Origin of the sequence: Breznakiella homolactica, from assembly GCF_016616095.2 — a bacterium.
GTDB classification, from domain to species: Bacteria; Spirochaetota; Spirochaetia; order Treponematales; family Breznakiellaceae; genus Breznakiella; species Breznakiella homolactica.
Map to the genome: position 1 here is coordinate 2,935,293 of NZ_CP067089.2, position 115,343 is coordinate 3,050,635.

107 protein-coding genes and 1 riboswitch (2 of these 108 cut by a window edge) are annotated in these 115,343 nt (G+C 51.1%); of the genes, 39 read left to right on the forward strand and 68 right to left on the reverse strand.

Annotated features, from left to right (window positions below):
- From JFL75_RS13245 to JFL75_RS13300, 12 genes are all read left to right on the forward strand, one after another.
- Positions 1-929, forward strand: the 3' portion of a protein-coding gene (locus JFL75_RS13245) for an ABC transporter substrate-binding protein (protein ID WP_215627148.1). Its footprint begins 295 nt before the window's first position; 929 of the gene's 1,224 nt are visible here — the last part of the coding sequence; the start codon falls outside the window, past its left edge; its stop codon occupies positions 927-929.
- A 62-nt stretch (positions 930-991) separates the two neighbouring features.
- On the forward strand, positions 992-1,873 hold the full coding sequence (locus JFL75_RS13250) for a carbohydrate ABC transporter permease (protein WP_215627149.1): 882 nt from the start codon (positions 992-994) through the stop codon (positions 1,871-1,873).
- A 10-nt stretch (positions 1,874-1,883) separates the two neighbouring features.
- Complete coding sequence (locus JFL75_RS13255) at positions 1,884-2,720, forward strand: carbohydrate ABC transporter permease (protein ID WP_215627150.1); 837 nt, start codon at positions 1,884-1,886, stop codon at positions 2,718-2,720.
- Between the two features lie 10 nt (positions 2,721-2,730).
- Positions 2,731-3,846 (forward strand): glycoside hydrolase family 172 protein, encoded by a 1,116-nt coding sequence (locus JFL75_RS13260; protein WP_215627151.1) that lies wholly within the window; start codon positions 2,731-2,733, stop codon positions 3,844-3,846.
- A gap of 105 nt (positions 3,847-3,951) precedes the next feature.
- Positions 3,952-4,263, forward strand: a complete 312-nt coding sequence (locus tag JFL75_RS13265) for a carboxymuconolactone decarboxylase family protein (protein ID WP_215627152.1) — start codon at positions 3,952-3,954, stop codon at positions 4,261-4,263.
- Positions 4,264-4,269: 6 nt separating this feature from the next.
- The gene (locus JFL75_RS13270) at positions 4,270-4,857 is read left to right on the forward strand and encodes a PadR family transcriptional regulator (RefSeq protein ID WP_215627153.1); all 588 of its coding nucleotides are present in this window, start codon (positions 4,270-4,272) and stop codon (positions 4,855-4,857) included.
- Between the two features lie 326 nt (positions 4,858-5,183).
- On the forward strand, positions 5,184-6,554 hold the full coding sequence (gene rsxC, locus JFL75_RS13275; RefSeq protein WP_215627154.1) for an electron transport complex subunit RsxC: 1,371 nt from the start codon (positions 5,184-5,186) through the stop codon (positions 6,552-6,554).
- A 13-nt stretch (positions 6,555-6,567) separates the two neighbouring features.
- Positions 6,568-7,587 carry an RnfABCDGE type electron transport complex subunit D gene (locus JFL75_RS13280; RefSeq protein WP_215627155.1) on the forward strand — a complete coding sequence of 340 codons (1,020 nt, stop codon included), beginning with the start codon at positions 6,568-6,570 and terminating at the stop codon, positions 7,585-7,587.
- A complete protein-coding gene (locus JFL75_RS13285) occupies positions 7,584-8,183 on the forward strand; it encodes an RnfABCDGE type electron transport complex subunit G (protein ID WP_215627156.1) in 600 nt (199 codons plus the stop codon). Before JFL75_RS13280 ends, JFL75_RS13285 begins: the two co-directional genes overlap by 4 nt.
- Positions 8,180-8,797 (forward strand): electron transport complex subunit RsxE, encoded by a 618-nt coding sequence (gene rsxE, locus JFL75_RS13290; protein ID WP_215627157.1) that lies wholly within the window; start codon positions 8,180-8,182, stop codon positions 8,795-8,797. Before JFL75_RS13285 ends, rsxE begins: the two co-directional genes overlap by 4 nt.
- A complete protein-coding gene (locus tag JFL75_RS13295; RefSeq protein ID WP_215627158.1) occupies positions 8,794-9,369 on the forward strand; it encodes an electron transport complex protein RnfA in 576 nt (191 codons plus the stop codon). The genes rsxE and JFL75_RS13295 overlap by 4 nt, the downstream gene beginning before the upstream one ends.
- Before the next feature lie 12 nt (positions 9,370-9,381).
- Entirely contained in the window at positions 9,382-10,269 is an 888-nt protein-coding gene (locus JFL75_RS13300; RefSeq protein WP_215627159.1) for an RnfABCDGE type electron transport complex subunit B, read from the forward strand.
- A 32-nt stretch (positions 10,270-10,301) separates the two neighbouring features.
- Here the strand turns inward: JFL75_RS13300 and JFL75_RS13305 are convergent, their stop codons facing one another.
- From JFL75_RS13305 to JFL75_RS13315, 3 genes are all read right to left on the reverse strand, one after another.
- The gene (locus JFL75_RS13305; RefSeq protein ID WP_215627160.1) at positions 10,302-11,312 is read right to left on the reverse strand and encodes a hypothetical protein; all 1,011 of its coding nucleotides are present in this window, start codon (positions 11,310-11,312) and stop codon (positions 10,302-10,304) included.
- Complete coding sequence (locus JFL75_RS13310) at positions 11,309-12,235, reverse strand: hypothetical protein (protein WP_215627161.1); 927 nt, start codon at positions 12,233-12,235, stop codon at positions 11,309-11,311. The genes JFL75_RS13305 and JFL75_RS13310 overlap by 4 nt, the downstream gene beginning before the upstream one ends.
- Positions 12,236-12,359: 124 nt before the next feature.
- A complete protein-coding gene (locus JFL75_RS13315) occupies positions 12,360-14,063 on the reverse strand; it encodes a SulP family inorganic anion transporter (protein ID WP_215627162.1) in 1,704 nt (567 codons plus the stop codon).
- Between the two features lie 188 nt (positions 14,064-14,251).
- Between JFL75_RS13315 and JFL75_RS13320 the strand changes: the two genes are divergently transcribed.
- From JFL75_RS13320 to JFL75_RS13330, 3 genes are read left to right on the forward strand one after another with little or no spacing between them, the layout of a single operon-like run.
- Complete coding sequence (locus tag JFL75_RS13320; RefSeq protein WP_215627163.1) at positions 14,252-15,001, forward strand: MlaE family ABC transporter permease; 750 nt, start codon at positions 14,252-14,254, stop codon at positions 14,999-15,001.
- 11 nt (positions 15,002-15,012) lie between these two features.
- On the forward strand, positions 15,013-15,768 hold the full coding sequence (locus JFL75_RS13325; protein WP_215627164.1) for an ABC transporter ATP-binding protein: 756 nt from the start codon (positions 15,013-15,015) through the stop codon (positions 15,766-15,768).
- Positions 15,765-17,201, forward strand: a complete 1,437-nt coding sequence (locus JFL75_RS13330; RefSeq protein ID WP_215627165.1) for an MlaD family protein — start codon at positions 15,765-15,767, stop codon at positions 17,199-17,201. Before JFL75_RS13325 ends, JFL75_RS13330 begins: the two co-directional genes overlap by 4 nt.
- A 35-nt stretch (positions 17,202-17,236) precedes the next feature.
- Here JFL75_RS13330 and JFL75_RS13335 read toward each other — a convergent pair whose 3' ends face one another.
- From JFL75_RS13335 to JFL75_RS13370, 8 genes are all read right to left on the reverse strand, one after another.
- Complete coding sequence (locus JFL75_RS13335) at positions 17,237-17,854, reverse strand: hypothetical protein (RefSeq protein WP_215627166.1); 618 nt, start codon at positions 17,852-17,854, stop codon at positions 17,237-17,239.
- A gap of 211 nt (positions 17,855-18,065) precedes the next feature.
- Positions 18,066-18,725 carry an ABC transporter permease gene (locus JFL75_RS13340; RefSeq protein ID WP_215627167.1) on the reverse strand — a complete coding sequence of 220 codons (660 nt, stop codon included), beginning with the start codon at positions 18,723-18,725 and terminating at the stop codon, positions 18,066-18,068.
- Positions 18,713-19,447: an ATP-binding cassette domain-containing protein gene (locus JFL75_RS13345; protein WP_215627168.1), complete on the reverse strand. Its 735-nt coding sequence runs from the start codon at positions 19,445-19,447 to the stop codon at positions 18,713-18,715. The genes JFL75_RS13340 and JFL75_RS13345 overlap by 13 nt, the downstream gene beginning before the upstream one ends.
- A 73-nt stretch (positions 19,448-19,520) precedes the next feature.
- On the reverse strand, positions 19,521-20,444 hold the full coding sequence (locus JFL75_RS13350; protein ID WP_215627169.1) for an efflux RND transporter periplasmic adaptor subunit: 924 nt from the start codon (positions 20,442-20,444) through the stop codon (positions 19,521-19,523).
- A 91-nt stretch (positions 20,445-20,535) separates the two neighbouring features.
- Positions 20,536-21,816: a TolC family protein gene (locus JFL75_RS13355; RefSeq protein ID WP_215627170.1), complete on the reverse strand. Its 1,281-nt coding sequence runs from the start codon at positions 21,814-21,816 to the stop codon at positions 20,536-20,538.
- 276 nt (positions 21,817-22,092) lie between these two features.
- A complete protein-coding gene (locus tag JFL75_RS13360; protein WP_215627171.1) occupies positions 22,093-22,377 on the reverse strand; it encodes a PG0541 family transporter-associated protein in 285 nt (94 codons plus the stop codon).
- A 1-nt stretch (position 22,378) separates the two neighbouring features.
- Positions 22,379-25,528: an efflux RND transporter permease subunit gene (locus JFL75_RS13365; RefSeq protein ID WP_215627172.1), complete on the reverse strand. Its 3,150-nt coding sequence runs from the start codon at positions 25,526-25,528 to the stop codon at positions 22,379-22,381.
- The gene (locus JFL75_RS13370; protein ID WP_215627173.1) at positions 25,525-26,445 is read right to left on the reverse strand and encodes an efflux RND transporter periplasmic adaptor subunit; all 921 of its coding nucleotides are present in this window, start codon (positions 26,443-26,445) and stop codon (positions 25,525-25,527) included. The genes JFL75_RS13365 and JFL75_RS13370 overlap by 4 nt, the downstream gene beginning before the upstream one ends.
- Positions 26,446-26,809: 364 nt before the next feature.
- Here JFL75_RS13370 and JFL75_RS13375 point away from each other — a divergent pair, with 364 nt between their 5' ends.
- Both JFL75_RS13375 and JFL75_RS13380 read left to right on the forward strand, forming a co-directional pair.
- Positions 26,810-28,279 (forward strand): sensor histidine kinase, encoded by a 1,470-nt coding sequence (locus JFL75_RS13375; protein WP_215627174.1) that lies wholly within the window; start codon positions 26,810-26,812, stop codon positions 28,277-28,279.
- Positions 28,257-28,952, forward strand: a complete 696-nt coding sequence (locus JFL75_RS13380) for a response regulator transcription factor (RefSeq protein WP_215627175.1) — start codon at positions 28,257-28,259, stop codon at positions 28,950-28,952. Before JFL75_RS13375 ends, JFL75_RS13380 begins: the two co-directional genes overlap by 23 nt.
- A 49-nt stretch (positions 28,953-29,001) precedes the next feature.
- Here the strand turns inward: JFL75_RS13380 and JFL75_RS13385 are convergent, their stop codons facing one another.
- From JFL75_RS13385 to pyrG, 5 genes are all read right to left on the reverse strand, one after another.
- On the reverse strand, positions 29,002-30,897 hold the full coding sequence (locus JFL75_RS13385) for an FAD-dependent oxidoreductase (RefSeq protein WP_215627176.1): 1,896 nt from the start codon (positions 30,895-30,897) through the stop codon (positions 29,002-29,004).
- A gap of 391 nt (positions 30,898-31,288) precedes the next feature.
- On the reverse strand, positions 31,289-32,029 hold the full coding sequence (lptB, locus tag JFL75_RS13390) for an LPS export ABC transporter ATP-binding protein (protein WP_215627177.1): 741 nt from the start codon (positions 32,027-32,029) through the stop codon (positions 31,289-31,291).
- Positions 32,030-32,031: 2 nt separating this feature from the next.
- Entirely contained in the window at positions 32,032-32,643 is a 612-nt protein-coding gene (locus JFL75_RS13395; protein ID WP_223292654.1) for an LptA/OstA family protein, read from the reverse strand.
- Entirely contained in the window at positions 32,640-33,218 is a 579-nt protein-coding gene (gene lptC, locus JFL75_RS13400; RefSeq protein WP_215627178.1) for an LPS export ABC transporter periplasmic protein LptC, read from the reverse strand. The genes JFL75_RS13395 and lptC overlap by 4 nt, the downstream gene beginning before the upstream one ends.
- Positions 33,219-33,226: 8 nt before the next feature.
- Positions 33,227-34,861 carry a CTP synthase gene (pyrG, locus tag JFL75_RS13405; RefSeq protein ID WP_215627179.1) on the reverse strand — a complete coding sequence of 545 codons (1,635 nt, stop codon included), beginning with the start codon at positions 34,859-34,861 and terminating at the stop codon, positions 33,227-33,229.
- A 297-nt stretch (positions 34,862-35,158) separates the two neighbouring features.
- Here pyrG and JFL75_RS13410 point away from each other — a divergent pair, with 297 nt between their 5' ends.
- From JFL75_RS13410 to JFL75_RS13425, 4 genes are all read left to right on the forward strand, one after another.
- Entirely contained in the window at positions 35,159-35,980 is an 822-nt protein-coding gene (locus JFL75_RS13410) for a CheR family methyltransferase (protein ID WP_215627180.1), read from the forward strand.
- 153 nt (positions 35,981-36,133) lie between these two features.
- Positions 36,134-37,213 (forward strand): protein-glutamate methylesterase/protein-glutamine glutaminase, encoded by a 1,080-nt coding sequence (locus tag JFL75_RS13415; RefSeq protein WP_251106231.1) that lies wholly within the window; start codon positions 36,134-36,136, stop codon positions 37,211-37,213.
- Positions 37,214-37,267: 54 nt separating this feature from the next.
- Positions 37,268-37,468 (forward strand): hypothetical protein, encoded by a 201-nt coding sequence (locus tag JFL75_RS13420; protein WP_215627182.1) that lies wholly within the window; start codon positions 37,268-37,270, stop codon positions 37,466-37,468.
- A gap of 33 nt (positions 37,469-37,501) precedes the next feature.
- Complete coding sequence (locus JFL75_RS13425; RefSeq protein ID WP_215627183.1) at positions 37,502-38,254, forward strand: class I SAM-dependent methyltransferase; 753 nt, start codon at positions 37,502-37,504, stop codon at positions 38,252-38,254.
- 21 nt (positions 38,255-38,275) lie between these two features.
- Here the strand turns inward: JFL75_RS13425 and JFL75_RS13430 are convergent, their stop codons facing one another.
- The 10 genes from JFL75_RS13430 to JFL75_RS13475 form a co-directional block, all read right to left on the reverse strand.
- Positions 38,276-39,286 (reverse strand): PSP1 domain-containing protein, encoded by a 1,011-nt coding sequence (locus JFL75_RS13430; protein ID WP_215627184.1) that lies wholly within the window; start codon positions 39,284-39,286, stop codon positions 38,276-38,278.
- Between the two features lie 12 nt (positions 39,287-39,298).
- Positions 39,299-39,817, reverse strand: coding sequence for a YaaR family protein (locus JFL75_RS13435; RefSeq protein ID WP_215627185.1), 519 nt, complete (start codon positions 39,815-39,817; stop codon positions 39,299-39,301).
- 18 nt (positions 39,818-39,835) lie between these two features.
- Positions 39,836-40,267, reverse strand: a complete 432-nt coding sequence (locus JFL75_RS13440; RefSeq protein ID WP_215627186.1) for a bactofilin family protein — start codon at positions 40,265-40,267, stop codon at positions 39,836-39,838.
- Positions 40,268-40,275: 8 nt separating this feature from the next.
- A complete protein-coding gene (locus JFL75_RS13445) occupies positions 40,276-41,319 on the reverse strand; it encodes a M23 family metallopeptidase (RefSeq protein ID WP_215627187.1) in 1,044 nt (347 codons plus the stop codon).
- Positions 41,320-41,680: 361 nt separating this feature from the next.
- Positions 41,681-43,849, reverse strand: a complete 2,169-nt coding sequence (locus tag JFL75_RS13450; RefSeq protein WP_215627188.1) for a methyl-accepting chemotaxis protein — start codon at positions 43,847-43,849, stop codon at positions 41,681-41,683.
- Positions 43,850-44,065: 216 nt separating this feature from the next.
- Positions 44,066-46,240 carry a methyl-accepting chemotaxis protein gene (locus JFL75_RS13455; protein ID WP_215627189.1) on the reverse strand — a complete coding sequence of 725 codons (2,175 nt, stop codon included), beginning with the start codon at positions 46,238-46,240 and terminating at the stop codon, positions 44,066-44,068.
- Between the two features lie 324 nt (positions 46,241-46,564).
- Positions 46,565-48,745, reverse strand: a complete 2,181-nt coding sequence (locus JFL75_RS13460; protein WP_215627190.1) for a methyl-accepting chemotaxis protein — start codon at positions 48,743-48,745, stop codon at positions 46,565-46,567.
- Between the two features lie 214 nt (positions 48,746-48,959).
- Entirely contained in the window at positions 48,960-49,823 is an 864-nt protein-coding gene (locus JFL75_RS13465; protein WP_215627191.1) for a patatin-like phospholipase family protein, read from the reverse strand.
- Between the two features lie 21 nt (positions 49,824-49,844).
- Complete coding sequence (locus tag JFL75_RS13470) at positions 49,845-53,402, reverse strand: UvrD-helicase domain-containing protein (protein ID WP_215627192.1); 3,558 nt, start codon at positions 53,400-53,402, stop codon at positions 49,845-49,847.
- The gene (locus tag JFL75_RS13475; protein WP_215627193.1) at positions 53,399-56,260 is read right to left on the reverse strand and encodes a PD-(D/E)XK nuclease family protein; all 2,862 of its coding nucleotides are present in this window, start codon (positions 56,258-56,260) and stop codon (positions 53,399-53,401) included. The genes JFL75_RS13470 and JFL75_RS13475 overlap by 4 nt, the downstream gene beginning before the upstream one ends.
- Before the next feature lie 526 nt (positions 56,261-56,786).
- On the opposite strand from JFL75_RS13475, the gene JFL75_RS13480 reads away from it, so the two are divergent.
- Positions 56,787-57,956 carry an AI-2E family transporter gene (locus tag JFL75_RS13480; RefSeq protein WP_215627194.1) on the forward strand — a complete coding sequence of 390 codons (1,170 nt, stop codon included), beginning with the start codon at positions 56,787-56,789 and terminating at the stop codon, positions 57,954-57,956.
- Here the strand turns inward: JFL75_RS13480 and JFL75_RS13485 are convergent.
- From JFL75_RS13485 to JFL75_RS13500, 4 genes are all read right to left on the reverse strand, one after another.
- Entirely contained in the window at positions 57,930-59,444 is a 1,515-nt protein-coding gene (locus tag JFL75_RS13485) for a glycine hydroxymethyltransferase (protein ID WP_215627195.1), read from the reverse strand. The two genes, JFL75_RS13480 and JFL75_RS13485, sit on opposite strands and share 27 nt — an antisense overlap.
- Positions 59,445-59,460: 16 nt before the next feature.
- Positions 59,461-59,541, reverse strand: a riboswitch (ZMP/ZTP riboswitch).
- 58 nt (positions 59,542-59,599) lie between these two features.
- On the reverse strand, positions 59,600-60,487 hold the full coding sequence (locus tag JFL75_RS13490) for a PstS family phosphate ABC transporter substrate-binding protein (RefSeq protein ID WP_215627196.1): 888 nt from the start codon (positions 60,485-60,487) through the stop codon (positions 59,600-59,602).
- A 164-nt stretch (positions 60,488-60,651) separates the two neighbouring features.
- Positions 60,652-62,301, reverse strand: a complete 1,650-nt coding sequence (locus JFL75_RS13495) for an AMP-binding protein (RefSeq protein ID WP_215627197.1) — start codon at positions 62,299-62,301, stop codon at positions 60,652-60,654.
- Between the two features lie 8 nt (positions 62,302-62,309).
- The gene (locus tag JFL75_RS13500; RefSeq protein ID WP_215627198.1) at positions 62,310-62,900 is read right to left on the reverse strand and encodes a cupin domain-containing protein; all 591 of its coding nucleotides are present in this window, start codon (positions 62,898-62,900) and stop codon (positions 62,310-62,312) included.
- Between the two features lie 287 nt (positions 62,901-63,187).
- Between JFL75_RS13500 and JFL75_RS13505 the strand changes: the two genes are divergently transcribed.
- Genes JFL75_RS13505 through JFL75_RS13520 form a run of 4 tightly spaced genes read left to right on the forward strand, consistent with a single transcriptional unit; the run spans position 63,188 to position 66,370 of the window.
- Positions 63,188-63,526: a PilZ domain-containing protein gene (locus JFL75_RS13505; RefSeq protein WP_215627199.1), complete on the forward strand. Its 339-nt coding sequence runs from the start codon at positions 63,188-63,190 to the stop codon at positions 63,524-63,526.
- The gene (locus tag JFL75_RS13510; protein WP_215627200.1) at positions 63,523-64,494 is read left to right on the forward strand and encodes an SAM-dependent methyltransferase; all 972 of its coding nucleotides are present in this window, start codon (positions 63,523-63,525) and stop codon (positions 64,492-64,494) included. The genes JFL75_RS13505 and JFL75_RS13510 overlap by 4 nt, the downstream gene beginning before the upstream one ends.
- Positions 64,495-64,540: 46 nt before the next feature.
- Positions 64,541-65,722 carry a THUMP domain-containing class I SAM-dependent RNA methyltransferase gene (locus JFL75_RS13515; protein WP_223292655.1) on the forward strand — a complete coding sequence of 394 codons (1,182 nt, stop codon included), beginning with the start codon at positions 64,541-64,543 and terminating at the stop codon, positions 65,720-65,722.
- 12 nt (positions 65,723-65,734) lie between these two features.
- Positions 65,735-66,370 carry a TetR/AcrR family transcriptional regulator gene (locus JFL75_RS13520; protein ID WP_215627201.1) on the forward strand — a complete coding sequence of 212 codons (636 nt, stop codon included), beginning with the start codon at positions 65,735-65,737 and terminating at the stop codon, positions 66,368-66,370.
- Between the two features lie 242 nt (positions 66,371-66,612).
- Here JFL75_RS13520 and JFL75_RS13525 read toward each other — a convergent pair whose 3' ends face one another.
- The 9 genes from JFL75_RS13525 to JFL75_RS13565 all read right to left on the reverse strand — a co-directional run bounded on the left by JFL75_RS13525 (position 66,613) and on the right by JFL75_RS13565 (position 75,796).
- Positions 66,613-67,566: a hypothetical protein gene (locus tag JFL75_RS13525; protein WP_215627202.1), complete on the reverse strand. Its 954-nt coding sequence runs from the start codon at positions 67,564-67,566 to the stop codon at positions 66,613-66,615.
- 63 nt (positions 67,567-67,629) lie between these two features.
- Positions 67,630-68,073 (reverse strand): RpiB/LacA/LacB family sugar-phosphate isomerase, encoded by a 444-nt coding sequence (locus tag JFL75_RS13530; protein WP_215627203.1) that lies wholly within the window; start codon positions 68,071-68,073, stop codon positions 67,630-67,632.
- Positions 68,070-68,714, reverse strand: coding sequence for a dihydroxyacetone kinase subunit DhaL (gene dhaL / locus JFL75_RS13535; protein ID WP_215627204.1), 645 nt, complete (start codon positions 68,712-68,714; stop codon positions 68,070-68,072). The genes JFL75_RS13530 and dhaL overlap by 4 nt, the downstream gene beginning before the upstream one ends.
- 17 nt (positions 68,715-68,731) lie before the next feature.
- A complete protein-coding gene (locus tag JFL75_RS13540) occupies positions 68,732-69,730 on the reverse strand; it encodes a dihydroxyacetone kinase subunit DhaK (protein WP_215627205.1) in 999 nt (332 codons plus the stop codon).
- 12 nt (positions 69,731-69,742) lie between these two features.
- Positions 69,743-71,179, reverse strand: a complete 1,437-nt coding sequence (locus JFL75_RS13545) for a bifunctional metallophosphatase/5'-nucleotidase (RefSeq protein WP_215627206.1) — start codon at positions 71,177-71,179, stop codon at positions 69,743-69,745.
- A complete protein-coding gene (locus tag JFL75_RS13550; RefSeq protein WP_215627207.1) occupies positions 71,179-72,495 on the reverse strand; it encodes a sn-glycerol-1-phosphate dehydrogenase in 1,317 nt (438 codons plus the stop codon). The genes JFL75_RS13545 and JFL75_RS13550 overlap by 1 nt, the downstream gene beginning before the upstream one ends.
- 57 nt (positions 72,496-72,552) lie before the next feature.
- Entirely contained in the window at positions 72,553-73,404 is an 852-nt protein-coding gene (locus tag JFL75_RS13555; protein ID WP_215627208.1) for a carbohydrate ABC transporter permease, read from the reverse strand.
- A 12-nt stretch (positions 73,405-73,416) separates the two neighbouring features.
- A complete protein-coding gene (locus tag JFL75_RS13560; RefSeq protein ID WP_215627209.1) occupies positions 73,417-74,331 on the reverse strand; it encodes a carbohydrate ABC transporter permease in 915 nt (304 codons plus the stop codon).
- 181 nt (positions 74,332-74,512) lie between these two features.
- Positions 74,513-75,796 carry an ABC transporter substrate-binding protein gene (locus JFL75_RS13565; RefSeq protein WP_215627210.1) on the reverse strand — a complete coding sequence of 428 codons (1,284 nt, stop codon included), beginning with the start codon at positions 75,794-75,796 and terminating at the stop codon, positions 74,513-74,515.
- A gap of 300 nt (positions 75,797-76,096) precedes the next feature.
- On the opposite strand from JFL75_RS13565, the gene JFL75_RS13570 reads away from it, so the two are divergent.
- The 5 genes from JFL75_RS13570 to JFL75_RS13590 all read left to right on the forward strand — a co-directional run bounded on the left by JFL75_RS13570 (position 76,097) and on the right by JFL75_RS13590 (position 80,469).
- On the forward strand, positions 76,097-76,864 hold the full coding sequence (locus tag JFL75_RS13570) for a glycerophosphodiester phosphodiesterase (protein ID WP_215627211.1): 768 nt from the start codon (positions 76,097-76,099) through the stop codon (positions 76,862-76,864).
- Between the two features lie 12 nt (positions 76,865-76,876).
- Positions 76,877-77,629 carry a glycerophosphodiester phosphodiesterase gene (locus JFL75_RS13575; protein WP_215627212.1) on the forward strand — a complete coding sequence of 251 codons (753 nt, stop codon included), beginning with the start codon at positions 76,877-76,879 and terminating at the stop codon, positions 77,627-77,629.
- Positions 77,630-77,644: 15 nt separating this feature from the next.
- Positions 77,645-78,412: a DeoR/GlpR family DNA-binding transcription regulator gene (locus tag JFL75_RS13580; protein WP_215627213.1), complete on the forward strand. Its 768-nt coding sequence runs from the start codon at positions 77,645-77,647 to the stop codon at positions 78,410-78,412.
- A gap of 89 nt (positions 78,413-78,501) precedes the next feature.
- Positions 78,502-79,566: an MDR/zinc-dependent alcohol dehydrogenase-like family protein gene (locus JFL75_RS13585; protein ID WP_215627214.1), complete on the forward strand. Its 1,065-nt coding sequence runs from the start codon at positions 78,502-78,504 to the stop codon at positions 79,564-79,566.
- Positions 79,567-79,668: 102 nt separating this feature from the next.
- Complete coding sequence (locus JFL75_RS13590; protein WP_215627215.1) at positions 79,669-80,469, forward strand: HAD-IIB family hydrolase; 801 nt, start codon at positions 79,669-79,671, stop codon at positions 80,467-80,469.
- Positions 80,470-80,525: 56 nt separating this feature from the next.
- Here JFL75_RS13590 and JFL75_RS13595 read toward each other — a convergent pair whose 3' ends face one another.
- Genes JFL75_RS13595 through JFL75_RS13605 form a run of 3 tightly spaced genes read right to left on the reverse strand, consistent with a single transcriptional unit; the run spans position 80,526 to position 82,277 of the window.
- Positions 80,526-80,978 (reverse strand): hypothetical protein, encoded by a 453-nt coding sequence (locus JFL75_RS13595; protein WP_215627216.1) that lies wholly within the window; start codon positions 80,976-80,978, stop codon positions 80,526-80,528.
- An 11-nt stretch (positions 80,979-80,989) separates the two neighbouring features.
- Positions 80,990-81,457: a hypothetical protein gene (locus JFL75_RS13600; protein WP_215627217.1), complete on the reverse strand. Its 468-nt coding sequence runs from the start codon at positions 81,455-81,457 to the stop codon at positions 80,990-80,992.
- 55 nt (positions 81,458-81,512) lie between these two features.
- Positions 81,513-82,277, reverse strand: a complete 765-nt coding sequence (locus tag JFL75_RS13605) for a TatD family hydrolase (protein WP_215627218.1) — start codon at positions 82,275-82,277, stop codon at positions 81,513-81,515.
- A gap of 150 nt (positions 82,278-82,427) precedes the next feature.
- Here JFL75_RS13605 and JFL75_RS13610 point away from each other — a divergent pair, with 150 nt between their 5' ends.
- Positions 82,428-83,171: a hypothetical protein gene (locus tag JFL75_RS13610; RefSeq protein ID WP_215627219.1), complete on the forward strand. Its 744-nt coding sequence runs from the start codon at positions 82,428-82,430 to the stop codon at positions 83,169-83,171.
- Positions 83,172-83,295: 124 nt separating this feature from the next.
- On the opposite strand, the gene JFL75_RS13615 is transcribed toward JFL75_RS13610, so the two are convergent.
- Together JFL75_RS13615 and JFL75_RS13620 are read right to left on the reverse strand one after the other, a co-directional pair.
- Entirely contained in the window at positions 83,296-85,170 is a 1,875-nt protein-coding gene (locus tag JFL75_RS13615; protein WP_215627220.1) for an FAD-dependent oxidoreductase, read from the reverse strand.
- A 112-nt stretch (positions 85,171-85,282) separates the two neighbouring features.
- Entirely contained in the window at positions 85,283-86,092 is an 810-nt protein-coding gene (locus JFL75_RS13620) for a MerR family transcriptional regulator (protein WP_215627221.1), read from the reverse strand.
- A 155-nt stretch (positions 86,093-86,247) separates the two neighbouring features.
- Here JFL75_RS13620 and JFL75_RS13625 point away from each other — a divergent pair, with 155 nt between their 5' ends.
- The gene (locus tag JFL75_RS13625; protein WP_215627222.1) at positions 86,248-87,435 is read left to right on the forward strand and encodes a GGDEF domain-containing protein; all 1,188 of its coding nucleotides are present in this window, start codon (positions 86,248-86,250) and stop codon (positions 87,433-87,435) included.
- 18 nt (positions 87,436-87,453) lie between these two features.
- On the opposite strand, the gene JFL75_RS13630 is transcribed toward JFL75_RS13625, so the two are convergent.
- From JFL75_RS13630 to JFL75_RS13640, 3 genes are read right to left on the reverse strand one after another with little or no spacing between them, the layout of a single operon-like run.
- A complete protein-coding gene (locus tag JFL75_RS13630) occupies positions 87,454-88,158 on the reverse strand; it encodes a hypothetical protein (RefSeq protein WP_215627223.1) in 705 nt (234 codons plus the stop codon).
- Positions 88,159-88,178: 20 nt separating this feature from the next.
- Positions 88,179-88,652, reverse strand: a complete 474-nt coding sequence (locus JFL75_RS13635; protein ID WP_215627224.1) for a GNAT family N-acetyltransferase — start codon at positions 88,650-88,652, stop codon at positions 88,179-88,181.
- Positions 88,653-88,654: 2 nt separating this feature from the next.
- A complete protein-coding gene (locus JFL75_RS13640; protein ID WP_215627225.1) occupies positions 88,655-89,230 on the reverse strand; it encodes a GNAT family N-acetyltransferase in 576 nt (191 codons plus the stop codon).
- A gap of 164 nt (positions 89,231-89,394) precedes the next feature.
- On the opposite strand from JFL75_RS13640, the gene JFL75_RS13645 reads away from it, so the two are divergent.
- Positions 89,395-89,748 (forward strand): VOC family protein, encoded by a 354-nt coding sequence (locus tag JFL75_RS13645; RefSeq protein ID WP_215627226.1) that lies wholly within the window; start codon positions 89,395-89,397, stop codon positions 89,746-89,748.
- An 18-nt stretch (positions 89,749-89,766) separates the two neighbouring features.
- Positions 89,767-90,384 (forward strand): TetR/AcrR family transcriptional regulator, encoded by a 618-nt coding sequence (locus JFL75_RS13650; RefSeq protein ID WP_215627227.1) that lies wholly within the window; start codon positions 89,767-89,769, stop codon positions 90,382-90,384.
- A gap of 300 nt (positions 90,385-90,684) precedes the next feature.
- Here JFL75_RS13650 and JFL75_RS13655 read toward each other — a convergent pair whose 3' ends face one another.
- From JFL75_RS13655 to JFL75_RS13725, 15 genes are all read right to left on the reverse strand, one after another.
- Positions 90,685-91,596, reverse strand: coding sequence for a hypothetical protein (locus JFL75_RS13655; RefSeq protein WP_215627228.1), 912 nt, complete (start codon positions 91,594-91,596; stop codon positions 90,685-90,687).
- Positions 91,597-91,660: 64 nt separating this feature from the next.
- Entirely contained in the window at positions 91,661-92,515 is an 855-nt protein-coding gene (locus JFL75_RS13660; RefSeq protein WP_215627229.1) for an InlB B-repeat-containing protein, read from the reverse strand.
- Positions 92,516-92,749: 234 nt separating this feature from the next.
- On the reverse strand, positions 92,750-93,622 hold the full coding sequence (locus JFL75_RS13665; RefSeq protein ID WP_215627230.1) for a hypothetical protein: 873 nt from the start codon (positions 93,620-93,622) through the stop codon (positions 92,750-92,752).
- Positions 93,623-93,914: 292 nt separating this feature from the next.
- Positions 93,915-94,607, reverse strand: coding sequence for an aspartate/glutamate racemase family protein (locus JFL75_RS13670; RefSeq protein WP_215627231.1), 693 nt, complete (start codon positions 94,605-94,607; stop codon positions 93,915-93,917).
- Position 94,608: 1 nt separating this feature from the next.
- Positions 94,609-95,340, reverse strand: a complete 732-nt coding sequence (locus JFL75_RS13675; RefSeq protein WP_215627232.1) for a hypothetical protein — start codon at positions 95,338-95,340, stop codon at positions 94,609-94,611.
- Positions 95,333-95,767, reverse strand: a complete 435-nt coding sequence (locus JFL75_RS13680) for a hypothetical protein (RefSeq protein ID WP_215627233.1) — start codon at positions 95,765-95,767, stop codon at positions 95,333-95,335. The genes JFL75_RS13675 and JFL75_RS13680 overlap by 8 nt, the downstream gene beginning before the upstream one ends.
- 161 nt (positions 95,768-95,928) lie before the next feature.
- A complete protein-coding gene (locus JFL75_RS13685; RefSeq protein WP_215627234.1) occupies positions 95,929-96,987 on the reverse strand; it encodes a tetratricopeptide repeat protein in 1,059 nt (352 codons plus the stop codon).
- A gap of 33 nt (positions 96,988-97,020) precedes the next feature.
- Positions 97,021-98,277: a hypothetical protein gene (locus tag JFL75_RS13690; RefSeq protein ID WP_215627235.1), complete on the reverse strand. Its 1,257-nt coding sequence runs from the start codon at positions 98,275-98,277 to the stop codon at positions 97,021-97,023.
- Between the two features lie 62 nt (positions 98,278-98,339).
- Entirely contained in the window at positions 98,340-99,068 is a 729-nt protein-coding gene (locus JFL75_RS13695; RefSeq protein ID WP_215627236.1) for a hypothetical protein, read from the reverse strand.
- A gap of 69 nt (positions 99,069-99,137) precedes the next feature.
- Positions 99,138-99,992, reverse strand: a complete 855-nt coding sequence (locus JFL75_RS13700) for a hypothetical protein (protein WP_215627237.1) — start codon at positions 99,990-99,992, stop codon at positions 99,138-99,140.
- 27 nt (positions 99,993-100,019) lie between these two features.
- Positions 100,020-101,039 (reverse strand): YARHG domain-containing protein, encoded by a 1,020-nt coding sequence (locus JFL75_RS13705; RefSeq protein ID WP_215627238.1) that lies wholly within the window; start codon positions 101,037-101,039, stop codon positions 100,020-100,022.
- Positions 101,036-101,992, reverse strand: a complete 957-nt coding sequence (locus tag JFL75_RS13710; RefSeq protein WP_215627239.1) for an ankyrin repeat domain-containing protein — start codon at positions 101,990-101,992, stop codon at positions 101,036-101,038. The genes JFL75_RS13705 and JFL75_RS13710 overlap by 4 nt, the downstream gene beginning before the upstream one ends.
- A gap of 99 nt (positions 101,993-102,091) precedes the next feature.
- On the reverse strand, positions 102,092-102,712 hold the full coding sequence (locus JFL75_RS13715) for a hypothetical protein (protein WP_215627240.1): 621 nt from the start codon (positions 102,710-102,712) through the stop codon (positions 102,092-102,094).
- A 305-nt stretch (positions 102,713-103,017) separates the two neighbouring features.
- The gene (locus JFL75_RS13720; RefSeq protein WP_215627241.1) at positions 103,018-103,233 is read right to left on the reverse strand and encodes a hypothetical protein; all 216 of its coding nucleotides are present in this window, start codon (positions 103,231-103,233) and stop codon (positions 103,018-103,020) included.
- 47 nt (positions 103,234-103,280) lie between these two features.
- Positions 103,281-103,925 carry an HAD hydrolase-like protein gene (locus JFL75_RS13725; protein WP_215627242.1) on the reverse strand — a complete coding sequence of 215 codons (645 nt, stop codon included), beginning with the start codon at positions 103,923-103,925 and terminating at the stop codon, positions 103,281-103,283.
- Positions 103,926-104,000: 75 nt separating this feature from the next.
- Between JFL75_RS13725 and JFL75_RS13730 the strand changes: the two genes are divergently transcribed.
- The 4 genes from JFL75_RS13730 (at position 104,001) to JFL75_RS13745 (ending at position 109,210) form a co-directional block, all read left to right on the forward strand.
- A complete protein-coding gene (locus JFL75_RS13730; protein ID WP_215627243.1) occupies positions 104,001-105,308 on the forward strand; it encodes a cyclic nucleotide-binding domain-containing protein in 1,308 nt (435 codons plus the stop codon).
- A gap of 240 nt (positions 105,309-105,548) precedes the next feature.
- Complete coding sequence (locus tag JFL75_RS13735; protein WP_215627244.1) at positions 105,549-106,550, forward strand: LacI family DNA-binding transcriptional regulator; 1,002 nt, start codon at positions 105,549-105,551, stop codon at positions 106,548-106,550.
- Positions 106,551-106,624: 74 nt separating this feature from the next.
- Complete coding sequence (gene gnd, locus JFL75_RS13740) at positions 106,625-108,076, forward strand: decarboxylating NADP(+)-dependent phosphogluconate dehydrogenase (RefSeq protein ID WP_215627245.1); 1,452 nt, start codon at positions 106,625-106,627, stop codon at positions 108,074-108,076.
- A 21-nt stretch (positions 108,077-108,097) separates the two neighbouring features.
- Complete coding sequence (locus tag JFL75_RS13745) at positions 108,098-109,210, forward strand: sugar kinase (protein ID WP_215627246.1); 1,113 nt, start codon at positions 108,098-108,100, stop codon at positions 109,208-109,210.
- 60 nt (positions 109,211-109,270) lie between these two features.
- On the opposite strand, the gene JFL75_RS13750 is transcribed toward JFL75_RS13745, so the two are convergent.
- The 6 genes from JFL75_RS13750 to JFL75_RS13775 all read right to left on the reverse strand — a co-directional run.
- On the reverse strand, positions 109,271-110,929 hold the full coding sequence (locus tag JFL75_RS13750; protein WP_215627247.1) for a glycoside hydrolase family 32 protein: 1,659 nt from the start codon (positions 110,927-110,929) through the stop codon (positions 109,271-109,273).
- Between the two features lie 12 nt (positions 110,930-110,941).
- Positions 110,942-111,784: a carbohydrate ABC transporter permease gene (locus tag JFL75_RS13755; RefSeq protein WP_215627248.1), complete on the reverse strand. Its 843-nt coding sequence runs from the start codon at positions 111,782-111,784 to the stop codon at positions 110,942-110,944.
- A gap of 11 nt (positions 111,785-111,795) precedes the next feature.
- Positions 111,796-112,674 (reverse strand): carbohydrate ABC transporter permease, encoded by an 879-nt coding sequence (locus tag JFL75_RS13760; protein WP_215627249.1) that lies wholly within the window; start codon positions 112,672-112,674, stop codon positions 111,796-111,798.
- 92 nt (positions 112,675-112,766) lie between these two features.
- Positions 112,767-114,077, reverse strand: a complete 1,311-nt coding sequence (locus JFL75_RS13765; protein ID WP_215627250.1) for an ABC transporter substrate-binding protein — start codon at positions 114,075-114,077, stop codon at positions 112,767-112,769.
- 141 nt (positions 114,078-114,218) lie between these two features.
- Entirely contained in the window at positions 114,219-115,226 is a 1,008-nt protein-coding gene (locus JFL75_RS13770) for a C-terminal binding protein (RefSeq protein ID WP_215627251.1), read from the reverse strand.
- Positions 115,227-115,342: 116 nt separating this feature from the next.
- Position 115,343, reverse strand: a 1-nt sliver of a protein-coding gene (locus JFL75_RS13775; RefSeq protein WP_215627252.1) for a LuxR C-terminal-related transcriptional regulator. 695 nt of this gene lie beyond the right edge of the window; just 1 of its 696 coding nucleotides falls inside the window; the start codon falls outside the window, past its right edge; its stop codon straddles the right edge of the window (only 1 of its three bases is visible, at position 115,343).

Here is a 115,343-nt window from a genome sequence, read left to right on the forward strand (position 1 = left end):
AAAATACCGGCTGGCTCGAACCGCTCCAGAATACGGTAATGACCGGAGAAGTCCAGCAGCAGTATCCTCAGGGATACCTTAAAGACATGGCCACTGCCAGAAATGGCAGTATCTATACAGTGCCTATGTATTTCAATGTACTCGGGTTTTTTGTCAATCAGCAGAAAATGAAAGAAGCCGGTTTGTCATCCATTGATACCTACGACGACTTTATCACGTTCATTACAAAAACAAGCGGCAACGGAAAGTGGGGATACGGCGGCGCCTGGGAAACCACATACGTATTCAATGAAATCGGTACATTCGTAAACCTGTTCGGCGGAGACTTCTTTGACTGGAACAACCCGAAAACACAGCAGGCGGTTAAGCTCATGTACGATATGTGTCACAGCCTCAAGGCAACTCCCCTGTCACAGCTCGCCGATCAATACGATCCCATGCGGCAGAATCTTATTGACGGAACGTATGCAAGCTGTTTCATGTGGGCGACCCAGATTGCCCGGGTCCGTGACGCGGAGGCATACGGCGATGACAAAATAAAAATGGTTGTTCCTCCGACATTTGAAACCCGCAGCGCCTATTGCTCTGCCTGGCATTTTGTTTTGAACTCCGCGTCGAAAAATAAGGAAGCTGCCCGCCGATTCCTGACTTACAGTACAACCAAGGAAGCTGGTATGTCCTATTCAAAAACCTTCGGAAACATGCCTGCCAGGATGGACGTGATTATGGACCCGTCATTCTCACTGACCGGCATCGAGGAATTCCGTACGTATATGCAGGATGTGACTATCCGCGGACGCCCCATGGTTCCGGAAACAATGGAACATATTGCCGGTATCGGAGCGCTGTTCCAGCAGCTGGTTACCGACGAAATCAATATGGACACATTCTTCAGGATGGCCCAGCAGGAAACGGAAAAATATCTGTAGTCCATACCGGATTATCCGGCAGGCCGGTCCCAGCCTGCCGTTTCTATGGGGATGATTATTTTATGGAAACGAAAAAGCACAGACCGCTCCTTGTTGCATGGCTGCTGGTCACACCGGTTCTTCTGCTCCGGGGATTTACGACAATTTATCCTGTATGTGTTACCTTCTGGACAAGCTTCTTCGACATAAGGCTGCTGCGCAGTCCGGACCCGGTTTTTATCGGCTTAAAAAATTATATTCAAATTTTTACCGATCCAAAACTTATCAAGTCCCTTCAATTTACGGGGATCTTCACGGTAACCTCCATGGCTTTCCATGTGGTAATAGGGATCTGTCTGGCGCTGCTGCTTAATGTTTCTTTTAAGGGGAAAAAATTTCTCCGTTCCATTGTGCTTATCCCCTGGGCCATGCCCATGGTTGTTGTGGGTATTGCCGCGCGCTGGGCATTCAACAATAACTATGGGTTGATAAACGATCTGATCCGCCGGATTATTCCGTCATTCCACTTCGACTGGCTCGTATATCCCGCATCAGCCCGGGCGGCAGTAATCATGGTCGACCTATGGAAGGATATACCCTATTTCTCAATCCTGGTGCTAGCCGCGCTGCAGTTCATACCCAACGAAGTCTATGAAGCCGCCCGTATTGACGGGGCCAATAAAATACAGGCCTTTTTCCGGATTACGCTGCCAAGCATAATAAAAACCGTTTTAACCCTGTGCATATTCTTTACCACTTGGCGTATCATAAGTTTCGATGTGGTATACACCATGACATCGGGCGGCCCCGGCAATTCAACATCCCTGCTGGCATACCGTATTATGACCGAAGCCTTCACGAATCTTAATATAGGATACGCATCGGCTATTGCGGTGGTGCTGTTTCTTATTCTGATTGCCATCAGTTCAATAAATATACTTTTTATCAGGCGTATGAATGACTAGGAGGAAACCCATGCTGTTATCCGCGCGCCGCAAAACCAGTGTTACCGTCTGGATATTCACCATCATCGTTGCCATGGTTATCATAATTCCGCTTTACTGGATTTTTATCTCATCCATAACACCGGAAAATGAGTTATTTACATCGCCGATTAATTATATACCGAAGAACCCAACCATACGGCATTACCAAACTCTGTTCATGAATCTTAATCTGGGCAGAAAACTGTTCAACACCCTTTTTATTACAACCTGTTCACTGTTTATCAGTACGGTTATCTGTCTCATGGCGGCGTACGGTTTTACCCGGTATTCCAGCAAGGCGCTCCGTATTGCCCAGCTGGCAATCGTCTTTTCCGTCATGATTCCGGCTATTGTAAAAGCCCGGCCATTATACAACTTTCTCCGCATGACCGGACTCCACGATACATTCCCGGGACTGATACTGCTGTATACCAGCAACCTGATCCCATTCACCATGCTGATACTATCCAATTTCCTCGGCAATATACCGAAATCCATCGAGGAGGCCGCGGACCTTGACGGCGCAATATTCCATCAGAAGCTTCGGTATATCATCCTGCCTTTAATGCGTCCGGCAATAGCGACCATACTGATAATAAATTTCATTACCTGTCTCAACGATCTCTTTACACCGCTGTTTTATTCCAATTCCATTGAAGTGCTCAGTGTCGCTATCACAACGCTGCCGACCAAGGACCAGTATTCCATGCCCTGGGAACTGATAAGCGCAATGGGTTGGTTCATTGTCTTTCCTATTATAATTTTCGTCTTCATTTTTGAGAAATATATAATGGAAGGCATCATGGCCGGCGGAGTGAAATCATAAGGAGTTTTTTATGTTTAATACCAATCCGTTTACCAATTCCCTGACAGCCCTGCCGCTGATTAATAACGGAAGGAGCCGGGCGATCAACATGGAAAATCCCACCGGAGAAAAAGGAAAAGGCGGAACCGCCGACGGGATCCTCGGACCGGCCCGGAAGGGTTCGGCGGCAATCCGGGGATTTAAATCCGGGGAAACGAAACTGCTGGCCGACATCGATGGCCCCGGGGTCATAAACCATATCTGGATGACCGTACCCGACAAAAGCGACCATGATTTTTTCGTACTATGCGATGTCGTCCTGAGAATATACTGGGATGATGAGGAAACACCTTCGGTGGAATGTCCCATAGGGGATTTTTTCTGCAACGGTTTCGGGACAGGATGCAGTATCAATTCCCTTCCGGTCGCCGTCAATCCGGACAAGGGCTTTAATATGTATTTTCCGATGCCTTTCAGGCAAAAGGCGAAAATCACCGTGGAAAACCAGCACGGCGCCGATGTACGGGCTTTTTTTTACCAGATTGACTACTGTCTTTACGATTCTCTGCCCGAAGAAACAGCGTATTTCCACGCCCAATGGCGTCGGGAACGGCTGACAACAAAAACGGAGGACTATACTATACTCGATGGAGTACAGGGACGGGGCCATTATGTTGGGACCTACATGGCTATTACGACTCTGGAACGGTACTGGTGGGGTGAAGGTGAAGTAAAATTCTTCCTGGATGGAGATGACCCCTATCCGACCATCTGCGGAACCGGCTTGGAGGATTATTTCGGCGGAGCCTGGGGATTTGTGGAAGACCAGCGGCGGGAAACTCCCGCCAGGGAAATACTGTACCAGACACCATTCCTCGGGTTTCCGTTCTACGCCGACCGGGAAAAAAACCACAGCTGGCGTTTTGAAGGCAGCTGTCCGCCCATGAGGGGACTCTACCGATGGCATATTATGGATCCGGTCCGGTTCACGGAAAATCTGAAAGTTACGGTTCAGCAGATTGGAATTTGCCACAAGGGCCTTTTCGAGCGGCAGGATGATATTGCTACAGTGGCGTATTGGTACCAGAGTGAACCTCACGGAGCTTTTCCGGTGCTTCCGCCCAAGGAATACCGCTGGCCGCGCTGACCAAAGGATCAGGAACAGCCTGTTTCCCATATATTTCGGTCATAACACTCTATTGACGATTAGTATATATTATAGTAATATAATAAACACTAAAGGAGATATACCATGGGAAGTGTAAGCGGCGGATTCATGAGTTTTATGCAGGAATCGGGCGGCGCGGGAAAATCATATATGGAATGGGTTTCGGCTATGGCCGAAACCAGCGCGCTGGATGAAAAGACCCGGGAACTGGCGTACCTGTCGGTGCTGGCGGCGGTCCGTCTGACCGGAGGACTCCCCTTTCACGTGGCCTCCGCGAAAAAAGCCGGCGCCACCCGGGATGAAGTAAAAAGCGCTATTCTGGTGGGAATGCCCGCGGCGGGACTCGCGGTAATCGAGGCCTTTGATATTGCGCTAACAAGCTATGATGAAGCATAATGGGGCATGTCCGCCATTGATTTAATCCTGCTGGGGCTGGTTTTGGAACAGCCCCGGAGCGCCTATGAAATCCAGAAACAGATAGAGTACCGGAATATCGGGAAATGGGTCAGGATCAGTTCGCCTTCGGTGTATAAAAAGGTCCTGGTGCTGGAGCAGAAAGGGTATCTGGAAAGCAGAGCCGTGAGGGAAAGCAGAATGCCGGAAAAAACCGTGTATTCCGTTACCGGCGAGGGACACAGGCATTTCCTCAGCCTTATGGAAACCACCGCCGCGGCGCCGGTCCAGGCGGTATTCGACTTTAACGCGGTCATCGCTAATCTTCATAAAATACCGAAACAGGACGCTCTCAGGCTGCTGTCCGCCATTGAGGAAAACATCAGAACCATAAAGGACGAACTCGATACCTACCTTGCGGAGCGGCAGCATATCCCCCTGCCGGGGATGGCGGTTATGGACCAGCAGAAGGGGATATTCGAATCCCTCCTTGCATGGATCGGCGGGTTCCGGCAGAAGTTCCGGAAAGCGCCTCTGTCCGGTCCGGACGGGAATCCGCCGCGAAACGGCTCCGGCCATCCTCCCCGCACAGCATAGGAAAATCAGTTCTCCGGATACTGCCGCAGCGTGTCACCGGCTGGCGGTCCCAGAACACAGCCTGAAGAGTTCCCCCATACCCAGCCTCCTCTGAAGCGGCATGACATCGTTTTCCCGTGTTTCCCGGCCGGGTAACCACGCCCCGTCCCTTGACGGGAACACCGGTTATGCATAGGATATGAATATAATAAATATACTTATATAATATATACTTATTCGTAACCGGAAAAACAGGGGAGAGATCCTGTCGCGCCCAAAAGACTACATTTGACAGTACTTTTTTTCTATAGTATAGATGCGGTTTATTGAAAGGAGAGCCTGTACTTATGGCTACAAAAACATTTAAGCGGGGTTTGAGCATTCCGGAGCGGAAACACGCCACCGAAGGCCACCCCAACGAGCGGGTTCCCGCGCTGAAGCAGGTGGTTATTCCCATTCACCAGCATTTCGGCGCGCCGAACGTAAGCATCGTCAATGTGGGGGATACGGTTAAGAGAGGCCAGAAAATCGCCGACGCGAAGGATCCAGGACCCATGACGGTTCCGGTGCACGCATCGATTTCCGGTACCGTTAAAAAGATTGAACCCCGGGCGCTGTCGAATAATACCAACGGGCTCTGCATTGTTATCGAAGCCGCTCCGGAAGACGGTCCGGCGGAACATGATTTTATGCCTCCCATGGATCCATTCACGGTATCCAAGGAGGATGCCCTGGCGCGGATCCGGGAAGCCGGAATCATCGGTATGGGCGGCGCCGGGTTTCCGACCCACATTAAGATGTCACCGCCCGCGGGAAAAAATATCGACCTTCTGATTATAAACGCCGCGGAATGTGAGGCCTACCTGACCACCGACGAGGTGGTCATGACCGAAAAAACTTCCCAATTTATTGAAGGCATCACCATGGTGATGCATATCACCGGTGTCAAACAGGCGGTAATAGGCATTGAGGACAACAAAGAACACCTGGTCCCGATGCTGGAAAAAGCTGTTGCAGAAAATCCCCGGGCGTCCGGCATTTTGGTGCAGCCGCTAAAATCAAAGTATCCCCAGGGCGGCGAGAAAATGCTGATCACCGCCATTACCGGCAGGGAGGTACCCTCCGGAGGGCTTCCCATGGATGTGGGCTGTATCGTTCAGAACGTCGGCACATTGGTGGCCATTTCCGAAGCTTTTAATGAAGGCAAACCCCTGATCGAGCGGAGCCTTACGGTGACCGGCGGGGCCTGCAAAACCCCTAAAAATATCATTGCTCCCATCGGAGCCGCTGTCAGCGACTTTCCCGAGGATTTTATGCAGGTGGATACCGCCTCCCTGCGGAAAATTGTTTTCGGCGGGCCCATGATGGGTGTGGCCGTGGCAAGCACGGCAGTTCCTATTCAGAAAAACACCTCGGGAATACTGCTCCTTACCGCAAAGGAAACCCCGACTTTTGAGGAAAGCCCCTGTATACGCTGCGCCCGCTGTATAAACAACTGCCCGTGCTTCCTCTCCCCGGTGCTTATAAACAATGCCCTGGAAGCCCAGGAAATTGACACGGCCCAGACCGCGGGGCTTATGGACTGTATCGAATGCGGAAGCTGTTCTTATGTCTGCCCCGCCAGGATCAAACTGGTCCAGCGTTTCCGGGTAGGCAAACAGCGCTTCAGGGCTCACCAGCAGGCAGCACAGAAAGCCGAAGCCCAGAACAAAAAATAAAAGGAGATTCCCAATGGCACAGAATGAAGGACGGATACTCCTTTCATCAAGTCCGCATTACGCGTCGCCGGTCTCATCCCGGCGGCTCATGTCCAATGTACTTACCGCCCTGGCGCCGGTTTCAATCTTCGGGATTGTGATGTACGGCGTCCCGGCGCTGCTGACCATCCTTGTTTCCGTGGCTTCGGCCCTGGCGGCGGAGGCCCTGTTCAGACTGGTAACCAAACAGGATATCAGGATAAAGGACCTGTCCGCCGCGGTTACAGGCCTTCTCTTAGCCCTGACCCTGCCGCCGTCCACACCGCTGTGGATGACCGCTCTGGGCGCTGTTTTCGCAGTCGTCGTAGCCAAGGAGTTTTTCGGCGGCCTCGGGGCGAATGTGTTTAACCCAGCCCTGATCGGCCGGGCGTTCCTGGTAATGAGCTTTCCCGCGGCCATAACCACCTGGCACCAGCCCGTGGGATTCGGCTATGCCCTGACCGACGCGGTCACCACCGCCACTCCCCTGGGAATTACCAAGTGGGGCGGCACCATCGCCGATGTGGGGGCGAATTTCGCCGCCGCGGGGCTTTCCTCGGGCTCCGATTACTGGTCGGTGATGAAAACCCTGTTTATCGGAAACCGCGCGGGATGCATCGGTGAGTCATCCATCCTGCTGATCCTGGCGGGCGCCATATACCTTCTGGTGACCAAAACCATCGACTGGCGGGCCCCGCTCACCATGATTGCGACCACCATTGTGGCTTCCCTGATCCTCGGTATGGATCCGCTCTTCGGAATCCTGAGCGGGGGCGTGCTCTTTGGAGCGGTTTTTATGGCCACCGATTACGTTTCGGCGCCGATCACCGCCAAAGGCAAGATCATCTTCGGTTTCGGCGCGGGTCTCATCATTGTGCTGATCCGCAAATGGGGCGGCTATCCTGAAGGGGTGACATACGGGATTCTCATCATGAACGCTGTAAGCCCCTTCCTCAACAAGCTGATCCAGAAAAAATACGGCTTTGTTCCCAAAAAGAAGGAGGCCGCCAAATGAAGAATATGTTCAAATTGGGAATTGTACTGGCCCTGTACGCAACCGCTGCCTGTATCGGGCTGGCCTTTGTGTATTCCGGGACCCAGAAAACCATCGCCGAGCGCCAGCAGGCCGATCTCGAAGCGGCCCTTAAGGAACTTTTCCCCCAGGGTGATTCTTTTGAGGATATTACCGGAACCATCGAAAGCCCCGACAGTTCGGTGGCCTTCAGCAGCCAGTATGCGGCGCTCCGGGGCGGAGAAGTAATCGGCGCGGCCATCCAGGCATCGGGACCGAGTTACGGCGGACCTATCGTGGTTCTCGTAGGGGTCGGTACCGACGGGAAAATCAGCGGAGCGAAAATCCTGGACAACCAGGATACCCCCGGCCTCGGCGCCAACGCTTCATCAGCCACCTATTACGTTGACCGGGCGAACAAAATCACTTTCTACAGCCAGTTCGCGGGAAAATCCATCAGTGACCCCTTTGAGCCGAAAAACGACGTGGCGGCTATCACGGCATCCACCATTACCAGCCGTGCCGTAGCCTCGGTGGTAAAAGCTTCGGGGAGCGCCGGCAGCGTTTGGCTCAGTACACAGACAGGAGGCGTCCGATGAAACGCTTATTTAAAATATTCGCCAATGGGATTATACGGGAGAATCCCCTGCTCATGCTCATGATCGGCCTCTGTTCGGCCCTGGCGGTCACCACCAGTACCGCCAATGGTATCGGAATGGGCCTGTCCATGACCTTCGTACTGCTCATGTCGGAGATCGTAATCAGCATCTTCCGCAAGCTCATTCCCGATTCCATCCGTATACCGGTTTTTATTATCGTTATCGCCGCCTTTACCACGGTAATTGATTACGTGCTAAAAGCGTATTTCCCGGACCTTTCCAAAGCCATGGGCGTATTTATACCGCTTATCGTGGTCAACTGTATCATCATGGGACGGGTTGAATCCTTTGCCTCGAAACGGCCTATCATCGATGTTATTCCCGACGCCCTGGGCATGGGCCTGGGTTATACCTGGGTTCTTACCGGGATTTCCATGGTCCGGGAGCTCCTGGGCAACGGCACCATCCTCGGGTTGCAGATACTGCCCGAGTCGTACCAGCCCATACTGTTTTTCGTACTGGCCCCGGGGGGATTCATCGTATTCGCCCTCTTTATTTCACTCAACCTCTTCATCAAATCCCGGCTTAAGACGCCGGAGGAGGAACAGGCATGACCCTATTCAAAATATTTATTTCAGCCCTTCTGATCGACAATATCGTGCTCATGCGCTTCCTGGCTCTGTGCCCCTTTATAGGCATGAGTACCGATGAGGATAAATCCATCGGCATGGGGCTGGCGGTCACCTTTGTTACGGTCCTGGCAACCTGTGTTACCTGGCCGCTGTACCACTTTGTGCTGCTGCCCCTGGGCCTGGAATTCCTCCAGATCCTGGCATTTATCCTTATCATTGCCGCCCTGGTTCAGCTGGTTGAGTTTTACCTTAAAAAGGCGGCGCCGTCGCTGTACGCGTCCATGGGTATCTATCTGGCCCTGATCACGACGAACTGTGCCATCCTCGGCGTGACCTTCGACAATATCACCAAGGGTTTCGGTTTTATCGAAGCCGTGGTGTACGCCATCGGTGTGGCGCTGGGTTTTATGCTGTCCCTGCTTCTCCTGGCGGGTATCAGGAAACGGATCAAAACCAGCCCCCTTCCGTCTTTTATGAAGGGAACACCCATTCTGTTTGTGGCCGCGGGTCTGCTTTCCATGGCCTTTATGGGTTTCGCGGGCCTGGTTAAATAGGGGGATGTAAGGATGAATATTGTTTTACTGACCGCATTATTCGCCGCTGCCCTGGCCCTGATCCTCGGCCTGGCGCTGGGTTTTTTTAAGGAATTCTTCAAGGTCGAGGAAGATCCCATGGTAGCGAAAATCCGGGAACTGCTGCCCGGCGCCAACTGCGGCGCCTGCGGGTATCCCGGCTGCGACGGATACGCCAAGGCCATTGCCTCCGGTGAGGCGGATGTCACCCGCTGCGCTCCGGGCGGCAAGGCGACCGTAGACAGTCTCTGCCAGCTCCTGGGGGTCAGCGCCAGCGCCACTTCTATTGTGGCGGTCCTGGCGTGCCAGGGTTCCAAGGAACACGCCCCGGTCAAGGGGGATTATATCGGCGTTCCTACCTGCCGCGGGGCGAAGATCTCAACCGGCGGAACCAAGCTCTGCTCCTGGGGCTGTCTCGGGTTCGGCGACTGCACCATGGTCTGCCCCTTCGACGCGATCCACATGGGCGGCGACGGCCTTCCCCACGTTGATTACGCCAAATGCACGGGGTGCAAAAAATGTATTATCGAATGCCCCCAGCAGATAATCAAGGAAGTTCCCCGGGAGCGGAAGGGGTCAATGGTCATCTGTTCCAACCGCAACCCCATCAAAGCCATGGTCATGAAGACCTGCAAGGTGGGATGCATAAAATGCGAAATCTGCGTTAAAAACTGCCCCGAAAAGTGCATAACCATGGAAAACGGAATTCCCGTGGTGGACTATTCCAAATGCACGTCCTGCGGCGTGTGCGTGGCGAAGTGCCCGACCAAGGTCTTTAAAATGCTCCAGGATGACATAATCACGGATAAAAAAGACGATCCCAAATGCCCGGAACCTTCCGAGGTTGCCACCGGTGATGTATCGGCGGGAACTGCGTTATAACCTAAAAAACCGGCGGACTATCCGCCGGTTTTTTATTTTCCGCCCTGGATAAACCGCCGGGACCGGATAATGGCCCTTCCTTCAAAAGTACCGGCGGTAATAAACATATCCCGGAGCTGTTCCGGGATTGCCTCCATGGGAACATCCTCCGAAACAGTAAGCCGGTCCCGTTCCGCGTGTTTGGTGCCCAGATGAAAAATAAAATTCACCGCGTCGGATACAACGGTACCGGTTTTGCCCGGAGCCCGGAAAGGGGTTTTGCCGTAATGGAGAGCGAAGGTAAAGCTTACGGGAATGTTTGTGAGCCCCAGGGATTCAAAAGTTACCAGGGGAGAACCGAGAAGGGATTTCAGGCTCGCGGTAACGGCGTTTTTCGCGTAAACACTTCTGGAAGGAATAAGAAACAGACTGTTGGTTTCGGTCTCCATCCACAGGAGCGCCTCGGCTTTTTTAAAAGTCTGCTGCAGATACGACCGGAGCCGGGTACGGAGCAGATTATACGCGTGCTCGCCGATACGGCTGCGCAGGTTTGTCTGGCTCGATAAGGAAACAAACAGGAAAAAAAACGGTACCACCTCGTTGGCCCGGATATCCTCCCAGCGGGTAAATTTTGAGGGTATTATCTTTGCCGCGGTATTTTTGGGGATACCGACGTCCCTGCTGGCTTCTCCGCCAGGGGCGCGGTCTTGGCCGCCCGCAAAAGCCGTTATATTCCTGAAGCGCTTTTTATCTATCCCCGCTTTGAACAGCTTCGGACCGATATAATCCGAGGCTCCTTCAAAAAACCAGGCCGCGGGATCATCCACCGCGCCCTTTATATCCAGAATACCCCAGGGAGCTCCATTGGAGCGGCGTTTGAGCAGCGCGGCGGCTTTTTTTATATCCGGTCCGGGATAATCCCCGGCGTCAAGGTAGCTTATATCCTCCGGGCAGGGATTGTGCCGAGACAGCGAATCCGGAGAAACCAGCACCACCGAAGAAGCGGTCCTGGCGTCCAAACCAAAATCTATGGATCGTTTTGAAGAAATTACGTAAATGATCATGCTTTCTCCATACCGAAGGTATAATTCCGTACTCTGCCGCCGGGGAATGATTTTTCCCCCGAGAAGAGCTCCTGGATACCCCGGTCTATAGAAAGAAACACATTGTGGGATACCCCCAGGGCATCCGCGGGGGTGGCCTGGGATTCAATAAGCACCGTTTCCTTGACAGTCTCGTTTTTGATGCGTTCCAGGGTATTGTTCCAGTAGCGGACCGGCCCCATATGCACGGCGAGGCGCACCTTAATGGGATTGTTCAGAGGATTATCGAGACGGTTGTAAAAATACAGCTCATGGAGAATATTCATGCCCGCGTAAACCGCGGCTTTTTCCTTATATCCGAAGAGGAACACCGCCAGGGCGCCGTCGCCTTCCCAGGACCAGAGCCTGCCCAGGCGGTACACCACCGACTGGGTCACAATGTTCCGGAGGTCCCGGTACGCCTTATCCACGGACTTGGCGCTGTTCTGCTTTACCAGCGACGAATTGCTGACCACATCCAGCCGGAGAACCGCCATCATCCGTTCGTCGCCGTCCTTGAGACGGCCCCAATTGTCGGTGATCCGCTCATTCTGGTTTTCAAAAAACTGACCCGAAGCCCGGTCAAAGGTATATCCTTCCTGGATAACCCCGCTGACCACATCGTTCAGCCCCTTCAGGGTATAGCGGCGGCCCATGTAGCCTTTGGCGTCAATCTGAATCAGGGCCTCCACGAAATCAATATACTGTCCGTCCCTGATAAGGTCCGCTACCACCCGCCGGGCGGCATCCTGATTGGAAATAGCCATACCTTCATTCAGACCGGTACGCTTGTACAGATCGTATTCCGGCGAAACAATTTTTGCGAACCGGACCATCAGATCCACGGGAATGGATTCCTGGAGGCATTTGCGGCAGAAACTGCCGGTAATATTTTTTATCTTCATTTATGTCTGTCCAATTTTTCACCCGCCGGCGGTTTGCGTCTCTGTGTTTGTCATTTTACCTTGAGCATATCACAGAACCCGGGGTGTTGTAAAATAAAAAGCATCCGCCGGGGGCTGTTCCCGGCTATGCGGCGCCGGTCCGGGCAGCGGCCGCCAGGGCGTCGTCCAGGGTTTCGGTGATGTGGTCCGGCCCGATCTCCCGGATAAAGCCGGATTTTTCCAGGGCCCTGCGGGGCTGTTCCCGGATCTCGGAAATAAACAGCCGGATTTTCCGGTGCCGGCACTGGGCAAGACAGGATTCAAGCGCCGCGATTCCCGTTGAATCAATGGCGGGAACATCCTTCATCCGGAGAATAAACGCGTGGGGTGTTTTGGTTATGCCCCGGAGGGTATCCTGGAGGATATCGGCCACACCGAAAAAGAACGGCCCGGTGATTTCGTAAATTTCAATATCCTTGGGATGTTCCGGAATGGGTCCGTCGGTATCCGGTGTGTCATGGACCAGCCCCGCGGCCATATCTTTTGTTCCGGGTTTTACACCGGCCACCTCTATCATCCGGCGCATAAAAAGGAACGCCGCCATGACGACACCGACTTCCACCGCGAAGGTAATATCCACCAGTACCGTAAGAAAAAAAGTAGTAAGCAGCACAATGGTATCGCTTTTGGGGGATGTTTTTATCACCCTGAAAAACCGGCCGAAGTTGCCCACATCCCAGGCGACTACCATAAGAACCGCGGAGAGGCTCGTCAGCGGTATCAGGGACGCCGCCGGCGCGAGAAACAGTACGAACAGCAGCAGGATGAGCACATGCACCATTCCGGCGACGGGGCTCACCGCCCCGGATTTGATATTGGTTGCGGTCCTGGCGATCGCGCCGGTTGACGGAATCCCGCCGAAGAAGGCGCTTACCATATTGGAAGCCCCCTGGGCAACGAGTTCCATATTGCTGTTGTGGCGTTCTCCGGTCATACCGTCGGCCACCACCGCGGACAGCAGGGATTCAATAACCGCCAGCAGGGCAATGGTAACCGCGTCGGGAAAGAGAAGGCGGATTGTTGCCCAGTTTAACGAAGGAAGAGCCGGCAGCGGAAATGACGAGGGAACGCCGCCGAACCGGCTCCCGATGGTCTCCACGGGAAGATGGAAAAGAAAGCAGGCCGCCGTAGCGGCAACAACCCCGATCACCGACCCGGGGATCCTGGGGGCGAATTTACGGACCGCCAGAATCACCAGGATTGTTCCCAGGCCGATACCCAGGGCGGCGGGGTTCATGGTCGGAAAAAACCGGAAATACTCGGACCATTTTTCGTAAAAACCGCTGGAACTCTGGGACATGGCAAGGCCCAGAAAGTCCTTTATCTGCTGTGAAAAAATTATAACGGCGATTCCCGTGCTGAACCCGGTGGTGACCGGATAGGGTATGTATTTTATAAAACGGCCCAGCCCCGACAGCCCCATCAGTATCAGGAGAATTCCCGCCATAAAGGTTGCGGTAAAAAGGCCGCCCATGCCGTGGCTGGAGAGTATCTTAATGGTAATAATAAGAAAAGAAACCGAAGGACCGGAAATCTGGAAATTGCTTCCCCCCAGAAGAGTCGCGGTAAATCCGGCCAGAATTGAGGTAAAAAGGCCCTGGGCCGGGGTCCCGCCGGCGGCGATGCTGAAGGCCATTGCCAGGGGAAGCGCTACAAAACCGACGGTAATTCCGGCAATACAATCCTTGCCGAAGGAAGACCAGCTGTAGCGTTTTCCTGTATTCTTTGAGAACAATTCAAAAAAACGGGGTATAAAATCCCGGGGAGATACGAATTTGAATGAGTCCATGTATCTCAGTATACTCTCCGGGTATTTTTTTTCAACTGAGCCGGGATTTTGCCGGATAATGGTTTGCAGTTACGTATTGACGGTATTATATTCTATAAAGAATAGAGTTAATTTCATAATAGAAGAAAGACAGGATATTCCATATAGTATAGTATAAAATTGGGCAATGTACACGGCGGGAAGGCGGCATGCGACAGATCATAGTACAGACACTGACAAACCTTGGCCGGTATTTTGATTTTGTCAAGGACGTTATCCTAAGCGTTTTCCGCCGTCCTTTCAGAATTAACCAATTCGTGATGGAACTGGAACACCTCGGAGTTAACTCCATAGCTATAATATTTCTGTCCGGCGGCGCCATCGGTATGATAATCGCCCTCCAGATGGTGGCCCTGCTCCTTCCCTTTCAGGCTGAAATCGGCACCGGCGCCGCTGTGGCGGTTGCCATGGGCCGGGAATTGGCGCCCATCATCACCACGCTGATGCTTATAGCGAAAAACGGGTCCGCCATGGCGGCGGAACTGGGGACCATGCGGGTGACCGAGCAGATTGACGCCCTGGAATCCATGGCCGTGAGCCCGGTTCATTACCTGGTACTGCCCAAGGTTATCGCGTCGGTGGTGGTTTTCCCGGTTCTGACCCTCCTGGCCAACGTGGTGGGAACCCTGGGCTCCCTGTTCATTTCAGTATATCTGTATGGAATTGACTCGGCGGTGTATACCCACTTTATGTTCGATATGCTCAGCCCCCGGGATATCTACACGGGAATGATAAAATCCGCCATAATGGGGTTTATGGTGGCAACCATCTGCTGTTATAAGGGACTCAACACAACCCAGGGCGCAAAAGGCGTAGGTGACAGCGCCACCAGCGCGGTGGTGACTTCATCGGTGGCTATTCTCGTAGCCGATTATATCCTTGCCTCGCTGATGCTCTAGATGTGATGCCCATGGATAAACCGATTGTCCGGGTCGCGGACCTGTATAAAGCCTTCGGCCCCAATGAAGTCCTGAAGGGCGTAAACCTTGAAATACAGGAAAAATCAATCTGCGCCATAATCGGCCAAAGCGGTACCGGCAAGAGTGTTCTGTTTAAAAGCATCATAGGAATGCTTACGCCGGATAAAGGCAGGGTTTGGTTCAAAGATACGGAACTGACCGCCCTGCCCAAGGCCGAGCTTATGGATATACGGAAATATTTTGGGTATTCTTTTCAGAACGCCGCGCTTTTTGATTCCATGACCGTCGGCGAGAATATCGAATTCCCTCTGAGGGAAGTGCTCCACATGAAGAATAAAAAGGAAATAAAGAAAAAAGTTACGGAAATGCTTGAATGGATAGAACTGCCGGATATCGCATCCAAGCGGCCGGATGAACTCTCCGGGGGTATGCGCAAACGGGTCGGGGTTGCCCGGTCTTTGGTTATGCGTCCGGAGGTATTGTTCTTTGATGAGCCCACCACGGGGCTCGATCCGGTGCTGTCCGAAACCATATACAATCTGGTGGTCAGGGTCAACAAGGAGCTGTCCATAACCTGTGTTTTAATAACCCATGATATTCCTGCGGCATTCCGTATTTCCGATAAGATCGCGTTCCTTGACCAGGGCTGCATTATCGCGGACGGAACCCCCGGCGAAGTAGCCCAAAGTGACCACGCACTGGTTAAGGATTTTATCCGTCTTTCATTCAGCGAGTTGGCAGTATGAACATATCACGGTACGTAAAAATAGCTCTTTTCTTTATTGGCATCGGCACCGCGGGAACGGCCTATGTGGTTATGTCATCCGACGGTTTCGGCTCTTTTAATACACAGATGTATGAAATCCGTATTGATGACGCCACGGGTTTATCCAGCAACTCCAAGGTATATCTCGCGGGTATTCCCATCGGAAAGATAAAATCCATAGAACTCCAGCGGGACCATGCCATACTTAAGGTCGCCTTCTTAAAGGATGTTGAAATACGCGCGGACGCTGAGGTTTCCCGGAAGACATCCTCCATACTGGGGACAGCGGTCCTCGCTCTTAACCCCGGCTCGGACAGCGCCCCGCTGGCAAAGCCGGGAGCCCGCATCAATTCGCCCGCCGCGGGGGCGGATATGAATTCCATCATGACGGTGGTCGCGGACCTGGGCACCCAGCTCACGGGTATTCTCGCGGAACTCCAGGCGAACCAGCTGCAGCTGCTGTCGGTTTCCCTCGAAACCTTTAATTCCATCGCCAATAAAATCGACTCCCGGACGGAGATGGAACTCGACAGGGTTTCCCGGATTCTTGAGTCCGTGGCGGTCATAACCGAACGGACCGACCGTCTCCTCAGCGAACGGGAAACAGATATCGTAAATTCGGTTTCGGATATCCAGCTGGCTCTGGAAAACATCAGGGCTATTACCGATGATATCCGCGGCGGAGAGGGAAACATCGGCCAGGTACTGTACGATGACCGGCTCTACACCGCCCTCCTCGGTACGCTGGAAGAAACCCATGTCGCTGCGGCAAAACTGACCACCGCCATGGACAGCGTAAACCGGATAGCCGTGGACGCTGAGGAGGTTGTCCAGAAAGCGGTGGGGCTGGGTATCGAAGTCGATACACTGGCAGGATATGACATTCTGAATAACCGTTTCAGGGCCGGCGCGTCCCTGCGGATTAATCCGCGGTCCAACGACCGCTGGTACAGAGTCGGGGTCAGCTCCGCCCCGGACGGGGTTTCATCAAGAAAAACCAAGGAAACCGTGGTTAACGGGAGTGTGGTTTCAGTAGAAGAAACCACCGAAACTTCCTACAAAGTCGCCATTGACGCGGAGCTTGCCCGGCAATTCGGAATGTTTACGGTCCGGGGCGGTATTCTGGAAAGCACCGCCGGTGTCGGCGTTGACATACAGCCGTTAAAATGGCTGATGCTCTCCGGAGAGGTTTTTAATTTCAGGGAAGACCATATGCCGAATCTCCGGGGAAGCGTTACGATATATCCGTTCTTTGATCCCAATTCGGACAATCCGCTCCACTGGATTTATCTGAAGGGCGGGATAAACCGCGCCCTGGAGGATGACCGGGATTTCTTTGTCGGCGCCGGGATCCGGTTCGCCGACCGGGAAGTAAAGGGCCTCGTGGGGCTCCTGCCGTCATTCTCGGACTGACCGCTGCTGGTCACTAAGCGCCGGTATAAGAACTGTTACAGCTTCATCAGTTCCAGCATATTGTCCAGGATTTTTCGGATTTCTTCATCCGTTTCTTTTTCGGAAGATTTCACCGCTTCCAGAAAAAGCTGGGCCTGCATGGGTTTGGTAAAAACCGGCCACCATTCACTGATTACTTCATACGTATTTTCCGCAATTACCCTACGGTTCTCCGTTCTGAGATCATCGGAAGCGGAAAACACCTGTATCGATCCTTTGAGTACCGTGGTCATTCCGGTGAGCATCTGAACCAGGTCAGAATTCTCGTTATCCTTGTAATGATTAAGAACGTCGGACATATACCAGATCAGGTTGTTGTGGAAAAAGACAAATTCATCTTCATATTCAGTGATATAGGAGGCATAGGTAACGTACACAGACGTTATGTCATTGAGGCGGTCAACAGCGAAATATTCCTCCGGCGGATAGTTGTCCTTATCGAAAAAACCGTAATCTTCCAGATCAGCCAGCCCCGGCAGAACCGGTGACTTACTGTCCGCGACGAGAGCTACGTTGAGTTTTCTTATGAATCCTGAAAGCACCGCGTCCCGGGCAAAGAGCACGCCGCCGGCGACGCAGAAAAAAACACAAATAAACACGGATCGTTTTTTCATTCCTCATTCCTTTACGGCCAACCGGAGACCAGCCGGTTTTTCTGACAGAGGGTCTGCTTCACTCAAAGGAAGCATATTCAGTATATACCCCTTTTTCCGTATTCCATACGAAAAAATACCAGGCGGCATCCGGCCCGGCGGCAGGAGGATTAACCGGAGTATACGCCGAAAGATCCGCCAATACCCTGAAACCCTGTTTCCCCAATGAGACCTAAACTTCTCTCCTGGAAAAAATCCGCCCCCCTGCAATGATAAAACATCCGGTACATACGGTCATCACAATCAACCCGGCAGTGAGACTGACCAGCGCTGTGATTCCAAAATGTGCAGCCAGGCAAAAAATGAAGCAGGAAATCCGGGATTTAGCCAGGGATCCGATCACTCCCGCCATGGAGGCCATGACAATGGCGAAAAGAAAATCCAATGTATACGCCTGCAGGACAGCGGCAAAGGAAACGGATGCTATTCCGGAAAAACAGATACTGAGAATGCTTGCCAGAAAAAAACTGCCGAGGTACATAATCGCGGCATATAAAAGCACGGCGGCCAGTTTCGCGAATAAAACCATACGCCGGGAAACAGGGCAGGCAAGGGTTCGCCTGATTTCTCCGGAGACAAATTCCCCGGTGAGGAGATCCGCTGCCAGCAGGGAGACCGCCAAAGGAATAAAACAATACATAAGAATTTTCAGTACAGTAAACGGATAATATACCAGATTGATATTGAACCGGTTCCCCGGTATCAGGGCCAACCCGATACCGGCAATTATTACCGCTCCCAGCGCGGCCAAAAGGAAAGGGTATTTTTTCCGGTGGAAAATCTTTACCAGTTCACCGGAAACAAGGGCGGCGAAGGCTGTTACCCTGTACATGGTACTGCCTTCTTGCCGGCATCGGTCCGTGATACGCAATACGCTTCAAAACCGCCATACATATCGGCTGCATCACGGGCATCGGCCTTACCCGTCACGGTACCGTTCCGCATCACGAGAGCATTGGTACAGAGCAAATCAATTTCCCGGAACAGGGTGCTGGAAATCACAATGGTCCGTTCTTTCTTCTGCTGATTCCTGATAATTCCGTACAGGGCATTTTTTTCTTCAGCCGCGAGTCCGCGGAAGGGCTCATCGAGAATCAGCAGCTCCGGTTCCGGAAGTATTGCCATGGCAAGCCCCAGCCGCTGTTTCATTGCGGGAGTATACGTCCCTACCCGTACATTCTGATACGCCGCCAGGCCAACCTGCTCAAGAACGTATTCCGTGGCGGCCCGGGGACAGCCAGGATACAGTTTTCGGATTATTTCAAGATTTTGGATCGCGGTTAAATACGGATAGCCGCCGGGCTTCTCAATAAGACATCCCATCTTCCCCAAAACACGTTCCGGATTTTTACCGGGATCTTTTCCGAAGATACTGGTACGCCCGCTGTCCGCCCGGGTAAGCCCGGCCATGATTTTCATAACCGTCGTTTTTCCGCTGCCCCTGAACCCGAGAAGGCCACAGGTTTCTCCCTTTTTTATACTGAAGGAAACATTGTTAATACCGCCGCCGGTTTTATACTGTTTGGTCAGCCGTTCCAATACAACCACATTCATCTGCGTATCTTTCCTTTACGGTATTGGCGGTTATTTTCACTTTCCATCGCGGATGATGAAATGCCTTTCATATTCAGATCCTTGTGTTTACAACTTTCACCAGCACACCGTCGGCAAGAAACTGCTGTCCCTGGATCACTACGGATTCCCCGCCGGAAAGGCCGGTTTTAATTTCCGTCAGATCATCCACCGAAACGCCCGGCTCCACTTCGCGCAGGGCGGCATGATCAGTGTCTTGAAGAACATATACATAGGAGGATCCCCGCATTTCGACAACCGCTTCGGAGGGTACGGTGATAACCTGCTCGTAGGTCAAGGTGTTGAGTTTTACCCGGGCAAACATACCGGAATTGATCCTGCTGTCATTTGTATCAAACCGGAGCACCACTTTTTTTGTCCGTGTCTCGGGGTCCACCACCGGGGAAACCCGGATAACCGCTGCGGGAAATATTTCACCGGGGTAGGCCTGGAGCGTAACCTGGGCTTTGAGGCCTTCCGTAAGCTGGCCGACATCCCGTTCGGGGATCTGGACTTCAATTTCAAGATTGTTCATCACGGAAATAGCAGTGATCGTACTGGCGGTGGTTACTGTGGAGCCCACCGCTGGGGGCGCAGCCGTTACGATCCCGGTGATGGGAGCGTACACGGGGCTCAGGGAATAGGTCGTTCCCGGTTTGGATGGATCTACCTCCGCGATGAGCTGGCCTTTATAAACGGCGGAACCCAAGTCAACTTTAAGCGATACAATTTTTCCCGCCGCGTCGGGGACCACCGAGACCTGCTGTTCGGTCACGATATTGCCGTTAATTTCGATATAGGACTGCAGGGTTCTGCGTTCCGCTTCCTCAATGCGAACTGAAAATACCGATTCCCCGGAACCGCCGGGATGGGCCTGTCCGGTACCTGCCGTTTCTTTTCCAGCCAGCAAGGGAGGAACAAAAATCAGTCCCGCCGATACAATTAAAACCGCTGTAAAAATAATCACTTTCTTCGCCATTTTTTTCTCCTGTTGATCTAACCCCAAAGGCCGGCATCCGGCCCCGGGTATCCGGTATACCCGTTTACAGGGACCGCCTGTAAACAGGGATTTACATATCTAAAAGCGTCCCGAAGGGAACGTTTATTTCTTTTTCAAGATCGAGAATTGACGACAGCAGGGTGTATTGTTCTTCCTGTATTTTATTCCGGGCTTGGAGCAGGCTGTCGCCCGCGGAGCGGAGGCTTTGGAGGTCCACCGTGCCGTTTCTGTAGGATGTTTCATACATCTCATAGGTCCGTTCGGCGAGTTCCGCGTTGAGCCGCAGGGCCGCGATATTTTCCAGCGACTGTTCAATGGTTCTCTGGTACTGCCGGATCTGATTGCCGGAATTCATCAGCGCTTCGGCGATACGGCTTTCGTAATTGCTGATGCTGTCATTGAGGGAATCGATCTGCTCCCGGGAGGATGACCAGGGAAGGAAGCTGTCCAGGTTTAAAGAAATCCGTACCGAGAACTGGCCGTTGTCAGACCAATCGTTATTGGAATAGGTCGGAGCGGTGTTCCAGGAGAGGTTTAAACTGGGCATATACGCCTGATTCCAGGCGGCCTTCTTTTGGGCCTCAGTAACTTCCAGGGATTTCCGCAGGGATACAATTGCATACGATTCCCCGGTTACGGGTATCTCTTCAATCCGGATCGTACCTGCCGCATCGTCCAGAAAACCCTCAAGGGCAATCTCTTCGTCCTGCGGCAGCCCGAGGATCTGCTTAAAGGAATCCAGGGCGTTTTCGTACCGGGCTTCGGCGCTCCGGAGATTGGGTTTAAGGTTTTCGAGATCCACCCGGGCGGACAGTTCATCCAGGCTCGAGGCCTGCCCGACCCGCGCGAGGTTTGCGGTCTGATCGTACCGTGCCTGGGCGGTATCGATACTTTGTTCGGTGAGTCCGATATTGGCTTTCAGTAACAGGAGCTGGTAAAAGGCTTTCCGCACCTGGAGTTCGAGATCCTGTTTTGCCGCTTCATAGGTAATCACGCCGGCTTCATAATCGGCTTTCGCCTTGTTTATATTGGAAACGATCGACGGGGAAAGATTTAAGCTTGTTGAAAGGGATACGCCGGGGGTCCACTCATCCCGGCCCGGAACCAGATCGCCGGTCAGGCTTGTTCCGTGGCTTACGGAACCGGAAGCCGTCACCGTTGGGATAAGGCTGTTCCAGGACCGGTCGGCGGTCCGTTTCTTCCCATCCGTTTCCAGTTTCGTCCTGCCGAGGGAAAGGTTGTTTTCCAATGCAAGAGCCACCGCCCGTTCCACATCAAGGGATTCGGCTGCTGCCGCGAAGGCGGTACCGACCAGAAATACACAGACTAAAAATACAGTTTTATTTTTCATTATCATTTACCTCACCATCTGAATATTCAGCAGGGAATACCATTGCGGCCCCAGCCTGATACGGTAAATATAAACGGGCCTTGTTAAATCAAAACCAAGCATGGGTAAAATGTTTGTAAACTAATCATAAAATCGGATCTGCCTGCGGCGGGATTTACGAAACGGACGCAAACGGAAAAGGACAATCCGAAAAGCATGCATGGTTTAAAACCCCGCACCATTCCGGATTGTCCCTTTGTATCAACATTATTTTAAATATGAATTATCTTACAGCGGTCACGGTTCTCCGTTAAGGAAGAATATCTTTATCCCTTCCCCGGGGAATTGTTCTTTTACCCCCTGTATAATTTCCGCGGCCTTTGCCGCGTCCCCGTCATTGATATAACTGATGACCATAAAGTTTTCCTCCGGCCATACCGCGGTCCCCAGCCGGTATTCGCTTTTTCCTCTGCCGTTAACTACCGGGATCAAGGTGTAATAGAAGTCCGTGATCGTTTCTTCAAGACCCTTTAAAACCTCATCCTGAACCGACCGGTTGGCAAATATTTCAATCCGTTTCATATTAATCCTCCGCAGAAACAGGGACTGTTTCTGCAATTTCCGTTTCCGGTTTTTTCATTTTTCTGTTTTTTCCCCGATGTTCATTGACAAGTGAATACATCACCGGAATAAAGAACAGGGTAATAAAGGTTGCGGAAGTCAGTCCTCCGATAACCGTCAGGCCAATGGGCTGGATCATCATGGATGACTCTCCGCCGAAGAATGCCATAGGAACGAGTCCCAGGATGGTCGTAAGGGTTGTCATGAGAACCGGCCTGAGCCGTGATTCACCGGCGTCGAGACAGGCCTGCCGGACCGGCATACCCCTTCTGACCAGCAGGTTCGTATAATCCACCAGGATGATTCCGTTGTTCACCACAATACCCACCAGCATAACAAGCCCAACAAGGGTGAAAGAACTTATGGTCTGGCCGGTTATCAAATAGATTGCAATGACGCCGATGAGCATGAGCGGGATGGTGCACATGTTTATCAAGGGGTCTTTAAAGGATTCGTACTGGCCGGCCATGACGCCGAACACGAGAAGTACGGCCAGGGTGATGATAAGAATAAATGTACTCACCGTATCGGAAATTTCACCCCAGGAACCTTCATAGGTAATGATCACCCCGTTGGGAACCACGAAATTTTCGTTCAGTGCGTCCTTGATCTTATTTTCCACATCATCCGCCCGGTTGCCTTCCAGCATGTAACCGGTTATGTGGATGACTCTGGACTGGTTTTCCCGGTTGATGCTGACGGGACCGACGCCCTTTTCAAGGCTCGCGAAGTTGGAAAGAGGGATCATGGTTCCGTAGGAGGATGCCACGAAAATCCGTTCCAGGTCCGGGAGTTTTTTCCGGTCCTCATCCTGCAGCATGAGCACCACTGAATATTCGTTTCCGGAATGCCGGAATGTGGTGGCGGTTACCCGGTTCATGGAGGCCGCAATTTCATTGGCAATAGTGTTAACAGACAGTCCCATGTTGTACGCCCGGTTCCGGTCTATGACTACTTCTACCTGGGGAAGCCCTTCGGTAAGGTCAATGGTCACCTCCGTGAGTTCAGGCACATAAGCTTCGATAATATCCGTAATCTCCCGGGCGGCGGCCAGACCGGTATCAATATCATCTATCCGCAGAACCATATCGATGTCCGCTCCGGATATCATCCGGGACATCCCCTGCCCGAAGGTAAGGGTTGCGTTAGGAAAGTCATTGAAATGGGCCCGGAGTTTGTTTTTGACCTGCTCACTGGTATCCGCCTCTTTGTTGTCAAGATCGAGCTTGATACTTAATGAGCCTATATTGGTACCGCCGGTATCCATGGATCTGCCGGAACTGCCCACATCGGCGATAATGCTTTTGGCCCCGGCAATTTCATCAATGGCAAATTCCTGGAGCTGGAGCACCACTGCCCTGGTATCTTCATAGGTGGTTCCCAGAGGCATTTCAATGTTGAGGGTAACCGAATCTTCGTTCATGGGTGGAATCAAGGTAATGTTCATATTTACCAGAGCGAAGATGCTTCCTATGAAGGCTGCCAGAATAACCGTTATTGCCGCGAGCCGGTGTTTCAGGGCCGCGTCAAGCAGCCGCCGGTATCCCCGGTTGACGGCATTGAGCGCGCTGCCGATACCTTCGTCCAGACCTTTTAATACCCTGTTCTTAAGGGGTTTCTGTGACCGGGTATTGAGGGGAAGGTATTTGCTCGCCAGAACCGGTACCAGGAAAATGGCCACCATGAGACTCGACGCCAGGGCGATTCCAACGGTAAGGATCATGTCCTGGAAGAATTCCCCGATCATACCAAGCTGGCTCTTGAACAGCAGAATGGGAACAAACACACAGAGGGTTGTCAATGTGGAAGATATAATAGAGGACATGACTTCCTGACTGCCCAGGACCGCCGCGATAGTTGGTTTTGCCCCCCGTTCCCGGAACTTGAAAATATTCTCAAGGATTACAATGGAAGAGTCCACGATCATACCTACCCCGAGAATAAGGCCGGTGAGGGTCATCATATTGAGGGTGATCCCGGCTACGCTCATTACCAGAAGGGTAACCAAAATCGAAAACGGAATGGAGATGCCAACGATGATGGTGCTCTTTATGTTTCTGAGGAAGATGAAAAGGATCAGCATGGCAAGAATAACACCCAGTATTGCTGAGTTTACCAGTTCATTTATCATACTCCTGGTCTGAACGGTATCGTCTTGGGTTATTTCCAGAGTGATGTCGCCGGGGAGCAAAGCTTTGATTTCATCCAGCTTTTCGTACACCATGTCCGCGATGGCTACCGCGTTGGTACCGCTCTGTTTTGTAACGGAAACATAGACCCCGCTTTCTCCGTTGATATATACGGTGGAAGTTTCATCTTTATAACCCATGGAAACTGTCCCGATATCCTGGAGCCTGATATCGGCACCGTTCAATTTCGCCACCACGGTTTCCCCGATATCCTGGACAGAAGTGTATTCTCCGGTGGTTCTGATGCTGTAATTCGTGGAACCGTCAATAATGGAACCCGCCCCCAGTTCGATATTCTGGCTCGCCAGACTCTTGGAAATCCCGGTGATCGTTAAGCCGTAGGCTTCCAGCCGGTTCTGGGACAGTTCTACCTTGACGATTTCCGACTGGCCCCCCATAACCGCGGTAGAGGCCACCCCGTCAATCTGCTCGAGACGGTCCTGGATGGTATCTTCCGCTATTGCCCGCAGTTCATTCTGGCTCCGGTCGCCCCGGATAGCCACCCGGAGTATCGGCATGGAGGAAAGATCAAATTGAATAATTGACGGAGCGCCCGCGTCATCCGGCAGCCGTTCCTTAACCTGATCCAGCTTATCACGGATATCGTTTATTTTATTGTCCAGGTTCGTTCCGTAGTTGAACTCCAGCGTTATGGTACTCAGACCTTCTGATGACGTGGAGGTCATATTTTTGAGGCCGCTGATATTTACCAGGCTCCCTTCCAGGGGCTTGGTAACCGTTTTTTCCACCGTTTCCGGACCGGCCCCGGGATACGAGGTGGTAACCGAGAGCTGTGGAAAACTGATTTCCGGATACATATCCACCGCAACCCCGGATACAAGATAAATACCTACAATCGCGATAAGCGCGAAGATAACGGCCCACAGGACCGGACGGCCCACAACTTTTTTCGCGATACTCATGCCTGACTCCTTGTACCGATAACCTTCACCGCCGCGCCGTTGGTCAGGAACTGCTGTCCCTGGATCACCACGGATTCTCCGCCGGAGAGGCCTGATTTGATTTCGGTTGTATTATCTATGGACACACCCTTTTCCACTTCCCGCAGAGCCACACGGTCAATACCTTCCATGACATACACATAGCTGGAGCCCCTGACGTTTATAACAGCTTCGGCCGGGACAGTGACAACATCCTCATAGGTACGGGTATTGAGTTTTACCCGGGCTAACATTCCGGGATTGATCCTGCTGTCGTTCACATCAAAGGAAAGAATGATTTTCTTAGTCCGTGAGTTGGGATCCACCACAGGGGAAACCCGGATTACCGTGGCGCTGAAAACTTCCCCGGGAAACGCCTGGAGGGTTATCCGGGCCTTGAGTCCTTCCGTAAGCTGCCCCACTTCCCGTTCGGGAATGAGCGCTTCAATTTCAAAATTTTTCATTGCCGAAACAGTAGCAATCGTGCTGGCGGTAGTTACCGTAGAACCGACCGCCGCGGGCGGTGCGGTGACGATTCCCGAAATCGGAGCGTACACCGGGCTGAGGGCGTAACTCGTACCTGGTTTTGAAGGATCAATTTCCGCGATGATCTGGCCCTTCCGTACTTCGGATCCCAAATCTATTTTTACAGACACAACCTTACCGGCCGCATCGGGAAGCACCGCCACCTGCTGTTCCGGTACAATCTCCCCGTTAATCTCAAGATAGGCCTGGAGAGTCTGCTCCGCGGCCTGGTCAACCCGGACCGAATACATTGATACATTGGCATTTACCGTTGTATCAGAACCGGTATCACTTCCCGCCAGTATGGAGGGCACAAAAACAAGCCCCGCCGCCGCGGCAGCCGCTAATACAATAATTATTACTTTCTTTGACATAACATCCTCCGTCAGGTTACTCAGAACCTCGTGTAATCTGTTTCAGGCTGTACAGCCTCCAGAAGCCGAGCCGCGTCCGGCTCCCTTTCTGGTATTTCAAATAGTAGGAGGGATGCGTAAAATCGAAACCAAGGGGTGGTAAAATAACGGTAAAATTGCTGTTAAAAAAATGGCACGTTACGGCAGGCGGTATCTTGTTTTACGATCAGGATTTTACCAATTGTTTACTTTTTTGGGATTCGTATTTTACCTTTCTATGCGAGAATTCATAGTAAGGAACTTCCAGAATCCCAGCCGGGGTTTTCAGAGGTCCCATTATTTTCTTTTACCAAAACTATGGTACACTGAAAGAGAGGAACATTGATTGACCATAAAACGGCGTTTGTTTTTTTCGAATATTTTAATGATTCTCATCCCGATAATTCTAAGTGTATTGATTGCGGGAACCACGGTGCATATCCTCAACGGCATCTTCGGTTTTAATGATGCCAATAAAGCTGAAGACAGCCGTGTGTTTTATTCATCAATATCCTATATGCGGGACCACCTTAAAACCTGGGCGGAACATGGTAATACGGAACAAATAGCGGCGGATATGGACCGGTTCAGCAGGAGAATCAGAGGAACCAGTGTCGCCCTGTCCGTCTACCGGGGAAGTGAGCTGCTGTACGCTGTGGGAGATTTCAGGGAAGACCCGTTAATTGACACGGTTCTGTCCCAGCGGGAGAGCCATTATTTTGCGCAGGATACCACTGAGCTGTACGCGGACTTTTCCGGGGAGTATTCCGCTGTCCTGATGCATACCGATTCCCTTTACCGGGATGCCGGCAATTACCTGGAAAGCCAGCAGTATATCCGCAATGTTTTCTTTTTTATGTTTCTGCTGTCCGTGGTTATCATACTGATAACTAACCTGCTTCTGACCAGAATGGTATTCAAAAGCATTATGGTTCCCCTGGAAACCCTTACCTACGGGGTACACCAAATCCGGGACGGCAACCTGGACTACCGTATCAAATACGGGGGCAGTGATGAATTTTCACCGGCCTGCTCTGACTTTAATGAGATGGCGGGGCAGCTCCTGGACATGGTCAACGCACGGCAGAAGGACGACGAAAACCGGCGGGAGCTGATAGCCGGTATTTCCCATGATCTTCGGACTCCCCTGACATCCATTAAAGCCTATGTGGAAGGGCTGTTAACCGGGGTCGCTTCAAATTCTGATACCCGGGACCGGTACCTGCATACGATCCAGCAGAAAACCGGGGAGATGGAACATTTGGTTTCCCAGCTTTTCCTTTTTTCCAAACTTGATATCGGGGCGTTCCCTTTCCGGATGGAAAAAATAAACATAGGCAATGAGCTTGCGGAATATGTCAGCGCTGTTTCGGGTGAATACCGCCGGAAAGGACTTGAGATTACGATTACGCAGAATATTCAGGATACGGAAATCAACGCGGACCGTATCCAGCTTAGGAATGTGTTTACCAATATTATGGAAAACAGCCTGAAATACGGCAGCCAGGAAAAAGGCGCTGTCACTGTCTCCTGCCGGATGGAAGGTCCGGAGGTTATACTTACTTTCACCGACAACGGCCCGGGGGTTCCGGAAGATGCCCTGGATAAACTGTTTGCGATTTTTTACCGAGGCGATAAATCCAGGACCAATCCCGGTCAGGGAAGCGGCCTGGGCCTGGCGATCAGCGCCAAAATCATAGAACGCCTGGGCGGTTTGGCCCGGGCGGAAAACGGCCCGGAAGGCGGACTTTCAGTGATAGTGACCTTTCCGGCCGCAGCGGGAGACACTACCGATGAAAAATATTCTGATCATTGAAGATGATCCCTCCATTGCCGCGGTGGAACGGGATTTCCTGGAGATTAACGGGTTCTCCGCGGCGATTGCGGCGGACGGTGAGACAGGGCTCAAAGAGGCCCTGTCCGGTGAGTACGATCTGATATTATTAGATCTGCAGCTGCCGGGAATGGATGGGTACGAAATCTGCAGAAGGGTCAGAAAAAGCCTCGATATTCCCATCCTTATGGTCTCAGCCAGAATCGAGGAAATCGACAAAGTCAGAGGCCTTGGCCTGGGGGCGGATGATTATATCTCAAAGCCCTTCTCACCCACCGAACTGGTAGCCCGGGTAAAGGCAAACCTGGCTCAGTACGAACGGCCCAGAATGAGGGCTGCCCGGACAGCCCTGTCTGAGGAGATCAAAATTGACAATCTCCGCATAAACGTACAGGCCCGGCGGGTGTATGTGGATGGCAAGGAAATCGAATATACCAACAAAGAATACGAACTGCTGCTTTTTCTGATGTCCAACCCCGAGGTGGTGTTCAGCAAGGAAACCCTGTACGACCGTATCTGGGGTGAGGATGTGCACGGTGATCTGAAAACCGTTGCGGTCCATATAAACCGGCTCCGGGAAAAAGTTGAAAAGGACCCCGCCAATCCGGCGCATATTGAGACGGTCTGGGGAGCCGGATACCGGTTCAAGATTTGATTTTTGATAAGCTTGCACCCCCGCCCAAAGGCAGGGGTGCAGCATTACACTATTCCATGGAACTCCGGCCGGCGATACGGCCGAAGGTCACCACATCGGTGATGGCGTTTCCGCCGAGGCGGTTGCTGCCGTGGATACCCCCGGTGGTTTCACCGGCGGCGTACAATCCGGGAATGATTTTTCCCTTGGTATCAATAACCTGGGCTTTCCCGTTGATCTCGATACCGCCCATGGTATGGTGCACCATAGGACTGGTTATGCCCGCGTAGAACGGCGGCGTCCCGAACTCCTTGTCGAACACGCTTCTGCCCAGGGGGTCATTGCCGTTCCTGACGGACTGGTTGAACTGCCGGATTGAGGCCTGAAGGTTCGCCAGGGGAACGTTCATCTGCCGGGCCAGATCCTCCAGAGCGGCGGCCTTGTAAATATACCCGTTGCCCACCCGTTCATCTACATTCGTTCCCGTGGAAGTCATACCGTTAACGACGGTATTCGCGTCGGAGAGGATATAGAATTTGGCGCCGGGCTGCTCCAGAGCGGCTTTGGACAGGACGTCCCGCCGGCCGTCCTCGGCGACGAAGCGGTCGCCGTTGAGGTTGACGTACATCTGGTTTTCGATATACGGGGTAAACACCCCGGGGCCGTAGGTCGGGATAAGCTGGATCCATTCCATGCCCACGAGATTGGCGCCGGCCTTTTCCGCCATTACGATACCGTCGCCGGTAGCCTGGGGACCGTTGGTGGTCTGCACCGATTCATCCAAGGTGGGCCAATGCTTGTTGTATTTCTGCCGCATCTCAATATTGGCGCCGAAACCTCCGGCGGCGATTATCACACCCTTCCTGGCGGTTATCTCAAAGGCCTGCCCGGAATTGGTGGTGCCTTTTACCCCGGTGCAGCGCCCGCCGGACATAACCAGGGATTCGGCGCGGCTGTCCAGCATTACTTCACCGCCTTTGGACGCGACGTAATTGGCCTGGGGAAGCACAAAGGAAGCGCCCCGGGTACCGAGATCAGTGGTCGGGGTGTGGCTCCGTTTCCAGGTAGCGCCCACCGCCGCCTGGATCTGGGGGATCCACTTGGCTCCGAGATCCGTCAGGAAATTCACCGAATCCAGGGCCTTATCCCCGTAAATATTGATAAGCTCCGCGTTGCCCACATAGTCGCCGTCCATATAGGTCTGCAGTTTGTGCAGGGACGGTGAATCAAACAGGTAGTTTGCCCCGGATGCCTTATACGCCTGTATTTCCCGGGCCAGGGTATCCTGCCATGACTTCATCATATCGTTCTGGGGTTTTTCCGCGAGAATCGCCTCGATTCTCGCCATCTCTTCCCTGGACATAGTAATGCTTTTCTGCCGTTCCGGATCAGCGGCGTTCATAGCGCTCCCCGCGAGCAGGGTGTTTCCGCCCACCGCCGGGCGTTTGTCGATGAGGATCACCGATCCCCCGGCGTTGATAATTTCCACCGCCGCGGACATACCAGCACCGCCGGCACCGATGATAACCACATCGGCGGTCTTTTTTATCGTTCCGCCCGCGGAAACCTGGGTTCCGGGAGCCCGGGTAACCGCGGCTTCGGATGCCCCCGCGGCCAGCAGCGCCGCCTTAACGGCGCCCAGGATTCCGTTGCTGGAATTGGTACATCCGCTCACCGCGTCCACACCGGCAGTCTGGTATTGGATGATTTCTTTGGGAAGTTTCTCAAAGGCCGGATCGGAAATAACCGGCGTCTCGCTGTGGTCCTTAAACTCAATGGAAACGATGCTGTCCGCGTTTACCGTGACAACCGCGGTAATGGGGCCGCCGAACCCTTGGGCAGTGCCTTCGTATGTGCCCGGGTTAAAGGAAAGCCCCGTCCCCTTCCCGGTGGTTTTACACCCAAATCCGGCTACGGCCGCTGCAAGCGCAAGAATAATCAAACCGGATACGAATTGTTTCTTCATAAAAAGCCTCCAATAGCAGACAATTTTAACGATAGACCCCACAGGGCGTTTTTTCTAATGATATAACTATACTAAATTCTGTGCTTTAAGAAATACATACAGAACACCGCATCATAAAAAAATACCAAACAGCAGAACCAACACCTATCGCCGCCGCGCCATCCCCCACACCCAGCCCCCCGCCACGGCAGGACACCCGCAGTATACCGGAAGCGGCACAGAAGCATGGTGCGAATACGGTAACGCGGGGTGTCATGCACAATGGGGTATGAGCGACTTTCGAGGCCGCAGGCCGACACGGAGCCATACCCCATTGTGCATGACAGGACCCCCGGATCCGCATTTACACCATGCTTCTGTGCTGAATTACAAATATACTGCGGGTGCCCTGCTACATCGTGAATTCACTGCCCAGGTATACTTTCCGGACCATTTCATTCCTGAGGATTTCATCCTTATCCCCCTGAGCGACAATCCGGCCTTCGGCAATGATAAAGGCATTGGTGGTGATTTCCAGGGTATCCCGGACGTTGTGGTCGGTGATAAGAATACCGATATCCTGCTCCGCCAGGCGGCGGATTATCTGTTTTATCTCAAATACCGCGATGGGATCGATTCCCGCGAAGGGTTCATCCAGAAGCAGGAATTTGGGGTCCGAAGCAAGCGCCCGGGCTATCTCGGTCCGGCGGCGTTCGCCCCCCGAAAGGGTATAGCCGTACTGGGTCCGTATCCTGGCGATACCGAATTCCTCCAGTAGCTCTTCAACCCGGCGGGTTTTTTCCGCCTTGCTCAGATTCTTCCGGCTTTCCATAATAGCCCAGATATTCTGTTCCACGGTCAGTTTTCTGAAAATAGACGCTTCCTGGGGCAGGTAGGCGATCCCCGCCCGGGCGCGCCGGTACATGGGCTTTCTGGTAATATCCTCTGAATTGAGGCTCACCGTTCCCATGGTGGGCCGGTAAAATCCCACCACCATGTAAAATATGGTCGTTTTCCCCGCGCCGTTGGGCCCCAAAAGGCCCGTTATTTCGCCGTTATACATGGAAAAACTGACCCCTTTTACCACTTCCTTGCGGCCGAATTTTTTGTGGAGATCAGTTACCTGCAGAACGTGACGGTCAATCGAATCCACCGCTACTCCCTTATCGACCCCGACACGGAACCTTCCATGATAACATCATCGGTATCCAGGTCCACCCGGATTCGTTCGGCCCGGAATTCATCGCTGTTTTTATAGACCACGGGAAAGCCCGAAAGGTCCAGGGTTTTCTCCTTGCGGCGGTACAGGGCGTATTCCGAACGGCATACCATGGTATCCTTGAAAAGACGGACCGAAACCTGGATAACCGCGGTACCGGATTCATCGTCATATTCGATAAACCGGCCCTTGGCCACCACCTCGTTCTCCGTATCCTCCAGGGTTGAATCCCCCTCGAGGCGGGCAATCTTGAGGGTACGGTCGTACCGCAGCCGGTCCGTCCGGAATATGATACCCTGCTCATCGTCCCGGCCCCGGACATTGCCGATGCAGTCAATAAACTGATTGTCGTCACCCTGGAGTTCAATACGGTCGGCCTGAAGGATGAGGTTATCCGACTGGACCTCGGCGGAACCGGTAAGCACGGTGATTTCTTTTCCCGAAGCCCTCCCGCCGGTCATGCGGTCGGCTTTAAACGTAAAGGTATCGGCGGCTATCAGAACAGGAAAAAGCAGCGTATACAGCGCCAGAAGAGCTGCGGATCTCACTGGCTTTCCTCTTCTTCATCTTCGTGCACATAGGTACCCTGGATACCGGAGGTAAACTCCCAGGTCCGCCGCCGGGCGTCCGCGCTGAATCCGCGGCCGTTCATATAAGTCCCGTCGGCACGGTATACGGATACTTCGTCATCTTCTCCGCCGGAAAGGACCCTGTTGCTGTCCTCCCAGGTAAGGCGGTCCGTTTCAATGGTAATATCTTCGGAATCAACGATTATAAGAACCCGTTCCTGGAGACGGACATTCCCGGAGTCGAGCTCCACCGACGCGGCGCCCGCTTCTCCGGAGGCGTTTACATCGCCGCTGCCCGTATTGTACTGTTCAAAGGAAAAACTGCTGAGTTCCATGATCTGCTTTTTTTCGTACCGTTCCGCGGTTTCCGCTTCAAACCGTACCATGGGCTCGCCGTTCCGTACCCGCACGTATTCCACATCGTGCATGATGATATCGGGCTGGTCCGTGCCCTGGGATTCACCGGTGCCGTAATCAAAGGTGCAGGAAACAGCGGTGCAGAGCAGAACGAGTGCCAATTTCCATACGGACCGGCTGCGCCAGGTTCCTTTCATTCGATTTTCTATCCTTGGGACTGCTTCCGGTCCCGGACCGCCGCGATAAAATCCCGGAACAGAGGATTCGCCGCGGTTGGTTTTGATTTAAATTCAGGATGAAACTGGACGCCCACACCCCAGGGATGGTCCGGCCATTCTACGGCTTCCACAAGGCTGCCGTCGGGGGTCAGGGCGGAAATCCGAAGCCCGGACCCGGCCATTTCGGTCCGGTATTTATTGGAAAACTCATACCGGTGGCGGTGGCGTTCGAAAATCTGGGCTTTCCCGTAGGCCGCAAAAATCCGGGTCCCCGGCTCGGCCGCGGATTCGCTTTTGCCGAGACGCATGGTTCCACCGTAATTTTTTACATCCACCTGTTCCTCCAGAAGGCTCACCACAGGATGTTTGGTATCGGGATTGAATTCCGAAGAATCCCCGTCTTCCCATCCGAGCACACCCCGGGCCCAGTCGATCACCATGATCTGCATCCCCAGGCATATACCGAGGTACGGAACCTTGTTAACCCGCGCCCATTCCGCGGCTTTGACCATGCCGTTGATCCCCCGCTGGCCGAAACCGCCGGGGACCAGGACACCGTCAACCCCGCCGCCGGCGGCTTCGGGGCCGAGGATACTGTCCGCCGACGCGGCTTCCTCCAGTTTCGAGGAATCGATCTTGACCAGTTCCACCGCGACCTGGCCGGCCAGCCCCGCGTGGAAAAGCGCCTCATACACGGATTTATAGGCATCGTGGAGGTCCATATATTTGCCCACAATACCGATCCGGACGGTTCCCTTCCGGGCGGAAAACTGGTCCATCATGGCGCGCCACGGCCTGAGGTTAACATGCCTGGCCTCGACCCCCATTTTCTTCAGAACCACCAGATCCAGCTGCTGGTCGGAAAAAATCAGAGGTATTTCATAAATGGTAGTGTCTATATCGTAGGAAGTAAAGACCGCGTCGGGAGCCACATTGGTAAAAAGGGCAATTTTCCGCCGGGTGGACTCATCGAGCTGCACCGGCGCCCGGCAGATGAGCACATCCGGCTGGATTCCCTGCTCCTGCATAGCCTTTACGGAGTGCTGGGTGGGTTTGGTCTTGAGTTCCCCCCCGGCCACTTCGGGAACCAGGGTCAGATGGACCGAAATAGCGTTTTCCCGGCCCAGTTCATGAATAAGCTGCCGGGCGGCCTCCAGGAAGGGAATCGATTCAATGTCCCCTACGGTCCCGCCGATCTCGATGATTACCACATCCGTATCGGGATCTTCCTTCCCCACCGCCAGGATACGGCCTTTGATTTCATCGGTTATATGGGGAATAACCTGGACTGTCCGCCCCAAGTAGCGGCCTTCCCGTTCCTTTCGGATTACCGATTCGTACACCTGGCCGGTGGTTATGGAATTCGCCTGTGACAGGGGACCGGAGGTAAACCGGGCGTAATTCCCGAGATCGAGATCCGTTTCCGCGCCGTCATCGGTGACGTAGACTTCCCCGTGCTGATACGGACTCATGGTACCGGCATCAACATTGATATAGGGATCACATTTTACCATACGGACATTGAGACCCCTTCCTTCAAGCAGTGCGCCTAAAGAAGAGGCAGCTACACCCTTGCCTAAGCTTGAGCATACGCCGCCTGTGACAAAAATATACTTATTCATGTAAATAGATTATCTCCAGTCGTGAAGTCTTCGTCAACGCCATCACGGGGTATCCGCTGTATACCGGGTAAATATTTCACAGAAGCATGGTGTGAAAAACGGTTCGGGGGTCCTGACGCAGAATATGGGATTTGAGCGACTTTCGAGGCCTTTAGGCCGCTGAGGAGCCAAATCCCCATATCCTACGGCAGGACCCCTCGTTCCGTCTTCACCATGCAGCGGCGCCGGATCACATATAATGCGGATACACTGTAAGTTTTGATTGACAGTTATCCGCGGAATACTTAAAGTAGTAATATGGCGGATGATGTATTCTTTACCGATGCCGACTTTGATATGTACCGGAACCTCATTTACAACGAAAGCGGTATCCATTTTACCAGCACAAACCGTTCCATACTGGAAAGCAGGCTTAAGGAACGACTCAGGGGAAATGGGGTCGAAACCGTACGGGCATATTACGATATAATCAGCAAAGACAAGGAAGAACTCAAGAATTTCCTTGATTCAATTACCACAAACCTGACGCGGTTCTTCCGCAACCAGGCCCATTTCGACGCCCTGGAGAATTTTGTCATCCCTGAAGTAATGAACATCAAAAAAAGCAGCGGTAATTTCACGATAAAAATATGGAGCGCCGGCTGTTCCACCGGGGAAGAACCCTATACCATTGCCATGCTTATGCAGGAAATACTCCCTCCCCCATGGAAAGTCGAAATTGTCGCCAGTGATATAAGCCTTAAATCCCTGATGGTTGGAAAAGAAGGATTTTACGCGGACAGCCGTATCGTGGGAATCCCCGACAATTACCTCAAAAAGTATTTCGATAAAGTAGACGGGGGCTATAAAGTCCACGACGACATTAAGTCGCGGATACGGTTCGATTACCACAATCTTAAAAACGATTCCGGCCTCCGGGGAATGGATGTGGTTTTCTGCAGAAACGTGCTCATTTATTTCGATGAAGCGGCCCAGACCGCCGCGGTCAACCGTTTCTGGGAAGCCATGGCGCCAAAATCGTTCCTGTTTATCGGACATTCCGAATCCCTGTTTGGTATGGACACGAAATTTGAATTTGTCAAAACCCAGTGGGCTACCCTGTACAGGAAGTATATATAGAGGGAAAACCCGGATTCCCGGTACTGACTCGGGCGGAACGGGCATGGGCGGCCGCCATTGGCCGGCGGATTTCCCATGGTATAATGTAATTAAGCAAGGAGCTGTGTTGTGGCTGACGAGGTTTCGGTATTAGTTGTTGACGACTCCGCGCTGATGCGGAATCTCATTTCAAAAATGATTGAAGCAACTCCGGGCTTGGTAGTAGCGGATAAAGCCATGAACGGCGTCTTTGCCCTCCAGAAAATACCCCGGTGCAATCCCGATATTATTGTTCTGGACCTGGAAATGCCGGAGATGAACGGCATCGAGTTCTTGAAGGAACGGAAAAAACAGGGAATCACCATTCCGGTTATTATCCTTTCTTCCATCGCCAGCCGGGGGGCGGAAGTTACTATGGAAGCCCTTTCCCTGGGGGCCAGTGATTTTATCCAGAAACCATCGGGGTCAATTTCCGAAGACATAGGCACGGTAAAGGAAAATTTAACCGGCATGCTCCTGGCCTACGGGTCGCAGTACCGCCGGAGTCAGGGTAAAAAGGTACTTACCCCCGCGGAGTATCCCAAAAAAGAAGCTCCTCCTGCGCAGGATCTGCTGAGCCGGAAGCCGGCGGCGGCAGGCCCGGTAAAACGGATTGAGCCCCTGCGGAAACCCGGAAAGATAGAAATCATTGCCATCGGTATCTCCACCGGAGGGCCCGACGCGCTCCGGGAAGTTTTTGCCCATATTGACGCGGATATTCCCCAGCCTATTGTGGTGGTGCAGCACATGCCCGCGGGATTTACCCTGGAATTTGCCCGCAGCCTCGACCGGCTGTGCCCGCTGGAAGTCAAAGAAGCGGAAGACGGGGACGTGATAAAATCCGGCCGGATTCTCATAGCGCCGGGGAGCAAACACCTGGAGGTGGAGCGGAAATCCCTGGCAACGATCGCCCGGTTATCCGACGCGCCGCCGGTAAGCGGCCACAGGCCTTCGGCGGATGTATTGTTTGCCTCCGTGGCGCTGGCGTTCCAGAACCATGCCATGGGGGTTATCATGACCGGTATGGGCCGGGACGGAGCGACACAGCTCGGGTCTATTTTACGGGAAGGAGGAATCACCCTGGGTCAGGACGAAGCGAGCAGCATTGTCTACGGTATGCCCCGGGTGGCGTATGAGATGGGACATGTTATGGAACAGGTCCCCCTTAAGAAAATGGCAGAAAGAATTTCATCCATAGCAAAAGCTCAGCGTTAAAAAAAAGAAAAATTAAAAAAAACAGCCCGGCAAGGACGGGCGCAGGAGGAAAAAATGGAAAAGACGTTTCGCTGCGGAATATGCGGTAAAACAGCAAAACTGGGGATCGAAGATGAAGTCCCCGTATGCCACGGACAGGAGATGCAGGAAGTAATTGAACAGACAGGCGCTGCGTGTATGCACGCCGGCCCCGAAGCTGCCAGGCCAATGGAAGCGGAAGGTCCCTGCAACGACTATACCGGCGAACAAAAGTAATTTTATTCCAGTAATGAAAGTTTAGTAACCACCATGAGAGAACTCTACAACAGCATGCTAGAATACTATGATGAACTGTTTCCCGTGGAACAGGACCGTATAGATTTTATTGTATCTTATGCGGAACGGATACGAAAATCCGGTGCGGCTTCCGGGATGGTCAAACTGCTCGATCTCGGATGCGCCACCGGTACCACGGCAATTCAGCTTATGAAAACCGGGATGGATGTGACCGGCATCGACAGCAATGACGCTATGATACAAAGCGCCAACCGGCGCAACCCGGAGCCGAAAACAAACGCCCGGTTTTTTGCCATGGATATGGCGAATGTCAAAAAGTATTTTTCCCCGGGCAGCTTTGATATCATCCTCTGTCTGGGAAACACCCTGGCGCATCTGAACGGAAATGAGGATATACTCGATGTGATCCGCACCGCCGCCGGCCTGCTGAAAAAAAACGGGGTTTTTATATTCCAGCTGATCAATTACGACCGTATTCTGGACAAAAAAATCACCGAGCTGCCGGCAATCGAAACCCAAAGAAGCCGCTTTGTCCGGAAATACGCGTTTACCGGGGATGGGCACATAAACTTTCACGCCACGCTGATTTCATCCACCGGAAATATGGTGTTCAGCGAGGAAACGACCCTCTATCCTGTGACGCTTAAGGAACTCACCGGAGACCTGCGGGAAGCCGGCCTGATTGAGGAAGATCTGTACAGCGATTTTGACCGCGGCCCCCTGGGAAAGGATTCCCTGGCCATACTGGGCACGGCTTCAAAGTAATGGAACCTTTCCAGGATATCGTTATTCCGCAGTTTCCGTATCAGGGGTAAGTTTAGAGATACGCCACCGGCCGTCTACCCGTTCAAAGGCCGTTCCCGCCAGGCTCAGCTGCCGTCCGTCTTCGGCGCTGATGCGGAGCTTTCCGGCCACGACATTGACCTCTATTACCTTCCACATGGTGCCTTCGTGGTTGATTTTGCAGCCCTCCGAAGGCATAAGCCGGCGCTGTTCGCCGTAGAAATTGTGTTCATAAGCCAGACAGCACAGGAGACGGCCGCAGGGACCGGAAATCTTCATAGAATTAAGGGACAGGTTCTGGTCCTTCGCCATTTTAATCGAAACCGGTTTGAGTTTATCCGAAACCATATGGCAGCAGTATCCTCTGCCGCAGACTCCGAGGCCGCCCACAACCCGGGATTCATCCCGGACACCGATCTGGCGCAGTTCTATTCTTGTTTTGAAGATACCCACCAGATCCTTAACCAGCTCACGGAAATCGACCCGGCTTTCGGCGGTGAAGAAAAACAGTATCTTCGGTTCTTCAAGCAGATAATGGACCGAAACAAGCTTCATCTCCAGTTTATGGGCATCGATCTTTTCCCGGCAGGTACGGAAAGCTTCCTTTTCCTGATGGGCATTCTTCCGGGCTTTTTCGAGATCCTCTTCCGAAGCGATCCGCACGATACGGCTCATCTCTTTGAGATTATGGTTCCCCTTGTTCTGAATGGAGCCGATAACCGTAGCGAGGTCCAGACCGTACCGGGTGGGGACCAGCACCATATCGCCGTTATTTAAAGGGTCCCCGGGGAACGCGGCGGTAAATGTTTCGTGGGAATAGGACAGGCGGAGACTGTAAAGCGGAGTCTTCGGGTCCAGGGGTTCGGCGCTGCTCTCTCCGGCGACAACCACGTCGAGGGCCTGATCTTCCTCTTCGGGGGTATCCTCCAGGGCGCTGATATCATCATCAATATATTCGTCTTCGGCTGTGTCAGCCGGTATACTGTTATATGAATCTAGTTCATTTTCATTCATAGGAATGTCTCCTCATTGCAGCAAATCAACCAGGATGCCGGCAATTTCGTCAAGCCGCGCCAGGATTTCAAGCTGTGAATTCTGGCCTGCCATGATACTGGCTGCAAGCTGTTCAAGTTTGCGGTCCGCAACCTGGACCAGGGTAAACTTCTTGCGTTTCAGAAGATTGGTACCGCTGGTTTGTTCCTCCACAGTATACCCGTTTTCCACAATATAGTGAAGGAAATTTCTGACCGCCTGTTTGTATTTCTTAATTTCCTCCGGGAACGGCCGCTGCCGGAGTTCGTCCCCGGCGCTGTGCACACCGTCAAGAAGTTCCCGCAGGGTTTCTTCCGAAGGGCTGAGATCCCGGATTTCACCGGCGGAGGCAGTTTCGCCGGCGGCTTCGTCCAGAATCGCGGAGAACCGGGGCTTTTTTACTCCCCTGACATCGTCTTTTTCTTTTGATTTTTTCGCTTCGGGTTTTACCGTATTGTACAGAGCGGGGTTGAAAAAAGGGCTGCTGCTGTCGGGGAAATCAACCTTAGCCATACCCTATTGTGCCATACCTTATTCGGATTGGGAAGCGAATCCCGAGATTGCCGAATATACGCTCCGGGCATCCCGGTATGAGGACACCGTGGCGTTCCACTGCGCCTCATCCTGACATACGACGACCCGGCCGTGGATAAGGCAGCCGTCGTCCGCCTGTATACGGCGGGTTATAATGTCGCCCAGGACAAGTCCGGTGGAAAGAATGGTAATGCGTTCGCTGGCCAGGATATTGCCCTGTACAACACCGCCGATGGTTACGTTGGTACCGCTGATATCACTCTTCATTCTGGCGTTTTCGCCAACCACCACCCGGCCGGCGGCCTTAAGGTCGCCCCGGAGGCTTCCGTCCACCCGGACAAATCCGGGGGCCGTTATATCTCCATTAACGGAAGTACCGGGTCCTATGATTGTGTTGATTATGAGTTCAGTATGATTAACCCGGGCCATAGATCGGATTACCGGGTGCCTGTGCGTGCCAGACTGGAACGGATATTGAGGTACTTAAGGGGGTCAACCACATCGGATCCGATGTGCACTTCGTAATGAAGATGCGGTCCCGTGGACAGCCCCGTATTGCCGATATACCCGATCACCTGGCCCTGCTGGACCCGCTGTCCCCGGTATACCCGGGATTCGCGGAGGTGAGCGTACCGGGTATAAAACCCGTGTTTATGTTTGATTATGACGTAGTTTCCAAACCCGTTGGCATCGTATTCCACGGTAACGACCTGTCCGTCCGCGGTTGCGATAACCGGATCGCCCTGGCGGTAGGTGGAAAGGTCTATACCTTTATGGATGTACCACAGGCCCGTAAAGGGATTCTCGTTCTGCCCGAAAAACATTGAAATATGGCCGATGCCGCCCTTGATGGGCCACATGCTGGGAATATCCGTAAGCAGGGCGCTCTGGGAATCCAGGAGACTCCCTATTTCCTTTACCGGATCAACGGCGGATGAAAGATATCCCGCCAGACGGCGGACATCGTCAACTTCCCTGAGAGAACCTTCGGCGCTTTCCTTTATATCAAAGAAAGACGATAAGTCCCCGGAAAAGGAAGCGTTCTGGGCATCCGCCACGCTTCTGTCTATACCCAAGGTGGAAAGGGTGGACGCCAGAGCAGCCTCAAATCCCCTGGCCGCCCTGAGGAGCCGGGATGTCTCATCCCTGAGCTCATCGAGATTCGCCTGGGTTTGCCGGAGCTTTCCGTCTTTTTCCAGAAGGGTACCCTGGGTACCGCTGTATTCGGCGCCGTACCAGATAAACGCGCCGACGATTCCTACAAACAAAAAAACCACGCACAGCATGGAAAAAACCGTGACGTGCATGTTATATACTTTTTTCTCGGAGTGGGGGACCAGCATCACGGTGTAACGCCGTCCGAAGAGCCTGAAAATTCCCTTAAAGAAAGAAGCGATTCCCTTTCCAACAGCGGCAGCCATATTTTTAAATTTTCTGACTATGCTGTTTTCCAGTCTTTTATATTTATGGACCGATGCCACGGCCGTCTCCTTAGCAGAGGTTACTCAATAAGAATGCTACAAAAACATGGGGACAAACACCCAATTTACTATAGCAAACAAATAACCAAGATGTCAAATACATAAATCATAATAAAATACAATTCGGCTCTTTATTATCGGTACATAACTATATTTTGTTTAGTATTTTTTATTGAAAACTTCAAAAAACACGGTTTTCTTCGGAAAAAAATAAAAACTGCGGCTTTTTGGGGGAGTTTTCCCAAAAAACCGCCGCGGAGATGGGAGATTTTTTACAATTTTAACGGAAAATACCGTAATTTTTATAAAAATCAGAAAATTTCGGCTGCCGGACAGTGTTTTTTTGCTGTCCGGCGCGAATTTATTCAACTTTAAACCGGGAAACCTCCTGCACCAGCGTGTCTATATGCTCCTTGTTCTCTCCGCTGATCTCATTTACCCGGTTCACCGCAGTGTTGATCTGCTCCGCTCCGATCGCCATCTCATTCACCCCGTTGGTAATTTCCTGAGTCACCCGGCCGAGATTCTGGCTCTCATGGATCACTTCCTTGCTGCCCTGGAGCATCTCGGATGAGCCGCCCTTTACCATCTGGGTGATCTCATTCAGCTGTCCGATCGCTTCCAGGATCTGCTTACTCCCCTGGCCCTGTTCTTCCATCGCGTTCCGGATGTTTTCTTCCTGTTCGTAAACGGTTCTGACTCCGCCGTCTATGGCCTCGAATTTCAGCAGTACGCCGTCGGTAGACCGCTGGATCTTGTCTATACTTTCCTTGATCTTCTTCAGTACCACGCTGATCGTCTTTGACTGTTCCCCCGACGATTCGGCAAGCTTCCGGATTTCGTCGGCAACCACCGCGAACCCTTTCCCCGCTTCCCCGGCGTGCGCCGCCTCTATCGCGGCGTTCATCGACAGCAGATTCGTCTGGCTCGCGATATTCTCCATCACCGCGTTGATCTCCAATAGGCCTTCCGACTCACGGGAGATCTCCTGGATATCAGACGATACTTCCTGCAGTCCGCTCCGCCCGACTTCCGACGCATCCGCGAGATTTTTCATGTTATCGCCGTTCTTAACCAGGGTTTGGGTCACACTGGTAATATTCGCCAGCATTTCCTCGATCGCGCTGGAAGACTGGGCCACACTCGCCGCCTGGCTTTCTACGTGGCCATTCAGCTTGTCTATGTTCGCCACCACCTGTTCCATGGTCGAGTTCGTCTCGGTCACACTCGCGGACTGGTTCACTACCTGGCCTTTGATGCTCTGGATATTCGATGTTATCTCATTCATTGCCGCGGCGGTCTCGGTCATATTGGACGACAGTTCAGTTCCGATATCGAACAGTGTTACCGACTGCTTTTTGATCACCATTACGAGATCCTTGATCTTCTCCAGGGTTTTATTGAAGTACCGCGCCAGATCTCCGATTTCATCCTTGGAATTTAAATCGATACTTCTGGTCAGATCCCCTTCGCCTTCGGAGATATCCTTCAGCATCAAGGATACATTGACGATCGGTTTGGTGATGCTTCCGGCTACCAGGAAGATGATGACCGCCACGAGAATAACCGACGCGACGGCAATTCCGATGGTAAACATGGTCATGGCGTTAACCGGAGCCAGGACTTTGTCCATGGGAATACCAACCATGAACGACCAGGGGGTGGTCGTGTTGCCGATCGTAAAGGGAGAGGAAATCACTTCCATTAAAGTTCCCTGGGAATGGATTTCATAGGCTGCGGGTTTACCATCCCGGACCGCATCCGCCAGGGCATCATTGTAATCGCCGTTTATGTCCCGTTCGGACTCCCGCATATTTCTCCCGTTCCGGCTTCCGTCAAAATGGGCCGCCACAGTCCCGTTATTGGTGAATATGGCCGATACGCCGGTTTCGTAGGGCTTGATTCCCTCAACGGTTTCCTGGAGCGGGGTAATATTGATATTTACGCCGACGAACCCGACAATCTGGTTGTTTGCGTATATGGGCGCAAGGACTGAGACCATAAGAACCTGTTTGCCCTCGACAGTGAGAAACGTCGGATCTATGATGCGTTCTCCCTTGCTTTCCGCCAGTACGGCCTTATAGTCCGCGTAGGCCTGCCGTACAATCTGCCCGCTGGCACGGGTATAATGGGTTATGTACTGGCCCGATGAGTCCGTCCCCGGGGTATTGGCGTACTGCGCGTCCAGCCCGTCCAGCGCGTTCGGGTACCAAACAGTAAAAATACCCGTATAGTTGAGGTTCGATTCGAGGACACTCTGGAGGATATTGTCATACCGTCCCCTCCGCTCACCCTCCGGTATAGACGGAAAACTATCCATAATATTGGTAATAGTTCTGGCGGTAATAAGATACGCTTCAAACCGGCGCTGGATATCCTTGGCGTTGAGGGCCGCTATATTTTGAGCATTTTCTATGGCAGCTTCCGTCTGGAGGCTTCTCGCGCGGCTCAGAATTACCACTGAAAGTACAGCGATTATTGTAACCACCACCACTATAACAATGAGACTTAATCGTATCCGAAGTTTCATGTCACTCTCCTTTGTTCGGCTTTTTCACAGTAAAAATCTCTGAACCAGGGCTTTTTTCGTGAAAAGCCTGCCTTTAGGACTTTAATCAATCTGGAAAAGCCGTCAATGGAGAATGGAAGCAGTAAAGTATTTTATTGAAAGAAAGTACAAAAAAACAAAAAAAGCCCCGGGATCACTTCCCGGGGCTCCACTATCAGTTCACTGTTCCGTCTCGTCCTATTCCACCTTAAATCGCGATACTTCGCGTACCAAAGTGTCTATGTGTTCCTTGTTCTCTCCGCTGATCTCATTCACACGGTTCACCGCCGTGTTGATCTGGTCTGCTCCCGTCGCCATCTCATTCATCCCATTAGTGATCTCCTGCGTCACACGCCCGAGGTTCTCACTCTCATGGATCACTTCCTTGCTCCCCTGCAGCATCTCCTCGGACCCGCTCTTCACCATCTGCGTGATCTCGTTCAGCTGTCCGATCGCTTCAAGGATCTGCTTGCTCCCCTGGCCCTGTTCTTCCATCGCGTTCCGGATGTTTTCTTCCTGTTCGGCTACCGTCCGTACGCCGCCGTCTATCGCCTCAAACCGTGTCAGCACCGTGTCCGTCGATTTCTGGATCTTGTCTATGCTTTCCTTGATCTTTTTGAGAACCACGCTGATCGTCTTTGACTGTTCTCCCGACGATTCGGCAAGCTTCCGGATCTCGTCGGCAACCACCGCGAACCCTTTCCCCGCTTCCCCGGCGTGTGCCGCCTCTATCGCGGCGTTCATCGACAGCAGATTCGTCTGGCTCGCGATATTCTCCATCACCGCGTTGATCTCCAGAAGCCCCTCCGACTCACGGGAGATTTCCTGGATATCAGACGACACTTCCTGCAGCCCGCTCCGCCCGACTTCCGACGCTTCCGCGAGTTCATGTACGTTATCCGCGTTCTTCATAAGGGTCTGGGTCACGCTGGAGATATTCGCCAGCATTTCCTCGATCGCGCTGGACGACTGCGCCACGCTCGCCGCCTGGCTTTCTACGTGACTGTTCAGCTTGTCTATGTTCGCCACCACCTGTTCCATGGTCGAGTTCGTCTCGGTCACACTCGCGGACTGGTTCACTACCTGGCCTTTGATTCCCTGTACGTTTGCCGTGATCTCGTTGATCGCCGCGGCGGTCTCGGTCATGTTCGCGGACAGTTCAGTTCCGATATCGAACAGTGTCACTGACTGGTTCTTGATAACAATGATAAGATTTTTGATCTTCTCCAGAGTCTGGTTGAAGTACCGCGCCAGGTCCCCGATTTCATCCTTGGAATTTATATCGATACTTCTGGTCAGATCCCCTTCGCCTTCGGAGATATCCTTCAGCATCAAAGATACATTAACGATCGGTTTGGTGATGCTTCCGGCTACCAGGAAGATGACGACCGCTACAATTAAAATTGAGACAACACCGATTCCGATGGCAAAGGCCATCATGGTATATACGGGTGCCAGGACCTTGTCCATGGGAATGCCCACCATGAGGGCCCAGGGGGTCGTGGTTGCGCCAACAGTGAAGGGAACCGCGATGATCTGCAGGTCCGTCCCCATCTGCGGGGAGTAAACCATATAGTCTATTTCCACACCGTCCCGGATAGCGTTAGCCACCGCGTCATTGTATTCGCCATTCATGTCCCGTTCGGACTCCCGCATCTGGCGGCCGTTCCGGCTGCCGTCAAAGTGGGCCGCCACGATCCCGCCGTTGCTGAACACCGCCGCCACACCGGTCTCATAGGGTTTGATCGCCTCAATTATGCCCTGCATAGCATCTATGTTAATGTTTACGCCCACCACACCCAGGATGGTATTGTTTTTCTCGATCGGAGCGAGGACCGTGACCATAAGAACCTGCCGGCCCTGGACGGTAAGGAATACCGGATCAAGGATGCGTTCTCCTCTGGTTTCAGCAAGTACATTCTTATAGTCCGCATAGGGCTGCAGGACTATCTGGCCGGTAGCACGGGAAAAATGGCTGATATACTGCCCGGAGGAATCCGTCCCCGGGGTATTGGCATACTGCGCGTCCAGCCCATCCAGGGCATTCGGCTGCCATGCCGTAAAAATACCCGTATAATTTGGATTTGATTCAAGGACTCCCCTGAGTGTATCGTTGTAATTGTCTCTGCGGTCTTCAACATCAATGGACTCGTAGCTGTCCATGATCTGGGAAATGACTCTGGCGGTGCTTAAATATCCCTCAAAACGGCGCTGCGTATCGCTGGCGTTGAGTTTCGCTATGTTGTGGGCGTTTTCAACGGCAGCTTCGGTCTGCAATGTCACGGACCGGCTCAGGATTATTGCTACAATTGCCGCGATAACAACAATGTTAATAATCAGTACAATAAGGCTCAGACGTATTCTCAGTTTCATTGCTACCCCCAAAGTTATAAAAAACTATACTTACTTCCGCGGCGCAGAAAAGCCCGGCCCCGGAAACAGACATTGCTGCTGACTGATAATTAATTGAACGATTTTTATATAACTTTTTTGGCGAGACAATAAAATACTATGGTACAAGGACTATTAATAAAACTCACTATAGTGCAAAAACAGCAAAAGAGCAAAATAAATTTGAGAATGTCAATAACAAATTATCTTGATTAAGATTTCTGTATTAATAAAGTACAAAAAAATAAAAAAAGCCCCGGGATCACTTCCCGGGGCTCCACTATCAGTTCACTGTTCCGTCTCGTCCTATTCCACCTTAAACCGCGATACTTCGCGTACCAAAGTGTCTATGTGTTCCTTGTTCTCTCCGCTGATCTCATTCACACGGTTCACCGCTGTGTTGATCTGGTCCGCTCCGGTCGCCATCTCGTTCATTCCGTTCGTGATCTCCTGCGTCACACGCCCGAGGTTCTCACTCTCATGGATCACTTCCTTGCTCCCCTGCAGCATCTCCTCGGACCCGCTCTTCACCATCTGCGTGATCTCGTTCAGCTGTCCGATCGCTTCAAGGATCTGCTTGCTCCCCTGGCCCTGTTCTTCCATCGCGTTCCGGATGTTTTCTTCCTGTTCGGCCACCGTCCGTACGCCGCCGTCTATCGCCTCAAACCGTGTCAGCACCGTGTCCGTCGATTTCTGAATCTTGTCTATGCTTTCCTTGATCTTCTTCAGCACCACGCTGATCGTCTTCGACTGTTCTCCCGACGATTCGGCAAGCTTCCGGATCTCGTCAGCAACCACCGCGAACCCTTTCCCCGCTTCCCCGGCGTGTGCCGCCTCTATCGCGGCGTTCATCGACAGCAGATTCGTCTGGCTCGCGATATTCTCCATCACCGCGTTGATCTCCAGAAGCCCTTCCGACTCACGGGAGATTTCCTGGATGTCTGACGACACTTCCTGCAGTCCGCTGCGTCCGACTTCCGACGCCTCGGACAGTTCTTTCACATTATCCATATTTTTTACCAGCGTCTGGGTCACACTGGAGATATTCGCCAGCATTTCCTCGATCGCGCTGGAAGACTGGGCCACGCTCGCCGCCTGGCTTTCCACGTGATTGTTCAGCTTGTCTATGTTCGCCACCACCTGTTCCATAGTCGAGTTCGTCTCCGTCACGCTCGCCGACTGGTTCACCACCTGGCCTTTGATTCCCTGAATATTCGCCGTGATCTCGTTGATCGCCGCGGCGGTTTCGGTCATGTTGGACGACAGTTCCGTTCCGATATCGAACAGTGTCACCGACTGGTTTTTGATCACGACGATCAGATCCCTGATCTTTCCCAGGGTCTGGTTGAAATAACCCGCCATTTCCCCGATTTCATCCTTGGAATGGATATCCAGAGTCTTGGTCAGATCTCCCTCTCCTTCGGCTATATCCTTGAGCATCACGGACATATTAACGATAGGCTTCATGGTTCCGTTGATTATCAGGTAGATCACAAACATGAGCACAAGAATGGAGACCACGCCCACAATCATAGTAAACTGCGTAATCGCCCGGACCGGGGCGTTTACCTGGTCCATGGGAATGCCCACCATGAGGGCCCAGGGAGTCGTGGTATTTCCCACGATAAAGGGGACCGCGATGATCCTGAGGTCCGTTCCCATCTGCTCCGAATAGACCGAATAGCTGACTTCCACTCCGTCCCGGATGGAATCGGCTACGGAATCATTGTGTTCACCGTTCAGGTCACGTTCGGTTTCCCGCATGTTTTTTCCGTTCCTGGTCCCGTCAAAATGGGCCACCACGGTCCCGTTGCTGCTGAATATCGCGGAAACACCGGTTCCGTAGGGTTTTAACGCTTCAATGGTTTGCTGCAAAGGCTCAATATTTACCGTTATTCCCACACCGCCGATAATCCTGCCGTCTTTTTCTATGGGGGACCATACATCGGTTACAAGAACCTGTTTACCCTGGATGGTCCGGAATACCGGATCAATGATCAATTCACCGTTAAGACGGTTCAGAATGCTCTGGTAATCCGTATAGGCTTTGTACTCGATCGTACCGGTGGCGTTTTCTTTGGTATACCAGGACATATAACGGCCCGAGGAATCCGTTCCCGGGGTATTGGCGTACTGCGCGTCCAGCCCGTCCAGGGCATTGGGCTGCCATACGGAGGCTATGGCCACGAAATTCGGATTCGATTCGAGCACGCTCTGCAGGATGCCGTTATAATTCCGCCGAAGTTCATCCCGGTCGAACACTTCGGTGCTGTCCATGATCTGGGCAACCGTCCGGGCGGCGTCTATGTATACCTCAAAACGCCGGGCGATGTTCTCCGAAGCCTCACCGGCTATATTATGGGCGTTTTCCATGGCGGCATCGGTCTGGAGCCCCCGGGCCCGGAGTAAAATTGTAGTTGAGATTCCGGCAACCACAATAAACATAAGCAATGTAACTATTCCGCTTATTCTGAATTTCAGCAGCATTTGCGCCTCCAAAAAATTTAATTAAGCAACAAAATTGACCATTATGGAGAAAATTCCTTTATAGAGACATACTGTATTGGTTTGTCCCGCAGATTGTTTATAACTCAACAAGGCTGTTTCGGTGCAGATTAATAGAAGAAGACAGTTATTCTGAATTATAAAAATCTACGGAATTATTTTACATTATTTTGGATAATCATCCAATACCATGGAACTATAGTTTCGCTCCGGTTTTTTTGCTGTCATGTAAACCCAATTCATACAGATCCCGGAGTTTTTTTACGCTTTTCTCCATTCTGGTGACCCCGAGATCCGAAGAAGGCCGGATAACCAGGGCGCGGCCTGCTGCTTCTTCCGCTTCCACCAGATCCAGGGCGGCGTTGTACGCGGCGACCCGCTTATTCAGGACATCCGCGAGCCGGGGATATCTGCGGTAAAACAGGCCCGCGGGAGGGTGAAGTTCGTCCTTTTTCCGGTACCCCTTAGGCTGGGTAAGGACCACCACGGTATCCCGGTACCCGTCTTCAATTGCCCTGGCCAGGGGAATGGCATCCGCGATGGCGCCGTCCAGGAGTTTTGTTCCTTTGTATTCAACCATTTTTGAAATATAGGGAATCGCCGCCGAAGCCTTCATCACCGTGAGGATATCCTCATCCTTTTCGTAATACACCGCTTCTCCGGTATTGCAGTCCGTGCAGACCGTAATAAACCGGCTCGGGGAAGCACCGAAGGTCTTAAAATCAAAGGGAACGTATTGATGGGGTATATCGCCGTAGATAAAATCCAGGCCGAATAAATTACCCGTCCGAAAGTAACTGCGGAATGACAGGTACCGGGGATCCTCACGGTAATTGACGAGAATATCGAGGTTCCGTTCCCGCTGGCGGGAGACATAGGAGCATCCCATGCCGACCCCGGCGGATACCCCGATAATATACGGGAAATCGATTCCCTGCTCCATAAAGCCGTCCAGAAGTCCGGCGGTGTAATAACCCCGCAGGCCGCCTCCTTCGAGGACGAGTCCCTTGCTGATAAGCCGGGGTTTTACATGTTCCGGGGGGACATAATTATTCACCATACCGCTGCTCCGTTTTTTATTTTATGAGGATGGTCCCGCGGAAGCATCCGGAGGATCATCCGAAAGCGCCGCTTCGGCAAAGCCATATAATTCATCAGATGAATATATTTCTTCAAGTTCCGCTGTTTCCATGCCGCGGAGATATACCAGGATAGTCCGCACCGGGAGTCCCGAAAACGCGGAAGCTGCCCGCCGGTATGTGTCCAGCTGGATCTGATGGCTCCGGGGAAACATAAAGAGATCCGTCTTAAAATCAATAATAACACAATGGCCGCTGTCTTCAAAGATGAGATCCATTTTTCCGTTTACCAGAAGCCGGGGCGATTCCGGCCGGTCCAGGGGCAGCCAGAAGGCGTATTCAGATACCCGGCGGGAAGCGGCCGCGGCCGCGGCGCCCAGGGGAGAAGCCAAAAACCGGCGGGCCGCGGTACCGGCTTCGGAAAGAAGTTCTCCCTGCTGGGATTCGGTGATTCCCGCGGACTTAAAAACAGACCGCAGTTCCCTGGTGATTTCCGGCTCGGTCCCGGCGAGGAGCCCCTCGATGGCCTCATGGCAGAGGGTTCCGAAGGCCAGGATCAAAGTTTCGGAGGAAAGGATGGGATCACAGGAAAAGACCGGCAGCGGACGGGAATAATCCGGCGGAAGGCCATGCTGTTTTTCCATGGCCGTCGGATTCGTAGCGTATTTCCGTATTGGTTCTTCGGGCGGCAGCGGCTGTTCATAAAACTCCCGCAGCAGGGATAGCCGGCTTTTACCGGAGACCGCGGGTTCGGCCGCCTTTCCGCGGGAGGTTCCGGTATTCCTGGCCCGCCGGGCCAACCCGCCGGCGGTTTTTCCCAGCGCGGCGATATTGGTCCTGGGAATTTCATGCATGGTACAGGCAATTACCTCTCCCCGGGCTTTGGCTGTCTCAAGACCGTGGGACAGCAGATCGAAAAAGGAATTGGTTTTTACGGTCCCGCCGCTGGTTCTGGCGGTGCAGACCAAAGCTTCCAGGCGTTCATCCCCTTCGAGATCCTCCAGGACTTTCCGGTCTTCCCGGTTGAGCCGGGGGGTTCCGAAAATAAAGAGCCGCTCCTCCGCCCGGGTGGCGGCTACGTAAAACAGCCGTTTGAGTTCCGCCAGGTCCTGTTTTTTTTCGGATTCCCTGCGGCGTTCGTAAAAATAGTTGAGCGCCGGTTTAGCCCGGCTTTCCGTCTCGGCCTTGAGATTGATCACAGGACCGAATTCAGGGTCCAGGTAATAGGGTTTCGCGTTGCGCTGGTTCGTGCCGCCCGCGCCGGCGTCCGCGATAATCAGGACCGGAAATTCCAGGCCCTTGCTTTTATGAACCGTGAGAAAGCGGACTTCGCCCCGGCTTTCTCCGGCCTCGCCGGCTTCCATTTTTTCATAGGATCCCATGAGCGGTGCCAGCTCATCCAGGAACGCCACGGCGCTGAGCTGCCGCCGGTCCGCGTCCAGGGCCAAATTTTCAAGGTATTGAAAATGGTCCAGCAGCGGAAGCGTATCGGGATTGGAGAACAGCGCGGTACGGTACCCCGTCTCGTACCACAGAAAGGCGAGCACCGGGGCAAGACCCCGGACATCGAGGATTTCCGTCAGCTCCCGGAATATCCTTTGACCCTGGCGGTACCGTTCCCGGTCGGAATCCCCGCTGAACCATGAGTCCGGCGGAGAATCGGGAAAAGGTTCGTCCGGGGATTCCAAAATAATCCGCGCAAAGGTTTCGTCCCCGATATTGACAAAGGGTGAACGCAGAACCGTGGCGTAGGCGTTCCGGTCGCCGGGATACAGGGCGAGCCGGAGGATGGCGTATATATCGTTAACCGGACCTTCGGCGTACACACCCCGGGGGTCCGCGGCGGAAAAGGGTATGCCCGCCATGCGGAAAATCCGCTCATACCCGTGCTGGTGGGTGGTACTCCGGAACAGGACCGCCACGTCACCAAAGGAAAACTCCCCGGCCTCAGCGCCCCGGATTATACGGTCCGCCGCCGCCAGGGCTTCGGCCTGGATGTATGAAACAGAATCGTCATCATCACCGTCCTCAGCGGAGGGCAGTTCCTGCACGTGGATCTCCACACGGGAACGGTCCCGATACGCGGTTCCGGCATCCGGGTCCGGGGGCGTATTTTCACTGGAAACCATTTCGCCGAAAACCGCCTCAAAGGGTTCCGTGCCCTGCCCGAAAACCCCGGGAAAAATACGGTTAAAGAAAGCCACCAGCTCCGGACGGGACCGGTAATTCGTCCGCAGCGAAAGCGCCGAAGGACATTCCCCGCCGGGAGTCCGGGTTTGCTCCAGCTCATCCGCCAGACTCCGGAATACCGAAACATCGGCGCCCCGGAACCGGTAGATTGACTGCTTTTCATCACCCACAAAAAACAGTTTGTCCGCCGCCAGATCCGCCGGTTTGGGAATACCCCGGGAACAGGAACCGTCTTTCTCGGCCAGCAGGTAGAGGAGCTGCTTCTGGAGTTCGTTGTTATCCTGGAATTCGTCGATCATGATGGCCCGGATTTCCCGCTTGTAGTAGGAACGCAGGTCCCGGTCTTCGGTCAGGACAGCCACCGCCAATTCCGCTGCGTCCCGGAAGGAAATAATCCCGGTCCGCCGTTTTACGGAAAGAAAATCCCGGGCGTACTCATCCAGGAGTTTTCCGAGGAAACGGATATCCTCCCCGAAAAGGAGGGTCGTCCCCAGGGTGACCAGCTTTTTACATCCTTCCTTCATGGGCCCGGCTATTTCCCGGAGCCGGACCAGGACTTCATTGCTGCTCCGGGAATTGGGAAGCGAAAAAGATTTTCCGCTTCCCAGGAATTCCGCCCGGTCCCGGAGATCCGTTAGGTTTGCTCCGGTCAGTTCGGCGGGCAGCGGAAAGCAGCGCGCGGCGGCCCAGGCCTTTTTAATGGTTTCCGGGCTTTTTTCGGTTTCCTCCAGGGAAAGAATTTCCCCGCAGTATCCGGCGGTTTCTTTCCATAAACGGGTAATTTCCCTGCCGATAAAAGCAAGCTGCTTCTCCGCCTGGCCGGCAAAATCCGGTTCCCGGACGAGGCTTACCGCGTTCATCCCGAAATCCGCGAAAAGGTCCCGCACAACAGAATCAAAACTCCGGGCCGCGACCAGTCTGCGCACCGCCGGCTGGTTCCGGTGGCGCATGAGCAGTTCCACCGCGGCGGCTTCGGCGGAACGGCGGAGACCCGCTTCGTCTTCGGTAAAATCCCCGGGAATCCCGAAGCGGCCGGCCCCGCCCCGGGCAATTGAGACACAGAAAGAATCCAGGGTAGAAATCCGGGCGCGGTCGAATTTAGCCAGCTGCTCCCGGGCCCGGGGATGGCCGGAGCGGCTTAGTCCCCGGTAAATCCGGGAAAGCATTTCCGCCGCGGCTTTGCGGGTAAAGGTCAGGGACAGGACCTGTTCGATCTCAAGACCCCGTTCGGTGATGAGCCGCACGAAGCGTTCCGCCAGGACCGTGGTTTTTCCCGAACCCGCTCCGGCGGATACGGCTACATTGAAGTCGGCCTCGTATGCTGCTTTCTGGTCACGGTCGAGCCGGAGTTTTTTATCCGCCGCCATCATTCACCGCCCATAAACGGAATCCGGCAGACCGAAGAGACCCGGCAGTCCGCGCAGACCCAGCGGCTGCCGGCATCCGGCACGGGATACCTGCCGCCGCCGATATGATCAAGGACCTGACTGAAAAGACGGTCCACCGCGAGGACTTCATTTTCGTATCCTTCCCGGGGAACGGGGAAAAGCAGATTGGACCGGGGAGGCGCTTCGTCATCCACCAGTTTCTGGTATTTCCGCTGGTCCAGGGAATAAAACCGGGCGGTGCGGACCTTCGGTTTGCCCCCGGATTCTGCCATCCCGATATACGCCGCCATCTGCACATTGGCGGGAACCGAATCATCACCATCGGCCGCCAGTTCCGCGGCGGCGGGGATACGGCCGGTCTTGAAATCCGTCAATACGTATGAACCGTTTTTGTCCTGGAGCAGCAGATCGGCTATTCCCGAAAGCGCAATTTCCGCGGAGGCGTAGGTTTTGCGCAGGGGAAATTCCGGGCCAAGAATGGCGCTGCGGTCGATGATTTCCGCGTCGTTATCGAGATAATCCGACAGCGCCGCGTATATCCTGTCCGTGAGCATACCGTACACCGATTCCTGAAAAGCGCCTTCCCGGGAGCGGGCGTCTTCCAGGGCCGCGGCGATTTCTTCCCGCATGATGGTTTTGTATTCCGGCAGCCGGTCAGCCAGGAAGGGATCCCCGCTGTTTTTCAGCCGGAGGAAAAACCGTTCCAGTATTGTATGGTAGAGAATACCCAAATCCCGCTGGTCAATGGTCTCTATTTCCGTCTGCTTATCCCAGATCCCGAGGCCCCGCTGGAGCATCCACGCAAAGGGGCAGCGGAGAAATTCATTGAGGTCCGTCGGGGAAAGCCGGCTTCTGCCCTCCTTTTCCGTGAGACGGGCGCCGACGGCCGACGCAAGTTCCGGGGAAAGGCAGCCGTCCTTCCGGAAATCAACCCTGTCTTTCTGCGCAGCGGCGGTCCGGAATGATTCCCAACCGCGTTTCTGGACCGATGTCGGCGGGACAGCGGTCCCGGATGCCGGTCCGCCCCTGATCAGGGTCTCCTCCAGCTCCAGAGGATCCTGTCCGTTCATACCGGAAAGATCCGGCGCGGCTTCGCCGGCGGGGAGCAGCTCGAACAGCATACGGTGGGGCAGCGCGGGGCCGGAAAAGGTCTGCCCGGAAACCGAAAATACCGTATAGGTTCCCGACACACCGTATGCCCGGATAAAGTCTCCGGACAGGTCACGGTCCCGGATACGCAGCCGCTGCCGGCGGTCCTCCCTGAGAAAGGGCGCCCCGGAACTGCGGATGGTCGCTTCGTCCTGGTTCACGTTTACGATGAAATGAACCGCCGGGGTTATGCCCGCCGCGACCCGGTAATCGTACACCGCGACCCCCCGGCGGCCGGTGCGGAACACATAGGACTGGTCCCGCAGATACGCCTGGAATACCGAATACGGGCTTGCCCCGGAACGGTTCTGCAGGGAATCCTCCAGTTCAACCAGTTCCCCGAGGCTGTCTATGGCCCGGGCAATCACCTTATCGGTTTCCTCCGCGAACCCGCTCCGGTCTATGTGGTTTTCCGAAAAATCCTGCCATTTCACCGCGAGCTGGGCAAAACTCCGGGCGTTGACCAGCTCCTGAATATCCTTTTTCAGGGTCCGGTAAAATTTCCGGATTTTCGACACCGGAAGCTGCACCGGACCTTCATTGTCCCAGAGCCGCCGGAAACTTTCCTCCCAGACATCCACGGTTTTCGTCCGGTCGGTAAAACCGGATACGCAGCGGTACCTGAGACCAAATGCGATTAGCAGATTAATGGATTCGGGGTCCTTCCATGGAATGGATTTATCCAGGAGAAGATTTTTCAGCGCCCGGAAGGACCATTTTTCCGCGGGGCAGGCGGCGATGCCCGCGAAGATTCTGCCTCCGGGATGCTGGGGGATTGGTTTTCCCCAATGGATATCCAGGGGAATATCCCGGAGCATGAATTCCAGGGAAAGCTGTTCATGGAACGAAGAAAGGCCGGCCATGGAAATTACGATGTCCTCCGGGACCAATCCCTCATGGATGAGCTGCCGGACTGTGCGGGCGAGCCAGCGGAATTCCTCCTGCATGGAGGAACAGTGCACAAAACATCCCCGGTAACCGGCGAGCAGCCGTTCCGCGGTTTCACCGCCGGAGCGGAACGGATCGGAACGGATTCCGGGAACAGCCAGCCCGGAGAGCGGAACTATCCGCACAGCCCCGTCCTGCGCCGCCGCGCGCTGGGACAATTCAGCCTCGTATTCCTCCCAGTCATCGGCCAGCTCGGGAAAAAACAGAATCCACCGGCTTTCTCCCGGATCAAAGGGCGAGCGGCCCCAGGAGGGTTCGTAAAATCCCTGGATCTCAAGGAAACGGCGGTACCGGTCCCGGATCAGAACAAGGTCCCCGAAATAGGAATCCGCGGCACGGGTTTTTTCCGGAATATCCCGGATAAGGGAATCCAGGGTTGGGAGTACTTTGGAAAGCTGGGGGACAAAGGCTTCAAAATTACGCGCGTATACGGGATTGACGAATTCACGGAGGAAAGGTCCGGCCGGGGCCTCCGCGGCGGCGTTTTCCTCAAGCAGAGCCGAGGCGAACAGTGTGCGCAGAGCCTGGTTCGCGGCTTTTTTGTCCCGGAGCCTGGCCGACAGGGTTTCCGCCTTAAAGTCGTCCCAGGCAATAAAACGCCCTTCTCCCAGGGGAATACCGCCGCGTAAGGCGGCTTCCCGGGCCAGAAACTGGGCAGGCACGGCGGAAGGAAAAACGAAGCGGGTTTCCCGGTCCGGAAGCGCGTCCAGAATATGGTCTAAAATCGAAGCCGTTTTTTTCATTATTAGGAATTATTATAGCATTTTTGAGGAGAATCGGTACAGAAGCATAGGGTAACGGATCCGGGGGTCCTGCCAGGGGACAGGCCGTATGGCGACGCGTCGGCCTACGGCCTAGAAAGTCGCTCATACGGCCTGTCCCCTGGCACCCCGCGATACCGGTAAAACACATGCTTCTGTACCGATTCTCTTTACAGGGGAACTGGCGCAATGAAGCGTCACCGCCTGCCAATGCCGCAGCAGAACAGAACCGCCCACGAAGACTAAATCCCCCTGTCAGTGCGGGAAACCGCAGTAGTAAACCATGCAGGGGCATGGAAGCATGGTGCAATAAGGTAACGCGGGGTGCCTGAGGATAAGGGTGTATGAGCGACTTTCTAGGCCGAAGGCCGACGAGGAGCCATACACCCTTATCCTCAGGCAGGACCCCCGGACCCGTTATCCCCATGCTTCCGTGCCAAGTACCGAATATACTGCGGTTTCCCCGCAGGTCTATGACAGATGGGATATAGTATGACATAATGGAGACATGAAAGACCGGTTTCAAAAGTTCAATTCGGGACGGGCGAATTTTTTCCTCGTTGCATTTATAGCCCTTATCGTAGCCGGCGGGGTGCTTAAAATTACCGCTTCGGTAATTCTTCCCTTTACCATTGCGCTCCTGCTTGCCTTTGTCATGGAACCGATGGTCCGTTTTTTCGGCAAGCGCGGCATACCGAGAATTGCGGGGATACTCCTCGCTGTGGCGATTATTATAGTAGGTTTATACACCATGGGAATGGTGCTGTTCTCCTCCGGGAGGACCATCCTGTCCCTGTATCCGAAGTATGAGGACAGGCTCACGGAAATTTACGCCTATATCGCGGCGTTCTTTGAACTGCCCTACGATGAACACCTGACATTCTTCGAGAACCTCTGGGGGCAGCTGGGAGTCCGGACCAGGGTCAGGAATACCACCCTGTCACTTTCAAATACCTTTATCAACTTCCTTAAAGACGCCTTCATGGTGGTGCTTTTTATGGTTTTTATTCTTGTGGAGGCGAACCATTTCCAGGAAAAACTTGATCTTGCCTTTGAAGGCGAACGGTCGGGAAAAATAAAAAAGATCAGCAAGGACGTGGTCCGGCAGGTCACCAAGTACCTTTCCGCTAAGTTCCTGATTTCCCTGGCAACCGGGGTAATCGTTGCCATTGGCCTGAGTCTGGTGGGCCTGGAATTCCCCCTGGTCTGGGGGGTGATTCAGTTTATCCTCAACTTTATTCCCAATATCGGAAGCATTGCCTGCGGTGTGGGGGCCACCCTGTTTGCCCTGCTCCAGTTCTGGCCGGAGCCGGCTCCGATTATCGCGGTGGGACTGATTATGCTGGGCGCCAATATGATTATCGGCAATGTCCTGGAACCGAAAATCATGGGAGACAACCTGGGGCTGTCCCCCATTGTGGTGCTGGTGTCCCTCATGATATGGGGCTGGATCTGGGGATTCGCGGGCATGATCCTGGCGGTTCCCATGACGGTGATTATCAAAATACTCTGTGAGAATATTCCGGTCCTGGAACCGCTGTCGATTCTGCTGGGGTCACATAAGGCGGTGAACGCGAAAAAGCACGAGGACCAGCCTCCTAAAAACGGCTCCGGCCCCGAAGGGCCGGACAGCCAGGACCCCCCGGCGGGATCACTGGTTGACGAAGGCCGCCTTTAGCAGTTCAAGATCGAGTTCGGGGTAAACCGGGAACCGGGACAGGAGTTTTTCTATTCTGGAATGGGCCTCGGTTTTAGCCGCGCCGTCAATGGTGTACTTCGCCTTGCTGTGCTTGGCCGGATCCTTGGGATCCGGCGCGGGAACGGTCGATTTGAGCACCAGGGCAATGATCGCTCCCAGTTCTTCCATTTCGGCTTTTCCCATGCCCAGGGTGGTAACCGCGGCGGTTCCGATGCGGAGCCCAGAGGTATACCAGGGGCCGTTGGGATCAAAGGGAAGGCTGTTCCGGTTGAGGGTGATATGGCTCTCATGGAGGGCGCTTTCGGCCTGGCGTCCGGTGATGCCGAGGCTGCGGACATTCACCAGGAAAAGGTGGTTGTCCGTACCGCCGGTAAGAACCTCAAGGCCGTTCTTGATGCACGCGGCAGCCAGGGCCTGGCTGTTGTCCACAATCTTTTTCGCGTAATCCTTAAATTCGGGTTTTCCCGCTTCCCTGAACGCCACCGCCTTGGCTGCGATGACATGCGGCAGAGGACCGCCCATTACCAGGGGACAGCCCTTATCCAGGGCGTCGGCGAATTCGGCGGTGGAAAGGACCATCCCCGCCCGGGGGCCCCGGAGGGTCTTGTGGGTGGTGGTGGTTACCACATGGGCGTGGGGGATGGGATCGAATTCCCCGGTGAATACCTTGCCCGCCACAAGCCCGGCAAAATGGGCCATGTCCACCATAAATACCGCGCCGGCCTTGTCGGCGATTTCCCGCATCCGTTTGAAGTTGATCTTCCGGGGATAGGCGGAATAACCCGCCAGGAGGATCAGGGGCTTAAGCTCCAGGGCCTGGCGTTCAATTTCATCGTAGTCGAGAACTCCCGTATCCCGGTTCACAGTGTATCCGTGGACATCGAACATGCGGGAGGAAACATTGTACCGGTACCCGTGGGTAAGATGGCCGCCGGAATAGTAGTCGAGCCCCAGAAGGCGCTGGTTTCCCAGATCCTGCTTAAGCTCATTCCACTGATCGTCGGTAAGCTTGTAGAGATTCGTCTGGCCGTATTTTTCCAGGGCCGGGGTTTCGATCCGGGTGGTAAGGATAGCCCAGTACGCCAGAAGGTTGGCGTCAGCGCCGCAGTGGGGCTGTACATTGGCGTATTCAGCCCCGAAGATCTTCCGGGCTTCCTCGGCGGCGAGCATTTCCACGGCGTCAACATTTTCGTTGCCCGCGTAAAAACGGTGGTTGGGCATGCCTTCGGCGTATTTATCGGTCAGGAGGTTCCCCATGGTAAGCTGCACCGGCAGGGAACAGTAGTTTTCGCTGGCAATGAGTTTGACCCGGGTCCGCTGGTTTTCCAGCTCCCGGACGACCGACGTGGCGATTTCCGGCGTCACCGAAGCGCATTCCTGGAGGTTGCACAGATACGCCAAAAGCGCGGTATTGACCTTATCCGGGTCGGTCCGGGAAAGGTATTCCGCAACGGGGTTATTCGACATACAGATACTCCTTAACAGATCCGGCCCAGGCGCGCGGCCGGAAAAAATTGCGCTCCCCGATGGTTAGCCATCTTATACGCCAGTTGCGCTGTAAGAGTATCCCGGGAAGCCTGTTTTTTCAAGATAGGATGTATGGCCGTCAGGTCCGCGGGGAGCTATTTTACGGGAATATACCCTGTCTGCTTGACCAGGTACTGTCCCTGTTTTGAAAGAATCCATTCCTTGAACTGCCGTACCTGGGAAGATTCATCGCCGGCGGTAACGGCGTAGATTTCCCTTACAAAGGGATAGTCCCCTGACTGGATCGTTTCTTTTGAAGGATACACACCGTCGATAGCGAGCAGTTTGATTTCGCTGTTCCGCACCATTTCGGTGCAGTAAAAAAGAAATGAGAATCCAACGGCGTTTTCGTAATTCCTGTATGACGCGGCGGCCTTAATGATATCCGACATTCCGTAAAAAACGTGTTCCGTCGGCGGGTCGATTAATTGGTCATCCCCCATGATGGCTATCAGGGTCGTCTGGCTGCCGCTGTTTTCCCGGCGCTGATACGCCCGTATATTCTCATCCCTTCCGCCGAGTTCCTGCCAGTTTGTTATTCTGCCCGAGTAGATATCCCGGACCTGACCGGAAGTTATACTTTCAACGGGATTGTTTTGGTTCACGAAAAACACGAAGGCTTCCCTGCCGATGGGGGTAAGCTGTAAAGTGATACCGTCTTCCGCCGCCGTATTCCGGTGGTATTCCGAAGGCTCAAAGCAGAAGATGATATCAGCCTCACCGGCAAGCAGACTGTCATAAGCCCTGGAGGTTGTACTGCAGAGCGCCAGACTGTCCCAGGCGTGGGGGTGGTAGTTCCCGTCCTTCGGGTACACGGCCTGGACAAAGGAGGCGTACAGGGGATAAAAGGCGGTCGCGCCGTCGATGCGGGGCAGTTCCGAACGCAGCTGCAGCGCCGAGGGCTTATCCAGAAAAGCCGCTTTCGTTCCTTCCGAAAAGGGCATGTATTCCAGAAGATTAAGAGATTGTTCCCCAACGGTCACCGGTTCCCCCGAAGCACTCAGGGGAACCAGCAGAAACAAAACCGCGGCGGCACAGAGCGCTGTACATGGACGAACCCGGCTCGGGAATATTTCTTTTCTTTTACTGCGGTTTTTCATTTATATGAGAATAAACCCGGAACCGCAATTTATCAAGTTTTACGGTACTACGTGGCGATGCCCAGTTCCTGTACCTTCTGCAGACCGATATCCCTGAGCAAGTATTTCTGAATCTTGCCGCTGGCGGTCATGGGAAAGGTGTCCACAAAGAAAATATACTTCGGGATCTTGAAACGGCTGATCTGGCCGCGGCAGAAATCCCGGACATCTTCTTCGCTGACGGACGCCCCTTCATGAAGAATGATGAAAGCCCCTACTTCTTCGCCGTATTTCTGGCTGGCGATTCCCACCACCTGGACATCCTTGATTTCCGGCATGGTATAAAGGAATTCCTCGATTTCCTTGGGATAGACGTTTTCGCCGCCCCGGATAATCATGTCCTTGATGCGGCCGGTCACCATGAAGTTGCCGTCTTCGTTCTTTACCCCCAGGTCGCCGGAATGGAGCCAGCCCATATCGTCGATGATGGCCTTGGTGGCTTCCTCCATCTTGTAGTAGCCCTTCATGATATTGTATCCCCGGCAGCAGAGTTCGCCGTGGACTCCCACGGGGCATTCCTCATTGGTTTCCGGATCCCGGACAGTCACCTCCACCCCCGGCAGTTCCCGGCCCACGGTGCTGACCTTAACCTCGATGGGATCGTCGGTCCGGGTCTGGGTCATCACCGGGGACGACTCCGTGAGGCCGTAGGCAATGGTGATTTCCGAGGCGTGCATGTCGTCGATAACCTGGCGCATCACTTCCATGGGACAGGGGGACCCGGCCATGATTCCGGTTCTGAGACTGGCCGTATCAAACATCTTGAACATGGGGTGGTTGAGTTCCGCGATGAACATGGTGGGGACGCCGTAGAGGCCGGTGCATTTTTCCTTCTGCACCGTGGCGAGCACCAGGAGGGGATCGAAGTTCTCCAGGATGGCCGCGGCGGATCCGTGGGTTATGATGGCCATCATTCCCAGGGTAAGGCCGAAACAGTGGAACAGGGGAACCGGGAGGCAGATGATGTCCTTTTCAGTGAACTTCTGGCACTCACCGATGCCGAAGCCGTTGTTGAGAATATTCCGGTGGGTCAGCATCACGCCCTTGGGGAATCCCGTGGTTCCCGAGGTGTACTGCATGTTCACCACATCGTTGGTATCGCATTGGGCTTCTGCCTCATGGAGGAGCTGGTCCGGGGTGTGCTGCCCCAGAAGGAGCAGTTCCTGCATGGTGTACATACCCCGGTGTTTCTGCTGTCCGATGTAGACAACGCTTTTAAGATAGGGGAATTTCTTCGACTCCAGATGACCGCGCTGGGAAGTCTTGAGTTCCGGGATGAGCTCATTCACCATGGCCACGTAATCCGAGTCCCGATACCCGTCGATGATACACAGGGCCGCCAGGTCGGACTGCTGCACCAGGTATTCCAGTTCGTGCAGTTTGTAGTTGGTGTTGACCGTTACCAGAACCATGCCGACCCGGGCGGCGGCGAAGAGAATGGTGTTCCAGTCGGGGATGTTGTTCGCCCAGAGGCCGATGTGGTCGCCTTTCTTGAGGCCGATGGCCAGAAAACTCTTGGCCAGCTCGTCCACCCGTTTGTCGAATTCCGCGTAGGTAAACCGGAGGTCCCGGTCCGCGTAAATGATAAAATCCCGATCGCCCTGGGTTTTCGCTTTTTCCCGGAGCAGTCCCCCCAGGGTAGTTTCAAAGTATTCCACGGCTCCCCCTACATCGGCGTATAAATCACCGCGACAATGCGGGCCGGCGCTCCGCCGGCGGCCAGAACCCGGTGAGGCACAATGGAATCGTAGTATACCGTATCCCCGGGACTGAGTTCGTAAGTATTCATGCCGTATTCCAGGGACAGTTTCCCGGACAGAACGTAAATGAATTCCTCCCCCTCGTGGGTGGACTTAACCTGTTCCGCGTCGGGTTCTATATCAACAATAAACGGCTCCATGTGGCGGCCGCCTTTATCCGCGGCGAGGGCTTTAAAACTGAGCCCGTGGGGACGGCTGCCGTTGTCCTTTACCTCCGAGGGCTGGCCCGTCACAAACCGTTCTGCGGTTTCGGCGCTGCCCGCCTTGGTGATTACCGGTCCGAGTTCCTCATGGTCATCCAGAAGGGTACCGAGGCGGACCCCTAGGGCGCGGGCGATTTTTACCAGGGGCGCCAGATCCGGGATATGCCCGTCTTCTTCGATCCGCCTGATCAGTTCAACATTCAGTCCGCTCCGCTCGGCCAAGGTTTCCCTGGTGATGGAATAGGTTTTGCGTAATTCAGCAATCCGCTCGCCGGGGGTATGTTTTGCAGCCATGGGCCCTCCTCGTATATTCTTACTATAATACCTATCCGGGTTTCGGAATTCAAGCTGACAGATTTATTAAAGAAGTCATAATGAGCCTCCGCGGGAAAAGCTCCGTCAAACCATTGGCCGCACGGGGCCGTTACACCGTTTCCGGACGAAGCCCGCGGCAGACCGGAACCGCGGATCGATTTTGTCTGTTTTTACCATAAAATATTTAAAAACATAAGATTTTCATATTGTTCTGTAATAGAATAATCTTAGTTGACGAAAATAAATACATCGGACAAAATTGCAGTATGTTCAATAAACGGAAAAACATTCGGTACCAAACCCTGGCGCGGGTTCATCTCCCCGGACTTTTTGAGGGTGAAGCCATGCTCAAAGACCTCAGCGTTACCGGCTGCGGTATCGAAAGCACGGAGTTTGTGGACATTAAAATGGATAAAAAATATAAAATACAAATAATCCCCGAAGCCGCGGCGAAAATAGACAGTTTTGAACTTATTGTCGAACCCCGCTGGATCCGGACAGGGGAATACTCCTGTGAGATTGGATTCTATGTGGTAAAATCCCCCAAGGGAAAACTCTTCCAGCGGTACGTTGATTACCTGGACTGGCGCGCCTCCGCACAATGACCGTTACCCCGCTGCCCGGACAGATTTACCAGGCAATACCGGGATTTGAAGGCCATCTCCTCCGGGAACTGGTCGGCAATCCGGCCCAGGTCTGGGGCGGCAGTGATGACTATCCCGAAAGCCGCCATTCTCTTTTTTACGCCGAAACCCCGGTACATCCGGTTTACTGGACCGAAAACACCTGGCTCGAACCCTTCCGCCTGGAATTCAGCTCCATATCCGAAGCCGCCGGCGCCCTGAGAAATATCCAGCGGAACTGGTCCCCGGTCCTGTTTACCCAGTTCCGCCGGGGAGCGCTGATCCGGGAAAAACTTCCCTATATTTCATCAAAACCGAAGCCCTTTCCCTGGCTTTATCCCGAGACGCCCATGGGGTGCTGGACCCTGCTGGACGCCAATACCATGGCGGCCTCGGCCCGGTGCGCGAGCCCTTTCCCTTCGGGAGTTATTGAATTTGAAGAAAACCGGGAGGATCCTCCCAGCAGGGCCTACCTCAAGCTCTGGGAAGCTCTGGTCCGGGCCCGGAAATGGCCCGCTCCGGGGGAGCGGTGCGTAGACGCCGGGGCCAGCCCCGGAGGCTGGACCTGGGCACTGGCCCGGCTCGGGGCGGAGGTTACCGCCATTGACCGGGCGCCCCTGGATAGCCGGGTCCTTGCCATGCCCGGGGTCCGGTTCGAGAAGCACGATGCCTTTACCTTAAAACCGCAGGACCTCGGGCCGGCGGACTGGGTTTTTTCCGATGTAATCTGCTACCCGCCCCGGCTCTACCAGTGGATCGAACAGTGGCTCGAGTCAGGCCTGTGCGGGAATTTCATCTGTACCATTAAAATGCAGGGCGAACCGGATTTCGAAACTACCCGAAAATTCGCCGCCATCCCCGGCAGCACCGTGGTGCACCTCTGCCACAACAAACACGAACTCTGCTGGATACGGGTGGACCCGGAAGGGATGGATTTCCCCGGCAAATAAGCGCCTTTTTACTCTTCGACAATACTACAAAATATGCTATACTGTAATGGTGGAACAAATACTGACCGCGGCAGCCCTGTGCGCAGTGGGGGCCGAACGGGCCCTTTCAAATGAACTACGGAAACTCGGTATAAAAATCCTGGAATCAACCTATGGAAGGGTACGGTTCCAGGGCGGAGTTCCCGATCTGTACCGCGGCCTCATGGCTCTGCGGACCGCGGACCGCCTGCTCCTGGAATGTGCCCGCTTTACGGCCCCGGATTTCGACGCGCTTTTTGAAGGAACCGCCTCCGTTCCCTGGGAAACCTATATTCCCGAACATACCGGTCTCCGGGTGGCAAAGGTCAGGACCAGCCGGTCGAAACTTTCTGCGGAAACAAGCATCCAGGCGGTGGTCCACAAAGCCGCGGCGGCCCGTCTCTGCCGGATATACAAAATACCATCTCTGCCGGCATCCAATACCGCGGCGGAGCTGCGGGTATATATTGAAAAAGATACCGTTTCTCTGATGCTGGACCTTTCCGGGGAGCCCCTGTTTAAGCGGGGCTACCGCAGCGAAGGCGGAGCGGCGCCCTTACGGGAAACCACCGCCGCGGCGGTGCTGCTGCTTTCTGGCTGGCGAAGAAAATTCCCCCTGTACGATCCCTTCTGCGGATCCGGCACCATTGCCATAGAGGCGGCCATGTACGCCTGGGACATGGCGCCCTGCATAGGCCGGGAATTCTCCATTTCCCGGCTTTCCGTCGGCGACGCGGGAACCGAAGCCGCGGTCCGTGAGGAACTGCTGCGGAAGATAGATTTTTCCCGGACCATACGGATTTCCGGGAGCGACGCCGATCCGCGGGCGGTGTCCATTGCCCGCTCGAATATCCAGCGGGCAATGGATATCGCCCGGGGCAAAAAACCAGGCAGGGGAATCCGGCTGGAATCGGCGGAACCTTTTATGCCTGCCTTTGCCCCCCTGCCCATGGAGGAAGCAAAAGCCCCGGCGGAAGAAGGTTTTATCATTACCAATCCCCCCTACGGCAAACGCCTGGGCAGTCCCGAAGAAGCCGAAGCGGTGTACCGGAAGATGGAAGGGCTGGCGGAAAATTTCAAAGGATGGAAACTTGGGGTAATTACCGACCACCCGGGATTTGAGTCCCACTTCGGAAGAAAGGCGGATGCCCTCAGGGAGATAACCAACGGAGCGATGCGGTCGTATTTTTACGAATTCAATAATCTGTAAGGAGTATCCGGTATGTCCATAGTTGTGGAACATGACAAGCGCCGAAAAGAAATCCTCGAAAAGGCCCTGGATGTTTTTGTGGCCGAAGGTTTTGAAGACGCTACATTCCAGAAGATAGCGGACCGCTGCGGCATAACAAGAACCACCCTGTATATTTACTTCAGGAACAAAAAAGAAATATTCAATTACAGTATCAAGCAGCTCCTTGCGGATGTCGAAAAGGATCTCTACGTCGTGCGCCGGGACAAAAAGCTTAACTGTACTGAAAAACTGATCAAGGTTCTGGCCACGATCATTGACCGCCTCGAGGAAAACCGGCGGCTGCTCTCGGTGGTCCTTAACTACCTCCTGTATCTTTCGAAAAGCGAATCCGATCCCGACAACCGGGTCCGGCGGCGGACCATAAGGCTCCGCCACATCCTGGCAACCATGGTAATAGAGGGCATCAGAGCCGGGGAGATTGTACCCCTCAATGTGCGGGCCGCCGACGATCTGCTCTATGGGCTCATCGAAGCCGCCATCTTCAGGCTGGTAGTGCTCCGGCGGTCTTCGGTTGCGGAATTGAAACACAGCGCTGAGCTCGCGGTCCGGCGGCTGCAGACAAACCCCGCGGCAGCCGCTGTCAGCCCGGAACTATCCCCCGCGTGATGCGGGAAGCAGAGAGACTGACGCATCCTTGCTTAGCGGTTCTGCGGGGCCTGTCATAATCATTACGGACCGGATGCTTTCCGGCTTAACCGGCTCTGTGCTGCCTGGTTCTTGTCATACGTCCCCTAAGGGTCTATAGTAAGGCACCGCGCGGGCCATAATCCCGCCTGCGCGCTTCCGCGTTCCCGATGGAACGCTTCATATATGGGCGGTACCCTGCCAAACGGGGTGCCGCTTTTATTTTATATTGTGTCAATGATTTCCCGGTAATAATCCTTCCGGTATTTTCTGAGTACCCGCAAGGCCCGGAGGGTATTCCACCGGCTGGGGGTTCCGGCTTGCTCCATGGCAAAATGCACCTGCCCCGTATGGTGGGCGGGAATTTTCCACTGCCCTTCTTTGGTTCTTTTCCTGACGATCTCATCCAAGGCATCGTCCATCCTTTTATCATAGGGCGTTCCGGCATATTGAAAATAGTCCAGAGCCTTGAGTATATCGTAGCTCCAGCGGCCGGGATAACACAGCTTGAGGAACCGGGGATTAATAACCTCCCCGGTTTTATCCGATTTATACAGGCGGTGGGCCAGGATGAATTCCCGGGAAGATTTTTTTGCCCGGCGCAGTTCCGCAAGCCGGTAGGTGTATCCGTTCCGGTCATATTCCTCAATCCCTTCAAGGACCGACAAAGTTGTGTGGAGCGAACTGTGGACCGCCCCCTTGCGGTTGGAATGGCAGTTGAATCCGCCGTCGTCCATTTTTTCACCCAGCAGAAAATCTATCAGGGAATACAGGCCCTTTTCTTCAGCGCCGAAATAGCAGGCGTAATTCAGGGCCATTCCGTTTATGCATACGTCACTTTGCTTGATTGTCCCCGAGGGATTGATTCCGCCGTCAGAGCCTTTTTCGTGGTTTATGATCCATTCTATGGTTTCCCGGACCGGTTCCGTGTCCCGGGGCATGGCGAGGTTCTTTAGATCCAGGAGTGTATAGTGGGATGAAATCCATTTGGGGTTGTAAAATCCGTCCCCCCAATGGAGGCCGGGACCGCGGCAGGACAGAAACCGCCGGCCCCATCCTTCCCCCGCGATTTTGTTCCGCAGTTCCGGTTTATCGGTTCCCAGCAGATCCCGGTAAACCTGGTATTGTATCGAAACATCACCGTCCAAAAGCCACGGGATTACATCCGCTTGATCCATAGTATAGTTATACGCCAGGTTTCCGGGAAAGTGAATATTTTTTTTCCGCCGCCGAGCGGCCATTTACCGTTCGTGTTCTTCAGCGTATTTGTAAATCTGACGGTTTTTATCGTCCGACGGACCTCCGGGTTTGTACACCAGAGAAGCCCAGGTACGGACCAGGAGCCGGGCTGTCTTGTTTCCCGTTACCTGAGAACCCAGGGCTATCATATTGGCGTTGTTGCTCAAGGCGGCCCGCTCTGCCTGGTACGCGTCGGTGACGAGGGCGCAGTAAGCGCCGGGAACCTTATTGGCCGCGAGGCTCACCCCGATGCCGGTTCCGCATAACACCACGCCTTTTTCGTAGTCCCCCCGGGAGACGGCCTCCGCCACGGCAATGGCTACATTGGCGTAGAGCGGATCATCGGACCCGAAATCAGTTACCTCATGGCCGAGGGATGTAAGTTCTTCGATTACTTCCAATTTTAAAGCCGAAGCATTCGGATCACACCCAACAGCGATTTTCATTTCAGCAGCTCCTTCATCGTTTCGCCCATGGTTTTTATAATCAGGTAACAGCTGGTTGCCCCCGCGTCGAGCACACCCCGGGAACGTTCTCCCAGCCGGCTCGCCCTGCCGAGTTTTGCTTCCATGTCCTTGGTGGACTGCCAGCCTTTTTCGGCCCCGCCGATCATACTGTCCAGGCAATCGGCAAAACATTTTCCATCTGCCCTGGCGTTCTTAAACTGATCTACTCCGGGAACAAGGGTGTCCATCAAGGTTTTATCCCCGGGTTTCGCGGGACTTATTGCCTGCAGCCCCTCCAGGACGGAGACCAGCATATGTTCCATCGTTTCGGAATCCACCGGATCCTTTGGCCGGGACGCCGATCCCAGGCGTTTGAAGAAGGTTCCGTAGAGGGGCCCCATGGACCCGCCTATCTCATCCACCAAGGTACGGCCCAGGATGGTGAAAGCTTCGCTCATCCCCGCATCCTTTGACGCAAGTTCCCGCTCCGCCAGAGTGAACCCCTTGTCCATGTTGATCCCATGGTCACCGTCGCCGATGGCGCCGTCTATCTCGCTGAGGTAGCCGCGGTTTTGGTGGATCATGGCGATAAGGGCGTCCACGGCGGTTCTTCCCGCGGATTGAGAAAATGACTCCTTCATAAAAACCTCCCGCCGTATCAGCGCTGTTTGAGCCCCACCGAGTACACCTCAAGATCAATAAGGGGCCTGAGTTCATCATCCAGTTTCATAAGTGTCAGGGTGATGCCCATCATATCCAGGCTGGTAAAATAATTTCCCACATAAGAACGGTGTACCCGGATACCTTTATCCGAAAGGAGCTGCTCAATTTTCCGGTAGAAAATATACAGCTCCATCACCGGGGTCGCCCCGAGGCCGCTCACCAGAACCACCACGTCATCCCCGCCGGCAAAGGGCAGATCCGGCAGGATTGTATCCAGCGCCATTTCCGCCATCCTGTCCGCGGAGGCTATGTCCTGGACGGATATTCCCGGTTCCCCGTGATGGCCGATCCCGAACTCCATTTTTCCCGGTTCAATGGAAAAGTTTGGTTTTCCTACCGCGGGAATTGTACAGGGTGAAAGCCCGATGCCCACACTTCTGGTATTGTCGATGGCTTTTTGCGCCGCGGCGATTACTTCGTCAAGGGTGCCGCCCAGGGCCGCCTTGGCGCCGCCGGCTTTCCACATGAGAATTTCCCCCGCGACACCCCGGCGTTTTTCCCTTTGCGATACCGGAGCGCTGGGAACATCATCGTTGGCCACCACTGTTCTGACGGCAATCCCGTCGTCAGCGGCGTCCTCCATGGCCATGGCCACGTTCATGTTGTCCCCGGCGTAGTTGCCGTACAGCACCGCCACGCCTTGGCCGGAATCGGCGGCCTTGATGGCGTGGTAAAAGGACTTTGCCGTAGGGGAGCTGAAAATCTCTCCCACCGCCGCGGCGTCCACCAGGTTCTTCCCGATGTAGCCGGTAAAAGCCGGCTTGTGCCCGCTGCCGCCGCCGGTAACGATTCCGACTTTTCCTTTTACCGGAGCCTCCCGGTACGCGAGCACCCGGGGATTGGAAGTGGGAACCACAATATCCCCATGGGCTTTAACAAAACCTTCCAGGTATTCCTCAACCACAAAATCAGGATTGTTAATAATTCGCTGCATGGTATCTCCTTGTTACGGATTCATTTCTTTTAAAAGAACTTCAAACAGTTCATAGGGCAGCACCTCATAGGGGTAATCCCCGGACAGGATTCCCTGGCGGTACAAAACCACCCACGCCTGAAAGTCTATGACCGCGTCGATACAGCCGCCGGTTTCCCGGCCGGAAAATTCATTAATCTGAAGATAAAATTCCTGGCCCTTGAGGGTTTCATTTTCGGTATACACTGCCTGGAGAAGATCGGCGGATAGTTTTGCCCTGATGAGCGCCGTAACTCCGTCCGCGTATAAGAGCAGATGCTTTGCCAGCGGCGCTGCCTTTCCCCGGATGATGTCCATAATCTGCTCCGGGAGCAGATCTTTTTCCGGTCCGTATCTGCGGGGTTTATACGGCCAGAAGGCGGAAAAAAATTGTTCCGGGCTGACCGGACCGGCGGGGATTTCACCCTGGAAATTTCCGCTTTTGAGAATTACCGCGTCGCAGGGAAACGCCCGGTGCACCAGCGCGGCGGCGAATTCCCCCATGGAAGACTGTCCGCAATTGGATGCCTCGATCGGCCGGTTCAGGGTTCCCACGATCCGTTTGCTCAGCAGCCAGGCATGGATCTCCGGGTCCTCGGGCACGGAAGAATCCAGAGGTACCAGGGAGTATTGGATATCCGCAACGGTTCTTCCGTCATACCGGATATCCAGCCTGCCCAGAAATTCCCCGTAGCTTCTTGTCTGGGTGATACTGGTTCTGCCGATGGTGAGGGCTTGCTCCAGCAGAATATGGTCATGGCCTCCCAGTATCACGTCAATCTCCGGAACCTGTTGCGCCAGCTCCCGGTCCTTCTCAACCCCGAGATGGGAAATGACGACCATGAGATCGCAGTCTTTTTTTATTTCAGCGGCGATGGGCCTTACGGATTCCACGGGATCCGCGATCCTGACCTGGGATGACTGTAAGTATTCATCGGTGGTGAGCCCGGTGACTCCGATCTTAAGATCCCCCGCGGTGTACACCGCGTAGGGTTTATAAAGGGGATGCCGGGTATATTCACCGGTTTCCGGGACCGGCGCCGGAATAACATTGGCGGAAATAATATCAAAGGATGCTTTTCCGAAGAGCCGGTGGATCCAGGCCAATCCATAATCGAATTCATGGTTTCCCAAAGTCGCGGCGTTTAATCCCAGCATGTTCAGTATCTGGATATCCAGGATACCCCGGTATCCGTAAATAGGCAGCCGTTCCCAGTTGGGGCTGCCCTTTACCAGGTAAGGAAAATCGGAACCGGGAACGATATCACCGGAATGGAAAAACAATACCGGCCGGCCTTCGCTCCGTATGTTTTTAAGAACCGCTGACCAGCGGGCGGCGCCTCCCCGCAGCTGCCCCGTATGTTTATCCTTCCATGGATAGAGATGCGAATGGGTATCGTTCAGGAAAACCAGGGTTACCTGCTGCTCCATCAGAAAATTTCCTCCAGCAATTCCGGCAGGAGCCCCGTTTCGTATATAGCGTCCAGAACAATATACCGTGTGCGGATCATCTGGGCTTTTGCTACAGTTTCCCGGGCATTTTCCCGGGTTAAGCCGAAGTCCCTGAATGAAGTCGGACATCCCGCTTTCTGCAGATCCTCAATAACTTTTTTTGAAGATTCCAGCCGGGCTTCCAGGTGCCGCTTCATATCGGGAATTACGGAGATCAGTTTTTCCAGCCTCAGGGCAAGCTGCTTATCATCGGCCCATTTGGTTTTACAAACCCCTTCCACCATTGTCTGGATCCGGGGATCAGGAAAGAGGCTGCGCACCGAAGCGCTTCTGTCTTCCCAGGATTCTCTTCTGCGGATTACATCATCAATGGAAATCCGGTCCAGGGGATAACTGTAAAACGCCTCCATTAAGCGCGTAGCCATAACGATCCCCGCGGAAACTTTGAAACCATGGGAAACGGGGAGTCCGTCCCGGGAAAGATGATCCATTTCCCAGATGTGGCTGATCAGATGCTCCGTCCCGGAGGCGGGCCGGGAATCCTTGTACAGCTGCATAGCGAAACCGCTCATGGTCAGGCCCCGGAATAAACCGGCAAAGGCGGAAGGATCGGCGGACTTGAGTTTTTCCGGTGAAGAAAGCCATTGGGGAAGATCCGTCTGTACCAGGTCCCAGACCTGCTGATTGATTGGTTCAATGCCGAGACGATCCGCCAGGACCCAGTCGATACCGGCGGTATACTTTGAATACAGATCACCGTAGCCCGATGCGGTCATGGCGTACGGCGCGGTCATGAGAATATCCGTGTCGGCGATAATAGCCGCGGGCGGTGGACAGCCAAGGGTGGTCTTGTATCCGTCCTGTACCAGGGACGCGCCGAAGGAACTGTACCCGTCAATTGATGAAGCCGTGGGAATACAGAGGTAGGGACGGTTCGTTTCAAAGGCCGCGCGTTTTACCACATCGTTGATGGTTCCGCTTCCCACCGACACCGGAAAGGCATCCTTTTCTGTGATCGTCTTTATTAATTCCAGTACCCGGCCGTAGTCGGGCGTTACGATACCGGAAACATCCGGCTGCAGGAGCATATCCGAACCGGGAATCCCCGAAGCAATAAGCAGTTCCCTGACCCGGTTCCCCGCAACCCGACGGGTATTTTCATCGTAAACCAGAAGAACGGGCAGGTTCCGGGTGTTTATTTTGGGAAGAATTTCCGTAACGGAATCCAGGCAATTGGGTTTTTCAATAAAAAACTTCGTATCCAGCTTCTGCTGCATCACGTCTGAAATCTGCATGCCATACTCCTTGATCTCTCTTTATAAATAATCTCCGGTACTATACGGGTCCGGTGGTTATCCTTTTACACCGCTCATCATGACCCCGTCAATGAATCTTCTCTGGACAATGAGGAACAGAATAATTCCCGGTAAACTTACAAAGGTTGAAGCCGCCATCAGGTAGGTCCATTCGGTCCCGGACTCGCTTTGGAAAACTGCCATCCCTACCTGTACCGTCCGCATGGTATCCTTGGTGGTCATGATCAGCGGCCAGATATAATCGTTCCACCGGTCCATAAACGCGAACAGCGCCACGGTAATCAGGGCCGATTTTGAAAGGGGTACGAGTATCCGGAAGAGATAATAAAAAGGACCGCTTCCGTCGATGACCGCCGCGTCCTCATAATCCTTGGGGATAGTCAGAAAATACTGCCGGAGCAGGAAGATCGAAAACGCGGAGGTGATAAAAGGAATGGTCAGGCCCTGGTAGGTGTTTATCCAGGACAGGTTCCGGAGGATCACGTAATTCGGCACCAGGGTAGCCTGCATGGGAATCATCATGGTACCGAGAAAAAAGGTAAAGATAATTTTCGATCCCCGGAAATTCCGGGTAAAGGCGTACGCCGCCAGGGCGCCGAAAAACATCTGCCCCACGGTCGGCACCACCGCCGCGATAATCGTATTGAAAAAATATTTTGCCCAGGGCGCCAGCGCCCAGGCATGGGCGTAGTTGGACCAGATCGGAACTGCCGGGAACAGCCTGGACGGAATGGTGAATACCTCTGTCCGGCTTTTAAGGGACGTGGCAACCATCCATATAAACGGGTAGTTTATCAGCAGCACAAAGAACAGCAGCACCGCGTAAATAATGATGAGCTTGAAGGGTATCTTTTTTAGTGAAAAGGACCGGACCTTAATTTCCTGCATACCGGCTTCCTCCTATTGGTAGTAGACCATGCGTTTTTCGAGGACAAGCTGGATTATCGTGAAAAACATGATCAGGCCAAAAAGCACCACCGATATGGCGGAGGCGTATCCCATCTTCAGGTAGCTGAAGGCGTTCTCGTAAATATACAGGACCAGTACCTGCATGCTCTGCCTGGCGGGGCTGGCCCGCATCATAACCAATACGGATTCGATAACCTTGAACGCGGCGAAGAACTGCATCACCGTCACCATGAATGTGGTAGGAGAAAGGAGCGGCAGTGTAATCTTGGTGAATTTCTGCCATGCCGTAGCTCCGTCCAGGGTAGCGGCTTCGTAATACGTATCGGATATGTTTTTGAGCCCCCCAAGAAACAGTACGCCGTTGTAGCCGACCCGTTTCCAGATACCCACCACCAGGACCGATACCATGGCGCCTCCGGCGGGATCCTGCCACCAGAGATTCCAGTGGCTGGACTTGAATCCCATGGAATACAGGACCTGGTTTACAATCCCCACGTTGGGATCGAAAATCCAGCGCCACACCACCGCGGCAACAACCATGGAAATAATGACGGGCAGAAAGAGCAGGAGCCGGAACAAACTTTTCGCGAAGGTTATCCAGTCCAGGAGCAGCCCGATGAGCAGGCCTATTATCACACAGGCGGGAACCGCCACGAGCACATAGATAAAAGTGACCTTCAGGGATTCATAGAATTCCGGGGAGGTAAAGGCGGTGATATAATTTTCCAGCCCCACCCACTGCATGGGTTTAAGCATATTCCAGTTGTTGAAACTTAAATAAACACAGAAGATAAAAGCAATGTAGGTAAAAACCAGAATGATCACCGTTGAAGGAGCAAGGCAGACTCCAACCACAAAAGAATCATACAGTCGTTTCCGTAATTTGGCGGATGGCTTGGCTGGCATCTCTCACTCCTTCACCGGTGGACGTTCAGCGCGGAATGTATCCTGGGTTCCTCCGCCGGATGGACAGTATCCGGTAAAAGAATCCAGGATAGGTTCCGCCGAAAAGCAGGGCGGTTCTCTCCCGGAAATCAGGAAACCGCCCTGCACCGGCATGCAGCAAACCATGCCGGATTTTCCGTTACTACTTATACTGGGACAGAATCCTGTTGGCCTGGGTCTGGGCTTCCGAGAGAGTTCTGGCGGGATTACCATTATTCAGAATCGTCGTATCCCACGCTTTGTTGAAAATTTCACGCACTTCCAGGAAGGGTACGAGCCGGGTATTGTCTTCGGCTACGGCGTATTCAACCTGTTCATAGGTAACCTTGAACCGGGGATCCTTCTGCCACAGAGCCTGCATATCCGGTGAATCCACCGCGGCTTTTGAAGAAGCCTGGTATCCGGTCATCTCCGCCCAGTAGAGCTGGCTTTCGGCGCTGCTCATGAACTTGAGGAATTTCCACGCCGCGTCCTTCTTCTCCTGGCTTACGTTGTTGAAAATATGGAGGCTGCCGCCGCCGATGGGAACCTGTTTCTTGACTTTGTAGGGAAGCGGAGCCACACCCACATCGAAGCTTACACTCTGGATGGTATTGGTAAGGACCGCCGTTGAATCCACGGTCATGCCGCACTTCCCGCTGTAGTTCAGCGTGTTGCCGCCCATGTATACCGCGATACCTTCGTTGTACATCTTCTGCATAAACGTGAGGGCTTCCACCGCGCCGGGCTGGGTCCACAGGACTGTGGAGTTGTCCTTGGCTATCCAGTCGCCGCCGAACTGCCAGGTATACCCCTGGGTGATCCAGCCCGATCCCCGTTCAATACTGAAGCCGTAAATGTCGCTGCCCAGGGCGCTGATTTTTTTCGCGTATTCGTACAGCTCGTCCCAGGTCTGGGGCGGCCTGTCGGGATCGAGGCCCGCTGCCCTGAAAAGATCCTTGTTATAATACAGAATGGGATTCGAGCAGTTGTAGGGAAGACCGTAGAGTTCACCCTGCCACCGGTTCAGTTCCAGGAGGCCTTTGATGAAATCATCTTCCTTAACCGAAGCGTCTTTGGCGAAATAAGGATTCAGACTTTCAAAATAACCTTCAAGTATAAACTGGGCATTGTACGCCATGGCCATATGGGCTACCACCGGGGGATCTCCTGCGACCACCGAGGCAAGCAGTTTCTGGGTAGTATCCTCATAGGATCCGCCGTAGGTAGCTTCAACAATAACTTCGTTCTGGGATTCGTTGAACTTCTGTACCAGCGCTTCGGTAGCCTTTTGGGGGTTACCTCCAATGGAATATAAGAAATCAATTTTAACCGGACCCGAAGCGCCTCCGGATGATTCCTGACCCTGTCCTCCGGCAAATACCATACCGGCAGCAGACAGACAAATCATAACGGCGGCAAACGCAGCTATTCGCGGGTACTTCATTTCATAACCTCCTCTCTGTTTTTTTCTCGATAGATAAATGAAGCATTGTATGATGGTATGTTAGGAAAACCGACTTGTCAACAAAAATTATCATTTATTTACATAAGATATTGTTATATTTAACAAAATATTACCTATAATTTATATAAAATAAATTGCATATTACCGGACATCTTTTTTAATTCATTGTAATACAACTATTTATTAATGATTACGTATAATGTAATATTTATGTAAATTTTTGTAAATTTATGTGGAATTAAACCATAAGTCATGGTACCATATCCCCCGGAGGCGATAATGATTGAACAAACCTATGCCCGGTCGGGAAAAATCCTCGTCCAGGGACACCGCGGAGCCCTGGGCAGAGCTCCGGAAAATACCATGCCTTCCTTTGAATTGGGCCGGAATCTGGGAGCGGATCTTCTCGAATTGGATGTCCATCTTACTAAAGAAGGGAAACTGGCGGTCATGCATGATCCGGATGTCTCCAGAACGACCAATGGAACCGGCGCCTTAGAAAATATGAGTTCCGGCGAAATCTCCGCCCTGGACGCCGGGATCGGCTTTTCCCAGGAATTTGCGGGAACCCGGGTCCCCTTTCTCGGGGAGGTTCTCGCCTGGGCAAAGGGAAAGATAGATCTGGCGGTCGAAATCAAAGGAAATCCCTTTCCCGCGGAGGGGGTTGAAGCCGCGGTGGTGGATGAAATTACCCGCTATGGTATGGAAGATAATGTTGTCGTGATCTGTTTTTACCACCCGGTGGTTAAGAAAGTAAAGGAAATCGCCCCCCATATACTCACGGGGATTCTCTATACTGGGAGAGCCATTGATCCGGCAGCCATGGCCCGGGCAGCCGGAGCCGATTCGATCCGCTGCGACTGGCACTACCTGGCGAAGGAAGATGTAGATAAAGCCCATGCCGCCGGCCTCTGGGTAAGCTGCTGGACCGCCGATTCGGAGGATGTTTTTTCCAGGCTCGCGGAAATCGGAGTGGATTCCGCGGGATGCAATTACCCCGACCGGTTCCGGAAATGGCTGGACGAACGAAACTTAGGTATCAGGTAAAGGAAGGACACCATGGCTGTACAATCCGCTGAAAAAAAACCCTTTGCCCTCATGGCCCACCGGGGCTGGCCCTGGGAGTGGCCGGAGAATTCCCTGCTCTCCTTCCGGAAAGCCCTGGATATCGGCGCGGATAATCTCGAATTCGATGTGCGTCTGAGCCGGGACGGAATTCCCATGATCATGCACGACGCCACCCTGGAACGGACCGCGGGCAGCACCGGAGCCGTGGGTGATCTTACTTATGACGAACTTAAACAGGCCCGCATCACCTTTACGAAATCGGGGAGACCCGTTCCCGGCGAACCGGTCCCCAGCCTGGAAGAAACTTTCAGGCTGCTGCTCGAATATCCGGAAGTTGTGATTAACTGCGAGATAAAGGATTATTCACCGGAGTGCACCGAAAAGTGCATAACCCTGTGCAGGGACATGGGACTGCTTCCGCGGACCTCATTCACCTGTTTCGACTATGGGGTTCTGCAGAGAATAAAATCCATTGATCCTTCGATCAACGTCCAGGGATTTCCCCTGGATATGATGACCAGTGTTCCGCCGGATATTTCCGCGGGAGAAACCCTGTTTGATTACATCGGCGTGGAGTACGGCAAAGCCACTAAGGAAGCCATACAGCGGTACAAGGAACTCGGACTGGTCACCGGGGTTTGGGTTGTAAACGACACAAAAGAAATAGACCGCTGCCGGGAATTGGGAGTAGCTATCCTGACCACCGACAGAATTGATATATTCCATAATGCCCTTAAAACATAATTCGTTAGGAGTATTATGATGATTCCCAGTCAGCGCCAAGATGAAATCCTGAAAATTCTCGATACCTGCGAAAAGGTGGAACTTTCGAATCTGTGCAAACGGCTCAAGGCGACGGAAATGACCGTACGCCGGGACCTGATCCATCTGGAACAGAAAGGACTCCTGGAAAGGATCCGGGGCGGTGCGGCAAAAATCAAACGGATTAACACGGAAACCCTTTTTGAGAAAAAAAACAACACCATGAAGGAAGAAAAAAAAGCTATCGGCAGAAAGGTTCCTGAGCTGATTGAAAACAACGATACGCTTTTTATGAATTCCGGCTCAACGGTGCTTCAGGTTGCCATGAATCTCAAGGAACTGGCCCTGAAAATAATCACCAACAACCCCATGCTCAGCATGGTTACATTCAATGAAAAAAGTTCTCTGGTGCTTTTGGGCGGTGAATTCCGGGCCGAGTCCCACAGCATAATCGGCGACCAGGCCATGGCCATGATAAGCCAGATTTACGCGACTAAATGCATCATAGGCGTGGACGGCCTAAGCCTTAAATACGGCCTTACCAATTCAACCTTTGTGGAAGCAAGCTTAAACAAAAAAATGATAGACCAGACCCGGGGCAAAGTCATCATCGTGGCAGACCATACCAAGATCGGAAAGGTAGGACCCTTTCTTACCGCGCCCATTGAGAGCATGGATATCCTGGTTACCACCAAGGGTTTTCCCGAGGAATATTTCGAACAGCTCAGGAGCAAGGGAATAAAGATTATTGTAGCCAATGAATAAGGGGAACCTCCAAAACTCCGGTTGGGTTATTAGAAGTTCCCTTAGGAAACAGCGTCGCTGCTGTAAAATTATCCAGACGGAGGTGAGAAATGGCGGATACAATGCGGGCACTGGTGGCCCATGGGCCGGGAGATTTTAAACTGGAAGAGGTGGCTATTCCCCAGGCAGGACCGGGGGAACTGGTTCTTAAGGTAGAAGCCTGCGGAATCTGCGCCGGGGATATCAAATCCTTTCACGGGGCACCCAGCTTCTGGGGCGGCGCGGGCAATCCTCCCTACATCAAGGCGCCGGTTATTCCGGGCCATGAATTTACGGGGATAGTCACGGACATCGGTCCGGGAGTGGAAGGTTTTGCTCTGGGTGACCGGGTTATTTCGGAACAGATTGTCCCCTGCGGAGAATGCCGTTTCTGCAAAACCGGAAGATACTGGATGTGCCAGAAACACGATGTGTACGGTTTCCAGAACAACGTAAACGGCGGCATGGCGGAGTATATCCGGATACCCAAAGAAGGGCTGAACTACCACGTGCCCAAAAATCTTCCCCTGGAAAAAGCGATTCTGATTGAACCCTATGCCTGCTCAAAACACGCGGTGGACCGGGCCAACATCGGCAATGAAGACGTGGTGGTCCTTTCCGGAGCCGGAACTCTGGGGCTCGGAATGGTGGGCGCCATCCGCCAGCGGAATCCCAAAACCCTGGTTGTGCTGGACCTCAAAAAGGAACGCCTGGAACTTGCAAAAAAATTCGGAGCCGACATAGTGCTCAATCCGGCCGCGGAAGACGCCATGAAAACCGTACTGGATCTTACCGACGGGTACGGCTGCGACATTTATATCGAAGCCACAGGGAACGGCGCCAGCGTGAACCAGGGTCTGGGAATGGTCCGGAAACTGGGAACCTTCGTGGAATTCAGCGTATTCAAGGACCCGGTAACCGTGGATTGGAGCATAATCGGCGACCGCAAGGAACTGGACGTCCTGGGTTCCCACCTGGGTCCCTACTGCTATGAAACGGTGATCGAATGGATCGGCAACGGCAAGCTTCCCACCGAAGGGGTTGTTACCCACAAGTTCCCCCTTACGGAGTGGCAGGAAGCCTTTGCGGTAGCCGAAAAAGGCGACAATTCATTAAAGGTAATTCTCATTCCATAACCAACCCGGGGTATCTCCGAAAGCCGTTGGGCCGGGGAGATACCCTACACCCCCGAATTATGCTATTAATTACACCAACCAATGTTTTAGGGAGCGTATGATATGAAGGCCATACAGGAAATGACCAAGGCTGAAGCAGAAGGAATCCGTTTTGTCCTGATGGATATTGACGACACCCTGACCAGGGAAGGTAAGCTGCTCGCGTCCGCCTACCAGGCATTGTGGAACCTCAGGGAAGCGGGCCTCAGGGTCATACCGGTCACCGGCCGTCCCGCGGGTTGGTGCGACCTTATTGCCAGGGAATGGCCCGTGGACGGCGTGATCGGCGAAAACGGAGCCCTGGCATTCTGGGAGGAACCCCAGGAAGGCAGGCTCCCCCGGCTGCGGCAGGAGTTCTTCCCGGGCGCCGTCCGGAATGACCATCCGGTTCTGGAGGAAATCAGGGAAGCGGCCCTCAAGGCCGTTCCGGGACTGCGGGTGGCTAAAGACCAGTTCGCCCGGATGTTTGACCTCGCGCTGGATTTCGCCGAGGAAGATCCGGTCCTGACCCTCGACGACGCGGAAAAGGTACGGGAAATCGCGGAAGCCCGAGGTGCCATGGCGAAGGTTTCTTCCATACATGTTAATGTATGGATGGGCAGCTACGACAAACTTTCCATGGCGGAGTCTTTTCTTAAAAAGCGTTTCGGATGGCAGCCCGAAACGGATTCGGCGCAGGTTATCTTCTGCGGGGATTCTCCCAATGACGAACCCATGTTCAGGCGGTTTCCCCTGGCCGCGGGGGTCGCAAATGTAAAGCGGTACGAAAAACTCATAACCCATCTGCCGGCATTTGTTTCTTCAAAAGAATGCGGACACGGCTTCGCGGAAATAGCCGGGGTCATCCTGGAAAAAAGAGGCTGACCATGCCCGGCCGTTCCCGGATACGGCATCCGGGCGGCCAGATCCGGCCTCGTCGGCTATACCCCCAGTTTACGCATACCCCGGATGAGGCCGTTTTTTCTTGAGCCGATATCTTCCTTTGGATGGACACACAGAGCCGCTGTTTCATCGAGCCGGTTTTTTACAAGCAAAAGAAAATCCCCTATGGTCATGACCGTTTCTTCCTCAATCCCAAAATAATTAAGAAGCTTTCGGTCCAGCCCGTCATTGTACGCCTGTTTCGATACCGGTGTTTCCAGCTGGGGCAGTACATCCGCGCAGGAACCGTCAGGCCTAAGCATCCGGCAGGGACCGCAGACAGCGTCATTGCGGACCACCAGCCGGCATTCACGGGTTGTGTCTTCTTCTATTATATCCGTTATTGTGTGGACCAGGTGGCCGTATTCGTGGGGCACCCGGGGCCGCTCATTGCCGATATTCCTGACCATATCCAGGATATGGTGGGGCCGCAGTTCAAGAACTTTTTCCATAGGGAACCGGCCTATTTAGTAAAGCGGGTTTTGAAAAACTCAATAAAGTCCTTTGCCTGCTCGACCTGCTTTACGGCAATCACCACTTCGTCTTCATCATCGTTTATCCACTCGGGAACGGAAAACTGGATATACTTTTTGGGGAGGCTGTTGTCCCGGATGGTAATTTCCTTTGAAAGCCAGCTCTGTTTTGCCTTGATCACCGTATCACGGTTCAGGGAAAAGGCGTTGCCGTACGCGGAAAGATCCCGGTCCACCGGGAGTATAACGATTTCGTTTTCCCGCTCATCGTATCCGACGGCATAGTTTGAATAGGTGTAGGTGGTCTGCCGGACAACAATAAAATTCGTCATCCCCACATCCATCCCGTATCCGGCCACCACGGAAAACCGGTCCGCCCCGGGTACGGCCTCCCTGAACAGCTGAACCAGGCGCTCATAATTTGCGGTACATTCCTCATCAGAGATTTTTTTTGCCATGAGATACTCCATATACAAGTAGTTACCTAGAATATATCTTTTTATGGCAAAAAAACTAATACAGGTTATTTTCTATGGGAACTCCCGAGAAGGCGGAGAAATTTTCATTGATCCTGAGCAGCAGTTCTTCCCGGTCCATGTTTCTGATCCGGGCGGTTTCCGTGACCGCCGCCAGAAGGCTGCGGGGAATGTCCGCCGGGACAGCGGCTTTGTACCCGGCCCACACGAGAGCGTCCAGGCCGTCGGTTTCTATCAGGATCCGGTCAATCGGCGTATCCCGGGCGACCCGCCGTACCGCGGGATCATCCGCCACCGACGGCCCCACGGTAAAATAGCAGTCCAGATCCCGGTACAGTTCAAAATACTCATCACAGGAATACCAGTGGACCAGGACTTTCAGTTCAAAGGGTTTGATGATCCGGGCTATTTCCGGTTCCTGTCCTTTGGTGTGGAGAACCACGGGAACCCCGCGGCGCCGGGCGATTTCCAGCTGGGCCGTGAACTGGCTTTCCTGGACAGCCAGGGGAACATCACACCAGACGCTGTCCATGCCGATCTCGCCGATAATGGCCGCATCCTCCAGACAGGCGGAAACATCCCGAAGGTTTATTTCACCGGACTTCCAGGGGTGGATCCCGAAGGTGGGGATAACCAGGGGATTGGCCAAGGCCGTAATTGCGCCGTATTCAGCGGCGCCGGAGGTACTGGCCAGAGTGTAAATCCCGTGTTCCCGGAGAACCCGGGAAACCGCGTCCCGGTCTCCAGTAATGTGGCTGTGCGCGTCGGTGAGCTGTATCCCATGGAAGTCCGAAGAATTCATCAGAAAGAAGTATAATCCGCCGGCGAACGTTGTTCCAGGCGGGATGGCTGTTGTATTTACAATCATTGTTTGTTGATTTCTTTTTATAAAAAAAACCACGGGCTTCTCATGATCTGACAAATATACTATTATTCCATTAGGAGGAATTTAATGAAAAGGTATCTTTTACTGTTATTAGGTGTTTTACTTGCCTGCACCGGTGTATTTGCAGCAGAATTCAATATGAGCTTCGGAGGGGGTTTTGAGTTTTTCGGTAACTTTACCACCGCAGAAACCCAGGCGGATTATGGTGTGGCCGGTGATCCTTGGAACCCTCCTGGTGTGATACTGACAAAATCAGAGCAGACCGTTACCGATCTGAACTACGGAGGTTTCCTGTTCTTTGACGCCACCTACGCGGAGGTTTTCGTCAGTTTCTACGGCGGTTCCACAAAGCTGGAAAATACAAACAACATGTATGTACTTGCCAACGGCGCTCCCACCGGATATCCCGCTGTGGAAGATGTGTATGAAAAAATCACCGCAAGTATGAGCATCGGGATTCTCGGGAAATACCCCTTTGTTTTTAACAAATTTACCGTGGCTCCCATGGTAGGTGTGTCGTACCAGATATTCTTCGGTGGCGTCTATGGGAGTGATTTCAAAGAAGACAATCCGACGAAACTGGATCCCTCTGATTTCAATACCCTCTGGTTTCACGCCGGCGCCGGGGTAAATTACGACCTGACCGATTCCATGTACATCAAGGCCGAAGCGCTCTACGGCTTCAAACTCATGGCCAACGGGTATGATGATAAGAACAAGGATTATGTCGAAGGTCATCCCGAAGGCGAACTGGTCAACGGCTGGGTAAATACTGTTACCGCCAGAGTCGGGGTCGGTTTCAAGATTTAAGAGACAGACTCGCAATACAGAAAAAGCCAGGGCGGATGCGGCGATGCCACATCCTTCCCCGGCTTTTTTATTTTAAAACAGCAGAACGGCTGCCGGGGAGAACTCCGCAGCGCCGGTCCCGCATTTACAGCGCGGCCTTGATGTATTGGGCCGCGCTGTCCCCGGCCAGACGGCCTGAGTTTATGGAAAAGCCCATGGTATTCCCCGGCAGAAGGAACATATAGCTGTCCCCGAAGATCGTGCAGGCGTCGGTCCCGGCGGAATACAGCCCCGGAATTACCCTGGCGTCCTCGGTGAGGACCTCCAGGTCACTGTTGATCCTGATGCCCCCCAGGGTACCGTAGCTGGACGGGTAATACTGGGCGGCGTAATAGGGGCCGGTGCTTATGGGCCGCAGGAATTCCCGGCTTTTGCCGAGGGGATCCCTGCCTGAAGCGCATACCGCGTTGTAGTCAGCCACGGTCCGTTCCAGGGTATCAGCGTCAATGCCCATTTTTTCCGCCAGCTCCCGGATGGTACCGGCCTTCTGCACCGCGGTATAGCCCTGGGCGTTGGCCGCTTCCAGGTTCCGGTCAAACTGGGTAAAGTCCGTAATGTTGTAGACCCGGCTGGCGAAGGGCACGCCGTTCCGCATGTAATCCCGCTTAATCGTTTCATCCATGATCATGAATCCGGTGTTGCCGGACTGCTGGACCAGGGCATTGCCGCAGTAGGTAGTGTTCTGTACCTGTTCCTCGTTGAAGAAGCGGTTCCCCTCACGGTTGACCAGAAGGTTAGGCTGGCGGAGGGCATAGGTCACATCCACCGGTCCCCGGCCCTGGCTGTCGGGACGGAACACATTAAAGATCATCTCAATGGTAATTTCCGAACGGCCCGCGCCGGCGGCGTCCGCCATGAGGATTCCGTCTCCGTCATGGTTGGGGACCCGCATACCAAAGTAGTCGATTCCGTAAGTGTAGCCCAGTTCTTTTTTTACCATTTCGGCGTTGTCCCCGAAACCGCCGGTGGCGATCAGAACCGCGGAACAGTCCACTTCATAGGCGGTGCCGCCGTCCATGGCTTCTGCCCGGGCTCCGGTGACGATACCGTTGTTCATGACAACCTCGGTGCCGGCGGTACTGAGATAGATTTCCACTCCCAGAGCCCTGGCCCGTTCTGTCATACGGCGGGTCATGGTGGCAGCCTGGCCGCCGCCTTTGGTTCCGTCATCGGAAGCGACGATATGCCAGGAAGGATAGGATTTGTCGAAATACCGGGCGGCTTCTTCAAACCGTACCCCCATGGACTCAAGCCAGCCGATGGTCTGCGCCGACAGGTCAAAGTAACGCCGGACCAGGACGCCGTCGGTCCTGTAATGGGTGTATTCCATGAACATGTTGTATGCTTCATCCACATTCATGGTGTCGCCCTGCTTTTTCTGGATATCGCTTCCGATTGCCAGGGGGCCCATACCCATGTTGGCGGCGCCGCCGGTAACAGCGCTTTTCTCAAAAAGAATTACCTTGACCCCGGCTTCCGCCGCGCTGATGGCCGCGCCCAGACCGGCCGGGCCGCCGCCGATGATTACAAAATCAGTCTTAAGCTGAACCGTTTCAGTCCGGCCCGGGGAAGAAGAACCGGCGTGTTTCTTTTCCATCAGGGCGGTTACGCTGCCGCCGGCCTGGATGACACAATCTTCCACCGCCGCCAGCAGGGCGGAACTGGATACCGTGGCTCCGGAAATACTGTCCAGGGCAAGGGTCTGTCCAGCGACAATCTGCCGGGAAAGGGTTTCCATGGCGGTATCCCCGATCCCCGGAGTTTCCTGGTGCTGGGTCACGGTTACCGATTCGATCCGGGAAGCGTCAAAGGCGACCTCAACCGTAACCGGTCCGTTGTGGCCCTGTTTTACGGCGGTATACTTACCGGTGGAAAATTTCAATTTTGCTCCGCCGGCGCAGGATCCCAGGATTCCTATGGTTAGTACCAAAGAAACCCACAGTGCAGCTGTTTTTCTCATGGACTGCTCCTTGTTCATATAGAAATAGATTTATTTTTATAGATAAATCTATCCTATACAGTAACTGTAGGGGCAAGAAGAATTTTCGGGAATTTGTCCGCCTGCGCGGGAATCAGGCGTTTTTGCAGAGAAGCCATACTTCAAAATATTTATACTGTATTCCGCCGATTTTGTGGGTAAAAAGGATATTGCTGACGGTCCTGCCGCTGAAGGCATAACCTGCGTTTCCCATTCGGCTGATGAGATCCAGATACATTTCTTCGCGTATCATATCGAAATCACGGCTTTCCAGTTTTACCACGGTATATATGCAGCGTCCCTTATCCAGCATCTCCGTGCAAGGCGGCAGGGGAAGGCAAAACTCTTCGGCGTTCTCCCGCTGTATGGAAAAAGCTATCCGTTGTTTTTCCAGCCGGCGGCCCGCAAAATCCGAGACAACGGAGATCCGGGAAAGGGGCGATACTGCGATCCACTTCTGTACAGCCGACTGCTGCCGGGGACTTTTGCCTACAAAGTCTTCATCCATGAGAAGATAATAATCGGGGACAGAAACCGGGTGAAAGATATCCACATAGGATTCGAGGCTGGTAATTTTTTCATTGTACTGCCGGATCCATTGGGCGGATTTTTCGTAGTACCGGGCCTGCTGTTCCGCTTCCTTCTGCTTCTCGGAAAGCAGGGCGCTCACGGCATCCAGATCCTTGGTATTCTGATCGTTGAAATATTCCACCACTTCCCTGAGCTTGAGGCCGAAGCTGCAGTACTTCCGGAGATAAAACAGCTCCATGATGTTTTCTTTTGTGTAGACCCGGCTGCCGGCTCCGTCCCGTCCGGGATTGACCAGCCCGACCTCTTCGTAAAACCGGATGGCCCCGGGGGTGTTTCCGAAAATCTTGGCGATTTCATGAATACTGTACTGCATCAGCTTCCTCCGGAAGAATCTGTGTACAGTATACCATAGGATGGTATTCATTGTTTCGAACCGTATTTTTACTATACTTAAAGGTAGAAAGGTTTTCCTCCACCGGAACAGCCAAAATTACGGGAGTCTCTATGTTTGGGAATTTATTGTATGGTTTGATTAATATAGATGTCAAAACACAGGTGGCCATATTGTTCTGGGGCAACCTGACATCGGTAGCGCTGATACTTTCTTTCGAATTATCCAGTATCCATTCCCGGGACCGGCGTCTGGCCATCCGGTATATTCTGGCAAAGCTTTTCCAGGCCGTGGCGTATCTATTTATCTTTCAGCGGGATGCCATCAGTTCCTATATTTCGGTAAATCTGGGGAACACCCTGATGATGGCCGGTTTCTATATTGAAGCCATTGCCATGCTCATCATTATTAACGAAGACTGCAAATCCCTGCGCTGGATCGAAGCTATTATAACCGCTGTGTCCATCATCGCGTTTAACCTGATTGAACTGTTCAGCCCCAATATATCCTTCAGGGTTGCGGTTTCTTCCCTGGGGCTTTTTCTGATTATGGTTATTCCCACGTTTCAGCTTTTCTTCTCGAAGAACACCACCAGATTTAAACGCATCGTTGGGGTCTACTACTTATTTTTCATTATCCTGCTTTTGCCCCGGGGTGTATTTGCGGTGGTCCATGGCAATGTGGAAATCTTCTCAAATTATGTGATTCAGAGCCTAACCTTCCTCAGCCTGGTGCTGTTGATGATTTTCAGCCTTTCGGCGTACCTCCTGCTTATGAAGGAAAACTCCGATCGGATTATAACGTACATGGCGACCATGGATCTCATGACGGATATCTCCAACCGTCAGAACTTTCTCAATGGCGCCGGAATCCTGTTCGGGGATTACAAAAGAGCGAAAAAAAATATTGCCCTTCTGTTTTTCGATGTGGATCATTTCAAAAAGATCAACGACACCTTCGGGCATTCCTTCGGTGACGAAGTTCTCAAGCGTTTCGCGGAGGCTATCAAAAACAGCATGCGTCCGGAGGATCTGTCCTGCCGGTACGGCGGCGAGGAATTTCTTTCTTTTTTACAAATACAGGACGCTGCCACCGCGCGGAAAATCGCTTCCCGGGTAATGGAAGAAATCAAAGACCTCACCTTTGAGGGGAAGCCGGATTTTTCATTTACCACCAGCATCGGAATTGCCCTGGGGATTCCCGCGGGAAATCAGACTCTCGACGATTATATCAACAGAGCCGATGAGGCTCTTTACGAAGCGAAACGGACCGGCAGAAATAAAATCGTTGAGATGGAGATGCCGCCGGATACGGACAAATCCTGATTTCCCGGCACCTGCGGTTTACGATTTTTGAAGGCGGCGCCCATCCGGAGAAAACCGTTTAGTTACGGCCTGGTGTATAAAATACATATAGGGAATCCCCAGATTTGTCTCAATAAGGGAATCCACAATCAGCGGCCGCCATCCGGGGGACCGGATTCCGGTGACCAGGAGCACCGCCTCCCAAGAAAACTGAACCAGAATACCGATTATGAGGAGCCATAAAACAGGTATCACAGGGGCGCCTTCCTTCCGGTTCATATTATAAATACACACAATAGCGTACCCGATAAACATGAGCAGCGCCATTATTCCATGATAGGAATTGGTTCCCCGGGAAATGGCTATTTCGCCCATGGGTCCGCCGAAACTCCGGCTCAGCAAAGCTACCGTGAGCCAGCCCGCTACAATGAGCAGGGACCATTCAAAGAGGCGCTTGTCCCGGTCGAGCCAAAGCCAGATCCACACAAAATTAGTGAATCCGTAACTCATACTCAGCCAGAAAAGGAAGGGACCCGCCGGCATACCCTGTACGGTTCTTGTTCCGAGAAATTTGTAGAAGATACCGTAATCCACCGCGAAATACAGAAGACCCGCCAGTACACCGGTAATAAATGCAAGCCGCCGTTTCTGGACCAGGAGGAGGACCGCGAGAAATAAAAGAAATCCGCAGTCCAGATACATATACAGGTAATTTAGTACCCGGGAAGGTATTACTTCGGCCATAAAAACCCCTCTCGTTATTTTTACGTTAGTTTTTCGTAATATACAATATCCATGTTTTCTTTTATCTTTTCGGTTTTTCCAGTCTTCTTGTATCCCATTTTTTCATATAAATAGCAATTTCCCGTTTCCTGCAATATGGTATTTAAGATCCAGCCCTTTTTAGGCGAATACATTTTTTCTGCAATTTCAAATACTTTCTGCGCTATTCCCTTATTTTGATATTCCGGCAGGATAAATATCCGGTTAATCCTGCAGCGGTCTCCATCATCTGTTTTACTTATCCGTATTGCTCCGACAGATTGGGCTTCCAATTTTATTATATAAAAATCTGTAGTTTCCTGATTTATTTCATGGAGAATTTTTTGAAGATCCTCATTGCCTGGATTTGTTTCATAATCCTGATATTTTTCCAGTAATTTTCTGAATGCCAATAATTGCATGCGATGTATCTCACACGCATTTTCAGCCGCTGCTTTACATAATTCTATTTTCATTTTTATAGATTCCTTACATACTTTTTTAATATAGGAACCGCTTTCTCATACTCATTTTTTTTATTTCCAATTTGATCTTCCTTAGATATTTCAAAACCGGCGTTTAAATACAATCCTATAGCTTTATAGCTCCATGTCTGTGTTGATAAATATATCGGACCCGGTTCATCAATTTCTGAAAATATTGCCAGGCATTTTGTGATTAATGCTTTCCCTAAGCCTTTATTTTGATATTCAGGCACAACAGCCATCCAATGCAATAATGCCGCTTCTCTGCTATTTACAATTGCCCGCCAAGCGGTAATTGTCCCAGCATAAGTATTTTCAGGGCTTTTAATAAAAACCATTCTTTGTTCTAAATGCTCAGGATATTGAATAAATGTTTCCTGAAAATAATCGAGAGCGTTTGTTTCGGAATTAAATTCCCCGACAGAAGTTTCTATTCCGGCCCATGTTTCTTCCATTCCCGTCTTGTAATAAATGAACTCATAATTATTCGGCAATTGATTTATCACTATGGGTAAATCCCGTTTTCGCTTCATTACAATATCATAATACGGTACTGTTTTATCCAGCATTTTCATTCCGTCCTTTATATTGTTTTACTCAGCATAATCTTTTTTATCCCAATGTTCCATCGTCAGTATTTGTATTATATACGTCCTCTTATATTTTTCTCATTAACTTTTTGCGCTTGACTTTTTAGTACGATCGTACTATTATTAAACAATCGGAGGCTTATATGAAGGTTAAATACGTTACAATGATTGTTAAGAACATGGAAGAATCGGTTGCTTTTTATTCTGAAGTAATGGATTTTAAAGCTGACAGTGTTTATGATCTCAAATCACGGGGAAGAATTACCTTAATGAAAGGCGAAGGTGACGCTATGCTGGAAATTATTCAAAGTGATGAATTTGCGGTTGGTCTCTATTCTGTCGGAATGGAAGTTGATGATGTTTCAAGCTCGCTGAAAGAGCTGGAATCCAAGGGGGCAAAGATCACAATGGAACCCCAGCCAACTACAGATGGCTACTGTGCATTCATTGAAGACCCGAATGGTGTAAGAATTGCATTAGTTCAGCATAATAAATGAAACAATTTGGTAATCATAATGCGAAAAGATACAAAGAACGAAATTATCAAAACCGCCAAAAAACTTTTTAACGAATATGGGTTTAATGAAGTTTCTATAGGAGATATAGCCGCTACTCTTGGAATAAGCAAGGGCAATCTAACTTACTATTTCAAAAAAAAGGAGGATATTATTGAAACAATAATTCTTGAAAATCCAAGGGTTGAGACTTCAAAAATACCATCTTCCCTTTTAGAACTGGATGCTTTTTTTTATAACATTCAAAAAGTCATTCAGGACAATGCCTTTTACTTTTGGCATTATACACAGCTTTCACAGATATCACCTGAAATCGAAAAAAAGCAGCAGGAAATTTTCCGGCATAACTTCAGTACACTTCACAAAGCATTTTTTTCACTGCGGGAAGCTAAATTACTTATTGAAGAGCACTTTAAGGATGAATATTTGTTTTTAATTGATTCTATTCTGCTGTCGGCATCCTATTGGGTTCCATTCTGCAAATTAAAAAACGCGAAGCTGACAGATTTGAGTTTTCAGCATTACATTTGGTCAATGGTCTATCCGCTTTTAACGGCAAAAGGCAGAAATGAATTTTTATTGATTCACCCAAAGATTTTATATACGGATAAAAAGTGATGAGAGAATAAGATTAATTAATTTTTCCATAATTGGAAGTTAACTTTTTCCTATCAAAAGTATCCGTGTTTATTAATAATAACAGACCTTCCAAATTATTCACTTGCAGAAATATACTTATATTTAGAAGATTACGGGAATACGCATAAAATATGCCAATTTATGTATTTAAAATTATAATGGATCTAATAATAGCGATTTATTAGATCCGCATATTTTAGATGCGTCTGAATTAATTAAAATAAATATCATGGATATTGTTAATAAGATTAAAATATAATCATCTCTGCAAAGTTGTTGTTATTTCTTATCAAGAAAACTTAAAATTGATATCCAGGTTTTTACATAAACGTTCTCCGGATTAATCTTTTGGCATTCCTCAAAGTTTTTCTTACTCTCATTTAACCTCAATAAATTGAGTTGGTAAAAGGCAATATTATAAATAGTAAAATAACTGTTTGGTTTAAAAGCAAGAATATACAATAATGCATCCAATGCTTCCTCTTCCAGATATTCCACCACTTCTTTATTCTTTTCTGTCTTTATTAAATAATCAGTAGCAAGGAAATAGACAACAAGATTAAATAAATTTCTTTCTTCGCATTTTATTTTTTTCCGATAGTACTCGCATATCAGTTTCTTTTTCGAAAAAGCGGTATATACAGCTGGATTTGAAAATATACTGCTCTCGTTTATAACCAAGGGTTTTGTTTTCAATGAGATAATTTCATCTTTAGCTAATAATATTTTGAGTATATCCCCTGGCTTCATATTAAGTATTATTTTATTAAATATCTTTTCGTTAAGTGTATTTAGAATAAATATTATTAATAATAACGGCATGATAAAATAGACTGCCGAATCTATATACAGATTAAATAATCCGAATACTGTTCCGAGAGAGAATATGATTGCAAAAAGAACAATAAAAAGAAAAACCCACAGGGCAGTTAAATACTTACGTCCTTTATTCAATACTAAAAAAGATAAAGCATTCGAATAATCTATTTTTTCAAATAATTCTTTTATAAAATTATCATGCACATAATCATTAAATTTTCCTTGAGGATCAATTTGTTCCGGCAATAAACCATATTTCTCAAGGATCTTTTCTTCAATCTCATTAATAGCAATCTTACCATGAAGCATTGGATATGTTACCCATACGAGAAGCAAGTCCAAATCATCATTTGTCACATCATCCGGAATCATATCATAACCTCATAAGTTATAATTACTTTAAAAACTTCTAAAGTAGATATGATTTCCATTTATATTAAAAAGCCCGAATGGCACGAACAAAATAGAGCTTATCTTTAACATTACTACCCCCGGAAGTACCAAGACCGCTGTCACTTAAATTTAGATTGTTAGCTTGGTTATTAAGTCCATACTGGGTCGAAGACCAATAAAAATCTGCTTCGATATTTTCTATATAACTTCTGTTACTTCGGAGAGTACCAAGCTCAATATAACTAGGAAGAAACCAGTCATTTTTGCCGTTGTTACTATACGTATTGCAGGCATTAGCGGCAGGAGCATTTACAGCAGGGTTAGTAACCGCGGCGAGAATAACAAGGGTATTTTTTAATCCTGTTCCGATTGTTATTCCTCGCGCATCTTCTATCGAACTAGCGTAAATCGGTGATGCAATTGGCGCCCACGCAAGAGGTGCAAAATTATTTGGAGCAACTTCAAGGTAGTACCGTTTTTCAGTTGTATTTCCTGTATCTACATAAAAATCAAAACCAGATAAATTACAGTAGAATATTCTACCACCGCCAGGTCCAATGTCGCCCAATCCATAACCCCAATCAGCGTAAAGAGTAATATTTCCGGTAACTGTGTCGGTTTCAAAATCCCATTCATTGTCAAAAACACCATTATCTTTGTACCAGCCCCTAAAACGGTTAAGGGTAGCTCCGCCTGCTGTTGTTGTCGGATCTGCTGGTTTATTAATCTTTTCACCTAAGTTCACATGTGTAATGGCAGAAACCGCGCTTCCGCCGTTGCTGTTAAAGAATACGGTATATGTATCACCGCTGCCATCAGAATTTGTTGATCCATTACTGCAGCCAACAAGTGCCATCACTAATATCAGAATCAAAAACAAGAAAATAATGTTTTTCATTTTCTTCTCCTTAACCCAAAAATTATTCTGAGCCTAAAGAGTTTTATATTTATAAAATCGCTTATCCCGATTTTACAGCACATAATGCTTGTTACATGAAGGAATTATTCTTACATAACCGTCATAGATAAAATTCATATTTTTACTCATTACAGTCCATTGAGAAAATGAATAAATCCCCCAGCAATTATGATAGACGGTTAAAAAACATTGCTTGCATCCGTACACCGCAGATTATTCATCATAGGTATCATCTACCCTGCCGTTTGAATGGTACCGTTTTCCGGTAGCTGTTCTTTGTTTTGACCAGGTACCCATCAGGCCGCTGCCGACTACTAAAGATAATACAAGGAAAGTACAGACAACCAGGATGATAAACCGGAACCCTTCGTTAATGGTTCTTATAAAACGGTTGATGGGCGGGAAATTTACAATACCCCCCATTATAGGGTGTTCCTTTTCAAATGCCACCCATTTAAGGTTATAAATAGCGTCGGACATTTCTTTTGAACGCAGTCTTCCTTCACCGTATGCTGCCCGTTCCGCTTCAACTATTTTTTCATACACCGGACCAAGCTCCGTATCCTCGCGTATGGTAAATTCATTTATATCCCTGACAGCAATCTCGGGGAAAAAAGCCGCAAAAAGGAGTGCCAGGACCGCCAGAACAACAACTGTCTTAACCCAGAAGAAAATCTTTCGTGCTGCGGATTTTCCGCGGCCTTTTGCAGGAGACACTTCGTCAGCATAATCCGGATTATTTGCGATACTGGTTCTCAGTTTCTTCATCACCTCGATGATCGTATCAGCTGAGACAGTGTTGCCTTCTGTACTGACATATATCCATGACTCATCGGCAATCACATCAGTGACTGAAAGATCATTCGTACAATCAGCCAGTGTTTTTATGAGTGTTTTTTTTAAATCCTTTGTGATTTGACCTACCCAAAATCCAAGGTATGGCCCGCCCTTTTTGTCGGCGATTCCGAAATAAAGCCACACACTTCCTGAAATCAATTCTTTATATGTTGATTTTTTATCCATTCCTTCGGGAGCAAATCCAAGCTGTTTATTCAGCGCAGTGAAAATTTCCTTTCCCGATGACATATTATTTTCTCCTTACGAAACATCATATCCGACAAATAATTACATATCAGTTACTATGTTTTGTCAAGTTTTATCTTTATTCGCGGGTCAGGTATAAAACTCTGATCAAAGGTCCGCCGGAGCCTCGGACTGAAGCAGTTTGCTGCGGTTCAAATAACAATATACTTTTCGATGTTTGGTATTCGCCGGCGCATATACGGCTATTACATTGCTTCCCTGGAGATTCAGCCGAAGGATGATTACCCCGGATGGTGTTATAAATTTCCCTGCGAATGAGACACAGCGAGGTTCATTAGTAACTTAGAGCATACTCCACAGCTTTTTTGGCATGGATTATTGTTGTATCAAAGACCTTTATACTTATATTCTCTTGTTTAATTAACAACCCTATTTCAGTGCATCCCAGAATTATTCCCTCAATTCCCTCTGACATCATTTTATTTATTACTTCGATAAACTTACTCCGGGAATCATCCTTAATTTCTCCCTTGCACAGTTCATCGTAAATTATTGAATTTACAGCATCCTGATCTTTCTCTGCTGGGACGATTACATCCAATCCCTTTTCTTTTATTTTTGATAAATAAAAATTTTCTGCCATGGTATATTTTGTCCCTAATAATCCTATCTTTTTTAAATTATCTTTTTGTATTTCTTCCGCGGTCATATCCGCTATATGCAGCAGCGGAATTCCCACCCCTTTCATAAATTGGTCGGAAACTTTATGCATCGTATTCGTACATAATATCAGAAAATCAGCACCGGCTTTCTCAATGTTTATCGCAGCATTATTTAATACTTCGCCGCATTTTTCCCATTCATTTGTCTTTTGGTAGAATTCTATTTCATTGAAATTGACACTCCACAGAATACATTTTGCTGAATTAAATCCCCCAAGTCTGTTTTTTACTTCTTCATTGAGTATCCTGTAGTACTCTGCTGTTGATTCCCAGCTCATTCCGCCAATTAAGCCAATTGTTTTCATATTAATTAGTACTCCTAATGTAGCTTACAGTATTCTTATCCCACACATAAGTATTCCAGGCTAATTCCAAATACTCATTATCAACTACCTCAAGTATTTTGAATTCATTTTCATTGAACTCTATTGGTGAAAATGGGGTTTCAAAATTTATCAGAACCGGGATGATACATAAATCAGAAAAATCATTTTTCAGTTCATTAAAACCAAATATGGTAAATACATACCCAATATTTACGTAAAATGAATAAGACGCTATTTCATTAACGCCATCGCTGTTAAAATCACCTATCGTAATTAACTCATTTCCTACTCTATTTCCCGGTATTTTTTCCATTAATATTTCCTGATAAGTATGGAGAAAAGGTCCATATCCGCACAGATATTTATTTGTTATTCTCTGATTCTCATCGAATGTGTATAGCTCATAGATGTAACCTTTAAGGTTGTCATCCCAGCACACAAGAAAACTTAATGAACCAGGGATTATACCCGGTACCTCAACAATATTTGAAATATGCTGGCGTTCATCAAACATTTTCCTGAATTGCGCTATTTCCGTCTTATAATATTCAATCGGAAATATTTGCTCAGGTTTACCCCTGTGCAATTCAGTTAATGTCTGCGTATATTGGGTTTCTTTAGAAATTTCTTCTTGGCCGCTGTCACATGAAAATAAAAGCAAGGAAAGAATCATTAGCATGTTATTTAAAAAAGGCAATTGTGTTTTATTCATAAAATCCATTAATGTATATAGAGTTTGATAATCCCATAGAGATCATTGTCTGAGAGACAGAATACGGGATTGGTCCAAAAATGCCAAGATAGATTTCATTATTAAAAAATAATTCACCATCCTGCCGCTTGTATTTATCAATTAATTTGATAAAAATCCAATGTTCTTTTTCCAGATAACTCTGTATTTGTTTATAATAGTTCCGCGCTTCATCGAAATCGGAAAAACAAAAACTGATATAGCATGACTCAACTTTACTATCATTTACCGCAAGAGTTATGATTATGTCAGCCGGATTTTGATAATTATTTCCAATGCTTCGCGAATACTCACCTCCTGCCCCATCAGCATACGCGGCTGGTACATCGTTCCCAATTATATACACACATTCAGCAACAAGGTCATCAAAAAATGTTTCAGAAAACATATACGAGTTTATATTTTTCTGATTATGTTCATTCCTATGGCATGAACAACATAAAACACCAAGCAATAAATATAGATATATTCTTTTGTTTGTCATTTAAATATTTCGGAAGATATATAATACACAGCCTTTGTCAGGCGAAGTGATTACATAACCAATGCCTATTCGTTAATAATGTAACTGCCTGTTACTCCAACTTCTAATCCTTCTGAAATTTCCTGCCATACTATTTTTTTCATTACAGTATAGTCAGGCAGTTCCGTAAAGCCTATCCCGGTTGTTTGATGTATCCGGCGATTATTTTTAAATTGTTCTATTCCTACGATATACATCGTTCCTAATTCTCTTAATACCAGTGATGATTCTAAGTTTACACGCTTGATAAAATTTCTATCTGTATCATAGATATTGAATACCCAATGATAATACAGATCACCGGTTAAATTAAATGCTTCCTGTACTATAATAATAGCATCTTCATATTTATATGAATCTATGGTAAACCATGGCAATTCTCTTATTCTTTCATCATCTGTATTCTCTTTTATCTTTCTTAATCGTGACTTTAAAATCTCGGTATTCCGGTGATCGTTTAATTTATAATTTATTTGAATGAGACAGCTGACAACAGGGTAAATTTCATTGTCAATTGAATCACAGGTTTCAAAATATCCTTTAGCTTCATCAAATCTTTCTGTATCAAAATAAATATTCGCCAGCGCGTAGTTTACATAAAAATCTTCAGGATTATATTTCAAAGCCTGAACATGATATTCTTCAGCCGAATCATACTCATGGTAAATTTCTTTTATTTTGCCTATCATAAAATAAGGGTAATAATCGCTGTCATCAATTTCAATACACTTGGCAAATTCAATTTCAGACAGAATGTATTGATTTGTGTAGAAATATGAAAGTCCAAGAAATTTATGCGGATTAAAAATCTCACTATTTAATGAGATAGACTTCTTGAAATAATCCTGCGCGGTTATATCATCTTCTAACCTATAATAACAATACCCAAGATCATAATAGTATTGATAATTATCCGTATTCTGATCTTCAATTGAGAGAAATAACTCAATAGCTTGTTCCAGCTTTTCTTCTTTTATTTTCTCAAGGGCTTCCTCATAGATTGAATTTTCATTGTCCATTGATAATACGGTAAACGTTAAGAATAATGAAAAAACCAATGTAAAGAGTATTTTTATTTGATTCATTATACCCTCCATTCAGTGGTACGCGGTACGGTTTTACTCAAAAACACAGGCATTTAAAAAGTCAAATATAAATTTTCCGGTATCCTCAAAGATATCATTGCAGGAATCAACTAATATTCCAATATTTATCTTCCCATAGACCCTATCCAGTTCTTTCTCAAGAGGAAAATATTGTACGGGTATATTTTCCTGTCTTTCAATATTTCTTGGCCGTTCAATGTTTATTCCCGGATATTCGGTCCTATCTAACGATGTCATAATATAATATCCTCTTGATCCGCCAATATGTTGATATTTAGTTAAATCTTCAAACTGGTATACATCAAATTCTCTGCCATTTATGATCCGTTTTTCTTCTTTTATAATCGGGAGTGATTCTATTTTCTGTTCCTGAAATTCAATGTAAGACAGGTCTTCTAGGTTATATTCAAATAATACTGTAATGGTAATATCTTCCCCATCATTTGACACAAACTTATCCGGTTTAAAGAAAAAGAAGCCCCGTTTCTTTTGATAATTGATTAGCTGTAAATTCCAGGTATTTTTTAATGGGATTAATGACCCAAACATTCTGCTTAATAAATAAGGCTGCTCATCACTGATAAAGACGTTCCACACTTCCTGGTATGGATATTCACTTTCTATATCCGGTTCTAAAAAAAGCTCTTTTATTACATGATATAATCTGTAATTCAATATATCTTTATCTTTCACGGATCCTATCTCGTAGGAATATAAGGCGTTTTTATACATTCTTACCATAATACAGGCGTATGAATAATTATGGATAAATTCTAAAGGATAGTTATTTAAATCATTATCGGTATTCATAATCTCAGCAAATTCTTTATATCCTTCTAAAGGCTTTGCACTGTTTAATAAATAATTACCATATAACCAATTTGTCTGATAATGATTTGGATAGTGTTCTTTTAAATAATCAACTTCTTCTATGAGTTTGTTTGAATAGGAGGCTGCATTGAGGTTATATAAGTATGATAATATTACCGCATTCAATAATCTGAGATTATAACTCTCATAAGTTTCATACAGCCCAATATTGTATTGATGAAAGTCCTCCAGAAAAAGGATAAAATCATTTTTATCCTGAGGATAATTCCATGTAGGTGAGTAATGGTTGACATATTGATCTATATTTATCAATTGCTCCAGCCTAATCTTAAATTGATTATCTTGAGGCAGCTCATCTAAATTAACAATGTACAAATTCGCATGTAAAGAAAAAATCAATACTGGAAAAAGGATAATTACTAAAAAACATTTTCTCATTTAGCCGTCTCCTAGCCTAACGAAGGTCGGTGGATATGCGTTGTTTGATACAATACACCTTTCTATTCAATATTTACTTCCCTATATTTTAACCTTCCCTTCTCAATCATTTTGTCAGTAATAAATATGCCATAAAATAAAAATAAGCTTTCATCATTTCCAAAATTTCTATATCTAGGTAAACTATAAAAATCTTCTGTGTATTCTTCTATATGAGCCTCGGCAAAGTTAGCTTCAAAAGAAATTTCATTTATGTCATCTAAAGTCATAATAAGATTTCCGGAAATATCAGTTATAATGAATTCTTCAATAAAAATGCTTATTATTTCATTCCCATATAATTTCCTGTATTCAAATAAAACATTTTGAGGGAACTGATCCGCATTATCTTCACCGTAAGTATTTACAATTTGCTCTCTATTCATTTCATATATGTATTCTGGTGTTCTTCTTCGGAAGAAATAGCAATATTTCCAAAAAAAATTACCATCTATATAACGATTATTATGCGGTAAAATATGGTTTTTCAAAATGTAGTCTCCATTTCGAAAGTCTCTATCAATATATAATCGATCCACAATTTTTCCATTTTCATAATAATCAATATGATCACCGGCTAAAATATCCCAGTTGATTAAAATTTCTTTATTTTTTACGGTAATAATTAAATCTTCCGCACTAATATTCACAACATAATAAAAATCACTTCTTTCCTGTATTGGGCTTGCAGACAAATTGTTTGAGGCTAATATAAGAAAAACAGAGATATACAAATATCTTTTGTACTTCATTTTTCCCCTCATATATTACCCACAATTCGGCGTATTGTACCTATCGTTTGCCATACACAGATGCGGTTTTTATTTGATGATTTTATTTACAATGCTATGTATTCTATATGTACAATCATCAATTCTGTCATTTTCATTCCTCCAGGAATCGGACAACGGAAAATTGATACCGTCCTTCGATTTTATTCCCAAGTCCCATTTGCCTTCTTCCGTCTTATTCTCTTGCAGCCAATCGGCAGCAAACATAAGCTTCTTTTTGAGTTCAGGATTATCGTATTTTGCCAATAATTCGATGGCCCTTATGTAATAACCCGTTTCTTTTGATCGAAATTTTTCAGGAAATATGGTTAACCGTTTATTATAGATATAGTAAATTCCGGTTTCGTGTTCCAGGATATAGTCAAAATACGCCTCTTCTAAATCCTTGTTTAGTTCGTTTGTTAATAAAGAAACTTGATAAAAGGATACAAAATCCACCAGCCGGTCTCCCCTGGGTTTTATACCAAACAAATTCCTGTATGTTGTTACATATAAATCATTATTATACACTTTATTTTTAAATGCGGCATTAATAATTTCCGACCATTTTTCTGCAATATCGTTTGCGGTTTTGTCATTGGATATAAATCTTCTTATCCAGGCGGCTAACATCAAATCAGTAAATATCTTCCAGTTATGGATCTTTTCTTCGCGGTCGGGTAATTGTATTTTACCGGTCAGACAATGATGTAAATAATCAACTGCCGTCCTGATTGGTTTATCATCATAGGTAAATCCCAATATTTCGAGTCTTCTCAATGCCTGCTCTGTGGTCATCGGCTGTTTCGGTGATGGGTTTGATAATGTATGGAAATATCCCCATGACCCATCGTCATGCTGCAGCTGCAATATTCGCTTTGCCCATATACTGTTTTTATAGTTCATTTTCCTGTCCGGTTATTTTTATTATTGTTATGGTATCATTTTTTCCAAGTTTAAAAGATAGTCAATATTTTTTCTTTCGATGTCATTAAAGCTGTTTTCAGAGAAATCTGGATTCACTGTATATTTTGTATTACTCCAATCCATAAACCGATCAAAGTTATGAAAATATTTTTTGTATAGTTCATTCTTGAATTCATATCCATGGAAAGCGTAAAAGAAATTTATAAATAGCCGTATTTGATTTTTTGTATACAGCCTAATATCGGAAAAGTTTTTATACAATAAATACTCATCCCAAATCCATCCATTAGCCCAATCTCCGAACTCATTATTATATTTTCCATAAATATCGAAAGGTTCGATGCCTATTGAAATACGGGAATCTATCTCCGGGTTTAGATTCTCCATTACGTATGTATATTTTCCATTTCCTTCCCATGTAAAATGCGGTGAATGGTTGTTTCTAAAATTGACACCCCTGACTAATATTTCATCGCCATGATTGATAATGACAGTCATTTTCCCAATAGGGCCTTTCCAGCTGCGTCCAGTCCCGTAGATATAGCCGGCGCTGTTAAAAAAGCCGGAATGATTATAAGGAGCCCTGTATGCTACTTTCGAGTAGGTATGGCTATTCGCCGGAAATATGACCTCCCGTAGAAACCATTTTACCGTGGTCGTATAAAATCGTTCTTCCGTCGATTCTTCTTTTATCGTATATTCTGATAATAATATTCCATTAATGAATGATTTAAAATTACGTATCTGGGCCAGCTCATAATTATCAGATATAGGCTGATAATGTGATTCGACGGGAAATCCCAGCAGTACTTCTTCAGCGGGCCCTTCATTGAAAAAATGAAAGGTAACTGTTACTTCATAGCAATCCTTATATAGGGTTATAACTATTTCTTCTTCCAGCATCACTATATTTGTATTTTCATTGTCAATAATTTCAACGGAACTGCCCAAAACAGCTCTTGAGTCATTTGAAAAAACAAAGCCGGCGATGAATAAAAAAAGCAGTATACAAATAAACTTTTTCATGTATCCATCCGTATGGTTTTTTCTAATAATTGGATTATCCTGGTATTATTGCTCCTGCGTGCGATATCCAGTGCCGTTTCATTCATTTTATTCGGAACAAGTATATCTATATTCTTTTGGATCAAATATTCTGCGGTTTCAATGTCATTACGGTTTACCGCGTCATGTAAAATCGTATTTCCGCTGACATCGGCAATATTTACTTCAGCGCCGCTGTTTATCAGGAAATCCGCAATTTTGAATTTATCAGGTATGTCTCTGCGTAAAATTGTTCCTAAACAGGTTGTTTGTCCCGTCAGTCTGTATTCAAGATAGTTTACCGAAGCTCCATATTCTATTAGTTTGCTGAATATATCTATATTGTCAGAGAACTGTCCGGCGTTTAGTAAAGGTGTAGAGTAAAAAAGGTCATCAATAATTTGATCCGCGTTCCCGCCATTGTCCAAAAAATAACTTACAATGCAGGCATTATTTTTAATAATAGCCTCTGTCAGCGCGGTAGTTCTTGAATAGACGGTATTAATGTCCGCGCCTTTCTCTACTAATAGTTTTATGATTTCTATATTTTCATATTCTGCTGCAATTATTAAAGGTGAAGTTTTAGCATAAAGGCCTCTTGGTTCATTTATGTCATACCCGCTGTCAATAATTTCTTTTGCCTCTGCGGAGTTGTTTTCTTTAATAGCTTTTATTAACGGTCCTAACGCAGTCTCCTCTTCCAGCCTTTGCTGCTTTTGGGAAGAAATTGAACTTGTTATAAAAGTAGTTATACCAGCTGCAGCGATTAATGAAATTGCCAGAAGCACTATACTGACGATAAGCAGTACTGTCTTTATGACTTTTCGTTCTCTAAAAACAACGATAGAAACCAGCAGCAACGCTATTCCTATGATGAAAAAAAGGCCGGCCGCTATTACAATAGCAAAGAAAAAAACTATACCTACGGCTGCCAAAATTTTCTCCTTAAATTAAGAGCTTAATAAATGCAGCCAGAAAAGGGCTGTCCGGATTCAGCGTTCCCGGGCAAGCCCCATCAATTTCTGCGGACAGGTCTACACGGAAAAGCCCACTCCCACAAAAGGCCGGATGATAAAGCCCGAATAAGAATCGATCCATTTATCATATTCAAATTCATAGGTGGCAAAATCCATGGCCAGGGTCGTCCCGGCGTCAAGATACAGGGATTTTCCCAGATTCACCTTTAAGGCCAGGATACCTCCCACGCCAAGGCTGAGGCAGGACCGGGCAAAAGAAGGAGGACCATAGGGAGGAAGCTCCCCGCGGTTCCGCATGAAGGGTATATGGAATCCGATACCGGTCAGAATGTCCAAACGGTCCGTAAGCATAAAGCGGCAGGAAGGTCCGATGGTCACCTCCACATCTACCCCGTAATCAGTATCTTTATGGGTTCCGTCAATCTGGTAATTGAAAGGATACCCAACTCCGGCATTCACAAAAAACCCGAAGCGGCCATTCCCGAAGAACTGGAAATAATTGAAATTGAAATCAATCTTATTGTAATAAACATCTTTGTTGTAATACAGGTCTTTATTGTCGAGATTCTCCCAGACCATCCCAAACCCGGCACCAAAAGAAATCATCCTGGAGGAATTCGCAAAAAGGCAGCTGCCAAAAGCACACATAATTAGGAATACCATAATTATTTTCTTCATACTGTTAACCATCCTAAATTATCCTTTCCAATATAGAATGAATCAGTTCCAATTGTGATTTTTGGAACCGTTGTCTATGAAAAACATAGTTTTACCGGCCGGAGGCCGCAAAACCGCAAGATCCTGTTTCAATTACCATTTTTTGAGAATGAGCAAGTCTGATTTTTATCGCCCACGCTCTTTCTTTCGAAAAACCAAAGTTTACTTCCGGAAAATGTCTATAATAAAAACACCTCCAAATTATTCACATACATTGGCCGTACAAGATCCAATGGCAGATGAGATTATTGTGTTTGAACAAAAAACTATACCGAAAAAAAGACCGCCCTGCATATCAGCACAGCACCGAGAATGATCGGTACCACCGTGTAAGAAAGAACATGCAGCAGTTTTCCGGTATTGTCACCGTACCGTTCTTTCATTGCCTGGTATTTGCCTAATTTTTCCGGTGATTTTAAACGAATGACCGCTGTATATATTCCATAGAAAATGACTAAAACGCCAAGGCCAATATACAGCATATTTCCCCCTGTTTCCGCGCGGCAGCCATTGCTCCGTAAACCGGCTGTTACCGGAAAAAAGCGGCAAGGCTCTCCATATCTCGACAGTAATATGTCGGCTTCGCTGCGTCAAGTTCCTCCCAAAGGCCGTGTCCGTAGCCCACCGCCAGGGAGTCGATGCCGTTTTCCCGCGCTCCGATAATATCGAATTTGCGGTCCCCCACCATCAGGGTTTTGGTTTTGGGAAGGCTGTGCTTTGCGATAACATACGCGATGATATCGGCCTTCTCGGAAAGGCTTCCGTCAGGGCTGCTGCCAGCAATATCGCAGAAATACCGGGCAAGCCCGAAATGTTCCAGCACCTTTTCAGCAAAGGCCTGTCCCTTGGAGGTCGCCACCGCGCAGTTTATCCCCGAGTCCGTAAGCTGCCGCAGTACATCTTCAATACCGTCATAGACCCTGTTCTCATACATACCCCGGTCGGCGTAGTATTCCCTGAAAACCTCCAGGGCCCGTTCGTTGTCTTTTCCGGTAAGGCCGTATTCATCCCTGAACGTATTGCCCAGGGGCGGTCCGATAAACCTTGCCAGTTTCTCTTCATTTACTTCATCTATTCCGAAATGTCTGAAAACGTATTTAAAGGAATTGATCACCCCTTCATACGGGTCCGTGAGGGTACCGTCCAGATCGAACAATACATGCGTATATTTCATGGAATCTCCTCTATTATATGCCGATATTATACATAAAGCGCAGCGCTTTAGTGAACAGGAAATCAGGAGATTAGGATGAGCGTACTTGGGATTATCAATTCCGATCCGGATATAAAAAAACGGATTCAGGCTGCCTTTACCGAGGCTCCCAGCCTGGATTTAGAATTAAAATTTCTTTCGGAAAAAGAGGCTATCAGCGAATTCCTTAATTACGAAATGCCGGAGATTGTAATAATCAATTTTTCCGATCCCAAGATAGATATACCCTATGTGGCGGCCCATATAAAAAATGATAAGTGGCTCCTGAATTTCGGGATTGTTGGGATCTTTAACAGTGAAAAGGACAGTGAAGAAAAACTGCTGGCCCAGTACAAAGATATCAATGTTCTTGCCATTCTCGACTATTACCGGCTTCGGTCACATCTGGTAAAAAACATTGAAATCATCATGGAAAACTACCAGATCATATTTCAGAGGGAATTTACCAAAGACATCATCGGAGGTGTTACGGGCAGTTTTACCCTGGAGAACGATCTTCTGGCGGTTCCGCTGTACGCGAGTATCGGCGCAACAATCCTGGCCCAGCGGGGCTTCATCAACCCGGACAGCAAAATGCATCTGCAGCTCGCCCTGGATGAACTTCTGGTCAATGCCATTGAGCACGGCAACTGCGCGATTTCCTTTGAGGAAAAAACAGCCGCCATGGAAGAAGGGAAAAGTGTGGTGGATCTGGTCAATGAAAAATGTCAAAATCCCAGGATCCGCGTAAAAAAGGTAGAGTTCCAATGGGATATCAGGAAAGACAAAACCATCTTTACCATCCGGGATAAGGGCAAAGGGTTTGACGTGGCGGAACATCTGAAAAAAATCGAGGAACAGGATATCATGAGCCTCCACGGCCGGGGAATCCGCATGGCGTCCATGTTTTCCAGCAGCCTGAAATACAACAAAAAGGGAAATCAGGTTAAGCTCACCGTTCTGCACGACGCTTCGGTGGAACGAAAAGTCCCGGCGGGGTTTTCCAGGGAACAGCTGATTTCGGTAAAGAAAGGCGAAACCGTTCTCTGGGAAAACGAATCCAGTGACTACCTGTACTATATTTCCAGCGGGAAATACAGTGTCTACCATGACAAAAAACTGGTAGGGTCCTTAACGGCCCAGGATATTTTTATGGGGGAAATGTCTTTCCTGCTTAATCAGAAACGTTCTGCGTCGGTTAAAGCGGATGGTCCGGGAAAACTGGTCCGCCTTTCCCGGAAGAATTTTATCAACATAATCCGCCAGTATCCCCATTACGGGATTTTCCTTTCCCGGCTTCTGGCAAAACGTCTGGTCCGCAGCAACGAACAGAACGCGAAACTGTCGGAACAGCTGAATATTTAGAACTGCCTCCGGACACACGCAGATCCCGCAGGGTACTCGCATTATAAAACGAATAAAACACAGAAGCATAGAACGACCAATTCCGGGGGCCATGGCAGCCCCCGCGACCGGGCAGCACCGAGCCGGTTAAGCCGGAAAGCACCCGGGGAGAAGGATAACGCCGGATGCTTTCCGGATTGTCAGTCCCGGTGCTCCCTCGCAGTATTGACAAATCCGCAGATTCACCGGAAAATGTCAACGATGGCAAAAACAGGCAAATCCACAGCTACAATACACAATGTCGCGGAGGCATGCGGCGTTTCCGCCCGGACGGTGTCCCGGGTCATGAACGGCCAGGCCCACGTCCGCCCGGCGCTGAGGGAACGGATTCTCGAAACGGCTCAGGCAATGGGATACCGCCCGGACCCAAGTGCCCGGGCTCTCAAATCCGGAAGAAAGCGGATTATCGGGATTGTGGTAAATGCGGTTTCCAGTGATACGACCTTTAAAAGGATAGAACATATCTCTAAGCTCTGCAGCGCCTGGGAGCACGCCGTACTTGTCCGTTTCGCGGAGAATTCGGAAATGGAGGAAAGCACCGTCGAATCCCTCATGCCGTGGTGCGACGGTATGGTAATTTTTTCAAACCTCCGCACGGTACGATCCCCGGTTCTGGACAGCCTCACGGAAAATGGATTCCCCTTTATGCTGGTCGATCCGCCCCACCCTGTCCCCTATCCAGCGGTCAGGATTGACCGGGCCCGGGGTTACCGGGAAGCCGCGGAGTATCTCATCGGAAAGGGAAGAAAGAAACCGGTACTGCTGGTGGAACATTTCCGTTCCGGGGACCGCATCCGGGGATTCAAAAAAGGACTGCAGTCGGCGGGGATTCCGTTTTCGGATGACATGATTTTCAGTACCGGTAAGGAATACGCCGGCGGCCGGAACGCCGCGCCGGAACTGATACGGGCAATCAGGAAAAAAAAGGCCGACGCCGTAATCTGCCACAACGATAAAATGGTCCTCGGCCTGATGAACGCCTTTATCCGGGAAGGTATCCATGTACCGAAGGACGCCGCCCTGATCGGGTACGATGACGACAGTTTTACACCGTATACGTCGCCGGCGATTACCACCATAGCGCAGCTCGGCGGAAATCCGGCGGATTTTATTTTTGAACAGATCAGAGACAACATTGAAAACGGTACGGCAATGAAGAGCAAAACCCTCAGGACGGGTCTGATTATACGGGAATCCGCGTAATCACCGCCCTGGATAAAACAGATAGTTAAAACGCGGACCGGAAAAAATCCGGGACTGCCAAAAGGAGCCCCGCTATGGGAAACGCAGACATAGGACTTATCGGCCTGGCGGTGATGGGAGAAAATCTCGTCCTGAACATGGAACACAAGGGATTTTCGGTGGCCGTGTACAACCGTACAACATCAAAAGTTGATACCTTTATTCAGGGCCGGGGAGCCGGAAAAAACATAACCGGCCATCATGATTTGGCCGGTTTCGCCGCGGCGCTCAAACGTCCGAGGAAAGCCATGATCATGGTTAAAGCGGGACAGCCCGTGGACGATACCATCGAACAGCTTCTGGCGGTGCTTGAACCCGGAGATATCATAATAGACGGGGGGAATTCAAATTACCTCGATACCATGCGGCGTACCGCCTACGTTGAATCCAAGGGCCTTCTCTACATCGGGACTGGTGTGTCCGGCGGTGAGGAAGGAGCTCTTACCGGTCCGTCGATTATGCCCGGCGGGTCACCGGCGGCGTGGCCCCTGGTTAAACCCATCTTCCAGGCGATTGCCGCGAAGGTCGACGGCGGCGTTCCCTGCTGCGACTGGGTCGGGGAAAACGGAGCCGGCCATTTCGTCAAAATGGTCCACAACGGTATCGAATACGGAGACATGCAGCTTATCTGCGAAACCTACCAGCTCATGAAGGATATGGCCGGACTTTCTTACGATGAGATGCGGGATGTTTTCGCAGAATGGAACAAAGGCGAACTGGACAGCTACCTCATTGAGATTACCCGGGACATCCTCGGGTTTAAGGATACCGATGGCCAGCCCCTGGCGGAAAAGATCCTCGACACCGCGGGGCAGAAGGGAACGGGAAAATGGACCGGCATCGCGGCCCTGGAATTTGGGGTACCCCTGACGCTGATCGGCGAGGCTGTTTTCAGCCGGTGTTTGTCGGCGGCTAAGGACGAACGGGTCCGGGCGGCTAAGGTTTTTTCAGGGCCGACGGTACAGAAACCGGCGGACGTGAAGGGATTCATCAGCGACCTGGAAAAAGCCCTGTTCGCTTCAAAAATCGTTTCCTACGCCCAGGGATACCTCCTGATGCGGGAGGCCGCAAAGGAATATAAATGGAACCTCAACTACGGCGGCATTGCCCTCATGTGGCGGGGAGGATGCATAATCCGTTCCGCCTTCCTGGGAAAAATAAAAGAAGCCTTTGACCGCAAGCCCGATCTCGAAAACCTGCTCCTGGATCCGTTCTTCACATCGGTGATTGAGGAAGCCCAGGGACCGTGGCGGCGGATCGCCGCGGCGGCGGCAGTGAACGGAATTCCGGCGCCGGCCCTGAGCAGCGCCCTGGCGTATTTCGACGGATACCGGAGCGCCCGGCTGCCGGCCAACCTGCTCCAGGCCCAGCGGGATTACTTCGGCGCCCACACCTACGAACGCACCGACAAACCCCGGGGAGAATTCTTCCACACCAACTGGACCGGCCGGGGCGGCGATACCAGCGCTTCAACGTACAACGTATAACCAAACGGAGAAGGTATACCTATGACACCATTAACCATTCCTTCCGCTGACGGAAAAAAACACGACCTCCTCGCCCTGGGAGCCCTGGTAACGCGGCTCAACCCCGGGATCATTCCCTTCGCCGAAGCGGACCGCTACACCCTCCACGTTTCCGGCGGGGAATACAATGTTGCGGCGAACCTGTCCACCTGCTTCGGAATGCGGACGGCCATTGCCAGCGCCATGGTGGATTATCCCATCGGCAGACGCATTGAATACGCGGTCCGCAAATCCGGGGTAACCCCCTACTACCGGCGGTTTTCCCATGACGGAGTCCGGGGACCCAACATGGCCATTGTCTGGAGTGACCGGGGCCACGGCGTCAGGGCGCCGGTGGTTTTCTACAACCGGTCCAACGAAGCCGCCGCCCGGCTTGAGCCCGGCAGCTTTGACTGGGATACGATTTTCTCTTCGGGAATACGGTGGTTCCACTCGGGGGGAATCTTCGCGGCCCTTTCGGCGGCAACGCCGGAGCTGGTAATCGAGGCCATGAAGGCCGCGAAAAAAGCGGGGGCCGTGGTTTCATTTGACCTGAACTACCGGGCAAAACTGTGGGCCGCCGCCGCGGCGGAAGCCGGGCAGGATACAGAAAAGGCCAGCGAGGAAGCCGCCAAAACCCTCCGCAGAATAGTGGAGCATGTCGATGTGCTGGTGGGCAATGAAGAGGATGTTCAGAAGGGACTCGGACTCAAGGGGCCTGAGATTGAATCCAAAGGGAAACTCGATTCCGGTGCGTTCTTCGGCATGATAAAAACGGTGACAAAGGAATTCCCCAATATCAGGGCGGTGGCCACCACCCTCCGGGAGGTCCATTCAACCAACCGCCATTCCTGGAGCGCGGTTCTCTGGGTGGACGGAAAAAACTACACCGCCCCGGTCTGCGAACTGGATGTGTACGACCGGGTCGGCGGCGGCGACGGTTTCGCCTCGGGGCTGTTTTACGGTCTTATGGCAGGAAAGGAACCTGAGGAAGCGCTCCGCCTCGGCTGGGCCCACGGGGCGCTGCTGACCACTACCCCCGGGGATACATCCATGGTAAGCCTCGAACAGGTGGAAGCCTTTGCCCAGGGCGGTTCCGCCCGGATCCAGCGGTGATAAAAAAGCCGCCGGCACTGTTTGCCGGCGGCTTTTCACGTAAAGTGATTCAAACTACTTTTATTCATCCCGTGAGCCGGAAAAGTCCGGTCCCCCGGCGGCGACGTAGCCGCCGCTTTCCCCGCCTGGTTTCGCGGATATCCAGAAGGAATAGAGCTTTGCCTCGGACAGGTAAAACCTGATGCATACCGGTTTTCCCGCAAGCTCCTGAACGCTGTCCCTGCCAACCCAGGAAATTCCCATACAGGTTGAATCTCCGGTAAAGGCTATACACTGTTCCCTGCTGAATCCGGGTATTATTTTTCCCTCCCGGTCCAGGATCTCCGCCCGGAGTTCCCCGCAGGAACAGTCGGCGTTGACAAAAAGATATTTGCCGGTAAAGGTAAGCGGCCTGGTCAGCAGGGTTCTCGCTCCGGACGTGGGTGAAGCCATGGCGGCAAATCCGTCCCGCCGGAGGGTGGCCAGGCCGGTGCTGGCCCCGGCGTACATGACCCGGCGCATACGGCCGGGTCCGCCCTCATCATGGGGACCAAGCTTCGGGGAAATACCGGAGAATCCGGTAAAATAGAAATAAAGCTCGTCCTTCATCACCAGACACAGTCCGCCCGAGGCGTGGAGATACGCCCGGTTCCAGTCACCTTCCTTCCGGGAAGAAGCCAGGAACGGCGTCCGGTCCGGCCGGCTGAAATGGAACCCGTCCCGGCTGTACCCCAGTTCAAGGTCGATGGTTTTCGGGATTCCCAGATCGGCGCACAGGTTGTTTTCCGGCCCCCGGAAAATTCCGAACATCCCCAGCATAATGCTTTCATAGGGGGTTACGTTGAGATCGTACAGGGTGACCCGGTGGTCCGGAAACCGTTGATCCGGAAGGTCACTGCCGTCACAGATCTGCCACAGGGCTTCATCAGTTTCCGGTTCCCATTGAGCGCCCGCGAGGAAATCATCCGATTCACGGTAGAACCGCGCCCTGAGCCCGATGGGAAGACGGCTCCCGTCGTCCCGCTTCCTGATCGCCCGGCGGATACTCATGCACCATTTTTTCCGGAAGGGATTGTAAAAGAACGATGTATTGTCCCCCACCGGGGTGGTTACCGCCGGGTTGCTCCAGTGGATGCCGTCGGGTGAAGTCTGGAGCCAGCCGTCCACAAATTCATCCAGCTCGTTGTGTTTGCCGTACCGGTAATACTGGAACATCTTGTACCGCTGCGCCTCGTCCCGGGCATCGTGGTCGAGCCAGACCAGGCAGCCGTCCCGCTCATGATATTCCCGGGGCGGCCAAACGAGATTCGTGCCCGGTACCACATCGAGGTCCGGCCGCTCCCAGCGGATACCGTCGGTACTCACCGCGTAAGCGGTGGTATGGAACCATCCGGGCATGTACCACATCTTGAACAGTTTGTCCGCCGGATCGTACCAGACCCCGTCGTTGAAGGGTGCCGCCATGGGGCAGTTGCCGTTGTCCATCTCTTCGGCGGTCTCCGGTTTAAGCACCGGACTCGCGGGATGGACCACGGGCTTTCCGAAGATCCTGATACAGTCGGTTTCCCGGATAAGGAAATCGTCGACAAACAGCTGCCGGCCCAGATCAACATGGATCACATCCGGAGGGTTCGAAAGATACGGCACCGGTTCGCCCGAGGCCAGCCGTTCTTCGCTGTACCGGGGCGGCCACTGCTCCGGCAGAATAATCCCGTTGTACAATGTTTCCTGTTCTGCCATAGCTGGTTCCCCCTATTTAATTGCCCCGGACTGCACGCCCCGGATCAGGTATTTATGGATAATCGTTACCATAATGAGCATGGGAAGAAGCTGGATAACACAGGCTGAAAAAAGGGCGCCCCAGTTTACACCCATCACATCGGAGCTCACGGTGGTGATAACCACCGGCGCGGTGATTGCCTTTGTGGTCGAGAAAATGTAGGCGAAGGTATACTCATTCCAGATTCCGATGGCAACGAAGATCGCCACCGCGGTTATTCCCGGAGCGGTCAGCGGAAGGGTAATCGTTACAAACGCCCGGAGCTTGGAACAGCCTTCGATCATAGCCGCTTCCTCAAGTTCCACAGGCACATCATCCACAAAGGTCTTCATCATCATGGTGGCGAGGCTCAGCGAAAAGGCGGCGTTGATTACCATCAGCGTAAAATGGTTGTCCACCAGGCCCAGGGACCGCAGAAACGGATACAGGGGAATGGTGATGACGATCGGCGGAAACATCCGCATGGCGATGAGAATCAGCGCCGGGATCTGCATGGCCCGGCTTTTGTACCGGGAAAAGGCAAAGGCCGCGGCAAAAGAAAACACCAGGGTGATCACCAGGGCGCCGGCGGTAATGATAATACTGTTCCGCACACTGGAAAAGAAACGGGGATTCTCCGACGCAAGGCGGGTAAAATTCTGCACCGTCAGCTTCGAGAAAATCTTCGGCGGATACGCCCAGATATCCAGGGCATCCTTAAAGGAATTGATTATGATGAGGAATATCGGAAACGCCGCGAAGAACACAAGAAGCAGAAGGAAAAAGTAACTTAAGACATTGTTTCCGTATTTGTATAACCTGTACTTGTTTATCATCCTGTGTCCCTTCACTGCAATGCGCTCTTGTATGATTTTCTGATAAGATATACCGAAAGAATAAATGTGATGAAAAGCAGGACCCACGCAACGGCGGAGGCCTTTCCGAAGTTAAGATACAGGAAGGCTTCCTTGTACAGCAGAATCGCGAGAATCTCCGTACTCCGGCCCGGACCGCCGCCGGTGAATACCCATACCTGTTCAAAGGTCCTGATAAGGAAGATAACCCGGAACATGAGCCCCACCGAAAGGGGCGGCATGATCAGAGGAAGCGTTACGGACCGGAAATAGGTAAACCGTGAGACTCCGTCGATCTTTGAGGCCTCGGTTATTTCAACCGGTATGGACGAGAGCGCGGCATACAGGGTGATGACCATAAAGGGGAAGTTCTTCCAGACGCTCACCAGGATAATCGGAATAAAGGATGTCAGGGTGGAACTGAACCAGACCACCGGTTCAAACCCAAGTTTGCCTATAACGTAATTCACCATGCCGTACGCCGGATCCAGAAGGTATTTCCAGATTACCACGGATACCACCGGACTGATGGCATAGGGTGAAAGGATAAGGCAGATCCATAAAGGTTGGAATTTAAAACGGCGGTTGAGCAGCAGCGCTCCTCCCATACCGATGAGCAGTTCCAGCACCAGGGATCCCGCGAGGAAATACAGGTTGTTGAGCAGTACGTTAAGGAACTGGGGATCCTGGAATATTTTTACGTAATTGGTAATGCCGATAAAAGCAGGTTCCCGCCCCGCAGTATAGTTGGTAAAACTCATTCCCAGCGCCTGGAGCGACGGGATAAGTATTATGACGGCAAGCAGTATTATTGAGGGAAGTATTAACAGATAGGGTGTTCTCTCCCTCTTTAATGACCGGTTTATTTTCATCGCGGCGGATACCTTCTCTAGTATGACTAAACTTGATACAGAAAAACCGGTACGCCGGGGTTGCCGCCAGCGGTACCGGTTTGCTTTTTAACTTACATTAACTCTGCGATTCTTTTGGCGGCCGTGTTCATTTCGGCCTGGGGATCGCGGCCGTGGATAATAGCGTTTTCCATGTGCTCACCGATGATATCGATAATCTGGTTTCCGTTTTCCAGAGGAGGAAGGGCGGCCCGGGTATACTTGAACACCTCCGCGGCAATCTGCGCGCCGGGGTCACCGGAGGACTGCCATTCCAGTACGGAAATCCGCGAGGGGGCGTTTTCATTCTTCGCCATTTCGATGGCACTGTCCTGCTGAGTCAGGAACCGGATAGTATCCCAGGCGGCTTCCTTCTGGGTGGATCCTTTGAGGATAGCGATAGCCCAGGTGAAGGACATACTGTCGCTGATCTGTTTGTCGGCGGTCCACAGCTCCTTGGCCAGGGGCACAAACGCGGGAACGATGTTGCCTGCTTCATTGGAAGTGGCGGGATCGTTGTACCGGGGACCGTAGTTTGCCGAACCCAGGGACAGCGCGCCGCGGCCCTCTTTGAGGAGTCTGTCCGCGTCTTCACCGGTCATGGAATTCCAGTTGGGAGGCATGATTCCTTCAACATACATTTTCCGGTAAAGCTGCAGGAACTTGATGACCGGCTGTTCGTTGATAACGATTTTGTAATCTGGGGTAATGATATCCCCGCCGTACATCCGGGCCCCGATGGCAAGCTGTTCGTGGAGATCCCAGCGGGTACCCCGGGATACGAATCCGTATACTTTCTCACCGCTCGGCTTTGTGTAGGTTGCCTGTTTGGCGTATTCGTAAATTTCCTCAGGAGTTTTGGGCGCTCCGGGAATACCCCGTTCATCCAGGATACGTTTGTTGTACCAGATATTCCAGACGCCAGCCCGGATAGGAATAGCGTACAGCTGGCCGTTTTTGGTGAAGATGTCCAGCATGCCCTGGGAATAATCACTGGGATACCCGTCGAGAGGTTTTTCCGTCATATAGGAATTGAGAGGCTCAAGCAGTCCGGTAATCCGGTCGTCCGCCATTGACTGGAATACGTAGATAAGGTCTTCTTCGGTGTTCCGCAGGGAACCAACCCGGAAAAGAATCTGCTGCTGTTCCGCGGTTGAGGGGGTTACGAAAAACTCAAGGTCAATGTTTTTTTCCGTGTTCAGCTGCTCCACCAGGTTCCGGCCGGTCCCCATGCCCGCGCCGGTAAGGTTATTCTGAACAAAGGAACCAGCCACAATGATAAGCTTTTCCTTTCCCCCTGCTTTGGCGGAATCCTTATCACCGCCGGCAAAAACAAGCCCCGCCGTTATAATCAGGCAGCCCGCCAGCAACAACGCTTTTTTCATGATCTACTCCTTTCAAATTGGATATTCCTACCTATGATAGGGCAAATCTCCAATATTTAAAGTTAGAAAAATACTTCCATTAGTACTTATTTTCAGCGGCGGAAAGTACTTTTCCGGTATAAAAATACTTTATCCGGCCTTTCAGCGCAGATCCGCTTTTGGTTTTACCCCTTTATTCACCAGATATTGGGGCATTTTCCCGCTGAGTATTTCCGCCGCTTCGCTCCCCACCAGCCGGTACAGAGTATTAAAGGACGTGTCGGACCAGGACGCGCAGTGGGGGGTCATGATCACATTATCCATGGCAAGCAGGGGATTGTCCGGCTCCGGCGGTTCATGGGCAAACACATCCAGGCCGGCTCCGGCAATAGTGCCCCGCCTGAGCGCCGCGATCAGCGCGGCCTCATCGATAACATCCCCCCGGGCGGTATTGATGATATAGGCTGTTGATTTCATCAGGGAAAATTCCTTTTCACCGATAAGATGGTAGGTCTCCTCCGTAAGGGGCGTCTGCAGAATGATAAAATCCGATTCCCGCAGCAGAGTATCCAGCTCCGTCAGTTCGATTCCGCTTTGAGACGCCGCTGCGCTGTCCGCGTAGGGGTCATACCCGAGAACCGTAAGATTGAAGCAGCGGGCCTTTTCCGCGATCCGGCGGCCGATGTATCCGCACCCGATAATGCCGGCGGTCTGGCCATGGACGCATACCATGGGAAAAACCGACTGTTTTGCCGCAGCCCAGTTCCGCTGCTTTATGAGGCCGTTAAGCGATCCGATTTTTTTCGCGCATCCCAAAAGCAGCATCATGGCGTGATTTGATACTTCTTCGGTGCACCACGCCGGAGCTGGGTTGTTGATGACCACCACCCCATGGTCGGTGGCTGCATCGATATCAATGGTATCGTACCCGACCCCGTACCGGATAATTCCCCGGCTTTTGGGCAGCGCTTCCAGAACCCTGCGGGTAATCTGCGCGGAAGCGGTGAGAAGAACATCGGCATCCGCCGCCGCCGCGATGATTTCTTCTTCCGTTACACAGTCCGCTCCCCGGATCTCCGCGTCCGCGCGGGCCAGGGCTTTGGCTTCTTCGGACAGGTCAGTCCTGCCTCCGTCATGGTCAACCCGCATGACAAGGTATTTTTTGCTCACTCCAATCCCCCTGCACAGAAAACCCGCGTCCAAAAACAGCCGCGGGCTTTGTTTATTTGAATCAATCATACGCTTCTGTACGGGAAAGAAAAGTTAGAAAAATACCGTTTTGGTACT

What these genes read in the sequence shown, in the direction of transcription:
- JFL75_RS13325 (WP_215627164.1), top strand. Translation starts at nt 15,013, where the DNA reads ATGGATAAACCGATTGTCCGGGTCGCGGACCTGTATAAAGCCTTCGGC.
- JFL75_RS13440 (WP_215627186.1), bottom strand. Translation starts at nt 40,267, where the DNA reads ATGGCCCGGGTTAATCATACTGAACTCATAATCAACACAATCATAGGA.
- JFL75_RS13435 (WP_215627185.1), bottom strand. Translation starts at nt 39,817, where the DNA reads ATGGCTAAGGTTGATTTCCCCGACAGCAGCAGCCCTTTTTTCAACCCC.
- JFL75_RS13760 (WP_215627249.1), bottom strand. Translation starts at nt 112,674, where the DNA reads ATGAAAATAAACCGGTCATTAAAGAGGGAGAGAACACCCTATCTGTTA.
- JFL75_RS13460 (WP_215627190.1), bottom strand. Translation starts at nt 48,745, where the DNA reads ATGCTGCTGAAATTCAGAATAAGCGGAATAGTTACATTGCTTATGTTT.
- JFL75_RS13755 (WP_215627248.1), bottom strand. Translation starts at nt 111,784, where the DNA reads ATGATAAACAAGTACAGGTTATACAAATACGGAAACAATGTCTTAAGT.
- JFL75_RS13570 (WP_215627211.1), top strand. Translation starts at nt 76,097, where the DNA reads ATGATTGAACAAACCTATGCCCGGTCGGGAAAAATCCTCGTCCAGGGA.
- JFL75_RS13660 (WP_215627229.1), bottom strand. Translation starts at nt 92,515, where the DNA reads ATGAAAAACATTATTTTCTTGTTTTTGATTCTGATATTAGTGATGGCA.
- JFL75_RS13530 (WP_215627203.1), bottom strand. Translation starts at nt 68,073, where the DNA reads ATGAAAATCGCTGTTGGGTGTGATCCGAATGCTTCGGCTTTAAAATTG.
- JFL75_RS13615 (WP_215627220.1), bottom strand. Translation starts at nt 85,170, where the DNA reads ATGAGAAAAACAGCTGCACTGTGGGTTTCTTTGGTACTAACCATAGGA.
- JFL75_RS13500 (WP_215627198.1), bottom strand. Translation starts at nt 62,900, where the DNA reads ATGGCTGCAAAACATACCCCCGGCGAGCGGATTGCTGAATTACGCAAA.
- JFL75_RS13545 (WP_215627206.1), bottom strand. Translation starts at nt 71,179, where the DNA reads ATGGAGCAGCAGGTAACCCTGGTTTTCCTGAACGATACCCATTCGCAT.
- JFL75_RS13715 (WP_215627240.1), bottom strand. Translation starts at nt 102,712, where the DNA reads ATGAAGAAAATAATTATGGTATTCCTAATTATGTGTGCTTTTGGCAGC.
- JFL75_RS13370 (WP_215627173.1), bottom strand. Translation starts at nt 26,445, where the DNA reads ATGTCAAAGAAAGTAATAATTATTGTATTAGCGGCTGCCGCGGCGGCG.
- JFL75_RS13640 (WP_215627225.1), bottom strand. Translation starts at nt 89,230, where the DNA reads ATGCTGGATAAAACAGTACCGTATTATGATATTGTAATGAAGCGAAAA.
- JFL75_RS13420 (WP_215627182.1), top strand. Translation starts at nt 37,268, where the DNA reads ATGGAAAAGACGTTTCGCTGCGGAATATGCGGTAAAACAGCAAAACTG.
- lptC (WP_215627178.1), bottom strand. Translation starts at nt 33,218, where the DNA reads ATGAAAGGAACCTGGCGCAGCCGGTCCGTATGGAAATTGGCACTCGTT.
- JFL75_RS13620 (WP_215627221.1), bottom strand. Translation starts at nt 86,092, where the DNA reads ATGCAGTACAGTATTCATGAAATCGCCAAGATTTTCGGAAACACCCCC.
- JFL75_RS13575 (WP_215627212.1), top strand. Translation starts at nt 76,877, where the DNA reads ATGGCTGTACAATCCGCTGAAAAAAAACCCTTTGCCCTCATGGCCCAC.
- JFL75_RS13515 (WP_223292655.1), top strand. Translation starts at nt 64,541, where the DNA reads ATGGTGGAACAAATACTGACCGCGGCAGCCCTGTGCGCAGTGGGGGCC.
- gnd (WP_215627245.1), top strand. Translation starts at nt 106,625, where the DNA reads ATGGGAAACGCAGACATAGGACTTATCGGCCTGGCGGTGATGGGAGAA.
- JFL75_RS13680 (WP_215627233.1), bottom strand. Translation starts at nt 95,767, where the DNA reads ATGTTTTCTGAAACATTTTTTGATGACCTTGTTGCTGAATGTGTGTAT.
- JFL75_RS13590 (WP_215627215.1), top strand. Translation starts at nt 79,669, where the DNA reads ATGAAGGCCATACAGGAAATGACCAAGGCTGAAGCAGAAGGAATCCGT.
- JFL75_RS13525 (WP_215627202.1), bottom strand. Translation starts at nt 67,566, where the DNA reads ATGGATCAAGCGGATGTAATCCCGTGGCTTTTGGACGGTGATGTTTCG.
- JFL75_RS13305 (WP_215627160.1), bottom strand. Translation starts at nt 11,312, where the DNA reads ATGATCATTTACGTAATTTCTTCAAAACGATCCATAGATTTTGGTTTG.
- JFL75_RS13600 (WP_215627217.1), bottom strand. Translation starts at nt 81,457, where the DNA reads ATGGCAAAAAAAATCTCTGATGAGGAATGTACCGCAAATTATGAGCGC.
- JFL75_RS13345 (WP_215627168.1), bottom strand. Translation starts at nt 19,447, where the DNA reads ATGAATGTGGTTGTATTGGAACGGCTGACCAAACAGTATAAAACCGGC.
- JFL75_RS13430 (WP_215627184.1), bottom strand. Translation starts at nt 39,286, where the DNA reads ATGAATGAAAATGAACTAGATTCATATAACAGTATACCGGCTGACACA.
- JFL75_RS13425 (WP_215627183.1), top strand. Translation starts at nt 37,502, where the DNA reads ATGAGAGAACTCTACAACAGCATGCTAGAATACTATGATGAACTGTTT.
- JFL75_RS13385 (WP_215627176.1), bottom strand. Translation starts at nt 30,897, where the DNA reads ATGAAGAAACAATTCGTATCCGGTTTGATTATTCTTGCGCTTGCAGCG.
- JFL75_RS13630 (WP_215627223.1), bottom strand. Translation starts at nt 88,158, where the DNA reads ATGGCCGAAGTAATACCTTCCCGGGTACTAAATTACCTGTATATGTAT.
- JFL75_RS13295 (WP_215627158.1), top strand. Translation starts at nt 8,794, where the DNA reads ATGACCCTATTCAAAATATTTATTTCAGCCCTTCTGATCGACAATATC.
- JFL75_RS13585 (WP_215627214.1), top strand. Translation starts at nt 78,502, where the DNA reads ATGGCGGATACAATGCGGGCACTGGTGGCCCATGGGCCGGGAGATTTT.
- JFL75_RS13335 (WP_215627166.1), bottom strand. Translation starts at nt 17,854, where the DNA reads ATGAAAAAACGATCCGTGTTTATTTGTGTTTTTTTCTGCGTCGCCGGC.
- JFL75_RS13705 (WP_215627238.1), bottom strand. Translation starts at nt 101,039, where the DNA reads ATGAAAAAGTTTATTTGTATACTGCTTTTTTTATTCATCGCCGGCTTT.
- JFL75_RS13350 (WP_215627169.1), bottom strand. Translation starts at nt 20,444, where the DNA reads ATGGCGAAGAAAGTGATTATTTTTACAGCGGTTTTAATTGTATCGGCG.
- JFL75_RS13750 (WP_215627247.1), bottom strand. Translation starts at nt 110,929, where the DNA reads ATGGCAGAACAGGAAACATTGTACAACGGGATTATTCTGCCGGAGCAG.
- JFL75_RS13450 (WP_215627188.1), bottom strand. Translation starts at nt 43,849, where the DNA reads ATGAAACTTCGGATACGATTAAGTCTCATTGTTATAGTGGTGGTGGTT.
- JFL75_RS13580 (WP_215627213.1), top strand. Translation starts at nt 77,645, where the DNA reads ATGATGATTCCCAGTCAGCGCCAAGATGAAATCCTGAAAATTCTCGAT.
- JFL75_RS13675 (WP_215627232.1), bottom strand. Translation starts at nt 95,340, where the DNA reads ATGAATAAAACACAATTGCCTTTTTTAAATAACATGCTAATGATTCTT.
- JFL75_RS13730 (WP_215627243.1), top strand. Translation starts at nt 104,001, where the DNA reads ATGAGCGTACTTGGGATTATCAATTCCGATCCGGATATAAAAAAACGG.
- JFL75_RS13365 (WP_215627172.1), bottom strand. Translation starts at nt 25,528, where the DNA reads ATGAGTATCGCGAAAAAAGTTGTGGGCCGTCCGGTCCTGTGGGCCGTT.
- JFL75_RS13605 (WP_215627218.1), bottom strand. Translation starts at nt 82,277, where the DNA reads ATGAATTCTTCGGACTTCCATGGGATACAGCTCACCGACGCGCACAGC.
- JFL75_RS13330 (WP_215627165.1), top strand. Translation starts at nt 15,765, where the DNA reads ATGAACATATCACGGTACGTAAAAATAGCTCTTTTCTTTATTGGCATC.
- JFL75_RS13650 (WP_215627227.1), top strand. Translation starts at nt 89,767, where the DNA reads ATGCGAAAAGATACAAAGAACGAAATTATCAAAACCGCCAAAAAACTT.
- JFL75_RS13665 (WP_215627230.1), bottom strand. Translation starts at nt 93,622, where the DNA reads ATGTCATCGGGAAAGGAAATTTTCACTGCGCTGAATAAACAGCTTGGA.
- JFL75_RS13310 (WP_215627161.1), bottom strand. Translation starts at nt 12,235, where the DNA reads ATGAAGATAAAAAATATTACCGGCAGTTTCTGCCGCAAATGCCTCCAG.
- JFL75_RS13725 (WP_215627242.1), bottom strand. Translation starts at nt 103,925, where the DNA reads ATGAAATATACGCATGTATTGTTCGATCTGGACGGTACCCTCACGGAC.
- JFL75_RS13300 (WP_215627159.1), top strand. Translation starts at nt 9,382, where the DNA reads ATGAATATTGTTTTACTGACCGCATTATTCGCCGCTGCCCTGGCCCTG.
- JFL75_RS13265 (WP_215627152.1), top strand. Translation starts at nt 3,952, where the DNA reads ATGGGAAGTGTAAGCGGCGGATTCATGAGTTTTATGCAGGAATCGGGC.
- JFL75_RS13285 (WP_215627156.1), top strand. Translation starts at nt 7,584, where the DNA reads ATGAAGAATATGTTCAAATTGGGAATTGTACTGGCCCTGTACGCAACC.
- JFL75_RS13695 (WP_215627236.1), bottom strand. Translation starts at nt 99,068, where the DNA reads ATGAAGTACAAAAGATATTTGTATATCTCTGTTTTTCTTATATTAGCC.
- JFL75_RS13735 (WP_215627244.1), top strand. Translation starts at nt 105,549, where the DNA reads ATGGCAAAAACAGGCAAATCCACAGCTACAATACACAATGTCGCGGAG.
- JFL75_RS13595 (WP_215627216.1), bottom strand. Translation starts at nt 80,978, where the DNA reads ATGGAAAAAGTTCTTGAACTGCGGCCCCACCATATCCTGGATATGGTC.
- rsxE (WP_215627157.1), top strand. Translation starts at nt 8,180, where the DNA reads ATGAAACGCTTATTTAAAATATTCGCCAATGGGATTATACGGGAGAAT.
- JFL75_RS13465 (WP_215627191.1), bottom strand. Translation starts at nt 49,823, where the DNA reads ATGGTGAATAATTATGTCCCCCCGGAACATGTAAAACCCCGGCTTATC.
- JFL75_RS13410 (WP_215627180.1), top strand. Translation starts at nt 35,159, where the DNA reads ATGGCGGATGATGTATTCTTTACCGATGCCGACTTTGATATGTACCGG.
- JFL75_RS13360 (WP_215627171.1), bottom strand. Translation starts at nt 22,377, where the DNA reads ATGAAACGGATTGAAATATTTGCCAACCGGTCGGTTCAGGATGAGGTT.
- JFL75_RS13260 (WP_215627151.1), top strand. Translation starts at nt 2,731, where the DNA reads ATGTTTAATACCAATCCGTTTACCAATTCCCTGACAGCCCTGCCGCTG.
- JFL75_RS13540 (WP_215627205.1), bottom strand. Translation starts at nt 69,730, where the DNA reads ATGCAGCGAATTATTAACAATCCTGATTTTGTGGTTGAGGAATACCTG.
- JFL75_RS13270 (WP_215627153.1), top strand. Translation starts at nt 4,270, where the DNA reads ATGTCCGCCATTGATTTAATCCTGCTGGGGCTGGTTTTGGAACAGCCC.
- dhaL (WP_215627204.1), bottom strand. Translation starts at nt 68,714, where the DNA reads ATGAAGGAGTCATTTTCTCAATCCGCGGGAAGAACCGCCGTGGACGCC.
- JFL75_RS13690 (WP_215627235.1), bottom strand. Translation starts at nt 98,277, where the DNA reads ATGAGAAAATGTTTTTTAGTAATTATCCTTTTTCCAGTATTGATTTTT.
- JFL75_RS13700 (WP_215627237.1), bottom strand. Translation starts at nt 99,992, where the DNA reads ATGAACTATAAAAACAGTATATGGGCAAAGCGAATATTGCAGCTGCAG.
- JFL75_RS13475 (WP_215627193.1), bottom strand. Translation starts at nt 56,260, where the DNA reads ATGAAAAAAACGGCTTCGATTTTAGACCATATTCTGGACGCGCTTCCG.
- JFL75_RS13280 (WP_215627155.1), top strand. Translation starts at nt 6,568, where the DNA reads ATGGCACAGAATGAAGGACGGATACTCCTTTCATCAAGTCCGCATTAC.
- JFL75_RS13380 (WP_215627175.1), top strand. Translation starts at nt 28,257, where the DNA reads ATGAAAAATATTCTGATCATTGAAGATGATCCCTCCATTGCCGCGGTG.
- JFL75_RS13655 (WP_215627228.1), bottom strand. Translation starts at nt 91,596, where the DNA reads ATGATTCCGGATGATGTGACAAATGATGATTTGGACTTGCTTCTCGTA.
- JFL75_RS13415 (WP_251106231.1), top strand. Translation starts at nt 36,134, where the DNA reads ATGCGGAATCTCATTTCAAAAATGATTGAAGCAACTCCGGGCTTGGTA.
- JFL75_RS13315 (WP_215627162.1), bottom strand. Translation starts at nt 14,063, where the DNA reads ATGGACTCATTCAAATTCGTATCTCCCCGGGATTTTATACCCCGTTTT.
- JFL75_RS13565 (WP_215627210.1), bottom strand. Translation starts at nt 75,796, where the DNA reads ATGAAGTACCCGCGAATAGCTGCGTTTGCCGCCGTTATGATTTGTCTG.
- JFL75_RS13255 (WP_215627150.1), top strand. Translation starts at nt 1,884, where the DNA reads ATGCTGTTATCCGCGCGCCGCAAAACCAGTGTTACCGTCTGGATATTC.
- JFL75_RS13340 (WP_215627167.1), bottom strand. Translation starts at nt 18,725, where the DNA reads ATGTACAGGGTAACAGCCTTCGCCGCCCTTGTTTCCGGTGAACTGGTA.
- JFL75_RS13505 (WP_215627199.1), top strand. Translation starts at nt 63,188, where the DNA reads ATGTTCAATAAACGGAAAAACATTCGGTACCAAACCCTGGCGCGGGTT.
- JFL75_RS13635 (WP_215627224.1), bottom strand. Translation starts at nt 88,652, where the DNA reads ATGAAAATAGAATTATGTAAAGCAGCGGCTGAAAATGCGTGTGAGATA.
- JFL75_RS13455 (WP_215627189.1), bottom strand. Translation starts at nt 46,240, where the DNA reads ATGAAACTGAGAATACGTCTGAGCCTTATTGTACTGATTATTAACATT.
- JFL75_RS13720 (WP_215627241.1), bottom strand. Translation starts at nt 103,233, where the DNA reads ATGCTGTATATTGGCCTTGGCGTTTTAGTCATTTTCTATGGAATATAT.
- JFL75_RS13745 (WP_215627246.1), top strand. Translation starts at nt 108,098, where the DNA reads ATGACACCATTAACCATTCCTTCCGCTGACGGAAAAAAACACGACCTC.
- JFL75_RS13320 (WP_215627163.1), top strand. Translation starts at nt 14,252, where the DNA reads ATGCGACAGATCATAGTACAGACACTGACAAACCTTGGCCGGTATTTT.
- JFL75_RS13670 (WP_215627231.1), bottom strand. Translation starts at nt 94,607, where the DNA reads ATGAAAACAATTGGCTTAATTGGCGGAATGAGCTGGGAATCAACAGCA.
- JFL75_RS13485 (WP_215627195.1), bottom strand. Translation starts at nt 59,444, where the DNA reads ATGTCGAATAACCCCGTTGCGGAATACCTTTCCCGGACCGACCCGGAT.
- JFL75_RS13250 (WP_215627149.1), top strand. Translation starts at nt 992, where the DNA reads ATGGAAACGAAAAAGCACAGACCGCTCCTTGTTGCATGGCTGCTGGTC.
- JFL75_RS13550 (WP_215627207.1), bottom strand. Translation starts at nt 72,495, where the DNA reads ATGCAGATTTCAGACGTGATGCAGCAGAAGCTGGATACGAAGTTTTTT.
- pyrG (WP_215627179.1), bottom strand. Translation starts at nt 34,861, where the DNA reads ATGAATAAGTATATTTTTGTCACAGGCGGCGTATGCTCAAGCTTAGGC.
- JFL75_RS13470 (WP_215627192.1), bottom strand. Translation starts at nt 53,402, where the DNA reads ATGATGGCGGCGGATAAAAAACTCCGGCTCGACCGTGACCAGAAAGCA.
- JFL75_RS13480 (WP_215627194.1), top strand. Translation starts at nt 56,787, where the DNA reads ATGAAAGACCGGTTTCAAAAGTTCAATTCGGGACGGGCGAATTTTTTC.
- JFL75_RS13555 (WP_215627208.1), bottom strand. Translation starts at nt 73,404, where the DNA reads ATGCAGGAAATTAAGGTCCGGTCCTTTTCACTAAAAAAGATACCCTTC.
- JFL75_RS13645 (WP_215627226.1), top strand. Translation starts at nt 89,395, where the DNA reads ATGAAGGTTAAATACGTTACAATGATTGTTAAGAACATGGAAGAATCG.
- JFL75_RS13355 (WP_215627170.1), bottom strand. Translation starts at nt 21,816, where the DNA reads ATGAAAAATAAAACTGTATTTTTAGTCTGTGTATTTCTGGTCGGTACC.
- JFL75_RS13765 (WP_215627250.1), bottom strand. Translation starts at nt 114,077, where the DNA reads ATGAAAAAAGCGTTGTTGCTGGCGGGCTGCCTGATTATAACGGCGGGG.
- JFL75_RS13560 (WP_215627209.1), bottom strand. Translation starts at nt 74,331, where the DNA reads ATGCCAGCCAAGCCATCCGCCAAATTACGGAAACGACTGTATGATTCT.
- JFL75_RS13520 (WP_215627201.1), top strand. Translation starts at nt 65,735, where the DNA reads ATGTCCATAGTTGTGGAACATGACAAGCGCCGAAAAGAAATCCTCGAA.
- JFL75_RS13510 (WP_215627200.1), top strand. Translation starts at nt 63,523, where the DNA reads ATGACCGTTACCCCGCTGCCCGGACAGATTTACCAGGCAATACCGGGA.
- rsxC (WP_215627154.1), top strand. Translation starts at nt 5,184, where the DNA reads ATGGCTACAAAAACATTTAAGCGGGGTTTGAGCATTCCGGAGCGGAAA.
- JFL75_RS13610 (WP_215627219.1), top strand. Translation starts at nt 82,428, where the DNA reads ATGAAAAGGTATCTTTTACTGTTATTAGGTGTTTTACTTGCCTGCACC.
- JFL75_RS13685 (WP_215627234.1), bottom strand. Translation starts at nt 96,987, where the DNA reads ATGAATCAAATAAAAATACTCTTTACATTGGTTTTTTCATTATTCTTA.